At 61.8% G+C, this 112802-nt stretch carries 105 protein-coding genes and 1 riboswitch (1 of these 106 only partly in view); of the genes, 53 read left to right on the plus strand and 52 right to left on the minus strand.

All coding sequences use genetic code 11. The features are described 5' to 3' along the window. The 4 genes from JQ863_RS16355 to JQ863_RS16370 form a co-directional block, all read left to right on the plus strand. On the plus strand, positions 1–616 hold the 3' portion of the coding sequence (locus JQ863_RS16355; protein ID WP_204115401.1) for an ABC transporter ATP-binding protein. Its footprint begins 158 nt before the window's first position; the window shows 616 of its 774 coding nt (coding positions 159–774); its start codon lies beyond the left edge, outside the window; the stop codon is at positions 614–616. Between the two features lie 5 nt (positions 617–621). Continuing rightward, a complete protein-coding gene (locus JQ863_RS16360) occupies positions 622–2511 on the plus strand; it encodes an AMP-dependent synthetase/ligase (protein ID WP_239113504.1) in 1890 nt (629 codons plus the stop codon). Between the two features lie 28 nt (positions 2512–2539). Beyond that, on the plus strand, positions 2540–3697 hold the full coding sequence (locus JQ863_RS16365) for an ABC transporter substrate-binding protein (protein WP_204115402.1): 1158 nt from the start codon (positions 2540–2542) through the stop codon (positions 3695–3697). Positions 3698–3821: 124 nt separating this feature from the next. Then, a complete protein-coding gene (locus JQ863_RS16370; protein WP_204115403.1) occupies positions 3822–5498 on the plus strand; it encodes a thiamine pyrophosphate-binding protein in 1677 nt (558 codons plus the stop codon). An 8-nt stretch (positions 5499–5506) separates the two neighbouring features. On the opposite strand, the gene JQ863_RS16375 is transcribed toward JQ863_RS16370, so the two are convergent. From JQ863_RS16375 to JQ863_RS16425, 11 genes are all read right to left on the minus strand, one after another. Next, a complete protein-coding gene (locus JQ863_RS16375) occupies positions 5507–7960 on the minus strand; it encodes a GcvT family protein (protein ID WP_204115404.1) in 2454 nt (817 codons plus the stop codon). Beyond that, entirely contained in the window at positions 7953–8771 is an 819-nt protein-coding gene (locus JQ863_RS16380) for an isocitrate lyase/PEP mutase family protein (RefSeq protein WP_204115405.1), read from the minus strand. Before JQ863_RS16380 ends, JQ863_RS16375 begins: the two co-directional genes overlap by 8 nt. A 139-nt stretch (positions 8772–8910) precedes the next feature. After that, positions 8911–9648, minus strand: coding sequence for an SDR family oxidoreductase (locus tag JQ863_RS16385; RefSeq protein ID WP_204115406.1), 738 nt, complete (start codon positions 9646–9648; stop codon positions 8911–8913). Between the two features lie 63 nt (positions 9649–9711). Next, entirely contained in the window at positions 9712–11172 is a 1461-nt protein-coding gene (locus tag JQ863_RS16390; RefSeq protein ID WP_204115407.1) for an aldehyde dehydrogenase family protein, read from the minus strand. Beyond that, positions 11165–12772 carry an ABC transporter ATP-binding protein gene (locus JQ863_RS16395; protein WP_204115408.1) on the minus strand — a complete coding sequence of 536 codons (1608 nt, stop codon included), beginning with the start codon at positions 12770–12772 and terminating at the stop codon, positions 11165–11167. Before JQ863_RS16395 ends, JQ863_RS16390 begins: the two co-directional genes overlap by 8 nt. Further along, positions 12769–13587, minus strand: a complete 819-nt coding sequence (locus tag JQ863_RS16400) for an ABC transporter permease (protein WP_204115409.1) — start codon at positions 13585–13587, stop codon at positions 12769–12771. The genes JQ863_RS16395 and JQ863_RS16400 overlap by 4 nt, the downstream gene beginning before the upstream one ends. Continuing rightward, entirely contained in the window at positions 13584–14531 is a 948-nt protein-coding gene (locus JQ863_RS16405; protein ID WP_204115410.1) for an ABC transporter permease, read from the minus strand. The genes JQ863_RS16400 and JQ863_RS16405 overlap by 4 nt, the downstream gene beginning before the upstream one ends. A 4-nt stretch (positions 14532–14535) precedes the next feature. Then, positions 14536–14940, minus strand: coding sequence for a (R)-mandelonitrile lyase (locus tag JQ863_RS16410; protein WP_204115411.1), 405 nt, complete (start codon positions 14938–14940; stop codon positions 14536–14538). Between the two features lie 26 nt (positions 14941–14966). Next, a complete protein-coding gene (locus JQ863_RS16415) occupies positions 14967–16043 on the minus strand; it encodes a ligand-gated ion channel (RefSeq protein ID WP_204115412.1) in 1077 nt (358 codons plus the stop codon). 63 nt (positions 16044–16106) lie between these two features. Further along, the gene (locus JQ863_RS16420; protein WP_204115413.1) at positions 16107–17594 is read right to left on the minus strand and encodes an ABC transporter substrate-binding protein; all 1488 of its coding nucleotides are present in this window, start codon (positions 17592–17594) and stop codon (positions 16107–16109) included. Between the two features lie 80 nt (positions 17595–17674). Beyond that, positions 17675–18985 (minus strand): acetylornithine deacetylase/succinyl-diaminopimelate desuccinylase family protein, encoded by a 1311-nt coding sequence (locus JQ863_RS16425; RefSeq protein ID WP_239113506.1) that lies wholly within the window; start codon positions 18983–18985, stop codon positions 17675–17677. Positions 18986–19164: 179 nt separating this feature from the next. Here JQ863_RS16425 and JQ863_RS16430 point away from each other — a divergent pair, with 179 nt between their 5' ends. Then, entirely contained in the window at positions 19165–19704 is a 540-nt protein-coding gene (locus tag JQ863_RS16430; protein WP_204115414.1) for a PAS and helix-turn-helix domain-containing protein, read from the plus strand. 2 nt (positions 19705–19706) lie between these two features. On the opposite strand, the gene JQ863_RS16435 is transcribed toward JQ863_RS16430, so the two are convergent. Together JQ863_RS16435 and JQ863_RS16440 are read right to left on the minus strand one after the other, a co-directional pair. Beyond that, on the minus strand, positions 19707–19961 hold the full coding sequence (locus JQ863_RS16435; RefSeq protein WP_204115415.1) for a hypothetical protein: 255 nt from the start codon (positions 19959–19961) through the stop codon (positions 19707–19709). 69 nt (positions 19962–20030) lie between these two features. Beyond that, positions 20031–21908, minus strand: coding sequence for a Na/Pi cotransporter family protein (locus JQ863_RS16440; RefSeq protein WP_239113508.1), 1878 nt, complete (start codon positions 21906–21908; stop codon positions 20031–20033). 171 nt (positions 21909–22079) lie between these two features. Here JQ863_RS16440 and JQ863_RS16445 point away from each other — a divergent pair, with 171 nt between their 5' ends. The 3 genes from JQ863_RS16445 to JQ863_RS16455 all read left to right on the plus strand — a co-directional run bounded on the left by JQ863_RS16445 (position 22080) and on the right by JQ863_RS16455 (position 25306). After that, on the plus strand, positions 22080–23090 hold the full coding sequence (locus tag JQ863_RS16445; protein WP_204115416.1) for a C4-dicarboxylate TRAP transporter substrate-binding protein: 1011 nt from the start codon (positions 22080–22082) through the stop codon (positions 23088–23090). A gap of 170 nt (positions 23091–23260) precedes the next feature. Continuing rightward, positions 23261–23893 carry a TRAP transporter small permease subunit gene (locus tag JQ863_RS16450; RefSeq protein ID WP_204115417.1) on the plus strand — a complete coding sequence of 211 codons (633 nt, stop codon included), beginning with the start codon at positions 23261–23263 and terminating at the stop codon, positions 23891–23893. A gap of 12 nt (positions 23894–23905) precedes the next feature. Then, positions 23906–25306, plus strand: coding sequence for a TRAP transporter large permease (locus JQ863_RS16455; protein ID WP_204115418.1), 1401 nt, complete (start codon positions 23906–23908; stop codon positions 25304–25306). Positions 25307–25338: 32 nt separating this feature from the next. Here the strand turns inward: JQ863_RS16455 and urtE are convergent, their stop codons facing one another. From urtE to urtA, 5 genes are all read right to left on the minus strand, one after another. Then, on the minus strand, positions 25339–26034 hold the full coding sequence (gene urtE / locus JQ863_RS16460) for an urea ABC transporter ATP-binding subunit UrtE (RefSeq protein WP_204115419.1): 696 nt from the start codon (positions 26032–26034) through the stop codon (positions 25339–25341). A 3-nt stretch (positions 26035–26037) separates the two neighbouring features. Further along, on the minus strand, positions 26038–26778 hold the full coding sequence (urtD, locus tag JQ863_RS16465) for an urea ABC transporter ATP-binding protein UrtD (protein WP_204115420.1): 741 nt from the start codon (positions 26776–26778) through the stop codon (positions 26038–26040). Further along, positions 26775–28010, minus strand: a complete 1236-nt coding sequence (gene urtC / locus JQ863_RS16470; RefSeq protein ID WP_204115421.1) for an urea ABC transporter permease subunit UrtC — start codon at positions 28008–28010, stop codon at positions 26775–26777. Before urtC ends, urtD begins: the two co-directional genes overlap by 4 nt. A 99-nt stretch (positions 28011–28109) precedes the next feature. Continuing rightward, positions 28110–30041: an urea ABC transporter permease subunit UrtB gene (urtB, locus tag JQ863_RS16475; protein ID WP_204115422.1), complete on the minus strand. Its 1932-nt coding sequence runs from the start codon at positions 30039–30041 to the stop codon at positions 28110–28112. A 67-nt stretch (positions 30042–30108) separates the two neighbouring features. Further along, entirely contained in the window at positions 30109–31389 is a 1281-nt protein-coding gene (urtA, locus tag JQ863_RS16480) for an urea ABC transporter substrate-binding protein (protein ID WP_204115423.1), read from the minus strand. A 533-nt stretch (positions 31390–31922) separates the two neighbouring features. On the opposite strand from urtA, the gene JQ863_RS16485 reads away from it, so the two are divergent. From JQ863_RS16485 to gap, 3 genes are all read left to right on the plus strand, one after another. Next, a complete protein-coding gene (locus JQ863_RS16485) occupies positions 31923–32573 on the plus strand; it encodes a hypothetical protein (protein ID WP_204115424.1) in 651 nt (216 codons plus the stop codon). A 264-nt stretch (positions 32574–32837) separates the two neighbouring features. Beyond that, the gene (ilvD, locus tag JQ863_RS16490) at positions 32838–34685 is read left to right on the plus strand and encodes a dihydroxy-acid dehydratase (RefSeq protein ID WP_204115425.1); all 1848 of its coding nucleotides are present in this window, start codon (positions 32838–32840) and stop codon (positions 34683–34685) included. 202 nt (positions 34686–34887) lie between these two features. Beyond that, on the plus strand, positions 34888–35931 hold the full coding sequence (gene gap, locus JQ863_RS16495) for a type I glyceraldehyde-3-phosphate dehydrogenase (protein WP_204115426.1): 1044 nt from the start codon (positions 34888–34890) through the stop codon (positions 35929–35931). A 3-nt stretch (positions 35932–35934) separates the two neighbouring features. Here the strand turns inward: gap and JQ863_RS16500 are convergent, their stop codons facing one another. From JQ863_RS16500 to JQ863_RS16570, 15 genes are all read right to left on the minus strand, one after another. Further along, positions 35935–37119: a thiolase family protein gene (locus JQ863_RS16500; protein WP_239113510.1), complete on the minus strand. Its 1185-nt coding sequence runs from the start codon at positions 37117–37119 to the stop codon at positions 35935–35937. Then, positions 37094–38611, minus strand: a complete 1518-nt coding sequence (locus JQ863_RS16505; RefSeq protein ID WP_204115428.1) for an AMP-binding protein — start codon at positions 38609–38611, stop codon at positions 37094–37096. The genes JQ863_RS16500 and JQ863_RS16505 overlap by 26 nt, the downstream gene beginning before the upstream one ends. 10 nt (positions 38612–38621) lie before the next feature. Beyond that, entirely contained in the window at positions 38622–39152 is a 531-nt protein-coding gene (locus JQ863_RS16510) for a biotin transporter BioY (RefSeq protein ID WP_204115429.1), read from the minus strand. A gap of 107 nt (positions 39153–39259) precedes the next feature. Then, a complete protein-coding gene (locus JQ863_RS16515; protein WP_204115430.1) occupies positions 39260–39856 on the minus strand; it encodes an energy-coupling factor transporter transmembrane component T family protein in 597 nt (198 codons plus the stop codon). Then, on the minus strand, positions 39856–40530 hold the full coding sequence (locus tag JQ863_RS16520) for an energy-coupling factor ABC transporter ATP-binding protein (protein WP_204115431.1): 675 nt from the start codon (positions 40528–40530) through the stop codon (positions 39856–39858). The genes JQ863_RS16515 and JQ863_RS16520 overlap by 1 nt, the downstream gene beginning before the upstream one ends. 55 nt (positions 40531–40585) lie before the next feature. Next, entirely contained in the window at positions 40586–41209 is a 624-nt protein-coding gene (gene ureG / locus JQ863_RS16525; protein WP_204115432.1) for an urease accessory protein UreG, read from the minus strand. Positions 41210–41227: 18 nt separating this feature from the next. Then, a complete protein-coding gene (locus JQ863_RS16530) occupies positions 41228–41635 on the minus strand; it encodes a DUF3995 domain-containing protein (RefSeq protein ID WP_204115433.1) in 408 nt (135 codons plus the stop codon). Further along, positions 41632–42273, minus strand: coding sequence for an urease accessory protein UreF (locus JQ863_RS16535; protein WP_204115434.1), 642 nt, complete (start codon positions 42271–42273; stop codon positions 41632–41634). The genes JQ863_RS16530 and JQ863_RS16535 overlap by 4 nt, the downstream gene beginning before the upstream one ends. Positions 42274–42277: 4 nt before the next feature. Next, entirely contained in the window at positions 42278–42730 is a 453-nt protein-coding gene (locus JQ863_RS16540; protein ID WP_204115435.1) for an urease accessory protein UreE, read from the minus strand. A gap of 22 nt (positions 42731–42752) precedes the next feature. Further along, positions 42753–42989, minus strand: a complete 237-nt coding sequence (locus tag JQ863_RS16545; protein ID WP_204115436.1) for a DUF1127 domain-containing protein — start codon at positions 42987–42989, stop codon at positions 42753–42755. A 465-nt stretch (positions 42990–43454) separates the two neighbouring features. Beyond that, positions 43455–45164, minus strand: a complete 1710-nt coding sequence (gene ureC / locus JQ863_RS16550; RefSeq protein ID WP_204115437.1) for an urease subunit alpha — start codon at positions 45162–45164, stop codon at positions 43455–43457. A 137-nt stretch (positions 45165–45301) separates the two neighbouring features. Then, positions 45302–45607 carry an urease subunit beta gene (locus JQ863_RS16555; protein ID WP_204115438.1) on the minus strand — a complete coding sequence of 102 codons (306 nt, stop codon included), beginning with the start codon at positions 45605–45607 and terminating at the stop codon, positions 45302–45304. After that, positions 45604–45768, minus strand: coding sequence for a peptidase M23 (locus JQ863_RS16560; RefSeq protein ID WP_204115439.1), 165 nt, complete (start codon positions 45766–45768; stop codon positions 45604–45606). Before JQ863_RS16560 ends, JQ863_RS16555 begins: the two co-directional genes overlap by 4 nt. An 11-nt stretch (positions 45769–45779) precedes the next feature. Next, positions 45780–46082, minus strand: a complete 303-nt coding sequence (locus JQ863_RS16565; RefSeq protein WP_204115440.1) for an urease subunit gamma — start codon at positions 46080–46082, stop codon at positions 45780–45782. Between the two features lies 1 nt (position 46083). Further along, positions 46084–46848 carry an urease accessory protein UreD gene (locus JQ863_RS16570; protein WP_204115441.1) on the minus strand — a complete coding sequence of 255 codons (765 nt, stop codon included), beginning with the start codon at positions 46846–46848 and terminating at the stop codon, positions 46084–46086. A gap of 315 nt (positions 46849–47163) precedes the next feature. Between JQ863_RS16570 and rpe the strand changes: the two genes are divergently transcribed. Then, positions 47164–47856: a ribulose-phosphate 3-epimerase gene (gene rpe, locus JQ863_RS16575; RefSeq protein ID WP_204115442.1), complete on the plus strand. Its 693-nt coding sequence runs from the start codon at positions 47164–47166 to the stop codon at positions 47854–47856. Positions 47857–47873: 17 nt separating this feature from the next. Here the strand turns inward: rpe and JQ863_RS16580 are convergent, their stop codons facing one another. After that, positions 47874–48404, minus strand: coding sequence for an SH3 domain-containing protein (locus JQ863_RS16580; protein ID WP_204115443.1), 531 nt, complete (start codon positions 48402–48404; stop codon positions 47874–47876). 111 nt (positions 48405–48515) lie between these two features. Between JQ863_RS16580 and JQ863_RS16585 the strand changes: the two genes are divergently transcribed. Beyond that, positions 48516–49502, plus strand: coding sequence for a 2-hydroxyacid dehydrogenase (locus JQ863_RS16585; RefSeq protein ID WP_204115444.1), 987 nt, complete (start codon positions 48516–48518; stop codon positions 49500–49502). A gap of 91 nt (positions 49503–49593) precedes the next feature. Here JQ863_RS16585 and JQ863_RS16590 read toward each other — a convergent pair whose 3' ends face one another. Continuing rightward, positions 49594–50589 (minus strand): DUF2125 domain-containing protein, encoded by a 996-nt coding sequence (locus JQ863_RS16590; protein ID WP_204115445.1) that lies wholly within the window; start codon positions 50587–50589, stop codon positions 49594–49596. 71 nt (positions 50590–50660) lie between these two features. Between JQ863_RS16590 and JQ863_RS16595 the strand changes: the two genes are divergently transcribed. From JQ863_RS16595 to JQ863_RS16605, 3 genes are all read left to right on the plus strand, one after another. Next, the gene (locus JQ863_RS16595) at positions 50661–51185 is read left to right on the plus strand and encodes a gamma-glutamylcyclotransferase (protein ID WP_204115446.1); all 525 of its coding nucleotides are present in this window, start codon (positions 50661–50663) and stop codon (positions 51183–51185) included. 83 nt (positions 51186–51268) lie between these two features. Beyond that, a complete protein-coding gene (locus tag JQ863_RS16600; RefSeq protein ID WP_204115447.1) occupies positions 51269–52510 on the plus strand; it encodes a biopolymer transporter ExbB in 1242 nt (413 codons plus the stop codon). Between the two features lie 3 nt (positions 52511–52513). Continuing rightward, positions 52514–55081 (plus strand): peptidoglycan -binding protein, encoded by a 2568-nt coding sequence (locus tag JQ863_RS16605; RefSeq protein ID WP_204115448.1) that lies wholly within the window; start codon positions 52514–52516, stop codon positions 55079–55081. A 6-nt stretch (positions 55082–55087) separates the two neighbouring features. Here JQ863_RS16605 and JQ863_RS16610 read toward each other — a convergent pair whose 3' ends face one another. Both JQ863_RS16610 and clpA read right to left on the minus strand, forming a co-directional pair. Beyond that, positions 55088–56038: a M23 family metallopeptidase gene (locus JQ863_RS16610; protein ID WP_204115449.1), complete on the minus strand. Its 951-nt coding sequence runs from the start codon at positions 56036–56038 to the stop codon at positions 55088–55090. After that, entirely contained in the window at positions 56038–58359 is a 2322-nt protein-coding gene (gene clpA / locus JQ863_RS16615) for an ATP-dependent Clp protease ATP-binding subunit ClpA (protein ID WP_204115450.1), read from the minus strand. Before clpA ends, JQ863_RS16610 begins: the two co-directional genes overlap by 1 nt. Positions 58360–58622: 263 nt before the next feature. Between clpA and JQ863_RS16620 the strand changes: the two genes are divergently transcribed. Next, the gene (locus JQ863_RS16620) at positions 58623–59384 is read left to right on the plus strand and encodes a YbaY family lipoprotein (RefSeq protein WP_204115451.1); all 762 of its coding nucleotides are present in this window, start codon (positions 58623–58625) and stop codon (positions 59382–59384) included. A 25-nt stretch (positions 59385–59409) separates the two neighbouring features. Here JQ863_RS16620 and gloB read toward each other — a convergent pair whose 3' ends face one another. Continuing rightward, the gene (gloB, locus tag JQ863_RS16625) at positions 59410–60177 is read right to left on the minus strand and encodes a hydroxyacylglutathione hydrolase (protein ID WP_204115452.1); all 768 of its coding nucleotides are present in this window, start codon (positions 60175–60177) and stop codon (positions 59410–59412) included. Between the two features lie 62 nt (positions 60178–60239). Between gloB and JQ863_RS16630 the strand changes: the two genes are divergently transcribed. The 7 genes from JQ863_RS16630 to JQ863_RS16660 all read left to right on the plus strand — a co-directional run bounded on the left by JQ863_RS16630 (position 60240) and on the right by JQ863_RS16660 (position 66638). Then, positions 60240–60980, plus strand: coding sequence for a class I SAM-dependent methyltransferase (locus JQ863_RS16630; RefSeq protein ID WP_204115453.1), 741 nt, complete (start codon positions 60240–60242; stop codon positions 60978–60980). A gap of 307 nt (positions 60981–61287) precedes the next feature. Continuing rightward, positions 61288–61848 carry a F0F1 ATP synthase subunit delta gene (locus JQ863_RS16635; protein WP_204115454.1) on the plus strand — a complete coding sequence of 187 codons (561 nt, stop codon included), beginning with the start codon at positions 61288–61290 and terminating at the stop codon, positions 61846–61848. After that, positions 61849–63387: a F0F1 ATP synthase subunit alpha gene (gene atpA / locus JQ863_RS16640; RefSeq protein WP_204115455.1), complete on the plus strand. Its 1539-nt coding sequence runs from the start codon at positions 61849–61851 to the stop codon at positions 63385–63387. A gap of 12 nt (positions 63388–63399) precedes the next feature. Continuing rightward, entirely contained in the window at positions 63400–64272 is an 873-nt protein-coding gene (locus JQ863_RS16645; RefSeq protein WP_204115456.1) for a F0F1 ATP synthase subunit gamma, read from the plus strand. 15 nt (positions 64273–64287) lie between these two features. Then, positions 64288–65712: a F0F1 ATP synthase subunit beta gene (gene atpD / locus JQ863_RS16650; protein ID WP_204115457.1), complete on the plus strand. Its 1425-nt coding sequence runs from the start codon at positions 64288–64290 to the stop codon at positions 65710–65712. Positions 65713–65723: 11 nt separating this feature from the next. Further along, a complete protein-coding gene (locus JQ863_RS16655) occupies positions 65724–66119 on the plus strand; it encodes a F0F1 ATP synthase subunit epsilon (protein WP_204115458.1) in 396 nt (131 codons plus the stop codon). Between the two features lie 168 nt (positions 66120–66287). Then, positions 66288–66638 carry an H-type lectin domain-containing protein gene (locus JQ863_RS16660; protein WP_204115459.1) on the plus strand — a complete coding sequence of 117 codons (351 nt, stop codon included), beginning with the start codon at positions 66288–66290 and terminating at the stop codon, positions 66636–66638. 5 nt (positions 66639–66643) lie between these two features. Here the strand turns inward: JQ863_RS16660 and JQ863_RS16665 are convergent, their stop codons facing one another. Beyond that, positions 66644–67030: a nuclear transport factor 2 family protein gene (locus JQ863_RS16665; protein WP_204115460.1), complete on the minus strand. Its 387-nt coding sequence runs from the start codon at positions 67028–67030 to the stop codon at positions 66644–66646. A gap of 139 nt (positions 67031–67169) precedes the next feature. Here JQ863_RS16665 and JQ863_RS16670 point away from each other — a divergent pair, with 139 nt between their 5' ends. After that, on the plus strand, positions 67170–67811 hold the full coding sequence (locus JQ863_RS16670; protein ID WP_204115461.1) for a L,D-transpeptidase: 642 nt from the start codon (positions 67170–67172) through the stop codon (positions 67809–67811). Between the two features lie 25 nt (positions 67812–67836). On the opposite strand, the gene JQ863_RS16675 is transcribed toward JQ863_RS16670, so the two are convergent. Together JQ863_RS16675 and JQ863_RS16680 are read right to left on the minus strand one after the other, a co-directional pair. Then, positions 67837–68109: a hypothetical protein gene (locus JQ863_RS16675; protein WP_204115462.1), complete on the minus strand. Its 273-nt coding sequence runs from the start codon at positions 68107–68109 to the stop codon at positions 67837–67839. Positions 68110–68226: 117 nt separating this feature from the next. Beyond that, positions 68227–69240: a ribose-phosphate pyrophosphokinase gene (locus tag JQ863_RS16680; RefSeq protein ID WP_204115463.1), complete on the minus strand. Its 1014-nt coding sequence runs from the start codon at positions 69238–69240 to the stop codon at positions 68227–68229. A gap of 105 nt (positions 69241–69345) precedes the next feature. Between JQ863_RS16680 and JQ863_RS16685 the strand changes: the two genes are divergently transcribed. Both JQ863_RS16685 and JQ863_RS16690 read left to right on the plus strand, forming a co-directional pair. After that, positions 69346–69945: a 2-hydroxychromene-2-carboxylate isomerase gene (locus JQ863_RS16685; protein WP_204115464.1), complete on the plus strand. Its 600-nt coding sequence runs from the start codon at positions 69346–69348 to the stop codon at positions 69943–69945. 9 nt (positions 69946–69954) lie between these two features. Further along, the gene (locus JQ863_RS16690; protein ID WP_204115465.1) at positions 69955–70743 is read left to right on the plus strand and encodes an alpha/beta fold hydrolase; all 789 of its coding nucleotides are present in this window, start codon (positions 69955–69957) and stop codon (positions 70741–70743) included. 2 nt (positions 70744–70745) lie between these two features. Here the strand turns inward: JQ863_RS16690 and JQ863_RS16695 are convergent, their stop codons facing one another. Next, the gene (locus tag JQ863_RS16695) at positions 70746–71405 is read right to left on the minus strand and encodes an SDR family oxidoreductase (protein ID WP_204115466.1); all 660 of its coding nucleotides are present in this window, start codon (positions 71403–71405) and stop codon (positions 70746–70748) included. 259 nt (positions 71406–71664) lie between these two features. Here JQ863_RS16695 and JQ863_RS16700 point away from each other — a divergent pair, with 259 nt between their 5' ends. From JQ863_RS16700 to rodA, 7 genes are all read left to right on the plus strand, one after another. Then, positions 71665–73239, plus strand: coding sequence for a 2-isopropylmalate synthase (locus tag JQ863_RS16700; protein ID WP_204115467.1), 1575 nt, complete (start codon positions 71665–71667; stop codon positions 73237–73239). A 184-nt stretch (positions 73240–73423) separates the two neighbouring features. Then, entirely contained in the window at positions 73424–74923 is a 1500-nt protein-coding gene (locus JQ863_RS16705; protein ID WP_204115468.1) for an arylsulfatase, read from the plus strand. Between the two features lie 261 nt (positions 74924–75184). After that, positions 75185–76225 (plus strand): rod shape-determining protein, encoded by a 1041-nt coding sequence (locus JQ863_RS16710; RefSeq protein WP_204115469.1) that lies wholly within the window; start codon positions 75185–75187, stop codon positions 76223–76225. A 157-nt stretch (positions 76226–76382) separates the two neighbouring features. Further along, positions 76383–77312: a rod shape-determining protein MreC gene (gene mreC, locus JQ863_RS16715; protein WP_204115470.1), complete on the plus strand. Its 930-nt coding sequence runs from the start codon at positions 76383–76385 to the stop codon at positions 77310–77312. Continuing rightward, positions 77305–77841, plus strand: a complete 537-nt coding sequence (locus JQ863_RS16720; protein WP_204115471.1) for a rod shape-determining protein MreD — start codon at positions 77305–77307, stop codon at positions 77839–77841. Before mreC ends, JQ863_RS16720 begins: the two co-directional genes overlap by 8 nt. Further along, complete coding sequence (mrdA, locus tag JQ863_RS16725; RefSeq protein ID WP_204115472.1) at positions 77838–79781, plus strand: penicillin-binding protein 2; 1944 nt, start codon at positions 77838–77840, stop codon at positions 79779–79781. The genes JQ863_RS16720 and mrdA overlap by 4 nt, the downstream gene beginning before the upstream one ends. Further along, positions 79778–80917, plus strand: coding sequence for a rod shape-determining protein RodA (gene rodA, locus JQ863_RS16730; RefSeq protein WP_204115473.1), 1140 nt, complete (start codon positions 79778–79780; stop codon positions 80915–80917). The genes mrdA and rodA overlap by 4 nt, the downstream gene beginning before the upstream one ends. A gap of 3 nt (positions 80918–80920) precedes the next feature. Here the strand turns inward: rodA and JQ863_RS16735 are convergent, their stop codons facing one another. Both JQ863_RS16735 and JQ863_RS16740 read right to left on the minus strand, forming a co-directional pair. Then, on the minus strand, positions 80921–81316 hold the full coding sequence (locus JQ863_RS16735) for a metallopeptidase family protein (RefSeq protein ID WP_204115474.1): 396 nt from the start codon (positions 81314–81316) through the stop codon (positions 80921–80923). A 54-nt stretch (positions 81317–81370) separates the two neighbouring features. Further along, positions 81371–82291: an MBL fold metallo-hydrolase gene (locus JQ863_RS16740; protein WP_204115475.1), complete on the minus strand. Its 921-nt coding sequence runs from the start codon at positions 82289–82291 to the stop codon at positions 81371–81373. Positions 82292–82378: 87 nt separating this feature from the next. Between JQ863_RS16740 and JQ863_RS16745 the strand changes: the two genes are divergently transcribed. After that, positions 82379–82807: a DUF1801 domain-containing protein gene (locus JQ863_RS16745; protein ID WP_204115476.1), complete on the plus strand. Its 429-nt coding sequence runs from the start codon at positions 82379–82381 to the stop codon at positions 82805–82807. A 115-nt stretch (positions 82808–82922) separates the two neighbouring features. Beyond that, positions 82923–84248, plus strand: coding sequence for a glutamate--tRNA ligase (gene gltX, locus JQ863_RS16750; protein ID WP_204115477.1), 1326 nt, complete (start codon positions 82923–82925; stop codon positions 84246–84248). Here gltX and JQ863_RS16755 read toward each other — a convergent pair whose 3' ends face one another. Both JQ863_RS16755 and JQ863_RS16760 read right to left on the minus strand, forming a co-directional pair. Beyond that, positions 84249–84956: a glutathione S-transferase N-terminal domain-containing protein gene (locus JQ863_RS16755; RefSeq protein WP_204115478.1), complete on the minus strand. Its 708-nt coding sequence runs from the start codon at positions 84954–84956 to the stop codon at positions 84249–84251. It abuts the gene before it with no gap. Between the two features lie 42 nt (positions 84957–84998). Then, complete coding sequence (locus tag JQ863_RS16760; protein WP_204115479.1) at positions 84999–85916, minus strand: alpha/beta hydrolase; 918 nt, start codon at positions 85914–85916, stop codon at positions 84999–85001. Between the two features lie 110 nt (positions 85917–86026). After that, positions 86027–86105: riboswitch (SAM riboswitch) on the plus strand. Positions 86106–86168: 63 nt separating this feature from the next. Here JQ863_RS16760 and metZ point away from each other — a divergent pair. From metZ to JQ863_RS16785, 5 genes are all read left to right on the plus strand, one after another. Further along, the gene (gene metZ / locus JQ863_RS16765; RefSeq protein WP_204115480.1) at positions 86169–87359 is read left to right on the plus strand and encodes an O-succinylhomoserine sulfhydrylase; all 1191 of its coding nucleotides are present in this window, start codon (positions 86169–86171) and stop codon (positions 87357–87359) included. Between the two features lie 168 nt (positions 87360–87527). Next, the gene (gene folE2, locus JQ863_RS16770) at positions 87528–88628 is read left to right on the plus strand and encodes a GTP cyclohydrolase FolE2 (RefSeq protein WP_204115481.1); all 1101 of its coding nucleotides are present in this window, start codon (positions 87528–87530) and stop codon (positions 88626–88628) included. Positions 88629–88704: 76 nt separating this feature from the next. Then, positions 88705–90153 carry a TrkH family potassium uptake protein gene (locus tag JQ863_RS16775; RefSeq protein ID WP_204115482.1) on the plus strand — a complete coding sequence of 483 codons (1449 nt, stop codon included), beginning with the start codon at positions 88705–88707 and terminating at the stop codon, positions 90151–90153. 2 nt (positions 90154–90155) lie between these two features. Next, complete coding sequence (locus JQ863_RS16780) at positions 90156–91790, plus strand: 5-guanidino-2-oxopentanoate decarboxylase (RefSeq protein WP_204115483.1); 1635 nt, start codon at positions 90156–90158, stop codon at positions 91788–91790. A gap of 63 nt (positions 91791–91853) precedes the next feature. Next, positions 91854–92522 (plus strand): DUF924 family protein, encoded by a 669-nt coding sequence (locus JQ863_RS16785; protein WP_204115484.1) that lies wholly within the window; start codon positions 91854–91856, stop codon positions 92520–92522. Between the two features lie 25 nt (positions 92523–92547). On the opposite strand, the gene JQ863_RS16790 is transcribed toward JQ863_RS16785, so the two are convergent. Beyond that, on the minus strand, positions 92548–94278 hold the full coding sequence (locus JQ863_RS16790) for a serine protease (RefSeq protein WP_204115485.1): 1731 nt from the start codon (positions 94276–94278) through the stop codon (positions 92548–92550). Positions 94279–94430: 152 nt separating this feature from the next. On the opposite strand from JQ863_RS16790, the gene JQ863_RS16795 reads away from it, so the two are divergent. Continuing rightward, a complete protein-coding gene (locus tag JQ863_RS16795) occupies positions 94431–95360 on the plus strand; it encodes a glycine--tRNA ligase subunit alpha (RefSeq protein WP_204115486.1) in 930 nt (309 codons plus the stop codon). 11 nt (positions 95361–95371) lie between these two features. Here the strand turns inward: JQ863_RS16795 and JQ863_RS16800 are convergent, their stop codons facing one another. Further along, complete coding sequence (locus tag JQ863_RS16800; protein ID WP_204115487.1) at positions 95372–96004, minus strand: MarC family protein; 633 nt, start codon at positions 96002–96004, stop codon at positions 95372–95374. Positions 96005–96099: 95 nt separating this feature from the next. Here JQ863_RS16800 and JQ863_RS16805 point away from each other — a divergent pair, with 95 nt between their 5' ends. The 8 genes from JQ863_RS16805 (at position 96100) to glmM (ending at position 106809) form a co-directional block, all read left to right on the plus strand. After that, positions 96100–96624, plus strand: a complete 525-nt coding sequence (locus JQ863_RS16805; RefSeq protein ID WP_204115488.1) for a DUF6446 family protein — start codon at positions 96100–96102, stop codon at positions 96622–96624. A 3-nt stretch (positions 96625–96627) separates the two neighbouring features. Next, a complete protein-coding gene (gltS, locus tag JQ863_RS16810) occupies positions 96628–97839 on the plus strand; it encodes a sodium/glutamate symporter (protein WP_204115489.1) in 1212 nt (403 codons plus the stop codon). Between the two features lie 9 nt (positions 97840–97848). Continuing rightward, positions 97849–99945 (plus strand): glycine--tRNA ligase subunit beta, encoded by a 2097-nt coding sequence (gene glyS, locus JQ863_RS16815; RefSeq protein ID WP_204115490.1) that lies wholly within the window; start codon positions 97849–97851, stop codon positions 99943–99945. A 113-nt stretch (positions 99946–100058) separates the two neighbouring features. Then, positions 100059–102599, plus strand: coding sequence for a pyruvate, phosphate dikinase (gene ppdK, locus JQ863_RS16820; protein ID WP_204115491.1), 2541 nt, complete (start codon positions 100059–100061; stop codon positions 102597–102599). 139 nt (positions 102600–102738) lie between these two features. Continuing rightward, on the plus strand, positions 102739–103389 hold the full coding sequence (locus tag JQ863_RS16825; RefSeq protein ID WP_204115492.1) for a cell wall hydrolase: 651 nt from the start codon (positions 102739–102741) through the stop codon (positions 103387–103389). A gap of 107 nt (positions 103390–103496) precedes the next feature. Beyond that, entirely contained in the window at positions 103497–104417 is a 921-nt protein-coding gene (locus tag JQ863_RS16830; RefSeq protein ID WP_204115493.1) for a dihydroneopterin aldolase, read from the plus strand. Positions 104418–104456: 39 nt separating this feature from the next. Next, positions 104457–105476 carry a dihydropteroate synthase gene (gene folP / locus JQ863_RS16835; RefSeq protein WP_204115494.1) on the plus strand — a complete coding sequence of 340 codons (1020 nt, stop codon included), beginning with the start codon at positions 104457–104459 and terminating at the stop codon, positions 105474–105476. After that, positions 105466–106809, plus strand: a complete 1344-nt coding sequence (glmM, locus tag JQ863_RS16840; protein ID WP_204115495.1) for a phosphoglucosamine mutase — start codon at positions 105466–105468, stop codon at positions 106807–106809. The genes folP and glmM overlap by 11 nt, the downstream gene beginning before the upstream one ends. A 78-nt stretch (positions 106810–106887) precedes the next feature. Here glmM and JQ863_RS16845 read toward each other — a convergent pair whose 3' ends face one another. Next, positions 106888–107808, minus strand: coding sequence for a DMT family transporter (locus tag JQ863_RS16845; protein WP_204115496.1), 921 nt, complete (start codon positions 107806–107808; stop codon positions 106888–106890). Positions 107809–107929: 121 nt separating this feature from the next. Then, positions 107930–108952: a ketol-acid reductoisomerase gene (gene ilvC / locus JQ863_RS16850; protein WP_204115497.1), complete on the minus strand. Its 1023-nt coding sequence runs from the start codon at positions 108950–108952 to the stop codon at positions 107930–107932. A 133-nt stretch (positions 108953–109085) separates the two neighbouring features. On the opposite strand from ilvC, the gene JQ863_RS16855 reads away from it, so the two are divergent. The 3 genes from JQ863_RS16855 to JQ863_RS16865 all read left to right on the plus strand — a co-directional run bounded on the left by JQ863_RS16855 (position 109086) and on the right by JQ863_RS16865 (position 111227). Further along, the gene (locus JQ863_RS16855) at positions 109086–109541 is read left to right on the plus strand and encodes an Lrp/AsnC family transcriptional regulator (protein WP_204115498.1); all 456 of its coding nucleotides are present in this window, start codon (positions 109086–109088) and stop codon (positions 109539–109541) included. Beyond that, complete coding sequence (locus JQ863_RS16860) at positions 109538–109993, plus strand: Lrp/AsnC family transcriptional regulator (protein ID WP_204115499.1); 456 nt, start codon at positions 109538–109540, stop codon at positions 109991–109993. Before JQ863_RS16855 ends, JQ863_RS16860 begins: the two co-directional genes overlap by 4 nt. 115 nt (positions 109994–110108) lie before the next feature. Next, complete coding sequence (locus JQ863_RS16865) at positions 110109–111227, plus strand: aminotransferase class V-fold PLP-dependent enzyme (RefSeq protein ID WP_204115500.1); 1119 nt, start codon at positions 110109–110111, stop codon at positions 111225–111227. Between the two features lie 57 nt (positions 111228–111284). On the opposite strand, the gene JQ863_RS16870 is transcribed toward JQ863_RS16865, so the two are convergent. Next, the gene (locus JQ863_RS16870) at positions 111285–112484 is read right to left on the minus strand and encodes a UbiH/UbiF family hydroxylase (protein ID WP_204115501.1); all 1200 of its coding nucleotides are present in this window, start codon (positions 112482–112484) and stop codon (positions 111285–111287) included. Between the two features lie 62 nt (positions 112485–112546). Further along, entirely contained in the window at positions 112547–112792 is a 246-nt protein-coding gene (locus tag JQ863_RS16875) for a hypothetical protein (RefSeq protein WP_204115502.1), read from the minus strand. Between the last annotated feature and the right edge of the window lie 10 nt (positions 112793–112802).

A 112802-nucleotide genomic window follows, 5' to 3' on the forward strand; every position in this document is an offset into this window, starting at 1 on the left:
TGTGATGGAGCCGGAAAAGGGCAAGATCATGTTTGCCGGAGAGGAAATCCAGGGGCTTGAGCCGCATCAGGTGGTCAATCGCGGTATCGTTCAGGTGCCGGAGGGACGCGAGGTGTTCCCGCTTCTGACCGTGGATGAAAACCTCAGCCTTGGGGCTTACACGCGCAAGGACCAGGTCGGCATCAAACGCGACCGCGAGATGGTGTTCGACTATTTCCCGATCCTCGCCGAACGGCGCGGACAGGAGGCCGGCACGCTGTCGGGTGGTCAGCAGCAGATGCTGGCGATCGGACGCGGGCTGATGGGGAACCCGAAGATCATGCTTCTGGACGAACCGTCGCTGGGTCTTTCGCCGCTTCTGGTGCAACAGATCTTTGGCATCCTGAAACGGCTGAACGACGAGCAGGGCATCACCATGATGGTGGTCGAACAGAACGCTTCGGCGGCGCTGGAACTGGCGACCCATGGCTATGTCATGGAGGTCGGGCGGATCGTGATGGATGGCACGGCGGAAAGCCTGATGAAATCCGAGGATATCCAGAATTTCTATCTCGGCGTGCAGGAAGAAGGCGCGCGGGAAGAGCGGCGCTGGAAACGCCGCAAGACGTGGAGGTGAGCCCGATGGACGGAGGACAAATGACCGGCGATCAGGTCACCATCAACGGTGTGCGATTCAATGCCGACCCGTCGGCGCGGCCCGTGCATGTCGATGGCCATGTCACGCTGCCGGACCTGTTCCGCGCCCGCTGTCGCGATCTTGCCGACACGACAGCGCACCGGGAAAAGGACTATGGCATCTGGAAGGCCTATAGCTGGTCCGACTATTGGGACCACGCCATGTGGATCGGCATGGGACTGCGCGAGCTGGGCCTGAAACGGGGCGAGGTCGTGTCGATCCTGTCGGAAGACAACAAGGAATGGGTCTATGCCGATTTCGGCATCCAGTGCGTGGGCGGGATTGCGTCGGGGGTCTATACCACCGACAGCGCCAGCCAGCTGGAGTACCTGATCAACGACAGCGACAGCCGGTTCCTGTTTGTCGAGGATGACGAACAACTGGACAAGTTCCTGACCATTCAGGATCGGGTGCCGGGGCTGTTGAAGGTCATTATTCTGGACAAAGAGGGGCTGCACGGCCTCGACCATCCGCGCTGTATCTTCCTGGACGATCTTTATGAGATCGGGCGCAAGGCAGCAAAGACGCAGCCCGGCGTGTTCGAAGGCGAGATCGACAAGACGACCCCCGAGGATGTCGCGCTTCTGATCTATACGTCTGGCACCACCGGCAAGCCCAAGGGCGCGATGCTGACCAATGAAAACATCATGGGGGCCATCGTCGCGGGGGCGCATCGTCTGGAAACCCACAAGGGCGACGAGCAACTGTGTTTCCTGCCGCTTTGCCATATCCTGGAACGGGTGTCGTCGGTCTATTTCCCGCTGGCGGGGCGGGCGGTGGTGAATTTTGCCGAAAGCCCCGAAACCGTGTTCAAGAACCTTCAGGAAGTGTCCCCTGTCACCTTCATCGCGGTGCCGCGTGTGTGGGAAAAAATCTACTCCCAGGTGCTGGTGCTGGCGCAAGAGGCGACGCCATTGGGCAAGCTGGCGTTCAAAAGCGCCATGAAGGTGGGGATGAAACGCGCCGATCTGCTGGTCGCCGGCAAACAGGTTCCCGCCGCGCTTGCCGCGCAATACTGGGTCTGGGACCGGCTCGTGTTCCGCAACCTGCGGCGCATGCTGGGCATGGACCGGATGCGGCGTGGCGGCACCGGGGCGGCGCCGATCTCGCCCGACCTGTTGAAGTGGTACTGGGCCATCGGCGTCAAGCTGGTCGAGGGCTATGGCATGACCGAAACCTCGGGTCTGGCCACGATGAACACGCTGGATGAAAACCGCGTCGGGTCAATCGGCCGCGTCGCGCCGGGGGTCGAAGCCCGTATCGCCGAAGATGGCGAGATTCAGCTCAAGGGCCGCAACATCTTTGCAGGATACTGGCGTAACAACGAAAAGACCGCCGAGACCTTTACCGAGGACGGCTGGCTGCGCACCGGCGACGTGGGGCGGATCGATGAGGACGGTTATGTCACGATCACGGGCCGCCTGAAGGACATCATCATCACCGCCGGGGGCAAGAACATCACCCCGGCCGAAATCGAAAGCGCGCTGAAGTTCAGCCATTTCATCTCGGACGCGGTGATTATTGGGGACCGGCGTAAGTATTTGACGGCGCTGATAATGATTGATCAGGAGAACGTGGAGAAATACGCTCAGGATCACAAGATTCCGTTTTCGAATTTCGCGTCGCTCTGCGCCGCTTCAGAGGTGGTCGAACTGGTCAAAGGTGAGGTCGCGCGCGTGAACAAGGAATTCGCTCGGGTGGAACAGATCAAGGATTTCCGCCTGATTGATGTGCTTCTGACGGCGGAGGATGAGGAGCTGACCGCCACGATGAAGCTGAAACGGTCCTATGTCGAGAAGACCTACAAGCATCTGATCGACCAAATGTATGAATAACAAGACCATTACCAACGGGAGGAAAAACATGAAGAGATTGGTAAGGAACATGACCGCAGCCGCCGCCATTGGCGCGGCGTCGATGGCTTCGGCGGAAACGCAAGGCGTCTCTGACACCGAAGTCCTGATCGGCGCGGTCAGCGACCTGTCGGGCGTTTTTGCCGCGGTCGGTGTGCCGGCGGTGAACGGCGCCAACCTTTATTTCAACAAGGTCAACGAAGCGGGCGGCGTTCACGGTCGCCAGATCCGCTACATCGTCGAGGACAACGGCTATCAGATGCCGCGTGCGATGCAGGGCTATAACAAGCTGCTGAACCGCGACAAGGTCTTTGCCATGATGCAGTCGCTGGGCACGCCGATGAACCTGGCGGGTTTCAAGCTGATGGACCCGAAAGGCATCCCGAACGTGAACCCGCTGACGGCCTCGTCGCAGATGCTGATGGAGCCGATGGACAACAAGTACACCGGTTTCTCGGACTATGTCGATCAGGGCCGGATCGGGGTTGAATACGTGATGGGCGAAACCGGCGCGACCAATGTCTGCGGCATGTATCTGCCCAACGAGTTCGGCATCGAGGTCAACGATGGCGCCAAGCACGGCACCGAGGCGGGCGGCGGCACCTGGGTTGGTGAAACCACCCACAAGCCGGATGAATCGGACTTTGTCGGCTCGCTCTCGAAACTGTCGGCTGACGGATGTCAGATCGCCATGCTTGCCGTTCCGGTGCGTCAGGCGATCACCGTTGTCGGCACGGCCAAGAAAATGGGCCTGACCGACATGAAATTCATTGTGTCGTCGGCGGGTTTCCTTGACGTGGTCGCCGCCGTTCCCGGTGGCGTTACCGAGGGGCTTTATGCCTCGGCAGGCTGGCAGTCGCTGGCAGGTCGCGCGGATGAGCCTGCCCCGGCCGCCTTCATCGAGGAATACACCGCCGCCTATGGCGAGGCCCCCTCGATGTTTGCGATGCTGGGCTATGCCACCGCCGAGCTTCTGGTGAAGGCGCTTGACGCCGCTGGCCCCGACCTGACCCATGAAAGCTTCCAGAAAGGGATGGAATCTCTCGACTTCCAGGATGATCTGGTCGGCAACCACATGACCTATGGCCCCGGTGACCACCGTGGCGCGGAAGCGACCTATATCAGCCAGGTCGTGGACGGAAAGTGGAAGACGCTTGCCGCCAAGTAACGCACTGAAATGAAACCGAAACGGGCGTCCTGGCCAGGGCGCCCGTTTTCTTTTTGCCGGATGTTTGACACTGCCCCTTGCATCGGCAAATCATGTGGCCTGACAGTTTCAGACAGGTACACCCATGACCGACAGACCCATTCGTCACGGTGGCAGGATCCTTGCCGACCAACTTGCCATTCTTGGAGCGCGCCGCGTCTTCTGCGTGCCGGGGGAAAGCTATCTTGGGCTTCTTGACGGGCTTTATGACCACCGCGACAAGATCGAGGTCATCACCTGCCGACATGAGGGCGGCGCGGCGAATATGGCCGATGCCTTTGGCAAGATGACCGGGGAACCGGGCATTGTCGCGGTCACGCGCGGGCCGGGCGCGACCAATGCGTCGAACGGGGTGCATACGGCGTTTCAGGATTCGACACCGATGATCGTGCTGATCGGACAGGTCGGGACCGACATGATGGATCGCGAGGCGTTTCAGGAGATGGACTATCGCCGGATGTTCGGCGAGATGGCGAAATGGGTGGCGCAGATCGACGACCCGGCGCGCATCCCGGAATACATGTCGCGCGCCTGGACCCTGTGTCAGACCGGACGTCCCGGTCCGGTGGTGCTGGCGCTGCCCGAGGGGACGCTGTCGGGAGAGGCGGCGGTTGCCGACCTGCGCCCTGTGACACCGCCGCGCGCCGCACCTCTGCCCGGTGACATGGCGCGGCTTCGGGACATGCTGAAGGGGGCGAAACGGCCGATGATGGTGGCGGGCGGTCCGGGCTGGAACGCCGAGTGCCAGCGTCTTGCCGGAGAGGTGGCGCTGAAACACGGGCTGGTGCTGGCGACCGCGTTCCGGTTCCAGGACTATGTCGACAACGACCATCCGCATTATGCCGGGGTGATCGGCATCGCCCCCAACCCGCGCCTGCGCCGTGCCATCGCCGAGGAGACCGATCTCTTGTTGGCAGTTGGCCCCCGGTTTGGTGAAATGACGACGCAAGGTTACACGCTGATCGACATTCCCAACCCCCAGATGCCGATGGTGCATGTCCATCCCGGCGCCGATGAGCTGGGCCATGTCTATGCCGCCGACCTTCTGGTCCAGTCCCATCCGCAGGAGTTCCTTGAGGCGCTGCTGGCGCTGGATGCGACTGGAGACCGTGACACGGACTGGCGGGCGGAACTGGCGGCGTCCTTCATTGCCTTCCAGAAAGTGACCAAAGTGCCGGGCGATGTGAACATGGGCGAGGTGATCCGCCATCTGGATGCGGTTCTGCCGAAAGACGCGGTGCTGACGAACGGGGCAGGAAACTATGCCGTTTGGCTGCATCGGTTCATCCGGCACCGGCGCTGGCGGACGCAACTGGCGCCAACTTCCGGGTCGATGGGATACGGCGTTCCGGCGGCGATTGCCGCCAAGCTGGAAAACCGTGACAGGGTGGCTGTGGCTTTGGCGGGGGACGGGTGTTTCCTGATGACGGCGCAGGAACTCGCCACTGCGCGCCACCACGACGCCGCGCCGATCTGCCTTGTCGTCAACAACGGCATGTATGGCACGATCCGCATGCACCAAGAGCGGAACCACCCGGGGCGCGTGATCTCGACCGGGCTGACAAACCCGGATTTCGTCGCTTATGCCGCCGCCTTCGGAATGCCCGGAGAGGTGGTAACGCGGACCGATGACTTCCCTGCCGCGATGCGCCGGGCGATGGAATCAGATGCGGGCTATCTGATCGAGTTGCAGGTCGATCCCGAGGCACTGACCCCGGTTCAGACCCTGTCCGAGGCGCGGGCGCAGGGCGAAGCGGGGTAAGGCGGAGACTAGGCCCGCATATTGGCCCCGTTCGCATCATAAATCGGCGCACCCAGAACGGTTGCGTCATACATGGTGCCAAGGATTTCCACCTGCAATCGGGTGCCGGGTGCGGCGTGGTCTGCGGAAACATAGCCCATCGCCATCGACCGCCCGACATGGTGTGCGTACCCGCCCGAGGACACGTAGCCCACAGCCGCGCCATCCTTCAGGATTGCCTCGTCGCCCGAGACGTCGATGCCGTCGACGTCGATCGTCATGGTGACCAGCCTGCGGGCTGGGCCAGCGTCTCGCGCGGCCAGCGTCGCCGCCTTGCCGACGAACTCTTTCTTCCAGTTGATGAAGGCATCCAGCCCGCTTTCCACGGCATCGAAATCAGGGCGGAAATCCAGCGTCCATACGCCCCAGCCCTTTTCCAGCCGCATCGACATCAACGCCCGCGCGCCATACCAACGATAGCCCAGATCGGCCCCGGCATCCTCAATCGCCTCGGCCAGTCGCAACAGGTAGTGCGGACGGCAATAGATCTCATACCCCAGCTCGCCCGAGAAACTGATCCGGTTCAGGATCACCGGCACCCCGCCAACAAAGGTCTGGCGGACATCGCGGAAGGGCATGGCTGAGGCGCTGACATCGTCGCGGGTGATACGCGACAGCAGGTCACGTGACTTCGGGCCGGACAAGGAAATCCCGTGCCAGTCGTCGCTGACATTGGCATAGGTCACGTCCTCGGGCAGGTCCTTTTCAAACCAGCGGCGATGCGCGTCCTGCATCGCGCCCGAGCCGAAGATCATAAAGTGGTCTTCCGCCAGACACGCCACGGTCAGGTCGCCGTAAAGCCGCCCCTTCGGGGTCAGCATTGGCGTCAGGGTCAGCCGCCCTGGTTTCGGCACATATCCCGCAAGCACCCGGTCAAGATAGGCCCGCGCGCCCGGTCCCTTGAATTCATGTTTGGCGAAATTGGCGATCTCGATCCCGCCAACCGCCTCGCGTACGGCATTGACCTCGGCGGCGACATAGTCGTGGCTGCGATTACGTTCGAAAGTCGGGTCTTCCCACGCATCGTCGGGGCCATCGGCGAACCACAGCGCATGTTCCAGCCCGAACCCCTGTCCCATACGTGCGCCTCTTGCGACCAGCCGGTCATAGAGCGCGGTGGTCTTCTGCAACCGGCCCTTGGGCAGGGTTTCATTCGGGAAGGTCATCACGAAGCGGCGCTCGTAATTCTCGGTCGATTTCACCGTGCCCCAGTCCGGTGTGGCCCAGTCGCCGAACCGCGCGACGTCCATCGCCCAGACATCAATCGAGGGTTCGCCGTCGATCATCCATTCCGCCATGGTCAGGCCGACACCGCCCCCCTGACAGAACCCGGCCATGACGCCCACCGCGACCCAATAGTTCTTCATCCCCGGCACCGGGCCAATCATCGGGTTTCCGTCGGGGCCAAAGGTGAAGGGGCCGTTGATCGCGTCCTTGATGCCGACATCGGCCAGCGCAGGGATGCGTTCGAACCCCAGTTCCAGCCGGTCGGCGATGCGGTCGAGGTCGGGTTGGAGCAACTCGTGCCCGAAATCCCAAGGCGTGCCGTTTACCTTCCAAGGCGTGCCTTTGGGTTCATAGGTGCCCAGCAACATGCCCTGCCGTTCCTGCCGGAAATAGATATTGGCCTCGTAGTCGATACCGCAGGGCAGGCGGGTGGGGTGATCGGCGATGGCGTCGATCTTTTCGGTGATCAGGTAGTGATGTTCCATCGGCTGCACCGGCAGGTTGACGCCCTGCATATGCCCGACCTCGCGCGCCCAGAGCCCGCCGCAGTTGACGATGATCTCGGCGTTGATCTGGCCCTTCGGCGTGGTCACGTCCCATGATCCATCCGTGCGCTGGGTGGTGGCGGTGACAGGCGTATGGGTGAAATACTGCGCCCCATGCACGCGCGCGGACTTGGCAAAGGCATAGGTCGCGCCAGATGGGTCAAGGTCGCCGTCCTGATCGTCCCACAGCGCGGCGAGATAGTGTTTCGGGTCAATCAGCGGGTGCCGCTCGGCGACCTCTTTCGGACTGATGAACTCCTGATGCAGCCCCATGTAACGCGCCTTGGACCGTTCGCGTTTCAGGTAGTCATACCAGGTCTTGTTCGAGGCGAGGTAGAAACCGCCGGTCATGTGCAGCCCGACCGAGTGGCCGCTGGTTTCCTCGATCTCCTTGTAAAGGTCGATGGTATACCCTTGCAGGCGGCTGATATTGGGGTCGGAACTGATCGTGTGGATCTGGCCCGCCGCGTGCCAGCTTGAGCCGGACGTCAGTTCGTCCCGTTCCAGCAGTACCACGTCTTTCCAGCCGAACTTTGCAAGGTGAAACAGGATCGAGCAGCCGACAACGCCGCCACCGATCACGACGACCTTGGCGTGGCTAGGCAGGGGTTTGGGGCTGCGGGGCTGGGTGTCGGTCTGGATCTCAGGCATCAGGTCTGCTGCCGGATTTCAGATATTGATCGACCTCTGCCCCCGGCGCGGCGGACAGCATGTCGGAAAAATCGCCATCTTCCAACACGTGCCGCGCGGCGTTGATCAGCGTAGCTTGTGCGACACGGGCAAAGCCACCCCCGATCGAGATGCGGGCGACGCCCATCTCGGCGAACTGGGCGCGCGAGATTTTGGCATAAGGCCCCACCGCCAGCGCATTCACGGGTTTCGAGGTGCTGGCGCAGATGCGTTTCAGGTCATCGACAGTCTTGGGCAAGGGGGCAAACAGGCAATCCGCCCCGGCCGCGTCGAAGGCGGTCAGGCGGCGCAGGGCTTCGTCGATGTCATAAGCCCCGGTCAGGATGCCATCGGTGCGGGCAACCAGCACGAAATCATTGGGCAGGGCGCGGGCAGCTGCCGAGGCCGCCCGGATGCGTTCCACCGCAAGGTCAAAATCATAGGCCCCAGTGCCGGGCATGTCCGTGTCCTCGATCGAACATCCGGCAAGTCCGATTTCTGCCGCCATGCGGACGGTCTCGGCGACGGTGTCAGGGTCGGCGCCATAGCCGTTTTCGAAATCGCCCGAGACCGGCAGCGGGGTTGCCGCGACGATGTCCTGCGCATGTGCCATGGCCTCGTCCCGGGTGACATGGCCCATGTCCGGTCTGCCCAACGTGAAGGCATGGCCGGATGAGGTGGTTCCGATGGCCTCTGCCCCGAGCGCTGCCAGCACCTTGGCGCTGCCCGCGTCCCATGCGTTGGCAAGAACGAAGGGATCACCGGGTTTGTGCAGGTCGCGGAATGAGGTCATGTCGAAACCTTCTCATTGTCGCCGCAGGGCGTTGCCGTGGGGCGGTTGGATTTGAAATTCCTTTGGCATCAGGATAGCGCGGGGGCAAATCCACGTTGCTTGCTCTTTCCGACACCCGCTGTCGTATCCGCACCCTGGATCAGATACAGCGCCCGCCGTCGACCTCCATGCAGACGCCAGTGATCATCGCCGCCTCGTCCGAGCAGAGGAAACAGGCGGCATTGCCCATGTCCTCGGGCTGGGAAAACCGGCCCAGCGGGATGGTCGCAAGGAACTTGGCGCGGACTTCCGGCGTGTCCTCACCCATGAAGGATTTGAGCAGCGGGGTCTCGCCAGCGACGGGGTTGATCGCATTCACGCGGATGCCAAAGGGGGCAAGTTCCACCGCCATGGTGCGGGTCGCCGTGTTCATCCAGCCCTTCGAGGCATTGTACCAGTTGAGGTTCGGCCGGGGGCTGACCCCGGCGGTCGAGGCGACGTTGAGGATCGCGCCCGACCCGTCAGATTTCATCTGCGGCACCAACGCGCGCGAGATCAGGTAGACCGACTTGCAGTTGACGTTGAACACCCGGTCGAAATCGCCTTCCGAGATCGTGTCCAGCGGCCCCGGGAGATGGGTGACGCCTGCGTTGTTGACCATGATGTCGACCCGTCCCCACAGGTCATTGGCGGCCCCGACCATTGCCGCCACGGACGCGCCATCGCTGACATCGACCTGTTGCGCAACACCGCCCTGACGGGCCAGCTCGGTTGCCGCGTCGCCATTGATGTCGGCGATCATGACCTCGGCCCCTTCGTCGAGGAATTTCCTGACGATGCCCGCGCCAAAGCCCGATGCCCCGCCGGTGACGATGGCGGTTTTGCCTGAAAGTCTCATGGGTGTCTCCTTGTTGTTGGCCGGGGACGCCTCCGGCGGGAGTATTTGGACAAGAAAGAATCGTCAGCCGTGGAAGGCGGCGACGGTCTTGAGTTGCGAGAAATGAAAGAGGGCCTCGAACCCTTTTTCGCGGCCATGGCCAGATTTTCCGGTGCCGCCGAAGGGCAGTTCCACCCCGCCGCCCGCGCCATAGTTGTTGAGGAAGACCTGCCCGGCATGCAGCGCCTTGGCCAGCCGCATTTGCCGGGCGCCATCGCGCGACCAGACAGAGGCGACAAGCCCGTAATCGGTGCCATTGGCAATGGCCAGCGCCTCGTCCTCGGTGTCGAAGGGAATAAGGACCTGAACAGGGCCGAAGATTTCGTCCTGCGCCAGTGCGTGGCTGGCGGGAACATCTGCAAAAAGCGTCGGCGCGACATAGGCGCCTTGGGCCGGGGCGTTCGAAATGACCTCACCCGTGGCGGCGGTTTCAAGGTCGCGGCCCTTGTCGATGAAACCCCGCACGATTGCCTGCTGGCGGGTCGAGATCAGCGGGCCGAGTTCGAGATCGTCCATCGCGGGGCCGGCACGGAGGGAGCCATAGGCCGTGGCCATACGCGCGCGCACCTCGTCATAGACCGGGCGCTGGACAAGGATGCGGGAGGACGCCGAGCAGGTCTGTCCGGCGTTCTGGATACCTGCGTTCACGAGGAAGGGCAGGGCGGCATCGAGATCGGCGTCGGCAAAGACCAGTTGCGGAGATTTGCCGCCCAGTTCCAGCGTGACGGGCACGACGTTTTCCGCCGCCGCCGACTGGATCAGGCTGCCGGTGGCGACCGATCCGGTGAAGGAAATATGCTGAATTCCGGGGTGCTCGGCCAGGGCCGCGCCAGCCTCGGCCCCCAGCCCCGGCACCACGTTCAGCGCGCCTTCGGGCAGGCCCGCTTTCAATGCCAGATCGGCGAAGGCGAGCGCGGTCAGGCAGGCCTCTTCCGCCGGTTTCAGCACGCAGGCATTGCCCATCGCCAGCGCCGCACCGACCGAGCGGCCAATGATCTGCATCGGGTAGTTCCATGGCACGATATGGGCGGTGACACCGAAGGGTTCGCGCAGCGTGTAGACCGTGTAGCCGTCGAGATAGGGGATGGTTTCCCCCATGACCTTGTCCGCCGCGCCGCCATAGAATTCCATGTATCGCGCCAGTGCGATCACGTCGGCGCGGGCCTGTTTCAGAGGCTTGCCGACGTCTGCGGCTTCGATCCTGGCGAGGGTTTCGGTATGGTCCAGAACCAGTTGGCCAAGCCGTGTCAGGATGCGGCCCCGGTCGGCGGCGGTGGTCCGGCCCCATGCGTCCGCGCGGGCGGAATGGGCAGCGGCGACGGCGGCATCCATATCCGGCCTGGTGCCGCGCGCAATGCCGCAGATCGATGACCCGTCGGAGGGGTTCACAAGGTCAATCGTGTCGCCGGAAGCGGGGGCGCGCCACGCGCCGCCGATCAGGATTTGCGACGGGTCGAACCATAAATCCTGACGCGGATCAGACATGGGCATTCTCTTTCAAGTGGCTGATATCGGGCAGCACCGGGGCCGCCGCGATCAGGGTTTTCGTATAAGCGTGCTGCGGGTTGGCAAAGACATCCTCGGTCACGCCCTGTTCGACGATCTGGCCCGACTTCATCACCAGAACCCGGTCGGTGATGCTGCGCACCACGGAAAGGTCGTGACTGATGAACAGGTAGGACAGGCTGTGTTTGCGGCTTAGATCGGCGATCAGGTCGAGGATCTGGGCGCGGATCGACACGTCCAGTGCCGAGACCGCCTCGTCGAAGATGATCAGTTCCGGGTTGATGATCAGAGCGCGCGCGATGGCGATGCGCTGGCGCTGGCCGCCCGAGAACTCGTGGATGTACTTGTCGGCGTCAGCGGCGGTCAGCCCGACATCGGTCAGCGCCTGCGCAATGCGTGCGTCGCGGTCGGCGCCGCTGGGCGGGTTGGGCAGAAGGTGGAAGGGTTCGGTGATGATCCGGGCGACCTTGTGGCGGGGGTTGAAGCTGCCATAGGGGTCCTGGAAGACCACTTGCAGGCCCGACCGAAGGGCGGGGTTCATCGCCGGGCTGACCGGTTTGCCAAAGGCGGTGATCGATCCGCCTTGCAGCCCCTCAAGACCCAGGATGGCGCGGGTCAGGGTGGATTTGCCACAGCCGGATTCGCCAACCAGACCAACCCGTTCGCCGTGGTGGATGGTAAAGCTGACGTCGTTCACCGCGCGGTGAAACTGGCGCGGGGCGAACAGACGGGTGCGGGGCAGGGCATAGTCCCGCACCGCGCCAGTGACCTGAAGGACCGGGTCGGGGCCGTCGGGCAGGGCGGGCAAATCGACCTGGTGGCCCGATGCCTCGAACAGGGCGCGGGTATAGGGGTGTTTCATGTCGCGGAACAACGCGCGGGTTTCGCCTTGCTCGACGACCTCGCCATGGCGCATCACGACGATGCGATCGGCCATGTCAGAGACCACGGCCAGGTCATGGGTGATCATCATCAGCCCCATGCCAAACTCGCTGACCAGCTCTTTCAGCAGGTCGAGGATCTGCGCTTGCGTGGTCACATCCAGTGCCGTTGTCGGTTCGTCCGCGATCAACAGTTTCGGGCGCTGGGCGATGGCCAGGGCGATCACGACGCGCTGGCGCTGGCCGCCTGACAATTCATGCGGATAGCGCGACAGCGGGAAACGGTCGGCGGGCAGGCCGACGCGGGCCAGCATGTCGGCGGCCTGTTGCATGGCCTCGGCCTTGGGGGTGTCGGAATGGATCAGGATCGTCTCAGCCACCTGCGCGCCGATGGTCTTCACCGGGTTGAGGGCGGTCATCGGTTCCTGGAAGACCATACCGACCTCATTGCCCCGGAGGGTGCAAAGCGTGTCTTCGTCGAGCGACAGAAGATCCCGCCCCGCCAGCTGGACGGCACCGGAAAGATGCGCGGCATCAGGCAGAAGCTGCATCACCGCCATCGCCGTCATCGATTTGCCCGAGCCGCTTTCGCCGGTGATGGCGACGATTTCGCCCTTGTCGATGGACAGGCTTACATCCTTCAGGATCCGGGCGGATCCGATCGACAGGTCAAGGTTCTGGATTTCAAGCAGGCTCATGTCCGCGCCACCCGAATGCGAGGGTCAAGATAGTCCCGCAGCCCATCGCCCAGAAGGTTCAGTCCAAGGACCGAGATCACGATGGCAAGGCCGGGAACAAGGGCGAGGTGGGGGGCGAAGCTGACCATGGTCTGGCTGTCGGCCAGCATCCGGCCCCAGCTGGGCACCGGCGGTTGCGCGCCAAGCCCGACATAGGACAGCCCGGCCTCGGCCAGAATGCCAAGCGAAAACTGGATCGTGCCCTGCACGATCAAGAGGTTCATGACATTGGGCAGGATATGCTCAAGACTGATCCGCGCCGCGCCCTTGCCCGAAACACGGGCGGCCAGGATGAACTCGCGCTCCCACAGGGACAGGGCCGCGCCACGGGTGATGCGGGCAAAGACGGGGATGTTGAAGATGCCGATGGCGATAATCGCGTTGGTGGCGCCAGCTCCGAAAACGGCGGTGATCAGGATGGCAATGACAAGGGCGGGGAAGGCAAAGACAAGGTCGTTACCGCGCATGATGATCTCGTCCGTCCAACCACCCTTGCGGGCTGCCGCCCAAAGGCCCAGCGGCACGCCAAGCCCCATGCCGATCCCGACCGCCACCAGCGCCACTGCCAGAGAGGTGCGCGCGCCGATCATGATCATCGACAGGATGTCGCGCCCGAAATGGTCGGTGCCGAAGGGATGCGTCAGGCTTGGGGTTTGCAGCTTGTTGGGAATGTCCATCTGGGTGATGTCGTAGGGCGTCCAGATGAATGAGATCAGGGCCGTTGCAACGACCACCACGCACAGGACTGCGCCAAGGATCAGGCTTCGGGATCTCATGTGCGGCTCCTGAGGCGGGGGTCGACGGCGGCATAGGCCAGATCGACAAGGAAGTTCACGAGGATCACAGAGAACACCAGCAACATCACCACGCTTTCGACAACGATCAGATCGCGCGCGGAAATAGCCTGAAAGATAAGACGCCCAAGACCGGGCAGGAAGAACACCTGTTCGATGATGATCCCCCCCGCCAGAAGGAACGAGAATTGCAGCCCGATGATGGTCAGGACCGGGATCAGCGCATTGCGCAGCCCGTGCCGCCACAAGGCTTGCCTGCGGGTCAGACCCTTGGCGCGGGCGGTGCGCATGAAATCTTCGCCCAGGATGTCCAAGAGGGACGAGCGCATGACGCGCGCCAGGATTGCCGATTGTGGCAGGGCCAATGAGATCGCGGGCAGGGTCAGCGCCTTCATCGACAGCCAGAACCCCTTGTCCCAGCCGGGAAACCCGCCGGCCGAGAACCAGCGCAGATTGATTGCGAAGATCAGGACCAGCATCATGGCAAACCAGAAGTTGGGCACCGCGATCCCAAGCTGGGTTGCGCCCATGACCGCGACGTCTCCGCCTTTGCCCCGGCGCGACGCGGCATAGATACCGGCGGGGAACGCGATCAGCGTCGACAGGGTCAGCGCATAAATCGCCAGTGGCAGGGAGATCCACATCCGGTCGGCGATCATCTGGGCGACCGGCGTGCGATAGGTGTAGGAGGTGCCGAAATCACCGCTCAACATACCGGTCACCCAGGCGACATAGCGCTGGGGTTTGGACATATCGAGCCCCAGTTCCGCACGCAGCGCCGCCACCGTGTCAGGTTGGGCGTTGATGCCAAGCATGAAGGAGGCCGGATCGCCGGGGGCGACCTCGATCACGGCGAAGATCACCAGCGAGGCGACGGCCAGGCTGATGACCAGCGACAAAAGACGTTTCAGGGAATATCGCAGCATGTTGTCAGGCGGGCGGAGTCAGGTAATCGGTTTCAGTGACATGTTCCAGCCAGTCGGCGCCATTTCCATCGCGCACTTCCTGCACGGCGAGATGTTCCATCGCGCTGTCCGGCGCGGCACCGTGCCAGTGCTCTTCTCCGGGATCGATCCAGACGGTGTCGCCGGTGGCGATCACCCGTGGCGCCTGATTGCGCAACGCCACCAGACCCGTGCCTGAGAGAACATGAAGCAATTGCCCGACCGGGTGGGTGTGCCATGCGGTGCGCGCACCCGGCTCAAACGACACCCGTGCCGCAAAGACCGAGGCGGGCGGGCGGCTTTCGGTCAGAAGATGCAGGGAAACATTGCCGGTGAAATAGCTGGCGGGACCCTTGCGATGGGCATGGTCCGGGGCGGCGATGATCTCCATGGCGGAACTCCTTTGTCAGTCCGGCGTTACAGCAGGGGGGCGCCGATCGGTTTGAGAAACCGCGCAACGGCGTAGCCGACGATGGCGATATACCCCAACGGATAGATCCAGCGGATTGCATAGCTGTCCAGCGATGCGGCAAGGGGCGCGCGCCCCTTGTATTGCAGATGCGCCAGAAAGATGTTGAAGACGATGATCGCGCCGGTCACCACGAACATCCATTGCAGGATGAAATCGAGGAAGGTCAGATAGCCAAGGCGCGGCAGGTCGGCGGAAATCATCCAGTTGAAGCCGACAAAGACAAGCAGGTTCGCACCCGCGACCTCGGAGCGTTTGCGGTAGTCATCAAGGAAGAAGGCCGACCAGCTGACCGTGATCAGGATCAGCATCGGCAGGAAGATGCGGGTCAGGTAATACTGCGTGTGGCGGTGGCCTTCGAAGGCAAGCGCGATCTTGGCGCTGGGGTGGCCGGTGAACCCTTCAATGGTCGAGATCTCCATCCGGTCGTTTTCAAGTATCCATTCCTCTTCCCCCAGAAGCCCCCCCAGCCCGGACCAGTCGTCCGCGGCGACGTATTTTATAAAAGGCTCTGGCGCGACCGAAACGACCTCGAAGTAAAACGTCTGGCGGTCGAACGGGTATTTGGTGAAATCGAAATAGGGCGCTTGCAGGGTCAGCGACGACTTGTCGACGTAGAACGCCGTTCCGTCGGGCAGAAGCGTGATCTTGGACTGGTGAACCCAGCGGTTCGATTGCTGGTTTCGTATCTCGAAAGACGGCAGCACGGCACCGCGTTCGCGGGCATAGTCGCGGAATTCGTCGACACGCAGAATGCGGAACACGTCGCGGTTTCCGGCCGGGGCGTCATAGGAAAGCGCAGGGTCGGTCCATTTGAAACGCAAAAGCGCGACGACCCCAAAGTTTTCCGCCTTCTGATCGACGCCGGTGATTTGCTGAATCTCGATCCCGACCGCGACCTCAAGCGGCTTCGCGGGCACTTCAAGCGGCTGGAACGCCTCGATTTCCTCCAGCGTTGCGTTTGCATGCGCAACGGCGGGAAGAAACGCGGTCAGAAAGACAGCCAGTCGAAGGAAGGATCGCATTCAGGATACCAGAGCAATAGGGGATCCGGGGGCATTTTCTGCCCCCGGCGTTTTGTCGGGATGTCAGTCCGCCCAGCTCATCGCGGCCAGATCGGTCGCGGCGGTCGGGGCGTTTTTCCAAAGCCCCTGCACGCCCGCCTTGGCGATGGTCGGGGTGGCCAGCTGGAACAGGTAGCCGTTGACATAATCTTCCGAGATCATGGTCTGCAGGCTGGCCAGCTGCTCGGACCGTTTCGCCGCGTCGGTGGTGCGGTTCAGCTCGGCGTAAAGCTCCTGGAAGGCCGGGTTGTCATACTGGAAGTAATAGTCGGGACGGGCATAGATGCCGATGTCAAAGGGTTCGGTATGGCTGACGATGGTCAGGCCATAGTCCTTGCCCCGGAACACCTGTTCCAGCCATTGCGCCCATTCCAGGTTCGAGATTTCGGTCTCGATCCCCACGGCGCGCAGCTGGGCGGCGATGATCTCGCCACCACGACGGGCGTAGGAGGGGGGCGGCAGTTTCAGGGTTGTCTTGAATCCGTCCGGGAAGCCTGCTTCGGCCAGCAGTTTCTTGGACATTTCAGGATCATAGGCCGAGTTACCGGTCAGATCGACATAATCGGGGTGATGCGGTGCGAAATGGGTGCCGATTGGCGTGCCCATGCCGAACATGGCACCGTCGATGATGGCCTGACGGTCGATCGCATGCGCAATTGCGGCGCGGACCTTGACGTTATCCAGAGGTGCCATCTTGTTGTTGGTGGACAGGATGGTCTCGCCCTCGGTCGCGACATTCAGCACCTGGAAGCGCGGATCGGCCTCGAATTGCGGCACATTCTCGGGGGCCGGGTAGCCGGTGAAGACGTCGATATCCTCGGCCATCATCGCGGCAAAGGCGGCAGTCGGGTCCGAGATGAACTTGAAGGTCGCGTTCTGGATCGCAGGGGCCGCGCCCCAGTAATCCGGGTTTGCCGTCAGCTCGATCTTGTCGCCCTGCACCCAGTTGGTGAAAGTGTAAGGCCCGGTGCCGACGGGGTTCGTGGTGATCGTTTCGATCGACTCCGGCGCGACGATGACCGCATCGCCCCACGCGAGGTTGAACAGCATCGAGCCGTTCGGCTCGCTGAGCGTGATCCTGACCGTGGTCGGGTCCACCACGTCGACGCTGGCAATCGAGGCGAACAGCGCCTTTTGCGCGTTGGTGCTGTCTTCGGCCCGCGCGCGGTCGAGGCTGAACTTGACGTCTTCGGCGTCCATCGCGGTGCCATCGTGGAAGGTGACGCCGTCATTCAGCATGAACGTATAGGTCAGGCCGTCCTCGGAGATGTTCCAGGATTTCGCCAGCGCCGGCGCAATCGAGCCGTCGTCCATGAAGCGGGTCAGCCCTTCGAAGATATTGGCGTAGACCACCGAATCGATGGCCTGTGCCGCCGCCGAGGTTGGGTCGAGGTGGGGTGGTTCAAGCTGCATTGCCACGGTGATCTCCGTGCCCGCTGCCTGTGCCGCTCCGATCCCGGCCGTGATCGCCAGTGCGCTGGCCAGTGCCAGCCGTGAGACGTGGAATGTCATGGTTTTTTCTCCCTGGTGTTCTGTCCGTCTGTGCGGTTTTGGGTCTTCAAGGTCTTGTTTCGTTGCCTTTTCCGGCACTCTTATCCGTCCTGCATCCCGGGCAGCAGAAGCTGCGCCAGCGCGTGCGCCATCACTTTGGCGCTGTCCAGCATGTCGGTAACCCCAATATACTCGTCCGGCTTATGCGCCAGTTCAAGAATGCCCGGTCCATAGGCTATACAGTTCTTCAACCGGCCGATCCGATCAATATGTTTCTGATCGTAAGTGCCCGGAGAGGCGACATAATCCGGTTCCTTGCCGAAAATCTCGCGGATCGAGCGGTCGACGGTTGTCACAACGGGCGCGGCGCGGTCTGTCATCGAGGGGGCGACATGGTTGATCTCGCGCATCTCGAAGCGGAAATTCTCGCGGGATTCGGCGAGGTCCCTGAGGATCGCCTCGACCTCGCCCGAGACCTGGGCATGATTTTCCTCGGCCAGGTAGCGGCGGTCAATCACGATGCGGCACGAGTCGGGCACGCAATGGGCGGGCAGGCCGGTATAGTCGGCGGGCTGCTCGGGCTGGCCGCCGTGGATCGAGTTGATGTTCATCGTCGAGGAACGCGCCCCTTCGGGCACAACCGGCATGTCGGTGTGACGGGCGGCCATGGCGGGGAAAAGATCGGTTTCGAACTTGCCCAGCACCGCGCCCATATGCCGGACTGCGCAATCGCCGAGGAAGGGCATCGACCCATGGGCGATCTCGCCGAAGGTTTCGATCTCGGCCCACCAGCCGCCCCGGTGTCCCAGGCAAATGCGGTCCTTGTTCAGGGGTTCGGGGATGATCACATGCTGGACCCGTTTCGGGTCGAACCAGCCCTTTTCGGCAAGATAGGCCACCCCGCCATAGCCGCCGGATTCCTCGTCCGCCGTGCCAGAGATTTCGATGGCGCCGTGAAATTCGGGGAATTCCTCGACGAAGGCTTCGGCAGCGATGATCGACGCCGCCAGCCCGCCTTTCATGTCACAGGCACCCCGACCATAGATCAGGTCGTCCACCAATTCACCGCCGAACGGGTCGCGGGTCCAGCCGGCGCCGACCTCGACAACGTCGGTGTGGCTGTTGAAATGCACGCAGTCGCCGAGTTCAGTGCCGTCGCGGCGGGCCACGATGTTCCAGCGGGGGTATTTGTCGCTGTCGCCGGGGGCTCCGGTGGCGCGGACCAGTTCGGTCTGGAACCCATGTGCCGAGAGGCGGCGATCGAGATAGTCGCAGATGTCGCGATAGCAGTCGCCCGGCGGGTTCAGGGTGGGGATGCGGATCAGGTCCTGTGTCAACGCGATCAGGTCGTCCCGCTTGCCGTCGATCCGGGTAAGGAGTGACTCGATCATTGCGTCCGTCTGGAGTGTCATGGGCGGCCTCGTGGTTTTTTGCTCGCGCCCGGCTTTCCATCCCCATCACCAGACATCGCCGGCGGGAGCCTCCGGCGGAGGTATTTGGGGCAAGAGGAAGGGGCGCGAGCTTACCCCCTATCCTGCGCGGGCGCTTCTACGGTATCAATACCGTAGGATTACGGTTTGGGAGTCACGGGATGGACCTGTTGGAACTGGCATTCGATGAGGCGCCGGTCGGCATCGTTTTGACCGAGAATCGAGTGATCCGTGCCTGCAACAGGACGTTTGCGGCGATGCTGGGCTACGACCGGGCGGCGCTGGTGGGACAGTCTTTTCGGATGCTTTACGGATCAAACGAGGAGTTCGCCCGCATCCGTGACATCGGACTGGAGCCGCTGCGCCGGGACGGGGTCTATTCCGACGAGCGCATGATGCGCACCGCGACCGGTGCGACGATCTGGTGCCGGTTCCGCGCGCATTCATTGACGCCGGACGATCCGCTGGCGCGTATCGTGATGAGTTTCGCGCGTGTATCGGATACGCCCCGGCCCGGTCTGACCCCACGTGAGCGGCAGGTTCTGGGTGGTCTGGGGCGCGGTCAGACGTCGAAAGAGATTGCCCGTGACCTGGGGCTGAGTCCGCGCACGATCGAGGACGTGCGGGCGCGTCTGCTCAAGCGGTTCAAGGTCAGGAACGCCGCCGAGCTTCTGGCGCGGATGACCGACCTTGGGCAGTAGGGTCAGGTATCCCGGACCTCGTCCAGCAGCCAGTTGCCGCGATCGATCTGTTCGCGCACCACTTTGAGCTTTGCGGCCAAACGGTCGCGCTTGTCGGGTTTGGTGGCGGAGTCGAGTTCCGACAAGAGCTTTTCTTCCCTGTGGAGGAGGCGGCGGATGACCTCTTCGACATGCGCGGGTTTGATCCGGTCGACTTCATCCCGGTCAAGGCGGGCATAATAGCGGTCCAGCTTTTCGGTGTTCTTCTTCAGACCCATGATTTGGCCGCCTTGTTGATTTGCGCGCGCGTGCGACAGTAACAGCATCGGGCAATGTTTGCGCGATGTTCAGTCATCGGCATCCTCCCTTGCCAATTCAATGGCGTCTTCCTGGTCCAGCGACAGGATGTCCTCGACCTGTGCGATAGCCGCCGTGTTGGCGGCATAGATGACCTTGGCCGCTTCCAGCAGGTTCGACATGGCGGAAAAGGCATAGGCGGTGTCATTCAGGACCGAGGTCGCCTCGGACGGGGTCAGGTCGCCCTGGCGGATCAACCCCTCGACCACTTTGATCGTTTCGGTCTGGTCCCGGTGCATCTGCACGCGTTCGTCATCCAGCCACAGCGCCGAGCGGGTGGCGGGATCCCTCTTGTCCAGTTCGGTCAGGGCGACGATCACGCGGGCAATCTCGGTCCTGAGTTCGTTATAGACCATCGTGGGCGTGCCGTGACTGACCTGGGTGTAGCGATTGACGTTCCGGCGCATGTGCTTGACCGCCTTCACCGCGCTGACAACCCGCGAGGATGCATCGCGCAGGTCGTGAATGCGGCTGGCGGTCCCGGCTGGCAGATCAATCGCGCCGATCCGGGTCGTGAATTCAAGGATGGCCGCATGCAGCACCTTGACCCGCTGCTGATAGGCGGCATCCACGTCTATTTCGAACGGCGCGTGGCTGGCTTCGACCGTGGCGGCGATATCATCGGTGGCGGCAAGTTGATGCCGGTGAAGGTTCAGCGCGTGCAGGATGGTCTCCGAGGCGTTTTCCAGAAGGTGCCGCAACTCGTTCCTGAGTGCGGTCTCAAGCGTCTCGGGGAATTCGTCAACGATATCGGTCAGGAAGAGAGGCTTGGAGACGTCCGGCATCGGTTCTGGAATGGTCCGCTCGAGAAAGGCGATCAGACGGTGGCGCAGGGGCATCATGATTGCCACACCCATCAGGTTGAACAGGGTATGAAACAGGGCGAGTTTCAGCGTGTAGTCATCCGGTGCGATGCCTGTGGCGTCCGCGATCCCGTTGACTGACGCCAGCAGCGGACGGATCAGGATCAAGGCGACCGTTGCGGTCGAAAGGTTGAACACAAGGTGCGCCAGCGCCAGCCGCCGACCCTGGTAGTTGGCTGTGACAGCCCCGAGCATGGCGGTGATCGTGGTTCCGATGTTCGACCCGATCGCCAGCGCCAGCGCGTTTTCATAGGTGACCTGCCCGGCGGCCAGCGCGGTGATCGTCAGGACCATCGTGGCGTGGCTCGATTGCATCACCACCGTCGCGACCGCCCCCACCGCCGTATAGACCAGCAGCCCGGCGACCCCGGTCATGGCGAACCGGGTCAGATCGATCCCCGCCTGAACATCCTCGAACCCGGTTTTCATGTAGTGAATGCCGAGGAACAGGAACCCCATTCCGGCAAGCACGAAACCGATCCCCTTGAGGTATTTGGACGACTGGAACACCAGCACAATCGCCAGCGCCAGCATCGGCATCGCATAGGCCGAGATATCGACCTTCAGCCCCAGCCCCGCCACCAGCCAGGCGCCCGTCGTTGTGCCGATATTGGCGCCAAAGATGATCGCGACGCCTGCGCCAAGGGTAATCAATCCGGCGCTGAGGAAAGAGATCGTAATGACCGACACCAGCGATGATGATTGCATCAGCGACGTCGCCACCATCCCGAACCCAAGAGCCCTGGATGTCGTCTTGGTGGCGGCGGCGAGAATCCGTTCGAGAAACCCGCCCGAGAACAGTTTGAACCCGTCCTCCAGCATCAGCATGCCGAACATGAAAATGGCGACCCCGGCCGCGATGACCTGAAAGGCGGCGCTGGCCCAGAAACCGGCGATCAACAGGGCCAGGATCGTCGGCAAAAGCAGTTTCTTGATCACGGCGGCACGCCACCCCGGTTCATGACGCGACCAGCTTAGTTGCGCCACCGGATGCGTCCAGAACAAACCGCCAGCCTGCACAAATTTTCGGCTATTGGGTCAAAACTTGCCAGCAGGGTCTTGATTTCGTTCGGCTTTGCAACAAAATCGCGCCAAGGCTTCCACCACCTGCATTTCGCGGTCTAAGGTGTGGCCACAAGATATGTCGCACAGACGACATCAACGGGAGGAATTACGATGAAGAAGCTACTCGGCAAAACTGCCGTGGCCGCGCTTGCGCTGGCCTTTGCAACAGAAGCCATGGCGACGGAATGGAATGTCTCGGTCTGGGGCAAACGCCGCGCCTTTACCGAACATGTCGAAAAGCTGGCCGAACTGGTCTCGGAAAAGACCGGTGGTGAGTTCACGATGAACATCAGCTATGGCGGTCTGTCGAAAAACCGTGAAAATCTGGACGGGATTTCGATCGGGGCTTTCGAGATGGCCCAGTTCTGTGCGGGCTATCACCGTGACAAGAATCCCTCGATCACGGTTCTGGAACTGCCGTTCCTGGGTGTGAACACGCTTGAGGAAGAGGTTGCTGTCAGCCATGCGGTTTATGCACACCCGGCGGTTCAGAAAGACCTGGCGCGCTGGAACGCCAAGCTGCTGATGACCTCGCCCATGCCGCAGTATAACCTCGTCGGCACCGGCGAGCCGCGCGATACCCTGGCCAAGATGGACGGCATGCGCGTGCGCGCCACCGGCGGGATCGGCAAGGCATTTGAAGCGGTTGGCGCGGTTCCGACCTCGGTCACCGCGACCGAGGCGTATCAGGCGATGGAATCCGGTGTTGTCGACACTGTGGCCTTTGCCCAGCACGCCCACCTGTCGTTCCGTACCATCGACCAGGCGACCTGGTGGACCGCCAACCTGAACCCCGGCACCGTGAACTGCCCCGTGGTTGTGAACACCGACGCCTATGATGCGCTGTCGGACGAACATCGCGCCGCGCTGGACAGCTCGGTTGACGAGGCCATCGCCCATTACCTTGCCAACTATGGCGAGCTGTTGAAGAAGTGGGACACGGTTCTGGAAGAGAAAGGCGTGCAGAAAGTCATGCTGGACGAGGCCGAACTGGCCGCCTTCCGCGCCAAGGCCGCAGATCCGATCCGCGATCAGTGGATCGCGGACATGTCAGCACTGGGTCTGCCGGCTCAGGAGCTTTATGACCTCGTCATGGACACGCTGAAAAAACAGCGCATGTAAGCCATGCGGGTGGGGGAACTTCCCCCACCTTCCCCTGAAAGGGGACTCGCGGCGCGCCTTCCTCTTGCCCAAAATACCTCGGAGCGCGAGGCAGAGCCTCGCCCCGCGCAACGCGCGGGACGACGACCACTTGGACGCGCGGCAGCACAATAAACACAGGGACAGAGATCATGGCGTCTGGAAGTTCGGTACTGGAGAATGACAGTCTTCTCAGCAGGCTCGACACGGGGTTGCACCGGATCGAAAAGGTTCTGGCGCTGATTTCGGGACTGGCGGTTTTTGCCATCATGGTCTTTGCCGTGGTCTCGGTCTCGGGGCGCAACCTGTTCAACGCGCCGGTGCCGGGATATGTCGACTGGATCGAGCAGCTGATGCCGCTGATCGCCTTCATGGGTATTGCCTATACCCAGCGCGACGGAACCCATATTCGCATGGACATTCTGATTGGGCGGCTGAATGGTCGCGCGCTTTGGGCGGCCGAGTTCATCACCACCCTTGCCGCGCTTGTCCTGATGATCCTGCTCGTCTGGGGGACATGGTCGCATTTCCTGCGCTCGTTCGACTTCGCGGCCCCGCTCTGGAGCCGGGATTCGTCGATTGATATCGCGCTGCCCTTGTGGCCTGCGAAACTTCTGGCGCCGGTCGCCTTTTTCATCCTGTGCCTGCGCTTTTCGATCCAGCTTTGGGGTTATGGCCGGGCCTTTGTTCTGAACCTGAGTGAACCGGTGGCGATCCCGCTGATCAAATCCGCCGCCCAGACCGCCGCTGACGAGGCTGCGGTTCTGGAAGATAACGGCAATTAAGGGGGCCGCGTCATGGAACCGATTGAAATTGGTCTGATCGTATCAGGCGTCATGGTCCTGTTTGTCGTGCTGGGCATGCGCGTCGCCTTTGCCGCAGGCATGGCAGGGCTGATCGGGCTGATCTGGATTTTCTGGGCCAAGAAAGGTTATGACCCTGAGGATTTCGGCTGGGCGCTGACCGTTGCGGTCAAGACCGCCGGACAGGTGCCGCATTCCAAAGTGGCAAGCCAGGCGCTGTCGCTGATCCCGACCTTCATCCTGATCGGCTATCTTGCCTATTACGCCGGTCTGACCAAGGCGCTGTTCGAGGCGTCGAAGCGCTGGGTTGGCTGGCTTCCGGGCGGCTTGGCCGTGTCGACGGTCTTTGCGACCGCTGGCTTTGCCGCCGTGTCGGGCGCGTCAGTGGCAACTTCGGCGGTCTTTGCGCGCATCGCCATCCCCGAGATGCTGAAGATCGGCTATGACAAGCGTTTCGCGGCCGGTGTGGTGGCGGCGGGGGGCACGCTGGCCTCGCTGATCCCGCCTTCGGCGATCCTCGTGATCTATGCCATCATCGTCGAACAGGACGTCGGCAAGCTGCTCTTGGCGGGCTTCATTCCCGGCGCGTTCTCGGCCCTGATTTATGGCCTTCTGATCGTCTCGCTGGCACTGGCCCTGCCAAAGTTCGGTCCGCCGGTCAAAGGGTTCACATGGGCCGAGCGGTTTCAGTCGCTGCCCCCTGCGATGCCGATCTTCTTCGTGGTCTTCATCATCATCTTCTTCATCTACAACCCCTTTGGCGGCGATGCATGGGGCACGCCGACCGAAGGTGGTGCGCTGGGGGCATTCGTGGTCTTCCTGATGGCGGTCGCCAAGGGCATGCGCTGGCGGCAGTTCCGAGATGCCCTGCTGGAGACCGCAAAGCTGGCAGTGATGATCTTCACCATCATCTGGGGCGTGCTGATCTATGTCCGCTTCCTTGGCTTTGCCGACCTGCCGGGCGCGTTTTCGGACTGGATCACCAGCCTGGACCAGTCACCGATGCTGACGCTGGTGATGATCCTTCTGGCCTATGCGGTCTTGGGCATGTTCATGGACGCGATCGGGATGCTTCTTTTGACGCTGCCGGTGGTCTATCCGGCGGTGATGGCGCTGAACGGGGGCGAGTTCGTCTCGGCCGCCGACAGCACATTCGGCATGTCCGGCCCGATGTGCGCGATCTGGTTCGGTATCCTCGTGGTGAAGATGGCCGAGTTCTGCCTGATCACGCCGCCCATCGGTCTCAACTGTTTCGTGGTGGCCGGGGTGCGGGATGACCTGACCGTGCAGGACGTGTTCAAGGGCGTGACCCCGTTCTTCATCGCCGACGCGATCACCATCGCGCTTCTGGTGGCCTTTCCGGCGATTGTGTTGTGGTTGCCAAGTTTGGCATGACGTGATGCCCGGCGTTGCCGCCGGGCGTAACCTCAGACCGAGACAGCTTCCAGCAATTCCTCGCGGTTGAGCGCCCCACGTGGCCCCGATTTCACCACCTCGCCACGCCGCAGGATCACGAATTCATCGGCGTGTTCATAGGCAAAGTCGAAGAACTGCTCGACCAGGATGATTGCCATGTCTCCTTTATCGCGCAAATAGGCGATGACCTTGCCGATCTGCTTGATGATATTGGGCTGGATGCCCTCGGTCGGCTCATCCAGCAACAGAAGCTTCGGCTTGGCGATCAGCGCCCGCGCAATGGCAAGCTGCTGCTGCTGCCCGCCCGACAGGTCGCCCCCGCGCCGGTTCAGAAAGTCTTTCAGGATCGGGAACAGTTCAAATATCTCGTCGGGGATGAAATGTTCCGATTTCGGCAGGCAGGCATAGCCTGTTTCAAGGTTCTCGCGCACCGTCAGCAGCGGAAAGATGTCGCGGCCCTGCGGCACGTATCCAACGCCCTTCTGCGCCATCACATGTGCGGGGAGTTTGCCGATCGCTTCGCCAAAGAACTCGACCTCGCCACCCTCGCGGGGATGGGTGCCCGAGATCGCCTTCAACAATGAAGTTTTGCCAACCCCGTTGGTACCCATGATGCAGGTGATCTTGCCGGGTTCGGCCTGCATCGAGATATCGTAAAGGATTTGAGAGCCGCCGTAGAACAGGGTCAGGTCATTGATTTTCAACATGTCTCAGCGTCCCAGATAGACGTCGATGACGTCCTTGTTGCTTGTCACGTGATCGAGCGAGCCCTCGGCAAGAACCGAGCCTTCATGCAGAACCGTCACCTTGCAATTCAGCCGCCGCACAAATTCCATGTCATGTTCAACCACGACAACGGCGCGGGTCTTGGCGGCCTCGACAAGGATCGCGGTGGTATGCTCGCGTTCTTCGGGTGTCATGCCGGCCGCTGGTTCGTCGACCAGAAGAAGCTGTGGCTCCTGCGCCAGCAGCATGCCGATTTCAAGCCATTGCTTCTGGCCGTGGGAGAGTTCACCCGATTTGCGGTCAAGCTGGTCGGTCAGGCCGATCTCTTCGGCAAGCGCGTGGACCTTGTCCACGTCCTCGGCGCTGCGCCGATAGAACAGGACGGGCAGGGGGCCGCGATCCTTTTTCAGCGCCAGAAGCAGGTTGTCAAAAACCGTCTGGTCTTCGAACACGGTGGGGCGCTGGAACTTGCGGCCAACCCCGGCCCGGGCGATCTGGGCTTCGGACATTTTCAGCAGGCTGACAGATTTGTCGCCCCAGATCACACGGCCTTCGTCTGGTCTGGTCTTGCCGGTGACGATATCCATAAAAGTGGTCTTTCCCGCGCCGTTCGGTCCGATAATCGCCCGCATCTCTGCCTTGCCGATCTGGAAGGACAGGTTGTTGATCGCCTTGAACCCGTCAAACGAGACCGAGACACCGGACACTTCGAGAAGGGTGCTCATTGATCCGCCTCCTGTTCCTGAAGGGATCCGGCATCCGGCCCGAGGTCCTGTCCGTGGCGCGCGGGCGCCATATGCCCGGTCCAGAGGTCAAAGAGACCACCAATGCCGCGCGGGGCAAAAAGCGTGACCATGACGAAAGAGAAACCCAGCAACACCAGCCACCAGTCGACCCAGTCTATGGTGTAGAAACCAAGCGGGATAGACGGCACCTGCCCGCCGGTGAACCAGCTTGAGACAAGCGACACAAAGGCCGCGCCGATCACCGCGCCGTAAAGCCGTCCGCGCCCGCCGATGGCGACCCAGACCGCAAGGTAAATCGAGGCGATTGGTGCGATCTCGGCCGGGTTGATGATCCCGGCCTGCGGGTAGTAGAGCGCTCCCGCGATCCCGGCGATCACGGCGGTGATGGTGAAGATGAACAGTTTGTAGGCCTCGACCGAATAGCCAAGGAACCGCACCCGCGCCTCGTCATCGCGGATGCCGCGCAGGACCGAGCCGAACTTGCCCGAAACGACCCAGGCGCTAAAGACATAGCCAAGGCCAAGCGCGGCGGCTGAGGCCCAGAGGAACCAGACCGAGACCACGGATTGCGGCACCTCATCCAGTCCGGGCAGGTTTTGCAGGCCCGACAGCCCGTTGTTGCCGCGCAAGCCACTGTCGTTCTGAAAGAGGTACAGCGCCAGCGCCAACGTCATCGCCTGTGTCAGGATCGACAGGTAAACCCCCGTCACGCGACTGCGGAAGGCAAGCCAGCCAAAGACCAGAGCCAGAAGGCCGGGCACCGCGACGACTAGGATCAGCTGCAGCGTCAGCGAGTGCGAAAACGCCCAGATCGCGGGAAATTCGGAACTGCCGACCACGCCGAAAATCTGGTTTCCGATGGCGGCGGTGATTTCGGATTCGGTTGGCGGAATTTCCTGCCCGGCCATCGAGGTCACGATGATGTCGCGGGTGCGCTCATACATCAGCCACATGCCGATCATGTAACCGCCAATCCCGAAAAAGGCGAAATGGCCCAGTGACAGGATGCCGGTGTAGCCCCAGACAAGATCCATTGCCAACGCGATCAGGCAGAGGCACAGGGTCTTGCCCAGTGTCTTGACGAAACTGGTCGAGATCAGGCCGGAGCCGAAGGCTTCGCTGAAGACGGTGACGCCCAGCGTGAACATGCCAAGGCAGGCGAGGAAGATCAGAACCGAGGGGTTCTTGGCAAAGAGGGAACGGTCGGTCATGGGGTGACTCCCTGCGGGGCGGGGAGGGGGGCGCTGCCCCCGTCGCGTGCCGCGACTCCCCCGGAGTATTTCTGCAAGAAAGAAGTGGCTTTCATCGGATCAATCTCCCGCTGCACGTCCCTTGAGGGCGATGATCCCTCGGGGGCGGAACTGGATGAAGATGATGATGAAGATGATCATGTAGGTCTGGGCCGCCAGCGTGTTCGACGGGTTCATCCATTCGATGCCCTTTTGCAGGAAGCCGATCATCGCCGCGCCCGCAAGCGTGCCCCAGATATTGCCGACCCCGCCGACGACGACGGTCATAAAGGACTGCACGATATAGTCGCTGCCGAGTTCCGAGGTGACCTTGGCGAAAAGGCCGATGGCGACACCGGCGATCCCGGCGATGCCCGAACCCAGACCGAAGGTCAGCATGTTCACCTTGTCGGGATTGATCCCCATCGACGCCGCCATGCGCGGGTTCTGGGTGACGGCGCGGGTTTCAAGACCCAGCCGCGTGCGTTTCATGATGAACAGGAACAGGCCGAGGAAGATCAGGGCCAGAACGAAGATCGCGATGCGGATATAGCTGATCGAGACCACGTCATTCAGCACCCAGGCCCCGTCCAGCCAGGCCGGAGAGGTCAGCGGGCGCGCCTGGGTGCCAAAGATGTTCTTGGCGATCTGCTGCAGCGCGATCGAGATGCCGAAGGTGGCCAGCAGCGTTTCCAGCGGGCGGTTGTAGAGGTGACGGATCACCAGCCGCTCCATCGCGACGCCGGCGGCAAAGGTGACGAGGAAGGCCAAGGGCAGCGCTACAAGGATCGAGACGGTGTAGTTCGGGATGATCTGCTGCACGACATAGCCGGTGTAGGCGCCCATCATGATGAACTCGCCATGGGCCATGTTGATCACCCCCATCACACCGAAGGTGATGGCAAGGCCGATGGCGGCGAGGAAGAAGATCGAGGCCAGCGAGATGCCGTCCAGCAAAAGGTCCAGCGTCTGGTTCAGACCAACGCGGGTCTTTATCGATTTCAGCGCTTCTTGCGCGGCGTTGGTGACGGCGCGGTCGCGTTCGTCGAAGACCTCATAGAATTGCTCATACTGAACCAGGTCCGCCTTGGACACCAGCGGGTTCCAGCCAGGGTTGAGAGCGGCATAGGCGCGGTCACGGGCTTCTTGCGTGTCGAGTTGTGCCAGTGGCACACCGCCCACCTTGCCGTCGTCAATGTGTTCAAGAAGAAAGGCCTTGCGCTCATCCGGCGTGGGGACGTGTTTCATGGCACCGGCATCGACCATCAACTCGAATGCGGCATCGATTGACAGGTCGTCGCTGCCGGGAATGATGCGGCGGCCCTTGTTGGCCTCTTCTGGCGGGTCGAACACGATGCGGCTGCTGAGAAGCGTGTTCAGCGCGGCGCGGGTATCCAGCGAGATATTGGTCGAGACGCTTTCGATGGCGGCAACGCGGGTGGCGGTGTCCTTGCCGAAACGGATCGTCAGAAGGGTCAGAAGCTGTTCTTTGCGGGCCTTGATCGCGGGGTTGGTTTCGCCCTCGATCGAGGCGGAGAGCGGCGCCAGGTGACTTTCTTCGGCATCGCGCTGGATCGCGGTCAGGGCGTCAAGGCGGCGCGTGGGGTCGGGGTCGCTGAGCTGAAACTGCACCAGCGCCGCGCCGATCATCGCCCGCACGCCCGAGTTCGGCTTGAGCTGATCGAGGTCGCCCTTGGCATAGTCGCCTACCGGTTCACCGGTATCGAAATCATGCAGGCGATAGGTCTTCCTGGCGATCTCTTCGGCCCAGAAGAACAGCCCATCTTCCTTGCGCTGCCACATGTCCTTTTGCTGCCATTTCTGCAGCACGGTCTGGGCGGCGGGCAGGCCAGAGCCCGCGATGGCGGTGATGGCCGGTTCGATGGTCTTGCGGCTGCCCTTCTCGATCGCGGCACGATGGGTTTGCAGCACCTCCTGGATGCCGGACCCTTGTGCAAATGCGAAAGAGGAAAGGGACAGGAGCAGTGTGAGGGCGAGAGTGATGACCCGCATGGAAGGCGTCCTGTTCGTCATGTTGTGGGGAAGGGGACATGCGCCCCCTTCCGCCATTGGTTGGGTCTTAGTAGTTTGACAGGGTCTGGACGCAGGTCGAGGTCTGGGTGTTGTACATACCGCAGCCCAGGTCCTTCCAATCCGACTTCAGAACCGCCGATTCCGGCAGGAAGTCTGTCCATGCATCGCCCGGAACCTCTGCGGTCTGGCTGATGATGTCGAACTGGCCGTCTTCCTGGATCTCACCGATCAGGACCGGCTTGGTCAGGTGGTGGTTCGGCAGCATCACGGCGGTGCCGCCGGTCAGGTTCGGAACCTCGATGCCGTACATCGCTTCACGCACCGCGTCGACATCGGTGGTGCCGGCTTTTTCCAGCGCCTTGATGTACATGTTGAAACCGATCACGTGGGCTTCCATCGGGTCGTTGGTGACACGCTCTTCGCCAGCAAAGGCTTTCCACTTGGCGACGAATTCATCGTTCAGGTCGCTTTCCGCCGACTGGAAGTAGTTCCATGCCGCGAGGTGACCGACGAGGTTCGTCGTGTCGAGGCCAGAAAGTTCCTCTTCACCGACCGAGAAGGCAACGACGGGGATGTCGTCCGCCGACACGCCAGCTGCGGCCAGTTCCTTGTAAAAGCCGATATTGGCGTCGCCGTTGATGGTCGAGATCACGCCGACCTTCTTGCCATCCGCACCCAGCGCCACGACGTCGGCGACGATTTTCGACCAGTCGCTGTGGCCGAAGGGGGTGTAGTTCACGAAGATGTCTTCGGCCGCGATGCCCTTATCCTTCAGATAGCTCTCAAGGATGTTGTTGGTGGTGCGGGGATAGACATAGTCGGTGCCCAAAAGCGCGAATTTCTCAACGCCCAGTTCTTCGAGGAAATAATCCGTCGCCGGGATCGCCTGCTGGTTCGGCGCGGCGCCAGTGTAGAACACGTTTTTCGAGCTTTCCTCACCCTCGTACTGCACCGGGTAGAACAGCAGGCCGTTCAGTTCCTCGATCACCGGCAGAACCGATTTGCGGCTGACCGAGGTCCAGCAGCCGAACATCACGTCAACGTCTTCGACGGTCAGCAACTCGCGTGCCTTCTCGGCAAACAGCGGCCAGTCCGATGCGGGATCGACAACAACAGCTTCCAGTTGCTTGCCCAGAACTCCGCCCTTGGCGTTCTGTTCCTCGATCAACATCAGCATTGTGTCTTTCAGCGTGGTCTCGGAAATGGCCATGGTGCCCGAGAGCGAATGCAGTACGCCGATCTTGATCGTGTCATCGGCGGCCATCGCGGTGGTCGCGACCCCTGCCAGTGCCAGCGAACCGGCGAGAGTGGATTTTAGGAAGTTCATGCGTGTCTCCTCGCAAGGTTCGGGCCGGGGACTTGCACATGGGGGCAACTCGTCCTAGCTCTGACCTTGCAACTATTGTTGCGAACCGTGTGGCGGCTGGGTCCGAGGTCCAATCGTCCGGTCGCCACACACCCAGCGGTTTCCTGACATGACCAAGGTGGCAGCCTGTCCGCGCATCGGGTGGCTTAACCTTTCTGCGGTGCCGCGAGATTCTCAAATAAGACCGCCTGATTATTGGGCGCTGGATCGCTGTTGCTGCATTGTTGGGCGTCATTGCGGGGTAATTGCCTGTTTTTTGGGCCTTTGGTGGCGGCGCGCATGCAGGTCTTGCGCGTAGTATCGGGTGTTGCGGCAAGAAGATGCCATCGAAACGGGCGGATTCCCGTGCGGATGATTCCTGAAAGGGCAAGTCAAAGAGCGCTCGATACGAGTGAATTGTCTCATGATCTCTGCCCTGCCGCCGCAAGATCGCCCCAGTTTGCGGGCATTGACACTGGGTCAGTTAATGAACTTCGGTAATGCGGAAGGTCCGAATGAGATTGTGGAGTATTGTGTGTCGTGCGGTGACCCTTTGTGCCGCGCTGGTGGTCCTTGTGACGGCGGTGCCTGTTCAAGCTCAGGATGGCAAGGTCCCCTATTGCCCCCACACAGAACCCCATGCCCCGCACGGGATCGTGCTTCGTATGGGGCAGGAATACTATCGGACCTGCGGAAACTGGACCACGGGGGGCGGGGTTTTCCGTCAGTTCATTCTAAAAGTGAATCCAAGCCAGATTCCCGGCCTCTATTCAACGTATTCACCGTCAAATTTGCGGGTCATGGAAAGAACGGAGGGGATTGACCGCCTCGCAAACGCCATACGCAACCTGCCGAAAAAAGACCGAAGAACCATTGGTTTCGCTCAATACGATGTCTACGAATCAAAACCTCTCGCCCCATCTGGCAAACCACATCGAAGCACCTTTGTGTTTGCTGCCGAAGGGTCTGCGAGCGTTCCTCGTCACTGGGTAAACTGCTATGGTTGGAACCGCCTTGAAGAAGGCAGGTCCCTGAATTGCACAGTCTATGTCCAGCAGGGCGACGTTTACGGCTCGCTCCTTTTCATCGGCAGCCACAAGCGTGGCCTCAAATTTCTGGATCACTTTGCCGGGTTTGCCCAGGACATCGAGCGGGTTCTAACCTAAGCAAACGTAACAGACCGGATAGAAGAGATGCAGACCTTTCTCGATGTGGTCGAGTAAGCGCGGCGGCCATTCCTGAGCAGATACCTCTACCCCAAGGCGACCTTGCCGGATTTGCACAGTCTTGCGTCCGCGCGCGGGTCTGCTTTCGGTTTTGACATTCCTTGCAGGCGAAACAGGTAACAAAATTGCCAAATCCCCTTGCAAATCGGGCTGCTCTTTGGCACCCGCTTGCATGAGGCCCCACGCGAATAAGGATGATCCAAGATGCCCGACCTGCGTTCCAAGACTTCGACCTTCGGCCGCCGCATGGCTGCCGCCCGCGCGCTGTGGCGTGCCACGGGAATGAAAACCGAGGATTTCGGCAAGCCGATCGTGGCTGTGGTCAACTCGTTCACCGAGTTTGTGCCGGGTCACGTGCATCTCAAGGACATGGGCCAGCTGGTCGCGCGCGAGATCGAGAAAGCGGGCGGTGTTGCCAAGGAAATGAACACCATCGCCGTCGATGACGGCATCGCCATGGGCCATGATGGGATGCTGTACTCGTTGCCGTCGCGCGAAGTGATTGCCGACAGCGTCGAATACATGGCAAACGCCCATTGCGCCGACGCGCTGGTCTGTATCTCGAACTGTGACAAGATCACGCCCGGCATGCTGATGGCCGCGATGCGCCTCAATATCCCCGCGATCTTCGTCTCGGGCGGACCGATGGAAGCGGGCAAGGTGATCCTGAAGGATGGCGAACACAAGGCCGACCTTGTGACCGCCATTGTGGGCGCCACCGATGAGGACCGCAGCGAGGAAGAGGTCGACAAGCTGGAACGCTCGGCCTGCCCGACCTGCGGGTCATGTTCGGGCATGTTCACCGCGAACTCGATGAACTGTCTGGCCGAGGCACTGGGGCTGGCGCTGCCTGGCAATGGCTCGCTTCTGGCGACGCATTCCAAACGCAAGGGCCTGTTCGAGGAAGCCGGGCACAAGATCATCGAACTGTGCAACCGCTGGTACAAGGACGGCGACGAGACCGCCCTGCCGCGCGGTATCGCGACCTTTGAGGCGTTCGAGAACGCCATGGCGCTGGACATCGCCATGGGCGGGTCCACGAACACGGTTTTGCACCTTCTGGCTATTGCGCATGAGGGCAAGGTGAACTTCACCATGGCCGACATGGACCGCCTGTCGCGCCAGATCCCGCACCTGTGCAAGGTCGCGCCGTCGACGCCGAAATATCACATGGAGGACGTCCACCGCGCCGGCGGCATCGCCCGCATCATGGGGGAACTGGACCGCGAAGGCAAAATCCACCGCCACTGCGCCACCGTGCATGAAAAGACCATGGGCGAGTTCATCGACAAGTGGGACATCCGCCGCGAGACCGCCGGCAACGAGGCCCGCGACCTGTTCATCGCCGCGCCGGGTGGTGTGCGCACGACCCAGGCCTTCAGCCAGTCGCGCATGTATACCGACCTTGACCTTGATATCGAAGATGGCTGCGTCCGCGATTTCGAACATGCCTATTCCGAGCAGGGCGGGCTGTGTGTGTTGTTCGGCAATCTGGCTCAGCAGGGGTGCATCCTGAAGACCGCTGGCGTCATCAAGGAAATGTATGAATTCACCGGCACCGCCGTTGTCTTTGAAAGCCAGGACGACGCGGTCGAGGGCATTCTTGGCGGCAAGGTCAAGCCGGGCTCTTTCGTTGTGATCCGCTACGAAGGGCCGAAAGGTGGTCCGGGCATGCAGGAAATGCTCTATCCGACCGCCTATCTGAAATCGATGAAGCTGGACAAGACCTGTGCCTTGATCACCGATGGCCGCTTCTCGGGCGGCACGGCGGGTCTGTCGATCGGCCACGTCTCGCCGGAAGCGGCCGAGAAGGGCATCATTGGCCTGGTGCAGGACGGCGACACGATCCGCGTGTCGGTGCCGGAACGCACCATCCACCTTGATGTCTCGGATGAAGAGCTTGAGCGCCGTCGCGCCGCGCACCCGCAGGCGGACAAGGCGGCATGGAAGGCCGAGGGGCGCCCGCGCGCCGTATCGACCGCGCTGCGTGCATATGCTGCGCATGTTGCCAATGCCTCGCTGGGCGCGGTGCGGATCGTGCCCGAAGATTAAGGCCGATCACCCGACAAAATCAGGAAAGGGCGTCTTTGGGCGCCCTTTTTCTTTGTTGCGTGGCGGTTTTTCCAATTGGCGCAAGCACTTCGGGGAATTGCCCGTTAGCGCTCACATTTTTGGCCCGGCACACTTGATTTTTAGGGAAAATTATGCTTGTTAGCGCTAACTTCATCAGAGATCGGATAGGATCGGATTAGACATGACTGTCAAGGTTGCCATCAACGGATTTGGGCGGATTGGCCGCTGCGTTCTGCGCGCGCTTCTGGAAAACGGCCGCAAGGATGTGGAAGTTGTTGCCATCAACGACCTCGCCGCAGTGGAAACGAACCTGCACCTGCTGAAATACGACTCGGTGCATGGGCGCATCCATAACGACATCAAGGCGGTCGACGGCGGGATCGAGATCGACGGCAAACTGATCCGCGTCACCGCCGAACGCAACCCCGAAGACCTGCCGTGGGGCGACGTCGACGTGGCGATGGAATGTACCGGCATCTTCACCGACCGCGAGGCTGCCGCACGCCACCTGAAAAACGGTTCGGACCGGGTTCTGGTTTCGGCCCCGGCAACGGGCGCGGACAAGACCATCGTCTTTGGCGTCAACCACGAGACGCTGACGCCCGAGGATATCGTGGTGTCGAACGCGTCCTGTACCACGAACTGCCTGTCGCCTGTCGCAAAGGTGCTGGACGATGCCTTTGGCATTGAGACCGGCTATATGACCACGATCCACAGCTATACCGGCGACCAGCCGACGCTGGACCGCGCGCACAAGGACCTTTATCGCGCTCGTGCGGCGGCAATGTCGATGATCCCGACCTCGACCGGCGCGGCCCGCGCCGTGGGTCTGGTGCTGCCGCATCTGAAGGGCAAGCTTGACGGTTCGTCAATCCGTGTGCCGACCCCGAACGTGTCGGTGGTCGACCTGTGCTTCATGCCGAAGACCCCCGTGACCGACGTTGCGCAGGTAAATGACGTGATCCGCAAGGCGGCAGACGAAGGCCCGCTGCGTGGCATCCTTGGGGTGACCGACGATCCTCTGGTATCGATGGATTTCAACCACGATCCGCGCTCTTCGGTCTTTGCAATCGAACAGACCAAGCTGACCGATGGCGGCATGGTGCGTGTCATGTCGTGGTATGACAATGAATGGGGCTTCTCGAACCGGATGCTGGACACGGCAGTTGCGATGAAAGCGACCGGCCCCGTGGGAAAGCTTAAAGAGCTGGCCGGGGTCGCATAAGACCTAAAGCTCGACCCGTTCAAAGGCGGCGGTCAGGCCAAGACCCCCGCCGATGCCGATCATAGCCATCAAAAGCGCGCCTTCCGATCCTTCGGCGGGCGCGTTTTGCATCTGGTGGAACAGCCGCGTGACAAGGATCGCGCCAGAGGCCCCGAAAGGATGCCCCAGAGCAATCGCTCCGCCCTGCTGGTTGGGCAGGCTGTCGGGCAGGTCGAGTTGATCGAGCGATGCCAGCACCTGCGCGGCAAAGGCTTCGTTGAATTCAAGGGCGAACATGTCGTCCAGCGACAGGTCGGGGCGGCGGGACAGCAGTTTCCGGGTCGAGGCGACGGGACCGATGCCCAGAAGGTTTGGATCAACACCTGCCGCCGCGCCATCGACAAAACCCAAGCCCGTTTCATGACCCACCGCCTGCGCCGCCGCGCGGCTCATCACTACCAGCGCTGCTGCGCCGTCGTTCAATGGACAGGCATTACCAGCCGTTACGCTGCCACCGGAGCGGAAGGCAGGGCGCAGTCGGGCAAGGCGGTCCAACGTCAGCCCCTCGCGCGGAGATTCGTCGCGGGTCTGGCTGTCGATGGGCACGATCTCGGCGTCGAACGCGCCTGCCGCCTGCGCCGCCAAAGCGCGGGTCTGGGATTGCAGCGCGAAACGGTCCTGTCTTTGCCGGGTGACGCGGTACGCTTCGGCGACATTCTCGGCGGCCTCGCCCATGTCAGGATCGCCGATCGCGTCAGGGGCAAACCGTGCGCGGGTATAGTATTGAGGTTCGTCACCTTTTGCGCGCGGGGGCAGGGCGCGGATCGGGGCGCGGCTGCAACTTTCAACGCCGCCCGCGATCACCACATCCGCCGCCCCGGCCGCGATCTTGTGGCAGGCGGTCAATACCGCCTCTAACCCGCTGCCGCATTGCCGGTCGACGGTCATTGCCGGGACATCGACGGGGAAACCCGCCAGCAACGCCGCCACGCGGGCGACATTGCCGCCCGGACCGGCGGCATTGCCAAGGATCACGTCATCGACAGTTTGGGCCTTCAAGCCCGCATCGCGCAGAGCAGCCGTCAGGACCGGTGCGGCCAGGTCCTCGACTTCCAGTGACGCGAACATGCCGCCCTTGCGCCCGATGGCGCTGCGACGTGCGGCGACGATCACCGGTTGGCGGTCAGCGGAACCTTTCCAGCGGGACAAGTTGCGCATCTCCTTCCTTGAGCCATTCCTCGATCTTTCCGCGCGCCCGTTTGCCGCTGGTGGTCATCGGCCAATGGTCCAGCGTGAAGACCTGTCGCGGAAGCTTGTAGGCGGGCAGATGCGCCCGACAATGCGCGGCCAGCGTTGGGGCGTCAATTCTTCCTGCAAGCACCGCGACAACCTTCTGGCCAAGGAACGGATCAGGCAGGCCGAACACCTCGGCCCCGGTGACGCCTTCCGCCTGCATCAGGACCTGCGCGACCTCTTGCGGGAAGATGTTATAGCCGCCCGACAGGATCATGCCGCCTTCGCGCCCGAGAAGGACAAGTGATCCGTCGGGGTCGATCCGGCCCATGTCCCCGACCGTGGCCCAGTCGCCGTCGCGCCGGAACCCGTCCTGTGCCGGGCCGAGGTAGCCAGCGATGGCAAGGTCGCCGCGCACAAAGACGGTTCCGGTTTCGCCCTGTGCGACGCGCTGGCCATCTGCGCGGATCGACAGGTCGACATGCGGGAAGGGGAAGCCAACCGAGTGCGGTGGGGCATTCGACCCGGTTTGGCTGTGTCGGGCAAGGCTGACAAAGCCAAGTTCGGACGCGCCGTAATACTCGGTGATTTCGGCGTCGGGGAAGGCCGCCAGCGCGCGCGACAGCGTCTCGGGCGACAGTTTCGCCCCGGCGGTGGTGACATTGGTGATGCCCGGAAAGGGGCGGTTTCGGGCCACCAGCGCTTCGATCATGGACGGAACCGCCACCAGCCGGGTGGCCAACCCGTCGCGCAGCAATGTGGCGGTGCGGGTGGCGCTGAATTTGTTGAGGCCAAAGAAACAGGCGCCCGCGTCCAGCGCCTCGGCAAAGGCATAAAGGGTCAGCCCATGCGACAGGGGGCCGGGTGCGACGGTATGGCTGGCTTTCGTCAGGCCAAAAGCGGCGCGGCCCTCAGTCAGGCTGATCTGCCACGACCGTCGCGTGCGGGCAAAGCACTTGGGCGCGGATGTGGTGCCCGAAGTGAACCCCAGAAGGAAGACGCCTTCGGGGTCGGTGACCTCTGGTGCTGCGGCAGTGGCGTGGGGCAGGGCCGACAGGCCGGACGAGAGGTTGATCGCTGGAAGGCCCAGTCGGTCTGCCGCCATGACAAGACCGGGATGGGTGCCGAGGTGGAACAGGACGTCCGGGCGACAGCGTTCCAGCATTTCAGAGAGCGTTGCGTCAGGCCAGCTTGGGTCCATCACCGCAACCGCGTGCGGTGTCGTCAGTGCTGTTGACAGGATGGGTACCGATGCAGGGTGGTTGCCGATGGCCAGTGCCATCAGGCGTCCGGGTTCGGGCAAGGCGATGTTGGGGCGCAGCGAGGCAGGCAAGGTCCGAAGCCAGCCATCCAGACCGCCTATATGTGAAGCGAGGTCGCGATACGAGAAGCTGTGCCCGGAAATGGCAACCGCCAGCGCGTCGGGGCGCTGGCGGAGCGTTTGGTGAAAGCGTGCCGCGACCGGCATCGCGGTCCGGTCAGAAGCCCGGCAGCGCGCGGCGCACGCCGCGGGTGATCAGAGCGGCCAGAACCGCCTTGATCACGTCACCGGGGATATAGGCAAGCATCACGGTCAGGGCTTTGGTCATCGGCATTTCCGCCGCCACCGCCAGCCACGGGATACCGATGGCGTACATCACCACGATACCGCCGAAGATGATCCAGCCGATCAGCTTGACCAGGTTGTCGCCCGCGAATTTCGACACGCAATAGCCGATCACGAAAGCCGAGATCGGCCAGGCAAAGAGAAATCCACCCGACGGTCCGAACAGGACACCGATGCCGCCGCGACCTCCGGCCAGAAGCGGCAGGCCAGCCGCGACCAGCGCCAGGAACAGCACCATCGCCAGCCCGCCGCGTTTCGCGCCAGCCAGCGATCCCGCCAGCATCACGCCAAGGCTCTGGGCCGTGATCGGCACCCCGCCGGGCAGCTGGATCGGCGGAAACAGCGCCAGCGCCGCGGTAAGAGCGGCAAACAGCGCGATATAGACAATGCTTTTGGTGTCCATGTTGGTCTTGGTCCCTTGTGTTCACGTGTTTTGGTTGGCGGAGTCGTTAATGCTGCAGGTGCGAAAAAGCAAGGATTGCCTGACCTGCGCGTTTCAAACCGGGTCGATCAGGGACGATATCCCCGTGCGTCGATCGCATCGGCGACATCGTCCGCCATCTTGATGGTGCGAATGGCCACGGGTAAAGCGACGGCAATCAGGCTGCGTTCCAGGCCGCGCGCTTTCTGCGCTTCGCGCACCTCCTGCGTGATCTGGCCCAGCACGGGAATGAACCGCAGCGCCAGCGAGAAGGTCAGCCCCACCTTGGCCGGGTTCACGCCGACGGGACGCAGGAACCCAAGGCCAAAGGTGATCGCGTCGATCATGTCGGAAGCGCGGGTGGTCAGGGTCAACAGCCCCGCCGCCGTCAGCAGCACCGCGAACCGTGCCACCACGAAGGCACCAAGCGCCCACGAGTTGATGATCCCCTGAACGACGAAAAGGATGGCCAGGATCCAGATCGCGGGCCGCACCTGCGCCCAGGCCTGTCTGAGGGTCAGGCCGGAAAGCAGGAACAGCGCCACAACGACGCCGCCCGCCGCCAAGACATGCCATAGGGTGTCAGTTAGGAAAATCGCGGTGCCAAACGCCATCAGCGCCAAGAGTTTCCACCCGGCACGGGCGCGGTGCAGGCGAGAGGTGCCGGGGGAATAGAGATCCAGCATCAGCCCATCATCCGTTCATAGGCGGGAACAACCTCGGCGGGCGGGCCATCCAGTGCCACCTTGCCCTGATCAAACAGGATGACCCGGTCAAACCCGGCAATCAGGTCAAGGTCATGGGTCGCCATGATGACGTGCTGGTTCACCCCGTCGATGGCGCGGGCGATGCGGCGGGTGTTTCTGAGGTCAAGCAACGTGGTTGGCTCGTCCAAAACCAGCCAGTCCGGTTCCATGACCAGGACGCCCGAGATCGCCAGAAGCTGTTTCTGACCACCAGACAACAGGTGCGCTGGGTATTCGCGCAGGTCGGTCATGTCGTAACGCGCCAGAACCTCGTTGATGCGGGCGGCGATCTGGTCTTTCGGCAAGTCAAGGTTTTTCATCCCGAAGGCAAGGTCTTCTTCCACCACCGGAAAGACGATCTGGTTGTCGGGGTTCTGGAAGACGAAACCGACCTTGCGGCGCACGTCCTTGCCATGCGTCCCAGTGTCCAGCCCATCGACCGTGACTGTGCCGCGGTTTGGCAGCACCAGCCCGTTCAGAAGCCGCATGAACGAGGATTTTCCCGACCCGTTCGCGCCGATCACGCCGATCCGACGCTCGGACAGGCGCAAGGACACCCCGCGGAGAACGGCGCGGTCGCCAAAGGAAAGGTCCACGTCACGAAGTTCGATCATTGCCCACGGCCCGGTTAGCTTGCGCAGGCTGATACAGGAAAGTGGCGCCCAAAGGCTAGAGCAGTTCCGGCACGCCACCCAGTTTGCCGATCAGCGGCAGGATCTGGTCCAGCCCGATCCCGTGTTTCATCTGGCCAAAGACAAAGGGCCGCCCGGCGCGCATCCGGGTGGCGTCCCGCTCCATCACGTCGAGCGAAGCGCCGACATGCGGGGCAAGGTCGGTCTTGTTGATGATGAGGATGTCGGACTTGGTTATGGCGGGGCCGCCCTTGCGGGGGATTTCCTCGCCCGCCGCGACGTCGATCACGTAAATCGTCAGATCGGCCAGTTCGGGGCTGAAGGTGGCCGACAGGTTGTCGCCGCCGCTTTCGATCAGCACCACGTCGAGGTCCGGGAAGGTCTGGTTCAACTCGGCGATGGCGGCGAGGTTGATCGAGGCGTCCTCGCGGATGGCGGTATGCGGGCAGCCCCCGGTTTCAACACCCTTGATCCGCTCAAGCGGCAGGACCTGCTGGCGCATCAATTCCTCGGCGTCTTCCTGGGTGTAGATGTCGTTGGTCACCACCGCGATCGACAGCTTGTCCCGCAAGGCGCGCGCCAGTTGCGCGGTCAGCGTGGTCTTGCCCGCACCGACGGGTCCGCCGATGCCGATGCGAAGGGGGCCGTTTGGGGATGCCATGTCAGGAAGCTCCGAAAGTCAGGTTGAAGGGATCAGGAACAGGAGCGCCAGCCCCAGCAGGATGCAGAGACGGCCATAAAACAGCCGATCAAGCCGTGCAAACGGTTGTTCGGGAAACAGGCGGCGCCAGGCAGGAAAGAAGGGGGCGAATCCGCGCAGGATGAAGACCGCCCCGGCTGCACTCATCAGCGGTACACGAAACGGAAAACTGGTCAGATGCGGCAGGATCGCCAGGAACAGGCAGATCATCGCCACCATGGCGCAGGGAACGGGGCCGGGCATTTCCGCCATGCCCTTGGCGCCGACCACTGTGCGCGTCAGCTGCGCCTCGTCCCGGATCGGCAGCCAGATACCCAGCGCCCAGACCAGATGCAGCGCTGCAATGACGATCAGGGTTGCGGAAAACAAAAATGCAATGAATGTCATGACCTGAATAGCCTCGAATACAAGCTCTCGTGCCGCATTGATGCGATATCGGCGGCAAAAACGGAAGAACCGATGTCATCCAGGGTCATGTGTTGCGCGCTGCCGGCAATGGATTGGCAAAGCGGCAGAAGGGCGTGCAGAACCTTTTGCCCCTCGGTCTGGCCCAGCGGCACCAGCCGGATCGCCGCCGAGCTCAGGTTCGAGGCAAAGGCGTGCAAATAGAAGGCGATGGTTTTTTCCAGCGGCAACCCCTGCAATCGCGCGGCACGGCCCAGCGCCACCGGATAGGTCAGGTGACCAAGCTCGGGACCAAACACCGCTTCGGTTGTCGCGGCAAACGCCGCGCCCTGCTGTGTGGTCTCAAGCTGCCGCTCGGACGAGGGGGCCAAGGCGCGGGCCGTTGCGTCGATTTCCTCGACCTGGTCCGCTTCGGCGCGGTAGGCGCAGGCCAGAAGGATCGCGTCAGAATGCCCGCCGCCATGTTCCAGAATATCCGATAGCCATTGGGAAAAACTGCCCGCGTCGCGCGCTGCGCCATCGGCCACCACCTGTTCAAGCCCGTGGGAATAGCTGAACGCGCCCACCGGATAGGCAGGCGACAGCCACTGGGCAAGGATCAGGTCAGCCTCGATCGACATCAGATCAATGGGCGTGGGAATGGGTGCGGCCGTGACCGTATGCGCCGCCTTCGGGCGTGAAGGGCTCCGTCACCTCGGTCACGGATGCGTCGAGAAGTCCCAGCATTTCACGGATGACGTGGTCAGGCTGGATCAGAAGGCGCGATGCTTCGATCTGACAGGGCGTGTGGCGGTTGCCTACATGCCAGGCGATGCGCGTCAGGTCGTCCGCCGTGATTGCCAGAAGCGGTTCAGGCGCGGCGATGACCTCGACCTCGCGACCATCGGTCAGGACCAGAACCCCGCCGTGATCCAGCGAGGTGGTCTTGGGCAGGTCGACCAGCACCGCGCTGCCATCGGTCATGGTCAGCATTTTGCGGCGCAGGAAGCGGTCTTCGTAAGTCAGGGCCACGGCACCGATCGGTGTCTGGTGCGCATGGCCATGATAGGCGCGGGCGGTCAGCAGCGACGCGTTCATCGTGCCACCCCCGCGCATTGCGTCAAAAGACCATGTAGTCGCGGAAAACGTGACGCACGATGTCCTCGCGCCGCAGACCGATCTTTTTCAACTCGTCGTCCGACATCGCGTTCAGGCGCTCGACCTTCTGCACCCGGGAATTGGCCTCGGCCAGTTTGACCAGGAAGTTGCCCACTGCCACGAAGGGTGCGGCCAATGCGGATTTGATCGAGAAGCTTTCGACGACCTCGGTGGTCGCATGTGTGTCTGTAAGTGCCATTTGGAACCCCGTTTGTTTGAACGTTGCTCCTCCCCTTGATCTCAATATGGGTCAGCAAGGTTGACTTGACCACGCTTCTTTCCGCATAGCCGGGTTGCGGCTTGTGCAAGGCCTGCGTGCCGTCTGTTAAGGGCGCAGATTTATTGAAAAAATCCGACACAATGCCTGTTCGCGAGTGTCGCCCCGTTCCACGAATTGTTCGGGGGAAAGACGTGCCAGCGCCTGTGCCCGCCGATAACGCGGATTGCTGTCCCAAAGCCGGGTGACGATGCGGCCGAGAAGGGCAGCCAATCCCCCGGTGCCAGCCGAATGTGTTCCATGTGCTGTGTCTGTCAGTGCCATGTCGCGCTTTGCTCCTTTGACCAAGAAAGGCCCATCCTTGGGGTGCGATATGGCGATGATTAGTTAACAACACAAGGTTTCCTTCCTTCATATCCGCCTTGCCGACAGCGCATAGGTTCATTGTCAGAACATGAAATAGCGCTGCGCCATGGGCAGAACCTCGGCCGGTTGGCAGGTCAGCAATTCGCCGTCGGCGCGGACTTCGTAGGTTTCGGGGTTCACCTCGATCTCGGGCGTGTGGTCGTTCAGAACGAGGTCCCGTTTGCCGATATTGCGGGTATTCTGGACCGCGACGGTCTGTTTCGCCAGTCCCAGCGTGTCGCGGATGCCCTCTGATATGGCCGCGTCAGAAACGAAGGTCACGGCCGAGTTTTCGACCGAGCGGCCAAAGGCGCCGAACATCGGACGGCTATAGACCGGCTGCGGCGTTGGAATAGACGCATTGGGATCACCCATCTGGGCGCAGACGATGGTCCCGGCCATCAGTACCATTTCAGGTTTCACACCAAAGAAGGCCGGGTTCCACAGGACCAGATCGGCGCGCTTGCCCACCTCGATTGACCCGATCTCATGTGCGATGCCGTGGGCGATTGCCGGGTTGATCGTGTATTTCGCGATATAACGGCGGACGCGGAAATTGTCGTTTGCGCCGGTTTCCTCGGGCAGTCGTCCACGCTGTTTCTTCATCTTGTCGGCGGTCTGCCATGTGCGGATCAGCACTTCGCCGACGCGCCCCATCGCCTGGCTGTCGCTGGCGATGATCGAAAACGCGCCCATGTCATGCAGGATATCCTCGGCTGCGATGGTCTCGCGGCGGATGCGGCTTTCGGCGAAGGCGACGTCTTCGGGGATGGACTTGTCCAGGTGGTGACAGACCATCAGCATGTCCAGATGCTCGTCCACCGTGTTCACCGTGAAGGGGCGGGTGGGGTTGGTGGACGAGGGCAGCACGAACTCTTCCCCGCAGATCTTGATGATGTCCGGGGCATGGCCGCCGCCCGCGCCTTCGGTGTGGAACGCATGGATTGTGCGGCCCTTCATTGCGGCCACGGTGTTTTCAACAAAGCCAGACTCGTTCAGCGTGTCGGTGTGGATCATCACCTGTACGTCCATGGCATCGGCGACCGACAGGCAGCAGTCGATGGCGGCAGGGGTGGTGCCCCAGTCCTCGTGCAGTTTCAGGGCACAGGCCCCGGCCTTGATCTGTTCCTCAAGCGCGGCGGGCAGGGACGCGTTGCCCTTGCCGGCAAAGGCCAGGTTCATCGGAAAGGCATCCGCCGCCTGCAGCATCCGCCCGATATGCCAGGGGCCGGGCGTGCAGGTGGTGGCCAGCGTGCCATGCGCCGGGCCGGTGCCGCCGCCGAGCATGGTGGTCAGGCCGGAATGCAGGGCGTCCTCGATCTGTTGCGGGCAGATATAATGGATATGGCTGTCGAACCCGCCCGCGGTCAGGATCTTGCCCTCACCGGCAATCGCCTCGGTGCCGGGGCCCACGATGATGTCGACGCCGGGCTGGGTGTCGGGGTTGCCGGCCTTGCCGATCTTGTGGATGCGTCCGTCCTTCAGGCCGACGTCGGCCTTGTAGATGCCCGAATGGTCGACGATCAGCGCGTTGGTGATGACGGTATCCACCGCCCCCTCGGCGCGGGTCGCCTGGCTTTGGCCCATACCGTCGCGGATCACCTTGCCGCCGCCGAATTTCACTTCTTCGCCATATGTGGTGAAGTCATGTTCGACCTCGATGATCAGGTCGGTATCGGCAAGCCGGACCTTGTCACCAGTGGTCGGGCCGAACATGGCGGCATAGTCGGAGCGGGAGATCGTGGCGGGCATGGTTTTCCTCGGGCGTCAGGCGATGCTGGGTTATCGGGTTGCGTGTGGGTGTGTGCCGGATCGCGGGCGATCCGGTTCGCCCCTGACCCGCCGTGTGGAACGGGTCGGGGGCGAACCTGTGTCGTCGCATGTGGAGTTCACAATGCCCCCATCACTTTCTGATTGAAGCCAAAAATGCGGCGCGCGCCCGAGATCGGGATCAGTGCGACCTCGCGGCGCTGGCCGGGTTCAAACCGCACGGCGGTTCCGGCAGCGATGTCCAACCGGCGGCCAAGCGCGGCGTCGCGGTCGAAGTCCAGCGCCGGGTTGGATTCGGCGAAATGGTAGTGGCTGCCAACCTGGACGGGCCTGTCGCCGGTATTGGCAACCATCAGGGTGATCGCTTCGGCGCTTTCGTTCAGGACAAGATCGCCCTCGGCGGCAATGACCTCTCCGGGGATCATTTGAAGCCCCGGATCACCACCGTCGCAGCGGCGGCAACCAGCGCAGCCGCAAGGAGCGACAGCCAGACCGGGCTGTCGGCATGGGGATGGACATGTGCGCCCTCATGGGCAATCGCGGGGGCGGCGGCAAACAAGAGGGCAAGAACGGAAATCGGACGCATGGGGGTCTCCTTCAGCGGATTGGTTGGTGAACGGTGACAAGCTTGGTGCCATCGGGGAATGTCGCCTCGACCTGCACCTCGTGGATCATTTCGGGGATGCCATCCATACAGTCGTCGCGGGTGATGACCTGCGCGCCCGCCTGCATCAGGTCCGCAACCGAGCGGCCATCCCGCGCGCCCTCGACCACCGTGTCGGTGATTAGCGCAATGGCTTCTGGATGGTTCAGCTTCACGCCACGCGCCAGCCGCTTGCGGGCGACCTCGGCGGCCATGGCGACCAGAAGCTTGTCTTTTTCTCGGGGGGTCAGTTGCATGTCAGAGCATCCATGTTCGTGGCAGGTCGGCGCCGCCCAGAAGGTGCAGCGCCGGGATCAGGGTGGTGCGCAGGTCGTGGCCGTCGGGGGCCAGGATCCGCGCAAAGAGAATATCGGGCGCCAGAAGTGTCGCGCCGCCGGTTTCGGGCAGAAGGGCGCGCAGTTTCGGCAGCATGGTTTCTGCGTCTGGCCGCACCATCAGGACCGAGGCCATAGCTCTTGCAGAACCGCCCGTCGCGGCGCGATCAAGCAAAGCTTGCACGTCGTCCGTCAACCGGGTGCGGTCGGCAAAGATCAGCTTGCCGCCGCGCCGCAGTGTGATGTGGTCGCGGATATGGGCCTGTTGCACCGTTTCGCCCATGGCAAGGCGCCCAAACAGGATCGGTTCGACCATCAGGAAATGCGCATCGTCGGTAAGGTCAATGTCCAGCCTGCGGTCCAGCCGTGCCCCGTCAAAGACAATCGTTTCCTGCGGTAGCCAATGAAGGGTGGCCCCGGTTTCCGCGGCAATTCGGTTGATGACCTGCCCGTCGCGCCCGTCGCCGCTGCGATAGATGCGCTCGGCCGCCTGGCTGGTCACGGTCAGCGCGCTGCCCGGTCCAGCTGTGATCTGCGCCTCAAGGTGATCGCCGCCCGTGACCCCGCCGGATGTATTCAGCATCACCGCCTGCACCACCTCGCGCGGCCCGCGCGGGAACAGCATACGGTAAGACCCCTGTAACCGCAGATCGGCAATTGCCGATCCCGTTCCGACGCGCTTGGTCACCAGCCGCGCAGCGCCGACGGTGCGCGGTTGCGTCTGGACTTGGGTTGACGTGGATATGGCGGCTGCGGTGGAAATGGGGGGGCTCCTTTGATTGTGGTCAGTTTGCACCTGCGCGCGTCAGGGCGTAGCGCTGTACGGGAAAGCCGATGCGCAAGCGCCTTTTTTCAGGGCATTTGCCCGAAGCCTAGGCTAAATGATTAAAAAGAGTGCGCTTGGCGAAAGGTCGCGCATCACCATGCCCACATTGATCTTTCACCCCGTTGCCCTCATGGTCCCGCCAAGCTCGAATCGCGCCACCAGAAGGACAGTTGCCACATGAGTTTTGATCGTTCCGTGAAGATCGCCCCGTCCATCCTGTCGGCCGATTTCGCCAATTTTGGCGCCGAAATTCGCGCCATCGAGGATCAGGGCGCGGACTGGGTGCATGTTGACGTGATGGACGGGCATTTCGTGCCGAACCTGACGTTCGGACCGCCGGCAGTCAAAGCGTTCCGCCCGCATGTGAAGACGTTTATGGACGTGCACCTGATGATCGCGCCGGTTGATCCCTATATTGAGGCTTATGCCGAGGCGGGTGCGGATATGATTACCGCCCATGTCGAGGCCGGGCCGCATATCCACCGCACGCTTCAGGCGATCAAGGCAACGGGCAAGATGGCGGGCGTCTCGCTCAATCCCGGCACGCCGCTGGAAAGCATCGAACACGTGCTGGACCTTGTGGACATGGTGCTGATCATGACCGTGAACCCCGGATTTGGCGGGCAGAAGTTCATTCATTCGGGGGTCGAGAAAACACGCCGCCTGCGCGCGATGATCGGGGATCGTCCGATCCACATCCAGATTGACGGTGGCGTGACCCCCGAAACCGCCCCGCTGGTGGTCGAGGCCGGGGCCGATGTGCTGGTCGCGGGATCGGCGGTGTTCAAGGGCGGGTCGGTCGACAGCCCCGAGGTCTATGGCGAAAACATGCGCGCGATCCGCGATGCGGTGAAGCACCTGTCGGCATAAGCCTAAACTGGCCAGACTTACTCGCGAATCTCGTCCGCGCCGACACCCCAAAGCGCGTCCTTGGGGGCCCAGCCCTTGTAACCGGCGGCATTCAGCTTGCACCAGTCGGCTTCGCATTCCTGAAGCCGCGCGACGACACCCAGTTCCAAATGGGCCACGGCGGGGGTGTTGTCGGCGGGTCGCATGTGCAGCGGCATCATGTCCTTCTGGACGATCACGGTGCGCACCCCGGACAGAAGCGAGTAGTGAATCCAGCCGCCCGCGCCCTCGGAATCCTGCACCCGGCGCCAGTGACCATGCTCTGCCGTGATCTGCAGTGGCATGGAGCGGCGGACAAAAACCCAGTCGATCCGATGGGTCAGCGACGGTCCGCGGCGCACATTGGCCTTGTTTGCCTTCAGCGACACATATCGGGGCAAAGGCAGGTTGGTGACGGGCCCGCGCTGAGACCCGGCAAAGACCGGCGCTGCGCCGAATCCGGCGATGAGAAGGGTCACAACCAACAGAATGGCTGTGCAATGAAATTGCGCGTTCCGCACTTTTTGCATCAGAAAATTACCGACTGCCCGTGAATTTTGTCGCAGGGTTCTTGTGCCCCGTCTGTCACTGGGGCACTGTGCCAGCAACGTGAAGCTTTGGGAAGAATCTGGGAGAGGCGAATGCCAAAGGAACGTCTGAGTGTTGTTGTTACGCGACGCTTGCCGGAAGTGGTCGAAACACGCATGAAAGAGCTTTTTGACGTTTCTCTGCGCGACGATGACACGCCGATGACCCGCTCGGAGCTGATCGAAGCGCTGCAGGAGGCGGACGTGCTGGTGCCGACGCTGACCGACACGATCGACGCCAACCTGATCGCCGCCGCCGGGGACCGGTTGAAGCTGATCGCCAACTACGGTGCCGGGGTCGATCACATCGACGTCGAATCGGCGCGTCAGCGCGGAGTCTTGGTGGCCAACACACCGGGCGTTCTGACCGATGACACCGCTGACATGACCATGGCGCTTTTGCTGGCGGTCACCCGCCGCATCCCCGAGGGGCTGGCCGTCATGAAAACCGGCGGCTGGAACGGCTGGGCACCAACAGCCTTCCTTGGCGGCCGGATCGGTGGGCGTCGCCTGGGGATCCTGGGCATGGGACGAATCGGTCAGGCCGTGGCCCGCCGTGCCCGCGCTTTCGGCATGCAGATCCACTACCACAACCGCCGCCGCCTGCGCCCCGAGATCGAGGATGCGCTTGAGGCGACTTATTGGGAAAGCCTGGACCAGATGGTCGCGCGCATGGATGTGTTGTCGATCAACTGCCCGCACACGCCCTCGACCTTTCATTTGATGAATGCGCGGCGGCTGAAGCTGTTGAAGCCGGACGCTGTCCTGATCAACACGTCGCGGGGCGAGGTGATCGACGAAAACGCGCTGGTACGGATGCTGAAGGCGGGCGAGATCGCGGGGGCGGGGCTGGATGTCTATGAGCATGGCTATGACGCCAACCCGGTGCTGCGCGAACTGGAGAACGTGGTGATGCTGCCGCATATGGGGTCCGCCACGCATGAGGCGCGCACCGAGATGGGCGAGAAGGTCATTATCAATATCAAGACATTCGATGACGGCCACCGGCCGCCTGACCTTGTTGTTCCGGCCATGCTGTGAGCAGGGCAGGGGGCGCTGCCCCCTCGCCGGAAAACGCGCGCGTTTTTCGGCTTCACCCCCGAGGTATTTGCAGCAAGAGGAATGCGCCGGATCAGTGAAGGATCAGCCGGGGCGCCGCACCAAGCGGTACGATGGCGATCCAGATGCGGCCGTTCTTGAAGGTCAGCGGTACGTCGAGGGTCTGGCTGTTACCCGATAGCCCGGCCAGCAGTTCCAGCCCCTTTTCCACCCCGTCCATCACCCCCTCGGGGACCTGACCCGAGGCGCGGGCGAGGGCGACCATCTCGCGCCAGTTTGTCAGGCGGACCGTGACCTCGCCCACCGGGTAGCCCGAGGCATCGACATCGACGGTGCCAGCGGCGGCCAGGTGCAGTTCGCCCCAGGTGGCCTGGGCCTTGTCCAGGTTGATGCGGGTCGGCTGTGGGCGGGCACGTTCGACTGCGAACCGGTCCCATGGCGCGTTGAAGGTTGTTGTCATGTCCAGTTCAAGGGATGACAGGCTGTGCGGCAGTGCCGTCGAGGATGCCTCTCGCAAAAACGCGGGCGGCGTATAGCCTGTGGCAGTGACCGCCAGCCGATAGGTGCTTTGCGCCGGTTCCTGCCGATGCAGCGCAACGTTCACGGTTTCGGCCGCGCTTTGCCAGCCTGCATCGCTGGTCAGGACCGGGGTTTCGGTGACGAAGTTCATCCGTTCAAGCGGCAGGCTGGTCTTGTCGCCCAGAACCAGCGATGCGCGCATATCGCCACTGTCGACCGACACGCGCTGGCCGGGGATGGCAATGGTTTGCTCGTGCGGCCAGACAGCGATCACGTGGTTTGGGCGGTAGCTGAGTGCGAATATCTGGAAAAACGGCGCGGACCACGCCAGACCCGATCGGGGGTCGGCCAGGTCAAGCCCGTCGAAAGTCACGTCGAACCGGTTTGGGAAACCTGCCACCTTCAGTTCATCCACTTCGGCGACCCATCCGTTTTCTGTGCGGTCGGCAAACCACTGACTCCAGGCGCCTTTCAGCGCCTGCGCGCCAAATACCCAGTAGCCTGCCCAGCCAAGGGCCAGAACGATAATCAAGACAAGCAAGCGTTTCACGGCACGGCCCTTTCCTGTTTCGGCGCTTTGGTGTTTAACCCTGCCGGAATCAAAGAACCAGAGGCGGCGCGATGTGGGTGTTCGGATACGGGTCCTTGTTGTGGAACCCCGGTTTTGACTTCGGCGAAAGGGTGATTGCCACGCTTCCCGGCTGGCATCGCAGCTTTTGCATGCGGTCGATCCACCATCGCGGCACCGAGGCCGAACCGGGGCTGGTTCTGGCGCTTGATGCCATGGCGGGAGCGTCCTGCCAGGGGCTGGCGCTGAAGGTCGCGCCGGGTCACGAAGCGCGGACACTGGACTACCTGCGCGAGCGTGAGTTGATATCGTCGGCCTATCTTGAGCGTGTGCTGGATGTCGATCTGGCCGATGGCCGTCGGGTGGAGGCGGTGACATATGTCATCGACCCCGATCATGTGCAGTATTGCCATCTTGAGCTTGAGGAACAGGCGCAGATCATAGCGCAGGCCGTGGGTGGGCGGGGGCCCAACACCGAGTATCTGCACAACACGGCAAGCCATCTGAGCGAATTGGGGATCGAGGATGACGACCTTGCGTGGCTTTCCCGCCGCGTGGCGGAATTGAGCGCGTCATAGGCGCTTGGCAGGTTGACCTGTTGCGCGTAGGCTGATCCGGACCAAAGAACCGACCCAATAACAAAGCGTCAGGATACGTCCAAATGGACCAGCCAGACCTCGAGGCCGAGCTGCATTTCTCGCATCCCATCAGACAGATTGTCATGATGTTAATTGTGCTGGGATTGACCGGGGCCCTGATCTATTTCGCCTTGCCGCGCGTTTTTCCCGTGTTCCAGGCGAACCCGTATCTGAACGGCTTTATCTTCTTTGTCTTTCTGATCGGGGTATTTGCCTGTTTTGCACAAGTGTTGTCGTTGATTTCGTCGGTGCGCTGGATCGAAGGGTTTGCCGGGCAATTGCCTGAGCATGAACAGGTCGTGCCGCCGTCGTTACTGGCGCCGCTGGCGGCATTGCTGCGCAAGCGCGGCGCCCACAGCCAGATCAGCGCGTCTTCGGCCCGATCGATCCTGGATTCCGTGGCGACGCGGATCGACGAAGGGCGTGAAATCACGCGTTACCTGGTCAACATGTTGATTTTCCTCGGGCTTCTGGGGACTTTTTACGGGCTGGCGACGACGGTTCCTGCCGTGGTCGACACCATCCGCAGTCTTGCCCCGCAAGAGGGCGAGGGCGGGGTCGAAGTGTTTTCACGGTTGATGACCGGGCTGGAAAGCCAGCTGGGTGGTATGGGGATCGCCTTCGCCTCATCGCTTTTGGGGCTGGCAGGATCGCTGATCGTCGGCTTGCTGGAACTGTTCGCAGGCCATGGCCAGAACCGATTTTATCGTGAACTTGAGGAATGGCTGTCGTCGATCACCCGGCTTGGCTTTTCCACGGCAGAAAGCGACATTGGCGGCGAACAGCATGCGGTTGCCGGTGTGCTTGACCATATGGCCGAGCAGATGGCGTCGCTGCGCGAGATGTTTCGCGCCTCGGAAGCCGAACGCGCCGTCGTTGATGAGCGGCTGACCGACCTCGCCGCTGCGATCGAACGGATGACCGACCGGATGGAGACGCAGGCTCCGACCACGCACGCGCTGCTCCGCGTCGCCGAGGGGCAGGAACGACTGATCGAAGTGCTTGAGGCGCGCGGCACGGACGAAGGCGACGGGATCGACGCCGAAAGCCGGATGCGGTTGCGGTCGATCGATGTGCAGATGCTGCGCATCCTTGAAGAGATTTCCGCCGGACGGCAGGAATCCATGACGCAGCTGCGAGGCGATCTGGCAACCCTGAACCAGACCTTGACGCAATTGTCCGAATCCGGCCGCCCGCGTGCCATGGGCAAGCTGCGCCGCGCCGTCGAGGGGACGTCATCCCCGAACAGGGACAAGGAGGGCTGATCCATGGCCCTGTCCCGCCGCACGGGTCAAAGGTTTCAGGCCTCGATCTGGCCCGGCTTCGTGGATGCGATGACCGGGCTGTTGCTGGTCCTGATGTTCGTCCTGACGATCTTCATGGTGGTGCAATTCGTCCTGCGAGAGACGATTACGGGACAGGAAACCGAATTGGATGCGCTGTCGGCGGAAGTGGCGGCACTGGCCGAGGCGCTTGGGCTGGAACGCGATCGGACTGCCCGTCTTGAGACAGATTTGGGCAGTGTCAGAGCGACGCTTGCAGATACCCGCGCCGAGGCTGATGAACAGGCCGCGCTGATTGCATCATTGACGGCGGAACGTGCTGCGCAGGACGCCGCGCTTGCCCGCGCCCGCACCGAGATCACCGCATTTGAGGCTCAGGTCGCCGCGCTGATTGCAGAGCGCGACAGCGGGCTTGCAGCCATCGCTGCGCTTGAGGGTGAAAAGGCTGATTTGCTGACCGAGCAAGAGGCGCTGAACACCGCGCTGGCCCTTGCGCGTGACGAAATCGACGAGGCGGCAGAAAACGCCCGCCTTGCTGCCACCCGCCGCGAGGCGCTGGAAGCATTGATTGCCGATTTGCGCCGCGAAAACGCCGAAAATGCCGATGCCAATGCAGCGCTTGCCGCGCGTGTCGAGGGGCTGGAACAGGAACTGACGGCGGAAGAGGCGGAAAAGCTGGCCGAGGCCGCCGCAGCCGAAGCACTCCGTGAACGGCTGAAGAATGCAGATGCGGAGCTGACTGCGATGACATTGGCGCTGGAAGCACAGCGCAAACGTGCCGAAGACACTCTGACGCTTTTGGCTGCTGCGGAAAAGGCGCGGGATGACCTGTCGCAACAGCTGGCCGCGGCACTGTTGGAGGGTGAAACCACCGATGCCGAACTTGCGGCGGCATTGCTGGCGCTGGAGGGGGCCAAGGCGCTGGCAGCGGATCAAGAGGCGGACTTGCGCGCGCTTCGGGCCGAGCTTTCAGCGACGCTTCTGGCCTTGGAAAACGCCCGGATGCAGGCCGAGGGCCGGGGCATTCGAGTGTCGTCGCTCGAGGATGAACTGGCTTCGGCCATGCTTGCGCTGGAACAGGCGCGGGCAGAGCTGGGAACGCGCGACGGTGATATGGCATCGGTTCAGTCGCGGCTGGCCGCGGCTCTGCTGGACCTTGACAGAAACGCCGCCACTATCGCTGAACTTGAGGCGCGGTTGGCGGCTTCGCAAAGCGCTGCTGACGATGCGCAGGCAGCGCTGCAGACTGACCTGAAGCGGCTGGAAGCTCAGCTGGCGGCGGCGCTTGAGGCGAAACTGGCGGCCGAGACCCGGGCAGGGGCCGCAACCGAGGGGCGGCAAGCCGCAGATGAACAGATACTGTCGCTGGAGCAGCAACTGGCCGCCGCACTTGCCGCCCAGAATGAAGCCGAACGCCGTGTTGCCGGGTTCGATGAGCGCGAAGCCGACCTTCTGGAACAGCTTGCTTTGGCCAGGGCCGCCCAGACGTCGGCTGAGAAAGCCCTTGCCGAAAACCGCGACGCGACGGAGTCCCTGTCGGCGCAATTGGCCGAGGCGCTGGCCGCCAAGCGCCGTGCTGAGGAAGCGCTGTCGGCATCCGGCGTGGATGACGCGGACCTGCAGCAACAGCTTGCCGCCGCGCTTGCCGCGAAACTTGCCGCCGAGAACAAGCTGGCGGATCAGGCCGAGGTTGAGCGCCAGTTGGCGGCAGCATTGGCCGCGCGCAAGGCGGCAGAGGCCCAGGCCGAGGCGACATTGACCGAAGCCGAACAGCGCGCCGCGTTGCTTGCGGTTGCCAACCGCAAACTGGCCGAGGAAGAAGCGAAATCCGCAGATGCCGCGCGGCAGGTGGCGCTGCTGAACCAGCAGGTCGCGCAATTGCGCCGACAATTGGGGTCACTTCAGGCTCTGCTCGACGATTCCAAGGCCCGGGACGAGGCCGCGCGGGTTCAGCTTGAATCGCTGGGCACCGAGCTGAACGCCGCCCTTGCCCGCGCCGCCGCAGAAGAGCGCAAGCGCCGCGAGTTGGAAGAAGCCGAGCGTATCCGCCTGCAGGAAGAAGCCGCGCGTCTGAGGGCCGAGGCCGAAAACCTTGAGAAATACCGCTCGGAATTCTTCGGGCAACTGCGCGACGTGCTGGGCCAGCAAGAAGGCGTGCGCATCGTCGGGGACCGGTTTGTGTTCTCGTCCGAGGTGCTGTTCGAAATCGGCAGCGCCACCCTGTCGGACGAGGGCAAGGGAGAGATTGCCAAAGTTGCGGAGATTTTGAAATCTGTGGCAGCGGACATTCCTGCGGGTATCGACTGGGTGTTGCAGGTCGATGGCCATACCGACAGCCAGCCTTTCTTCAGCCCCGGCAAATATGCCGACAACTGGGAGCTCAGCCAGGGGCGGGCCTTGTCCGTGGTGCGGTTCCTGATCGAGGAACTGGGCATCCCGCCAGAGCGTCTGTCGGCAAACGGGTTTGGCGAGTACCAGCCAATCGACCCCGATACCACGCCCGAGGCGCTTGCACGTAATCGCCGGATCGAGTTGAAATTTACCGAGAAGTGATCGGTGTCACCGCAGATCGTGGAAGATACTGGCGGCGCTGATTTCGGCATCGCCGCGCGTCAGAACCGCGTGGCCGTGGTAACCCCCCGTCGGCCAAGGCCCGCGCGCCTTGCGGCCTGACGCCCGGAACAGGCGCGCCTGGGTTTTGTCCAGCTGTATGGTTTGTTCGACGATCACCCCTTCCGGTCCTTCCAGTAACAGGCTCAATTCATCGCCTTTCCGCGCCCCAAAGGCATGTGCGACAAGCACTATCGCGGGTGAGCGCGTGGTGACATCTGTCCCACCGCCATCCTGTTTGACCCTGTCAAAATTCGGGATGTGATCCGATAGGGCCACACCGATGAGACCTCCGGCCTGATACGTGACCGGCTCTGCCCAAAGCGTGCCCTCATCCCCGGCGCCGCATTGCTTGGAATTGGGCGCAAAGGGATCAACCGGCGTACCGTTTTTTCGGATCGTGAAATGCAGGTGCGGAAAGGCCGCCTTGCCGCTTTGACCGATCAGGCCGAGGCGCTCCCCGGCGGCGACCTTTTGCCCGTTTGCAACTGCGATGCTGCCGTTCTGCAAGTGGCAATATTGCGTGACCCAGCCTTGGCCGTGATTGATGACAACCCCGTTGCCGCATTCACGACCCGAGATCGCGGCCTCTGTGCCAGTTGTGAACCCGCTGTCCGGCATGCCGTCGCGCAGCCCGGTCACGATGCCCGCCCGCGCCGCCAGAACCGGCACGCCCCTGTGCATTGCCCGGCGGGTCGGGACAGCGAAATCCGTGCCGGTATGCCCGTCATAGCTCAACGCGCCACAGGTGAAGTCAGCGTAGCCCGGGCCGGGATCGCGATCGACATAGTTCTGGACGAAGCAAGTGACATCGTCGGGGCAGTCAAACGGCCCCCCAAAAAGCGGATCGGCCACCGCATGGGTGGCCGATAGCAAGAGGACGGGCAGAAGCCCGCGCATCATTCAGCGGTCAAAAGTGGTGGTTTCTTGCGACCGGTCAGGCGCGGTTTTTCGGGCCCTTCATAGCTCAGATCCAAAGCGCCATCCTTGACGCCCACCTTGACGACGCCACCCTTGGCCAGGGCGCCGAACAGAAGTTCCTCGGCCAGCGGTTTCTTGATGTGCTCCTGGATCACGCGGCCCAGTGGACGGGCGCCCATCTTGTCGTCATAGCCCTTGTCTGCGATCCATTCCGCCGCCTCGGGGGACAGTTCGATGGTGACGTTGCGGTCCAAAAGCTGGGCTTCCAGTTGCAGCACGAATTTCTCGACCACCTGCATGATGACGTCCTTCGGCAGCGGCGCAAACGAGATCACCGCGTCCAGACGGTTGCGGAATTCGGGCGTGAAGGTGCGTTCGATCGCGGCGGTGTCTTCGCCCTCGCGCCGGTCGCGGCCAAAGCCGATCGCCGCCTTCGCCTGTTCCGCGGCCCCGGCATTCGAGGTCATGATCAGGATCACGTTGCGGAAATCCACCGTGCGGCCGTTGTGATCGGTCAGCGTGCCGTGGTCCATCACCTGCAACAGGATATTATAGACATCCGGGTGCGCCTTCTCGATCTCGTCGAGAAGCAGCACGCAATGCGGGTGTTGGTCGACACCGTCGGTCAGTTGTCCGCCCTGATCAAAGCCGACATAACCCGGAGGTGCCCCGATCAGGCGGCTGACAGCGTGTTTCTCCATGTATTCGGACATGTCGAAGCGCAGGAGTTCTACGCCCAGTGTTGCCGCCAATTGCTTGGCGACTTCGGTCTTGCCGACACCGGTGGGCCCGGCGAACAGATAGTTGCCGATGGGTTTTTCCGGTTCGCGCAGCCCGGCACGGGCCAGCTTGATCGCACTGGACAGGGCATCGATGGCGTCATCCTGCCCGAAGACCACGCGTTTTAGCGATTTCTCGAGGTCCTTCAGCACCTCAGCATCGTTCTTGGACACGTTTTTCGGAGGGATGCGGGCGATCTTGGCGACCACTTCCTCGATCTCTTTGACCCCGATCGACTTGCGCCGTTTCGACGCTGCCACCAGATGTTGTGCCGCGCCTGCCTCGTCGATCACGTCGATCGCCTTGTCCGGCAGTTTGCGGTCGTTCATGTAGCGCGCCGACAGTTCGACGGCGGTCTTGATGGCGTCATTGGTGAATTTGACGCTGTGGTGTTCCTCGAAATAGGGCTTCAACCCCTTCAGGATCTTGACCGTGTCCTCGACCGAAGGTTCGTTCACGTCGATCTTCTGGAACCGGCGCGACAGCGCGCGGTCCTTTTCGAAATGCTGGCGGAACTCCTTGTAGGTCGTGGACCCCATGGTGCGCAGCTTGCCGCCCTGAAGTGCGGGTTTCAGCAGGTTCGAGGCATCCATCGCTCCGCCCGAGGTGGCACCGGCACCGATGACGGTATGGATCTCGTCGATGAACAGCACCGCGTCCTTGTGGTTCTCAAGCTCGGTCACGACCGCCTTGAGCCGTTCCTCAAAGTCGCCGCGATAGCGGGTGCCCGCGAGAAGCGCGCCCATGTCGAGCGAATAGATGGTGGTTTCCGACAGTACCTCTGGCGTGTCGCCAGAGACGATCTTGCGCGCCAGCCCTTCGGCGATAGCGGTTTTCCCGACGCCGGGATCACCGACCAGAAGCGGGTTGTTCTTGCGACGTCGGCACAGCACCTGGATACAGCGTTCAACCTCGTGGTCACGGCCGATCAGCGGGTCGATGTCGCCCGAGCGTGACTTGGCGTTTAGGTCGACGCAATATTTGTCCAGTGCGCTTTCCTTCTTTTCGCCTTCGACGGCTTCCTGCATCTGCTCATCGTCATCCGAGCCGATGACCGGGCGGGCCTCGCCATAGGCGGGGTCTTTGGCGACGCCATGGGCGATGAAATTCACCGCGTCATAGCGGGTCATGTCCTGTTCCTGAAGGAAATAGGCGGCGTTCGATTCCCGCTCGGCGAAGATCGCGACAAGCACGTTTGCCCCGGTCACTTCTGAACGTCCCGAAGATTGCACGTGGATTGCAGCGCGTTGAATGACGCGCTGGAAGGCGGCTGTGGGTGCGGCCTCGGACCCTTCGATATCGGTCACAAGGTTCGACAGGTCGTCCTCGATGAACTCAAGCAGGGTCGTACGCAGCTCGGACACGTCCACGCTGCACGCCTGCAGCACCCGCAGCGCGTCGGGTTCATCCAGAAGCGCCAGCAAAAGGTGTTCAAGCGTCGCAAACTCATGCCGGCGCGCATTGGCAAGCCCGAGTGCGGCATGGATAGCCTGTTCGAGTGTGTTCGAGAATGATGGCACTGCTCACGTGCTCCTTTCATGGATTGGGTCGTCCGGGACGTCGGTCCCCATCGACCATAGTCTCTAATGGTTAAGCTTGGTCTATCTGGGCCGGTCTTCAAGTGTTTTCTGCAAAATTCTGTTCACAATGGCGGATATTCACGCTGATATGCGGCGATCCGGGCGCAGTGGAGAAGCACCGAGCGCCCGGTGTTTCGTCGATTCGTTGAAAATCCGGGTCGGATACATAGATTTTGGGCCCTGAGCATTTCGAAAGGGTAGATATGCAACGAATGATGGCGGGAATCGCTGGCGCAGCACTGGCTGTGTGCTTTACGGCGGGCATGGTGGGTGCGGGTGACTTGGCACAGGTAACTGGCTCGGCTGGGTATCGCGAACGCATTGCGCTTCCACCGGATGCGGTTCTGTCGGTCGAACTTCTGGATGTGTCGAAGATGGATGTCGCCGCGACGGTGATGTCATCCCAGCGCTTCCGCATGGATGCCGTGCCGCAGACATTTGCATTGGCTTATGATCCGGCGTTGATCGACGAGCGAATGAGTTATTCGCTGGCTGCGCGCATCGAGTTGGACGGAAAGGTGCTGTTCCGGACGACGCAGGTCTACCCGGTGTTGACCCGTGACGCGGGTCCCCATGCCGACCTGATGCTGGTCAGTGCCGGGTCCGAGCCCAAGCCCGCCAGCGCGGTGCAATGGTCCGGCCGGTGGGGAATCGTCGCGATAGGTGAACAGGACTTGTCGACCGGGGAAATGCCGGTGATCGACCTGAACGATCCGCAACGCATGGGGCTGAAAGGCGCCTGCAACACCTATGTCGGCGCGACAGAGGCGACTGGTGGCAAACTGCAGTTCAAGTCCGGCATGGCGGGCACAATGAAAGCCTGCCCGCCGGAGATCGAACAGATCGACCGCGATATCATTACAGCGCTTGAAGCCACTGACCGGTATGAGGTCGACGGCGACCAGATGCGGTTTCTGGATGCGAACGGGGTGTCCGTCCTGTTCTTGCGCCGGGTGACTGAATAGCGCGTTTGACGCAGGCCGCGAGGCCTCAGAAACTGTCCTTGCGCCTGCGCACTTCGGCGAAGACGGCGACCGGGTCCGCACCTTCCATCCCGACAGCTTTCTGAACCCCGGCGGTGTGGCCGCGCAGGAACGGGTTGGTCGCCAGTTCCTCGGCCAAAGTCGAGGGCACGGTCGGTTGCCCGTCCGCGCGGGCGGCGTCGATGGCGGCGGCGCGGGATTTCAGATCGGCATTGTCCGGGTCAACCGTCAGAGCGAATTTTGCGTTTGATGCGGTGTATTCGTGGCCCGAACAGACAATTGTCGTCTCGGGCAGGGCGGCCAGTTTTGAAAGAGAATCGAACATCTGCTCGGCACTGCCTTCGAACAGACGCCCGCAGCCAAGCGCCATCAGGCTATCGGCGGTAAAGACCGCGCCGGTATCGGGAAAATAGAAAGCGATGTGGCCAACCGTGTGGCCCGAGACGTCGATCACCTGGGCTTTCTCCGAGCCAATCACCACGCTGTCACCCTCGTTCACCGCGATGTCGAGATCGGGCAGCCGGTGCGCATCCGCCGCTGCGCCCACAACCTTGGCCGGGTGGTCTGCCAGCAATGCGGCCAAACCGTCGACATGATCCCAGTGGTGGTGAGTCAGCAGAACGTGCGACAGTTTCCACCCCCTTTCCGCCAGCGCCGCCGAAATCGGGGTGGCGTCGGGTACGTCGATACAGGCGGTCTTGCCGGTTTCGGTATCATGCACGAGGAAAGCGTAATTGTCGGCAAGGCAGGGGATGGTGACGATTTCGAGGGGCATGGAAATTTACCTGTTCATTGCTATGTTGAGGCCAAGACTTGCCGATTGAGGCGACGGGCGCAATGCACCTTGATGTTCAGGACCTGCGGAACTTCTACTATCGCAGCACGCTGGGACGTGCTGCGCAAAAAGCTGTGCGCGACGAGATGCTTGAGCTTTGGCCCGAGGCCAAGGGACTGACGGTGGCGGGTTTCGGTTTCGCCGTTCCGCTGTTGCGGCCCTATCTCTCGGACGCGCGCCGGGTGATTGGGCTGATGCCCGCGCCGCAGGGGGTGATGCCCTGGCCGGCGGGCATGGCGAATGTTTCGGTCCTGTGTGAGGAAACGCTCTGGCCAATTGAGACGGGGCATGTCGACCGATTGGTCATGATGCACGGGCTTGAAACCTCGGAACGGCCGTCGGATGTGCTGGACGAGGCCTATCGCGTGCTGGGTCCGGGCGGGAGGGGGCTTTTTGTTGTGCCACATCGCGCCGGGTTGTGGTCTCAGTCAGACGCTACGCCGTTTGGTTACGGCCGCCCCTATTCGTCAGGGCAGCTTGAAACCCAGTTGCGCCGTCACGGGTTCATGCCCGAACGCAGCCGCACCACCCTGTTCCAGCCGCCGTCGCATCGCCGGTTCTGGCGCAAGACCGGCGCGATGTGGGAGAGTATGGGCAAGACCCTATCACCGGTCATGTCCGGCGGCGTTCTGATCATCGAAGCTTCAAAAAGGGTTCAAGCCCCCAGCGGACCGGGACTGCGTGAGGCGGTCAGGAAGCCGCTTGAGGCGCTGTCACCGAAACCGGTGGGCGAGGCGGTCTGAACCGAACCGGTCCGATTGCCGGGTGATCCGGTCCTGAATCCGTGATGGGAATCGGCAAAAATGACGATTTCGGGAACATTTTTTTGACGCCCCGTCACAGGCAAAGGGTCGCACCGGGCACAAGGGCCTAAAAACAAGAGGTTTTTATGCCAAAAGGAATATCCCAAACAATGTTGCGACGTGGCAAAGCCTCTGCTACATCCACCACGAATTTGGCGCCCTGACTTTTGTCGGGGTCATGAAACGCCTCCGGAACTTGTATACGAAGGTATACAAAAAACCGGGGCCAGACATCGAAAGGGTGGACGTGTCCGAACCAGCTTCGATCTCCTCCGGCATCGCCGAGCGCTATGCCACCGCGGTCTTTGATATCGCGAAAGAGACCAAATCGCTTGCCGAACTGGAAAGCGGTCTGGATAACCTCAGCGCGGCGCTGAACGAAAGCGCCGATCTCAGCGCGCTGATCGCGTCGCCGCTGTATTCCCGCGAAGAGCAGGGCAAGGCCATTGCCGCGGTTGCCGCCAAGATCGGCCTGCCGTCGGTGCTGACCAACACGCTGGGCCTGATGGCCGAAAAGCGTCGTCTGTTCGTGCTGCCCCAGCTGGTTGCCCAGCTTGAGGCGCTTATCGCCGAGGATAAAGGTGAAGTGACCGCCGAGGTTGTCTCGGCCAAGGCACTGACCAAGACCCAGTCGGACAAGCTGGCCAAGACGCTGGCGGCCCGTGTGGGCAAAACCGTGAAGATCAATGCGACCGTTGATGAAGCCCTCATCGGCGGTCTTGTCGTCAAAGTGGGTTCGAAGATGGTCGATACGTCGATCCGCTCCAAGCTCAACTCCCTCCAGAATGCAATGAAAGAGGTCGGATAAATGGGTATCCAAGCAGCAGAAATTTCTGCGATCCTGAAGGACCAGATCAAGAACTTCGGCCAGGAAGCCGAAGTTGCCGAGGTCGGCCGCGTGCTGTCCGTTGGTGACGGTATCGCCCGTGTCTATGGTCTGGACAACGTCCAGGCCGGCGAGATGGTCGAATTCCCCGGCGGTATCCGCGGGATGGCGCTGAACCTCGAATCCGACAACGTCGGTGTCGTGATCTTCGGTTCGGACCGGGACATCAAGGAAGGTGACACCGTCAAGCGCACCAACTCGATCGTGGACGTTCCGATCGGCGAAGGTCTTCTGGGGCGCGTCGTCGACGGCCTGGGTAACCCGATCGACGGCAAGGGTCCGATCGACTCGAAAGAGCGCGGCATCGCCGACGTCAAGGCGCCCGGCATCATCCCGCGTAAATCGGTTCACGAACCGATGGCAACCGGCCTGAAGTCGGTTGACGCGATGATCCCGATCGGCCGTGGCCAGCGGGAACTGATCATTGGTGACCGTCAGACCGGCAAGACCGCGATTGCTCTGGACACCATCCTGAACCAGAAATCCTACAATGACGCAGCCGGCGACGACGAGTCGAAGAAACTGTATTGCGTCTATGTCGCCATCGGTCAGAAGCGTTCGACCGTTGCGCAGCTGGTGAAGAAGCTGGAAGAAACCGGCGCCATCGAATACTCGATCGTGGTTGCCGCCACCGCGTCGGACCCCGCGCCGATGCAGTTCCTGGCACCCTATGCCGCGACCGCGATGGCGGAATACTTCCGCGACAATGGCCGTCACGCCCTGATCATCTATGATGACTTGACCAAACAGGCCGTTGCATATCGCCAGATGTCGCTTCTGCTGCGCCGTCCGCCGGGCCGTGAAGCCTATCCGGGTGACGTTTTCTATCTTCACTCGCGTCTGCTGGAACGTTCGGCGAAGCTGAACGAGGATTTCGGCGCAGGCTCGCTGACCGCGCTGCCCGTCATCGAAACCCAGGGCGGCGACGTGTCGGCCTTTATTCCGACCAACGTGATCTCGATCACCGACGGCCAGATCTTCCTGGAAACCGAGCTGTTCTACCAGGGCATCCGCCCCGCCGTGAACACCGGTCTGTCAGTTTCGCGTGTGGGTTCGTCGGCCCAGACCAACGCCATGAAGTCGGTTGCCGGCCCGGTGAAACTGTCGCTGGCCCAGTATCGTGAGATGGCGGCCTTTGCCCAGTTCGGTTCCGACCTTGATGCCGCGACCCAGCGCCTGCTGAACCGTGGTGCGCGTCTGACCGAGCTGATGAAACAGCCGCAGTACTCGCCGCTGACCAACGCCGAGATCGTCTGCATGATCTATGCTGGTGTGAACGGCTATCTCGACAAGATCGCCGTCAGCGACGTCGGCCGCTTCGAGAAGGGTCTCTTGCAGCACCTGCGTGGTAAGCACCAGGATCTTCTGGACTACATCACCAACGAAGATCCCAAGATCAAAGGTGAAGCCGAAGACAAGATCAAAGCCGCGCTGGACGAATACGCAGCTGACTTCGCATAAGGGGTTCGGACAATGCCTAGTCTGAAGGACCTGAAAAACCGGATCGAGAGTGTGAAAAACACTCGGAAGATCACAAAAGCCATGCAGATGGTTGCCGCGGCGAAACTTCGCCGCGCGCAGGATGCTGCCGAGGCCGCGCGCCCTTATACCGAGCGGTTCAACGCCGTTCTCGGCGGGCTGGCGGCATCGGTCGGCGGCTCGGATTCCGCGCCGAAGCTTCTGTCGGGCACCGGCAGCGATCAGACCCACCTGTTGGTGGTGATGACCGCTGAACGGGGTCTGTGCGGTGGCTTCAACTCGAACATCGCAAAGCTGGCGCGCACCAAGGCGCAAGAGCTGATCGCGGCGGGCAAGACGGTCAAGATCATCACGGTCGGCAAGAAAGGCCGTGACGCCATCAAGCGTGATCTTGGCGACCACTTCGTTGCCCATGTCGATCTGAGCGACGTCAAGCGCGTCGGTTACGGTGACGCCCAGGGCATCGCCGCCGATATCCTGACGCGGTTCGACGCGGGCGAGTTCGACGTTGCGACGATCTTCTATTCGAAGTTCGTCAACGTCGTCAGCCAGACCCCGACCGCACAACAGATCATCCCGGCGGCAATCGACGCCGAGGAAGACGCTGCTGGCACGCTCTATGACTACGAGCCGAGCGAAGAGGAGATCCTTGCCGATCTTCTGCCGCGCGGTGTGGCGACGCAGATCTTTGCTGCGCTGCTGGAAAACGGCGCCTCGGAACAGGGCGCGCGGATGTCTGCAATGGACAACGCGACGCGCAACGCGGGCGACATGATCGACAAGCTGACCATCGAGTTCAACCGCTCGCGTCAGGCTGTGATCACCAACGAGCTTATTGAAATCATCTCGGGCGCGGAAGCGCTCTAAGACCGGAGACGAAACATGGCAAACGCAAAAGGCAAGGTGACCCAGATCATCGGCGCCGTTGTGGACGTTCAGTTCGAAGATTCCCTGCCGGAAATCCTCAACGCGCTGAACACCGAAAACAACGGCAAGAAACTGGTTCTGGAAGTCGCACAACACCTCGGTGAAAACACCGTCCGCACCATCGCGATGGACGCGACCGAAGGTCTCGTTCGTGGCGCGGCAGTGGAAGACACCGGCGCACCGATCTCGGTCCCCGTCGGTAACGCGACCCTGGGCCGCATCCTGAACGTCGTGGGTGAGCCCGTGGACGAAAAGGGCCCGGTGAACGCCACCGAGACCCGCCCGATCCACCAGCCCGCACCCGAGTTCGACGAACAGGCGACCGAGTCGGAAATCCTCGTCACCGGCATCAAGGTGATCGACCTGCTGGCGCCCTATTCGAAGGGTGGTAAGATTGGTCTGTTCGGCGGCGCCGGCGTGGGCAAAACCGTTCTCATCATGGAACTGATCAACAACATCGCAAAAGTGCACTCGGGTTTCTCGGTGTTCGCAGGTGTTGGTGAGCGGACCCGTGAGGGCAACGACCTTTACTGGGAAATGATAGAATCCAACGTGATCAAGCCCGACAACCTGGAAGATTCGCAGGTTGCGCTGGTTTACGGTCAGATGAACGAACCTCCGGGAGCCCGTGCCCGTGTCGCGCTGACCGGCCTGACCCTGGCCGAGCAGTTCCGCGACCAGTCCGGGACCGACGTTCTGTTCTTCGTCGACAACATCTTCCGCTTCACGCAAGCAGGTTCCGAGGTTTCGGCACTTCTGGGCCGTATCCCCTCGGCCGTGGGTTACCAGCCGACGCTGGCCACCGACATGGGCGCGATGCAGGAACGGATCACCTCGACCAAGGCAGGCTCGATCACCTCGATCCAGGCCGTCTACGTTCCCGCCGACGACCTTACCGACCCGGCACCGGCAACGACCTTTGCCCACCTCGACGCAACGACCGTTCTGAGCCGTGCGATTTCGGAACTGGGCATCTACCCCGCGGTTGACCCGCTCGACTCGTCGAGCCGGATCCTTGACCCGCAGGTTGTTGGTGAAGAGCATTACCAGGTTGCCCGTGACGTTCAGGGTATCCTCCAGCGCTACAAGTCGCTGCAGGACATCATCGCCATCCTCGGGATGGACGAACTGTCGGAAGAGGACAAGCTGACCGTGGCCCGTGCCCGTAAGATCCAGCGTTTCCTCTCGCAGCCCTTCGACGTTGCGAAAGTGTTCACCGGTTCTGACGGTGTTCAGGTTCCGCTGGAAGACACCATCTCATCGTTCAAGGCTGTTGTGGCCGGCGAATACGACCACCTGCCCGAGGCAGCCTTCTACATGGTTGGCGGCATCGAGGAAGTGATCGCAAAAGCCGAAAAGATGGCTGCTGAAGCGGCCTAAGGAGGCCACAAATGGCAAACACGATGCAATTCGACCTTGTCAGCCCGGAGCGGAGCCTTGCTTCGCTTCAGGTTGAGTCGGTCCAGATCCCGGGCGCAGACGGCGACATGACCGCCATGCCGGGCCATGCACCGACCCTGACCTCGCTCCGTCCGGGCGTGGTCAAGGTGCAGTCCAGCGAAGGCGAGAAATCGTTTGTCGTGACCCGCGGTTTTGCCGAGATTTCGGCGGATGCGATCTCGGTCATCGCGGAACAGGCCCATGCCGGTTCCGAAGTGACCAAGGCGGATCTGGAGGACGTTCTGGCAGCCGCGCGCCAAGCCGCGCAGGATGCGACTCCGGAATACCGCGATGCGGCAGAGAAGTTCGTTGCCGACATCGTCCACCTGATGGAAAACATGGACTGATCGACCCTGCGTTGATCGGACTGCAAAGCCCCGCCCTTACTGGCGGGGCTTTTTCGTTGCCGGGTGCGGATTTTGCGCTGGCGACAACTCCTCTTTTGGGGGAAATGCTCAAAAAGGTTGCACCTATTCCAGCGGCCTGCGTATTCTTGTTACGATTACGGGTTTGAAATGAAGAAACTCAGAAATTCATTGGTCGGATTGGATCAGGGGGATGTCCTCCTGTTTACCGATTTTGAAGATGGGGGCGAGATGTGGACCGGCGACGGAACACGCGAACGCCGTCAGAAAATAAGGTTTGCCGAAAAATACAAGACGCCGCCTGTGGTGCATGTCTCGCTCAGCCTGTGGGACATGGATTCCGGGCCCAATATCCGTGCCGAGGCGGTGGCGGAAAAAGTTTCGAACTCGGGGTTTGACCTGGTGTTTCGCACCTGGGCAGACAGCCGCGTCGCCCGCGTGCGGCTGGCGTGGCTGGCGATCGGGGAATTGCGCCATAACGATGACTGGGATGTTGAATAACCTTTTCAGAACAATCCATTGCCGTTGGCGGACCGTTCAGGGATGACCTGTAGAACGTCCCAATGCTCGACGATTTTGCCGTCCCCGTCAAAACGGAAGATGTCGATGCCAGCATAGTCCTGATCGCCGGGCCATGTCTGATGGCAATGCAGCACCACAAGGTCGTCTTCGGCCACGGTGCGGACAAAGCGCACCGACTTGCCGGGATACTCGGCCGCCATGCGCTCGAAATAGTCGATAAAGGCATCTTTGCCATCCCCGACGTGCGGATTGTGCTGGATACATCGGTCTCCGACAAACCGTTCGATCGCCTCACGGGGGCGGTTCTGATTGAACATCAAGTCATGGAACGCCATGGCGTTGGTTTTGTTGGCTTCGACGTCTTGCGGCATGGGGTATCCTCTCTCCGTCAGTCTGAAGCGGAGGGGTTTCGGGGTCAATGCACGCACACGTGACTGTGTCCGGCTTGTCGGGGCGAAAGAAGCAGCATAGGTTATCCATTTGAAATCCAAACTCTCTTGGGCTGCCGCCATGATCACAAGACGTCACTTCATCGCCACATCGTTTGCCATGTTCTCAGCGCCGGTTGCCGTTCCTGCCATGGCTGCGGCCTCTACCCCTGCGCAGTGGGAAATGTGGGATCAGCAGGTGACGCCTCCGGGGTTTGATCCTGCCACGTCCAACCCTTGGGGGATCAACCCGCGTTACCTGCCCAAGATTGTCGAAACCCGGCAACCAATGCGGCCGGGGGACATCCATGTCGATGCGGTCGCGCGTTTCCTGTATTTCATTCAGGATGAAAACACCGCTTTCCGGGTCGGCGTCGCGATCGGCAGCGGGAACCTTTATGAACCCGGCGTTTATGAAATCAAGGTCAAGAAGAAATGGCCAAGCTGGACCCCGACCAAACAGATGATCGAACGCGACCCGGCATCGTTTGCCGAGTTTGCAAACGGGATGCCCGGCGGACCGACCAACCCCTTGGGGTCAAGGGCGCTTTACCTGTTCGATGGTGGTCGGGATACCTATCTGCGCATCCATGGAACGCCTTACCCGCGCTCGATTGGTGCGCGCGCCAGTTCGGGATGCGTGCGCCTTGTGATGGCGCATATCAACACGTTTTATGACGCGGTGCCATTGGGGGCGACGGCCCACCTCTATCCGGCAAGCTGACGGCCTGGCAGGGAAAGAGACGCGGTTAACGGGTACAAATCGGTCGATCGTCCACGGTTCTGAGCGGGATATAGACAGTCTCGACCGGACCGACGTGTTGATACCAGTAACACCCGTCTTCCGGCATCACGACGGCGGTCGACAGGTTCTGGTTCGGCGCGACTACCGCCAGCACCGACTCGGGCAGGTTCGGGTTAATGTCCGAGCGTGGATTACTGTTCAGAGGGCCTGCGTCGTCGCAGGCTGCAAGGGCCAGGGCAACCGGCAAAACCGCAATCGCACGCACTATCATTCCCATGCTCAATCCCCTGTGCGACCTATGATCGGGTCGGTGTTGGTGTGACCTGTCCGGGGCAAGTCTTGCATTGTGGCGCGGCAACTGCAATTCGCATCGCCGCCGCACCTGATTTTCGGCTTAGAACTGACCTTCGTAGATCGGTTCGAGCGTGTCGGTTTCGAACAGGGACGACACCGAATGGCCGTTCCAGATGTTCAGGATCGCCTGGGCAAACATCGGGGCGGTGGGCACGATGCGGATGTTCGGGCACTCGCTGACAGCTTGGGTCGGCGCGATCGAGTCGGTGATGACCAGCGACTTCATCACCGACTTGGTGATCCGCTCGACCGCCGGGCCGGACAGGACGCCGTGAGTGATATAGGAATGCACTTCGGTCGCGCCATGTTCCATCAGCACTTCGGCGGCCTTGCACAGGGTTCCGGCCGTATCGCAGATATCGTCGACGATGATGCACTTCTTGCCCTCGACATTCCCGATCACGGTCATTTCCGCGATTTCACCCGGTTTCTCGCGGCGCTTGTCGACGATGGCCAGAGGCGCATTGATCCGCTTGGCCAGTTCGCGCGCGCGGGCGACGCCGCCGACATCGGGCGAGATGATCATGACGTCTTTCAGGTCGTCGCCGGGGAACTGGTGCATGATGTCCAGCGCGAAGATCGGTGAGGCATAGAGGTTGTCCACCGGAATGTCGAAGAACCCTTGGATCTGGGCCGCGTGCAGGTCCATGGTCAGGACCCGCTCGATCCCGGCTTCGGCGATCATGTTGGCCACCAGCTTGGCCGAGATCGGCGTACGGGCCTTGGTGCGGCGGTCCTGACGGGCATAGCCGAAATAGGGGATCACGGCGGTGATACGACGCGCCGACGACCGGCGTAGCGCATCTGCAATGATCAACAGTTCCATCAGGTTGTCGTTGGCCGGGTTCGACGTCGACTGGATGATGAACATGTCCTCGCCGCGGACGTTTTCATAGACTTCGACAAAGATTTCCTGGTCGTTGAACCGCTCGACTCGCGCGTCGACAAGGCTGGTCGAGACACCGCGGTGCATCGAGATTCGCTTGGCGATGGTGTGCGCCAGCGGGCGGTTGGCGTTGCCGGTGATAAGCTTCGGTTCCTGGACGGTAGGCATGGCGAGGGGTCCCCAGATGATCGCAAATGACAGATTCGTGACGTTGCGCTCCGCTTAACACGGGGTTACCCATTGGCAAAGCACATGCCGACAGGAGGCGATCAAATGGCACAAATCGACTACTATTTCGCGACGGTTTCGCCGTTCACCTATCTTGCCGGCACCCGACTTGAAGAGATTGCCAAAAAGCACGGCGCAACGATCAAGTACAAACCGCTCGACGTGATCGCGCTTTTTGCCCGCACCGGGGGAACGCCGCCGAAGGACCGCCATCCGAACCGGCAAGAATATCGCCTTCAGGAACTGCGTCGTCAGGCCGCGAAGAACGGTATGCAGATCAACCTGAAGCCAGCGTTTTGGCCCACCAATCCCGCACCGTCGTCTTATGCGTTCATCGCCGCGCAGAATTCAGGTGGCGGAGACCTCGGTGCGCTGGCGCACGGGTTCACCCGCGCGTGCTGGGCCGAGGAAAAAGATATCGCGCAGGATGAGGTGATCCGTGACTGCCTGACGGCTGCCGGGTTTGATCCCAAACTGGCCGACAGCGGTTTGTTGACCGGGGCCGAGACCTATTCCCGCAACCTGGAAGAGGCGGTCGAGGCGGGGGCGTTTGGTGCGCCCTTCTATGTTGTCGATGAGACCGAACGGTTCTGGGGGCAGGACCGTCTGGATGATCTCGACCTGTTTCTTGCGGGCAAGATCTGAATGAAGGACATGACCGGGACTGTTTTCACCCGCGACTTCGGACAAGGCGCGCGGCAGGCATTGGCGCTGCATTGCTCTTTGGCCCATGCCGGGGCATGGCGCGGCATGGGCGAAGCGCTGGCAGATGTGGCGACCTTGCGGGCGATGGATTTCCCCGCTCATGGGCAAAGCGCCGATTGCCCGCCCGAGGCGTTTTCCGAAGCGTCTTTTGACAGTGCTGAAGCGGTGCTTTTGTCGATGGACGCGCCGGTCGACCTGATTGGACACAGCTGGGGCGGGTACATCGCATTGCGGCTTGCCCTTGCGCATCCCAACCATGTGCGCAGCCTGGTTCTTTACGAACCGATCATTTCGGCCATCGTTGCAGGCAGTGATCGCATGGAGGCTGAACGCAGCGGTATCGAGACCGTCATCGCGCATGTCGACAGGGGCGAGCATGAACAGGCCGCGCGGGCCTTCATGCGGGTCTGGGGCGATGGCCGGAAATGGGCCGATCTGCCCGAGCAATTGCGCCGCGCCTGCACCCACGGCATTGCCCATGTGATGGCCTGCCAGCCGGACCTTTTGGAAGATGCCAAGGGTATTCTGGGCGATGGCGGCATCTCAACGATCGACAAACCGGTGCTGGTGGTGGATGGCGCCTTGTCACCGGGCCTTGCGCACGAGGTCCAGGACCGCCTTGCCGCCCGGATACCCGGCGCGCAGCGTCTGACCATTGCCGGGGCAGGGCATATGGGCCCGATCAGCCACGCGCATGAACTGGCTGCTGCGACACGGGACTTCTGGCGCGCGAGTTGACATCACCATGGCACGGCTTCTCCTTTCCAATCAAAGAACCGGCCTGTCTGCGCGGGTGTAAGCTGATCCAGCACGGCAAGAAGGTGATGTGCGCTGTCCTGCGCACTCAGCTTGTCGTGACCGGGATAGGCGGCGGTGAAACGGGTGGCGACCGTGCCGGGATGCAGGGCGACACAGACCGACTGGCGATGGGTTCGCGACAGTTCGATGGCACCAGTGTGGATTATCTGGTTCAGCGCCGCCTTGGAGGCGCGGTAGGAATACCAGCCGCCGGCGCGATTGTCGCCGATCGACCCGACCCGCGCGGACAGTGCCGCAAAGACGCTGCGCCGGTTGCGGGGCAACAGGCGGGGCGCGTGTTTGAGGATCAGGGCCGGACCAATCGTGTTCACCATGAACTGTGCCGCCAGTTCCTCGGCACTGATCTCGCGCAATGACTTTTCCGGTCGATCCCGCCCGGCGGTCAGGATACCGGTGGTCACGAGAATCAGATCAAAATCGGGTTCGAGGCCAGTCAACACGCTGTTGATTGAGTTGGCGTCATTAAAATCCAGCCCGTCGCGGCGGGACAGGCCGGTGACGCGCAGGCCGCGTTTTTGCAGGGCGGCTGTAATGGCAGACCCAATGCCGCCTGTCGCCCCTATGACCAATGCCCGTTCCATGGCTTGCGACGTAGCAGCCCGGAAAGCGGGATCAAGCCGATCCGGTGTTTTCGACTTTTCATTTGAATTCCCGGCCCCTATAGTCCGATCCCATGACCACGACCGCCGATATCCTTTTCACCGCACCGCGCCTTCGCGCGACGATTCCGGCTGGTCTGCTTCTCCTAATCCGCCTCTGAGCGTGCCGTTCCCGGCGCGACCGCTCAGAGGGATGCCGCTTCGCGCCACGGAACCTGGAGATTAGAAAAAGAGATCCGACATGACTGATAAACCCCAACAAGACCGCGTCTTGATTTTTGACACGACCCTGCGCGATGGCGAACAAAGCCCCGGCGCGACGATGACCCACGCCGAGAAGCTGGAAATCGCCGAAATGCTCGACGAGATGGGGGTCGACATTATCGAGGCCGGCTTCCCGATCGCCTCGGAAGGCGACTTCGCCGCCGTGAGCGAGATTGCCAAACGCTCGGTCAATTCCCGTATCTGCGGGCTGGCACGCGCCAATTTCGCCGATATCGACCGATGCTGGGAGGCGGTGAAACACGCCGGCAAGCCGCGTATCCACACGTTTATCGGCACCTCGCCGCTGCACCGCGCCATTCCGAACCTCACAATGGACGAGATGGCGGACAAGATCCACGAAACCGTCAGTCACGCCCGCAACCTGTGCGAAAACGTGCAATGGTCGCCGATGGATGCGACCCGGACCGAGTGGGATTACCTCTGCCGCGTTGTCGAGATCGCGATCAAGGCGGGCGCCACCACGATCAATATTCCCGATACCGTCGGCTATACAGCCCCGGCGGAAAGCGCCGACCTGATCAAGCGCCTGATCGAAACCGTGCCGGGCGCGGACGAGGTGATCTTTGCCACCCATTGCCACAACGACCTTGGCATGGCGACGGCGAACTCGCTGGCTGCGGTTGCGGGCGGTGCGCGCCAGATCGAATGCACGATCAACGGCCTTGGCGAACGCGCGGGCAATACCGCGCTGGAAGAGGTGGTGATGGCGATGAAGACCCGTCACGACATCATGCCTTGGAAAACCGGCATCGACACCACCAAGATCATGGCAATCTCGCGCCGGGTCGCGACCGTGTCGGGCTTCCCGGTGCAGTTCAACAAGGCCATCGTCGGCAAGAACGCCTTTGCCCATGAAAGCGGCATCCACCAGGACGGCATGCTGAAGAACCGCGAGAACTTCGAGATCATGCGCCCCGAGGATGTAGGTCTGTCGGGCACCTCGTTGCCCTTGGGCAAACATTCCGGCCGCGCGGCATTGCGTGACAAGCTGGAAACGCTTGGCTTCGAGATCGGAGACAATCAGCTCAAGGACCTGTTTGTCCGCTTCAAGGAACTGGCTGACCGCAAGAAAGAAGTGTTTGACGACGACATTATCGCCCTGATGCGTGTAGGGGCGAACGCCGAGGATGACGCATTGCATCTGGTCTCGATGAAGGTGATCTGCGGCACCGGCGGTCCGGCGGAGTCCACGGTTGAGATGGAGATTGACGGCAAGGATGTCACCGCGACCGAAACGGGCGACGGACCGGTCGACGCGACCTTCAAGGCGATCCGGGCGATCTATCCCAACGATGCGCATTTGCAGCTTTATCAGGTGCATGCAGTGACCGAGGGCACCGATGCCCAGGCCACCGTTTCGGTGCGTCTGGAAGAGGACGGAGTGATCGCCACGGGCGAATCCGCCAATACCGATACGGTCGTGGCTTCGGCCAAGGCCTACATCAACGCGCTGAACCGCCTGATCGTGCGCCGCACCAAGGTGGGGCAGGGTGCCGACGCGAAAGAGATTTCCTATCGCGATCTGGCTTGAGATTAGTCAAAAAACAGCAAAACGGGCCGCAGGTTGAGCAGCCCGTTTCCTATTCTGCCGCAACGATTTCGTCGTGCTTGCCTTTTCGTCGCACCGCCTCATTATACACGCATACTTATACGTTGTTTCAGGGAGGCAGATTATGCCGAAACTATTATTTAGGGCGGTCGCTGCGGCCGCTTTGATGTCCACGTCCATCGGCGCAACAAGCGCCATCGCCCAGGATCAGCCGAATTTCCTGATCATCTGGGGTGACGATATCGGGTATTGGAACGTCAGCGCCTACAATCAGGGCATGATGGGTTATGAAACCCCGAACATCGACCGGATCGCCAGGGAAGGCATGCTGTTCACACACGGTTATGGCGAACAGTCCTGTACCGCCGGCCGCGCGTCGTTTGTGACCGGTCAATCGGGGTTCCGCACCGGCTTGCTGAAAGTGGGTCTGCCTGGAGCCAAGGAAGGCATTTCAGAGAAAGATCCCACAATTGCCGAATACATGAAGTCCAAGGGCTACATGACCGGGCAATACGGCAAAAACCACCTGGGCGACCTGGATGAGCATCTGCCCACGAACCACGGTTTTGACGAGTTCTTCGGCAACCTCTATCACCTCAACGCCGAGGAAGAGCCCGAGAACGTTGACTATCCCAAGAACCCGGAATTCCGCGAGAATTTCGGCCCGCGCGGTGTGATCAAGTCAAATGCCGACGGGTCTGTCGAGGATACCGGCCCGCTGACCAAGAAGCGGATGGAAACCATTGACGAGGAAGTCACCGCAGGCGCGCTGGACTTCATGGAGCGTGCGGTTTCGCAGGATAAGCCGTTCTTCCTTTGGTACAACACCACGCGGATGCACATCTTCACCCACCTCAAGCCGGAATCCCAGGGCGTGACCGGACTGGGTGTCTACCCGGACGGCATGGTCGAGCATGACGGCATGGTAGGCCAGATGCTGGACAAGCTGGATGAGCTGGGGATCACCGACAATACGGTCGTGATGTACTCAACCGACAACGGCGCCGAGGTGTTCTCGTGGCCGGATGGTGGCACCACCCCGTTCCGCAATGAGAAGAACTCGAACTGGGAAGGCGGTTTCCGCGTTCCGATGATGATCAAGTGGCCCGGCGTTATCGAACCCGGCCGCGTGTCGAACCAGATCATCAGCCACCTCGACTGGTTCCCGACCTTCATGTCGGCGCTGGGTGATGGTGACATGAAAGAGCGCATGCTGACCGAGGCACCCTTTGGCGAAGGCAATGAGCCTGTCCATCTCGATGGTTATGACTTCATGCCATATTTCAAAGGTGAAACCGACAAGGGGCCGCGTCGCGAGTTCTTCTATTTCTCGGATGGCGGCGACCTGATGAACCTGCGCTATGACCAGTGGAAAGTGGTCTTTGCCGAACAGCGCGCCGAAAGCTTCGACGTCTGGCAGGATCCGTTGACCCAGCTGCGTCTGCCCAAGGTGTTCAATCTTTACTCGGATCCATTCGAGAAGGCCGACCACGAGTCGATCAACTATCCGATGTGGCGGCTTGAACGCGCCTATCTGCTGGTGCCCGCACAGGCGATTGTCGCCGACTTCCTTGGCACGTTTGCACAATATCCGCCGCGTCAGAAACCGGGCAGCTTCTCGATCGACTCGGTTCTGGAAACGCTGCAAACCAACCAGGGTGGCTGACGGGTCAGTCTGACGCCTTGAGTAGCAAGACAACAAATGCGGGCTGCCTTTGGGCGGCCCGTCTCTTTTCTGGGCGGCCGTGCCAATGTGAGGGGCCGCGCCACAATCTTGCGGGATTGTCAATCATACCCGGCGGAATCGTGCCGCAGCGCGGAATCGCCCCTTTCGCTAACCCGGTCCCGGCTCTATAAGAAATCCGGTCCGCGCTCTGGGGAGTCGCGGGCCTTCTTGTCACATCTTCCATTGGGATCGGACACACGTATGTTTGGAAATCTGGGCGGCCTCTTCTCGTCGGACATGGCCATTGACCTTGGGACGGCGAACACGCTGGTTTATGTCAAGGGCAAGGGCGTCATTCTGAGCGAGCCGTCCGTGGTGGCCTATCACGTGAAAGACGGTGTCAAGAAAGTGCTGGCCGTTGGCGAGGATGCCAAGCTGATGCTGGGCCGGACCCCAGGTTCGATCGAGGCGATCCGCCCGATGCGCGATGGGGTAATTGCGGATTTCGACACTGCCGAGGAAATGATCAAGCATTTCATCCGCAAGGTGCACAAGCGGTCGACCTTTTCCAAGCCCAAGATCATCGTCTGCGTGCCACATGGCGCGACCCCGGTCGAGAAACGCGCTATCCGCCAGTCGGTTCTGTCGGCAGGCGCACGCCGCGCGGGGCTGATCGCCGAGCCGATCGCGGCGGCCATAGGCGCGGGCATGCCGATTACCGATCCGACCGGCAACATGGTTGTCGACATCGGTGGCGGCACCACCGAGGTCGCGGTTCTGTCCCTTGGCGACATCGTTTATGCCCGCTCGGTCCGGGTCGGCGGAGACCGCATGGACGAAGCCATCATCAACTACCTGCGCCGTCAACAGAACCTGTTGGTCGGGGAATCGACAGCCGAACGGATCAAGACCTCTATCGGCACCGCGCGGATGCCTGACGATGGCCGGGGCACTTCGATGCAAATCCGAGGGCGCGACCTGTTGAACGGTGTGCCGAAAGAGACCGAGATCAGCCAGGCGCAGGTCGCCGAGGCGCTGGCCGAACCGGTGCAGCAGATTTGCGAGGCGGTGATGACCGCGCTGGAAGCCACCCCGCCGGATCTGGCGGCGGATATCGTCGACCGGGGTGTCATGCTGACCGGTGGCGGCGCGCTTCTGGGTGATCTTGACCTTGCGTTGCGCGAGCAGACCGGGCTGGCGGTGTCGATCGCCGACGAAAGCCTGAACTGCGTGGCCATGGGCACCGGCAAGGCGCTGGAATACGAAAAACAGCTGCGTCACGCGATCGACTACGACAGCTGATTGTCTGTTTCGGAGCGGGGCGCAGGGCCTACCGCATCTCTGTTGGCCTTGCCCTGACGGGGCAAGGCGTGTTTTCGGCGGCGGCAAAGCCTTGCCAAACACAGCTTGGCCCGGAATCCCCTCTACCCTCTGCTGACACCATGATATAGATGGCGGCATGGCCCGCGACCGCGCACAATCCGAGGACTATCTGACCCCGCTCAAGCGGCTGCTTCTGGCGGTGTTGTTGCTTGTCCTGCTGGCGATTTTCCTGGTCTGGCGCATCGACAGTCCGCGCGTCGAACGGTTCCGCGCGCAGGTGGTGGATAAGGTCGTTCCCTCGATGGACTGGGCCATGGCGCCGATCACGGGCGCGGTGAACCTGATCCGCGATTTCCAAAGCTATCAGCGCATCGTCGTCCAGAACCAGGAACTGCGCCGCGAGTTGCAGCAGATGAAAGCCTGGAAAGAGGCCGCCCTCCAGCTTGAGCAGGAAAACGCCCGGTTGCTTGACCTCAACAACGTGCGACTTGACCCGCGCCTGACCTATGTAACCGGGGTGGTGATGGCCGACAGCGGCTCTCCTTTCCGGCAATCGGTCCTGCTTAATATCGGCGCGCGGGACGGTGTCGTCGATGGCTGGGCCGCGATGGACGGGATCGGCCTTGTCGGGCGGATTTCCGGCACCGGAGCCAGCACGTCGCGGGTGATCCTTCTGACCGACAGTTCAAGCCGGGTTCCGGCCAAGATCCAGCCTTCTGGCGTGACGGCGCTGATCGTCGGCGACAACTCGTTGGCGCCGGTGGTGGATTTTCTTGAGAACGCGGATCTTGTGCGTCCCGGCGACCGAGTCGTCAGTTCCGGCGATGGCGGGGTTTTTCCTGACGGGCTGTTGATCGGGCAGGTGGCAACCGACCCGGGCGGGCGGTTGCGGGTGCGGCTGGCGGCGGACATTGAGCGTCTGGAATTCCTGCGCGTCCTGCGGTCCCACCCGGTTGAACCGGTGTCGTCCTCCGGGCGGATCGTGGTGCCGGACGGTCCGATATCGGAACCGGCGCCGGATGTTGCACCTGAGGAAGACCCGCAAGCGGGGGCAACCAATGGCTAGCCCGATGTCGCGTGTCTGGGCCATGCGGCTGTTGTTCCTCGGGCTGGGGGTCGGGGTGATCTTCCTGTCACTTCTACCTCTGGAAACCACGCCGCGGCGCTGGGCGGGACCGGATTTCCTAGTTCTTTTCACCGTCGCCTGGACCATTCGCCGCCCAGACTATGTGCCGGCGCTCTCCATTGCCGTCTTGTTCCTGCTTGCCGATTTCCTGTTCCTGCGCCCACCCGGAGCCTTCACCGCGATCATGGTTGTCGCGGGTGAGTTTCTGCGCCGACGCGCCTTGTTTCTGCGAGATGCGACCTTCATGACCGACTGGCTGGCGGCAGCGGGTGCGATCGCCGGGATTACCATTGCCTATCGGTTTTTTCTGGCCGTGTTCCTGGTCGGGCAGGTTCCCCTTGGGCTGACCCTGATCCAAATGATCATGTCGATCATTTTCTACCCTTTCGTGGTGTTGATCAGCCGCGTGGCGTTCGGATTGCGAAAGGCGGTGCCGGGTGACCTTGATCCAGCGGGGCGCATGGCATGAGACGCAGCCCAGCTGAAGGAACTGAATCGCATGCCCGTATCACCCGGCGCAGCCTGCTTTTGGGCGGAGGGATGCTGGGGTTTGCCGGGATGCTTGGTCTCAGGATGCGCTACCTGCAGCTTGAGCAGGCCGACCAGTTCCGCCTTCTGGCCGAAGAAAACCGCGTCAACATCCGCCTGATCCCACCGGCCCGGGGCGAGATTTTTGACCGCAACGGTTTTGCCATCGCGCTGAACCAGCCATCCTACCGCGTGACCATCGTCCGAGAGGACGCCGGTGATGTCGATGAGGTGATTGCACGTCTTGCGGCATTGATCGAGCTGGATGATGTCACGCTTGAGCGCGCGATGACGGAAATGCGCCGCTCGCCGCCGTTCCTGCCGATCACAATTGCCGACCGCATCACATGGGAAGAAATGAGCCGGATCGCCGTCAACGCGCCGGCGCTGCCCGGAGTCACCCCCGAGGTCGGTCTGTCGCGGCATTATCCGCTGGGCGGGGTCTTTGCCCATGTGGTCGGCTATGTCGGGCCGGTCAGCGACTATGACCTCAGCCGGATTGAAAACCCGGACCAGCTGTTGCGTATTCCCCGGTTCCAGATCGGCAAGGTGGGCGTCGAGGCGCGGGAAGAGGAGTTGCTGCGCGGCAAGGCCGGCACGCGCCAGGTCGAGGTGAATGCCGTCGGTCGCGTGATGCGCGAACTGGACCGCCGCGAGGGGCAGCCCGGCGCGACCATGCAATTGACCATCGATCGCCAGCTTCAGGCCTATGTGCAGGCCCGGCTCGGTGACGAAAGCGCCGCCGCCGTGGTGCTGAACGCAAGGACAGGAGAGATCCTGTCGATCAACTCGTCCCCGACCTTCGATCCGAACCTGTTTGTCACCGGCATCTCGGTCGCCGACTACCGGGATCTGACCGAAAACGACCACCGCCCGCTGGCTAACAAATCGGTGCAGGGGACCTACCCGCCGGGTTCGACGTTCAAGATGGTGACCGCGCTGGCCGCGCTGGAAGAGGGGCTTTTCGATGAGCGCGACACCGTCTGGTGCCCCGGTCACCTTGAAGTGTCGAACCGTCGCTTCCACTGCTGGAAACGTGCAGGCCACGGGCATATGAACCTGAACACGGCGCTGCGGGAAAGCTGTGACGTCTATTTCTACGAATTGGCGCTCAAGGTCGGAATTGACAAGATTTCCGCCATGGCCGAACGGCTCGGCCTTGGCACCCGGTTCGAAATCCCGATGTCGGGTGTCGCGCAGGGTCTGAACCCGACCCGCGACTGGAAACAGTCGGTGCGCGGCGCGCCCTGGGTGGTCGGCGACACGGTAAACGTGTCGATCGGGCAGGGGTTCGTCCTGGCCTCGCCCCTGCAACTGGCGGTTATGACCGCGCGGTTGGCAACGGGGCTTGCGGTCGAGCCGTCGCTGGTGAAATCGGTTGAAGGCGAAGACCGGACCCTGCCAGAGCCCGTTCCTCTTGCCATCAATCCCCAGCACCTGCAGGCGGTACGCGGTGCGATGTTCGCGGTTTCGAACCACCGGCGCGGCACCGCCTATGGCAGCCGCATCATCGAGGACGCCTATCGCATGGCGGGCAAGACTGGCACCAGCCAGGTCCGCAACATCACGGCCGCTGAACGTGCCGCCGGTGTCACCCGGAACGAAGACCTTCCTTGGGAGCGACGTGACCATGCGCTGTTTGTTGACTTTGCCCCGTTCGACAATCCCGAAATCGCCGTTGCCGTGGTGGTCGAACATGGTGGCGGCGGCTCGACTGCGGCGGCACCGATCGCCCGCGACATCACACTTCAGGCGCTTTTCAAGGGCGACCCGCCGCTCGATGCCTATCCCGTCAAGGACCGCGACCGCATCGCCACCCAGCAAGAGCGAATTCGCAAGCTGATGCCCGATCCCGACGGCCACAAAAGGACGCGGGCATGAGTTATCTGGAATATGCCGTCAAGACGGTGCCGACGGGCTGGCGCAAGATCCTGTATCTGAACTGGCCGCTGATCCTTTTGATCATGGCAGTCGCCAGCACCGGATTCCTGATGCTCTATTCGGTGGCCGGAGGGTCGTTCTCACCCTGGGTCGAGCCGCAGTTGAAGCGCTTTGTCATGGGGCTGGTGCTGATGCTGTTTGTGGCGATGGTCCCGATCTGGTTCTGGCGAAACATCTCGGTCGTGGCCTATCTGGGCACGCTGGTCCTGTTGATCCTGGTCGAGATAATGGGCAGCGTCGGCATGGGGGCCCAGCGGTGGATCGACCTCGGTTTCATGCGTCTGCAACCGTCCGAGCTGATGAAGATAACGCTGGTGATGCTGTTGGCGGCCTATTACGACTGGTTGCCCCTGCCGCGTACCTCTCGTCCGATCTGGGTGGCTATCCCGGTCCTGATCATCCTGATCCCCACTGCCCTGGTCTTGCGCCAGCCCGACCTTGGTACGTCGATCCTGCTGCTGGCGGGCGGCGGAATGGTGATGTTCATGGCCGGTGTCCACTGGGCCTATTTCGCCGCCGTGATCGGCATGGGCGTGGGGCTGGTGACGGCAGTATTTCAGTCCCGCGGGACCGAGTGGCAATTGCTGAAGGACTACCAGTATCGCCGCATCGACACTTTCCTTGATCCCGCCAGCGACCCTCTGGGGGCGGGCTATCACATTACCCAATCCAAGATCGCCCTGGGATCGGGCGGCTGGACGGGCCGGGGGTTCATGCAAGGCACGCAAAGCCGGTTGAACTTCCTGCCGGAAAAACACACCGACTTCATCTTTACCACGCTCGCGGAAGAGTTTGGATTTGTTGGCGCTTTCTCGCTGTTGTCGCTTTACGCTCTGATCGTGGTCTTCTGCATCGCGTCGGCGCTGATGAACCGAGACCGCTTCTCCTCGCTTCTGACACTGGGGATCGCCGCGACTTTCTTCCTGTTTTTTGCCGTCAACATGTCGATGGTGATGGGTTTGGCCCCGGTCGTGGGTGTACCGTTGCCGCTGGTCAGCTATGGTGGGTCGGCGATGCTGGTCCTGATGGTGGCCTTCGGCCTTGTCCAGAGCGCGCACGTTCACCGCGCCCGCTAAAGGTTACTCCCACCACGGATCAATAGCTGCGATATCGTCGTCGGACCAGCCGAAGTGATGCGCAAATTCATGCACGGTGACATGAGCGACCAATTCCGCAAAAGTGACTCCGTCGGCGGCGCGGTCCTCAAGTTCGGCCAGGATCGGTTTGCGGAACAGGAACACAGTATCGGGCATCATCGGCTGATCGAAATGCGATTTTTCGGTCAGCGGGATGCCCTCGTATAGCCCGGTCAGCTCAATCGGATCGTCAATCTCCATCTCGGCCAACAGAGCGCGTGGCGGCCAGTCCTCGACATGGATGGCGACATCGCTGGCAAGGGAAGCAAAAGGCGCTGGAAAGGCACGCACTGTTGCTGCGGCGATTTCCAGCATGTGTTCGGCGCTTTGGTCTGTCATGCGCCCAGCTTTGCCCCCGCCCGCCTAAAGGTGCAAGCGGGGACAGGTGGTTGGTCAGAGCATCATCTGATAGCTCATCGGCACGTAATGAAACCCATCGCCCCGTGACTCGACGAAACCCATTCCCGGGAACGGCATGTGGTAGCCGATGAAAGGGATATTATCGGCAGCCATCATACCCAGCATCCTGCGGCGGGTTGCGGCGGCGGCGGCCTTGTCCATGTCGAACTTCACCTCCCAGTCGGGATAGGCCAGCGACCAGACGTAGTGATTGGCGAAATCCGCCGCGACCACCAGTTGCCGCCCGTCGCTTTCGATCATGTAGGCCATGTGCCCCGGCGTGTGCCCGGCTGCATCCAGGCCGGTGATGCCGGAAACCACGGAATCGCCATCGCCGATCATCGACATCTTCTCGGCCAGGGGTTTGACCGCGCCGTCAAAGCGGTCGTTGCCTGCCGCTGCCCAGTGGTCATATTCGGCGGCGCCGGTGACATAGCGTGCATTCGGGAAGGTCGCGCCACCTGCGCCCATCAGCCCGCCGATGTGATCGCCATGCATATGGGTGATGACGACGACGTCGATCTGATCGGCACTGTAGCCAGCAGCGGCCAGCGCGCCGGTGATGCCGTCGGGGTTCAGCCCGGTGTCAAACAGCACCAGTTCCGACCCGGTATTGACCACGGTGGGCGTGAAGAAGAACTTCGCCTTGTCGACGGGGATACGCGCCGCTTGCGAGGCGGCGGCGAATTCGTCAGCGGAAACGTTCATGCCAAAGATCGTCTGCGGGTCCGGCACGGTGCGGGTGCCAGCCAGAAGCGTGGTCACTTCGAACGCGCCCAGCTTGCCCCGGTTGAAGCGGGTGGCGCCCACGCCCATCATGTCGGCAGCCGCAGCAACCTTGCCAGCAGCGCCCAGAAGCGGCAGGCTGGCGGCACCCAAAAGCGCGTGTCTGCGGGATAGAGTAATGTCTTTCATGAGGTCCTCCTGACATCCAATGAGGCAACGATAGTGCGAATTTTCATGTCGGCTTTGGCGTTCACCAGAATGTGAAAGGGGAAACAGATGTCGGACAACAAGACCCAGCCCACAGCGGTCGACCCCGCCGATTTCGTCGCCTCGGTGGAACCACAGCGCCGCCGCGATGATGCCCGTGTCCTGCTGGACCTCTTTGATGATGTCACGGGCTTCGATCCGGTCATGTGGGGCCCGTCGATCATCGGCTATGGCCGCTATCACTATCGCTACGAAACCGGGCACGAGGGTGACTTCTTGGCCACCGGATTCAGCCCACGCAAAGCCAATCTCGTTCTCTACATCATGCCGGGGTATCAGCAGTATGACGAAATCCTCGCCCGGCTCGGCAAGTACAAGCTGGGAAAATCCTGCCTCTACATCAACAAGCTGGCCGATGTGGACCTCGACGTGTTGCGCGAACTGATCCGCACCGGCCTCGATGATCTCGACAGGATCTGGCCAGTGCACCCCGCCTGAAATTCCTCTTGCCGTAAATACCTCGGGGGTAAGGGGGCAGCGCCCCCTTTCCTGCTCTGGTTTCTGGACAAAACCCGCCAGTTGTGAGACAGCACCGCCAACACGGAGTATTCCCATGACCACCACGCGTTTCGCCCCATCCCCCACGGGCTATATACATGTCGGCAACCTGCGCACGGCGCTGATGAACTATCTCATCGCCAGGAAGTCCGGCGGCACCTTCATTCTGCGGATCGACGACACCGATCCCGAACGCTCGAAAGAGGAATATGTCGACGCGATCAAGCAGGATCTTGAGTGGCTTGGCCTGCACTGGGACCGGGTCGAGCGTCAGTCGCTGCGGCTCGACCGTTACGCTGAGGCCGCCGACAAACTGCGCGGGATGGGGCGTTTCTACGAGTGTTTCGAAACGCCGACCGAGCTGGACCTCAAGCGCAAGAAACAGCTGAACATGGGCAAACCGCCGGTCTATGACCGCGCGATGCTGAACCTGTCGGCAGAGGAAAAGGACAAGCTGCGCGCCGAGCGCGGCGACGGCCACTGGCGCTTCCTGCTCGATCAAGAGCGGATCGAGTGGACCGACGGCATCCTTGGCGATCTTTCCATCGATGCGGCCAGCGTCTCGGACCCGGTGCTGATCCGGGGCGATGGGCAGGTGCTTTATACGCTTGCCTCGGTGGTGGATGACACAGAGATGGGCGTCACCAATGTGGTGCGCGGTTCGGATCACGTGACCAATACCGCGACCCAGATCCAGATGATCGAGGCGCTGGGCGGCACGGTGCCCGCCTTTGCCCACCATTCGCTTCTGACCGGCCCGCAGGGTGAGGCGCTGTCGAAACGGCTTGGCACGCTGGCCCTGCGCGACCTGCGCGAGGCGGGGGTTGAGCCGATGGCGCTGATCTCACTGATGGCGCGGCTCGGCTCGTCCGATCCGGTTGAAATCCGCGCCAACCTCGACGAGGTGGCGGAAGGGTTCGATATCACCAAGTTCGGGTCTGCCCCGACCAAGTTCGATGTCGACGATCTTTATCCGCTGACCGCGCGCATCCTGCACGAGACGCCGCTAAGCGACGTGGCGGCGGACCTCAAGGCGGCAGGCGTGCCCGACGAACTGGCGGACAAGTTCTGGGCCGTGGTGCGCGAGAACATCACCACCCGCAAGGATATCGCCGGTTGGTGGGAGCTGTTTGCCAATGGTGCCGACCCGGTCATCGACGACGAGGACAAGGAATTTGTGGCACAGGCGATGACGATGCTGCCCGATGGCCCTTATGACAGTGACACCTGGGGCAACTGGACCGCAGCCGTGAAAGAGGCGACTGGCCGTAAGGGGCGGGGGCTGTTCATGCCGCTGCGCAAGGCGCTGACCGGGCAAAGCCACGGGCCGGACATGAAGGATGTCATGCCGCTTTTGCAGGTGGTCAAGGCCAAGGGTTGATCAGCCACGCGGCTTGAACAGCGTGTCCTGCGCGTTCTGATCCTTGCGAAAATCGCCACGTTTCTCGGCAAAAAGCGCGCGTCCCCGTTGAACACCGGGGCGCGCCGCCAATTCGTCCAGCCAGCGTTTCATGTGGGGTTTGTCGTCCAGCGTCTGCTGCTGGCCTTCCCACAAAGATGCCCAGCCCCAGATCGACATATCGGCGATCGAAAAGAAATCTCCGGCCACGTATCGGCTTTCCGCCAACCTCCGGTCCAGCACGCCGTAAAGCCGCGCGACTTCGTTCCGGTAGCGGTCCTTGGCATAGGGCAGGTCGTTGGGCGGGTCCATTGCGGGCGCGTATTTCAGAAAGTGATGCGCTTGCCCCGCCATTGGGCCGACGCCGCCCATCTGCCACATCAGCCATTCCTCGACCGCGATCCGGTCGCGTTCGGTGGTGCCGTAGAATTGTCCTGTCTTGCGGGCAAGATACATCAGGATCGCACCGCTTTCGAAAACGGAAACCGGCGCGCCATCCGGCCCGTCGGGGTCGATGATCGCGGGCATGCGGTTGTTCGGCGAAATTTTCAGGAAGTCCGGCTTGAACTGATCGCCCGCGCCGATATTCACCAGATGGGTGGTGTAAGGCAGCCCCATTTCCTCTAGTGCGATGGAGACTTTCCAACCGTTTGGTGTGGGCCAGAAGAAAAGCTCGATGGGCTGGGTCATAGGGTCATCCTGTCAGGTTCCGCCACAGGATGCCGATTTTTGCTAGCCCGGCAAGAGCGCGCGCATCCGTGGTCGAGCCGGGTCTGCGCCGCTTGCAGGCGCAGGCGCGACAAGGGCGCGGCGCAGTTGCGCCAGCGGCAGCGCCTCGGGGTCGCGGATCAGCGCCTGATACAGGGCAAACACGCCGGGCCGCAGATAAGTGGACCAGTGGCAGACGCGGTGCTGAGGTGGCGCGATTTCGATACCCAGACGTTGCAGCGCGGTCAGGGAATTGCGGCAGTCGATGCGCAGCGTCAGCGCATTGGCAAGGTCGATGCCGCGTCCCAATGCCCTATCACCTCGTTGTGTTGACCACATTGTTGTCTCGAAAAGCAGGTCGAAAAACCGGTTCTCGCCGCTGGTGACGTTGAACAGTTCGACCCCGTGCCCGCCTGCTGTTGCAAGGGCCGCCTGTGCCCGGCTTTGATGCACCGCGCCATTCAGCAGGATCAACCGCCGCACCGTTCCCGGCGCGACAAGGGGCAGGGCCGACAGCGCGACATGGGCGCCCAGAGAATGGGAGATCAGGTGAACCGGGCGGTCGGGCGCGTCACGGGCGATCAACTGCAGCAACCGCGCCAGTGCGGTCCCGGCCGCACTCCCGCGCCGGTGCGCCGCGCGCAGGCTGCCGCGTGCATTCCAGCCGAATGCGATGGCCAGTCCTTCGTCCGTGGCTCCACTGCCAAACCCAAGCGATTTCGGCCAGCTCAAGGCCCGTTCGCAGGCCATGATATCGTCCAGCGCGAAAATGTGGCGATGCGGGCAGTGAACCGGGTCATGGGGCCGGAACTTGTAGCCGTGGATCAGGATCACAACCGGCCCCTTGGCTTTCAGTGCGCGGGTCAGGGCAGGGGACAAAGGCTGGTGTGACCCGTGCAGGACCGGTGTGCTGTCTTCTGCATTGATCCGTATGACTGGCATGCGGCCCATCCACCATATCTTGTGGGTGACATGGGCCCAGAATGCAAAACCGGCATGAAGCGCCGGTTACAGTTGCGTGACGGTGTTGACGAAGATTTCCAACGGGCGTAAACGAATTTCGTGGCGATTTGTTACCGGATTGCGGGCCACGTAAAACAATTCCGCTAAAGAGGTCAGGATGAAGGAGCCCCTTTCGCTTGGCCGAAACGGGGCTTTTTTGTTGGGCGGATGACGCCCGGAACGGAGAATGACATGAGTGAGTGGAACACGCGCACCAAGCTGGTCCATGGCGGTACCCGCCGCAGCCAGTATAACGAGGTCAGTGAGGCGATTTTCCTGACCCAGGGCTTTGTCTATGAGAACGCCGAGCAGGCCGAGGCCCGGTTCATCGAGACCGGCCCGGACGAATTTATCTATGCCCGCTATGGCAACCCTACCGTCAACATGTTCGAACGCCGGATCGCGCTTTTGGAAGGGGCCGAGGACGCCTTTGCCACTGCATCGGGCATGGCTGCGGTCAATGGCGCGCTGACCTCGCTTCTGAAGGCGGGCGACCATGTGGTGTCGGCCAAGGCACTGTTTGGTTCGTGTCTTTACATCCTTGAAAACGTGCTGACCCGCTTCGGGGTCGAGGTGACTTTTGTCGACGGCACCGACCTGGACGCATGGCGCGCCGCGATGCGCCCGGACACCAAGGCGGTGTTCTTTGAAAGCATGTCCAACCCGACGCTTGAAGTGATCGACATTGCCGGGGTTGCCGAGATTGCCCATGAGGTCGGCGCCACGGTGATTGTGGACAACGTGTTCTCGACCCCGGTGTTTTCCAACGCGATTGCACAGGGCGCGGATGTCGTCGTCTATTCCGCGACCAAGCATATCGACGGGCAGGGCCGGGTGCTGGGCGGTGTGGTGCTGGGCACCAAAGAGTTCATTCGCGGCACCTTTGAACCTTACATGAAACACACGGGCGGTGCGCTGTCCCCGTTCAATGCATGGGTGCTTTTGAAAGGGCTGGAAACCATCGAACTGCGCGTGAAGGCGCAAGCAGAATCCGCACAGGCTCTGGCCGAGGCGCTGGAAGGCCATTCCGCGCTGGAGCGCACGCTTTATCCCGGTCTGGCCTCGCACCCGCAGAAAGACCTTGTGGCGCGGCAATTGGGTGGCAAAGGCGGCACGGTCCTGTCGCTGGACATTAAGGGTGGCAAGGACGCGGCGTTCCGGTTTCTGAACGCGATGCAGATTGCCGTGATCTCGAATAACCTTGGGGACGCCAAGTCGATTGCAACCCACCCTGCGACCACGACACACCAACGTCTGAGCGATGAACAGAAGGACGAGTTGGGGATCACCCCCGGCCTCATCCGTTTTTCGGTTGGTCTTGAGGATACTGGCGACCTTCTGGCCGACATTACCGCTGCGCTTGAGGCGTCGCAGGCGGTCTGACGCCGCTTTGATTTAGACAAAATTGGGGGCAGCAACCAATGAGTGCTGCCCTCCGTTCCGACTGCCTCCGAATGATCTGCGATGCCGTTTCCAGCGTATCTCACTTCGAAATTGGCAATTTCACGTGAGAAAGCATAAGTTAGAAGGGCCGCAGGAAAGGGCACGCGCATGAACATTCAAGTGACCAAAGGGGTGAAAGCCCCGAACCGGGACGATGCGGAACGGGCATTGGCCGAATTGCGCGCATGGGCGGAAACCGCGACCGAGGCCGAAATTGCCGCACTTGATCCGGCCGTGGCACGCCTTTTGCCGGGGCGGGAAGTGTCAAACTATCCTGATCTCAGCCGGACCTACCCAGAAGATTTTTCTGTGGATGCGGCCTATCGTGCGTCTCTGCCGGACTTGCAGAACGGCCCCGCCAGCCTGATCAAGGGTGAGAAGCAGCAGATTCAGCATGTCGGAATCTCGAATTTCCGCCTGCCGATTCGCTTTCATACCCGCGACAATGGCGACCTGACGCTGGAAACCTCGGTCACCGGCACGGTCAGCCTTGAGGCCGACAAGAAGGGCATCAACATGTCCCGCGTGATGCGGTCTTTCTATAAGCATGCGGAAAAGACGTTTTCATTCGACGTGATGGATGCTGCCCTGGCCGACTACATTACCGATCTTGAGTCAGTGGATGCGCGACTGCAGATGCGGTTCTCATTCCCGATGAAGCTCGACTCGCTGCGATCGGGGCTGTCTGGCTATCAATACTACGATTTCGCGTTGGAAAAGGTCGAAACAAATGGCCAGCGTCGTCGCATCATCCATTTCGACTATGTCTATTCCTCGACCTGCCCATGTTCGCTGGAACTCAGCGAACATGCCCGCCAGAACCGCGGCCAGCTGGCCACGCCGCATTCGCAGCGGTCTGTGGCGCGTATGTCGGTTGAGGTCCTGCCCGGCGATTGCCTGTGGTTTGAAGACCTGATTGACATGGCCCGCCGCGCGGTGCCGACCGAAACACAGGTCATGGTCAAGCGCGAGGATGAACAGGCCTTTGCCGAACTGAACGCCGCCAACCCTATTTTTGTTGAGGACGCAGCACGTCTGTTCTGCGAGCAGTTGAAGGCCGACCCCCGTATCGGAGATTTCCGCATCATCGCCAGCCACCAGGAAAGCCTGCACAGCCACGATGCGGTCAGCGTCCTGACCGACGGTGACCTGTTCGCCAGCGACAGCCTGGACCCGCGCCTGTTCGCATCACTGTTCCACGTCGGCTGATCCTGCCCCCACGCGTTGAGCCCTGTTTGCCGCTTCCCGCTTGACTTGGCCAATCGGTCAGGCCAACGCTGCACCCATGTTCGATCTGAGACCCGTGGGATATGTCGTCGGCCTTCTTGTCGCGATGCTGGGCCTGACCATGTTCCTGCCGATGCTGGTGGATCTGGTCGAGGGGCAGGGGCATTGGGGAACATTCTTCCAATCCGGTCTTTTGACCGTCATCACCGGCGGGTTGATCTCGCTTTCCTGTCAGTCGGGCAACCAGGAAGGGCTGACCATTCGCCAGACCTTCGTTCTGACCACGGGCGTATGGGTGGCGCTGCCGATTTTCGGCGCGCTGCCGTTTATGCTGGGCGAAACCGACCTGCGCTTTGTCGATGCCTTCTTCGAGGCGATGTCAGGTCTGACTACGACCGGATCCACGGTGATATCAGGGCTTGATGACCTGCCACGCGGGATCCTCTTGTGGCGCGGACTTCTGCAATGGCTTGGCGGGATCGGGATCATTGTCGTTGCGATGGTGTTCCTGCCCGAACTCAGGGTCGGCGGGATGCAGATATTCCGATCCGAAGCCTTTGATACGATGGGGAAAATTCTGCCAAGGGCGACGGCGATTTCGGGCCAGATCTCGGTCATTTATGTCGGGCTGACAGTGGCATGCGCGACGACTTACTTCATTCTGGGAATGCAGCCGTTTGATGCGATCGTGCATGCGTTGACAACCGTATCGACCGGCGGATTCTCGACCTATGATGCTTCGTTCGGGACGTTCTCGGGGCCGTTGGAGTATGTCGCATCCGTCTTCATGATCCTCGCAGCGCTGCCCTTCGTGCGTTATGTTCAGATGGTGAACGGCCATGCCACGCCGCTTTTGAAAGACAGTCAGGTGCGTGTGTTCCTGGCGACTATTGCGGTCTTGGTCTTTGTGTTTACCTTCATCCTGACCAGCATCTTCCCGCGTCATTGGGAGCATTCCTTCCGCGAGGCTTTGTTCAACATCACGTCGATCATTTCCGGCACCGGCTATGCCAGCGTGGATTACATGAACTGGGGCAGTTTCATTGTTACCATGTTCTTTTTCATAGGGCTGATCGGGGGCTGCGCGGGATCGACCGCCTGTTCGGTCAAGATTTTCCGCTATCAGCTTCTGTTCTCGGCGGTCCGGCGGCAAATTCAGACGATCCGCCATCCGCGGGGTGTGTTTACCCTGCGCTATCAGGGGCGCGCGGTGGGCGAGGATGTGTTGAACTCGGTCATGAGCTTCTTTGTCTTCTTCACCGTGTCGATGGGGCTTCTGGCGGTCGGGCTTGGGCTGACGGGGCTGGATTTCACAACCTCGATGTCCGGTGCGGCAACGGCGATTGCCAATATTGGACCGGGACTTGGCGACATCATCGGGCCGGCAGGCAACTTCGGTCCGCTCAACGACACTGCCAAGTGGCTTCTGATCGCGGGTATGCTGGTCGGAAGGCTTGAGATCATGGCGGTCTATGTCCTGTTCACCGTTCAATTCTGGAGGTCCTGACCATGGGCAAATCCGCGAAACGCCCCCCGGTTCAACGCCCGCTGGGGGCGCAGATTTCGCATATGCTGAAATCGCGTGGCGTCGACGTGATCTTTGGCATTCCCGGTGTGCATAACGTCGAGATGTATCGCGGCATCGAAGAGGCCGGGATTTCCCATGTGCTGGCACGGCATGAACAGGGGGCGGGGTTCATGGCCGATGGCTATGCCCGCGCGACTGGTAAACCGGGCGTGGCCTATGTCATCACAGGGCCGGGGCTGTGCAATATCATGACACCGATGGGGCAGGCTTATTCGGATTCGGTGCCGGTGCTGGTCCTGTCCTCTTGCCTTGACGAAACCGCCGCCCGGCGCGGTCAGTTGCACCAGATGCTGGATCAGGAAGCCGCCGCCGCCACGGTCTGCGACTGGAGCCACGAGGCACGCTCGGCCGAAGCCGCCTATGCGCTGATTGACCGGGCGCTGGCCGAGTTCGAAAGCCAGCGCAAGCGTCCCAAACACATCCAGACGCCGATTGCGTTGCTTGGTGCAAACGCCGATCCCGCGCCGGATGTTTCCAGGGCAGAGCAGAACGGACAGGCGGGGCCGCCCGACCTGATAGGACTGGAAAAAACACTTGCCGGTGCGTCCAGGCCCTTGTTCATCTTTGGCGGCGGTCTGGCGCAGAACGGCGGGCAGGGGGTGACCCCGAACGAGGTCTTTGTCCGTGACCTGATCCGGCGCAGTGGGGCGGCGGCGTTCTGTTCCTATGCCGGCGGAGGACTATTGTCGCCCGAGGACCCGCTGAGTTTCGGCTGTTATCTGGGCCGGCCGGAAAGCGCGCGGATCATGGCCGAGGCCGATCTGGTCATCGCAATCGGCACCGAACTGTCCGAATGTGACCTGTGGCGCAACGAGCTTGGGCATCAGGGAACGCTTGTGCGCGTCGACATCGACCCCGAGGTTCTGGCCGATGAACATCGCGCCGAGGTCACGATCCGCGCTGATGGCATGGCCGTGGTGCAGGCGCTTCTGGACAAGCTGCCCGGCGAAACCGCCCAGCCGAAGTGGAACGTGGCCGAAATCGCGGCGGCCAAGGCCCGGTGGCGCGCGGAAACCGACAGCGAACGGCCGGGCATTGCCGACATCTGCGATGCGCTGGCCGAGATCATGCCCGATGACGCCATGATCTTTTCCGACATGACCCAGTTTGCCTATGTCGCAAAAGAGGTCTGGGACATGCCGCGCCCAGGTCACTGGCATCACCCCACGGGATTTGGCACGCTTGGTTATGCACTGCCCGCAGCCATTGGCGGGGCGGTCGCGCGACTGGGCAAACCGACCGTGGCCATCGCCGGGGACTACGGGTTCCAATATACCGTGCAGGAACTGGGCACTGCGGTCGAACTGGGCCTGCCCCTGCCGATCCTGCTGTGGGACAATGCCAAGCTGAAAGAGATCGAGGATAGCATGGTCGAAAGCCAGATCGCCCCAAATGCGGTGATTGCGCAGAACCCGGATTTCCTGAAACTGGCCGAAGCTTATGGCGCCTTTGCCGAGGAACCGCAGAACCTCGCGGCTCTGCAATCCGCCGTTCTGAAGGCGTTTCAATCCGACCGTCCGACCCTGATCCGCATGACGTCTGATTTGACGGGCTGAAGTTTTCGGCCATTTGTTAGCCGTTCGTGCTACCCTGTCCGAAAGAGTTGTCGCGGAGGGGACATGGCCAAGTCAAATTTCGACCCACAGGTGGTGCTGGACCTGTGGTTCCCCGCAAGCGGCCATGAAAAGACGATCGAAACCCATGGCGCATTCTGGGACGAACGGATGCAGGGTGGAATGGATCAAACTATCATCGCAGAGTTTGCCGACCTGACCGAAGCTGCGGCGACCGGGCAACTGGATTACTGGGCCGACTCAGCACGCGGACGGCTGGCGCTGTTGATCGCGCTCGATCAATTCCCGCGTTCATTGTGGCGGGATACGCCGGCAGCCTTTGCGCAGGACATCAAGGCGACTCGTCTGGCGCTTGAAGGGATCGAAAACGGCGATTTTGATCGGCTTGAGCCATGGGAACAAACGTTCTTTGTCATCGCGATCAGCCATTGCGAAGGGCCGGATCATTTGGGACGCATGCGTTTCCTCGACGCGATCGTCGAACGTATCTGCGACCGGATACCCGAACAACTGGCCCCGATGCGGCAGGGCTTCCGCGACCAACACGCGCGCGTGACGGGGATCATCGCCCGTTTCGGGCGACATCCGCACCGCAACCCGATCCTTGGCCGTCCCTCGACGCCCGAGGAACTGGCTTACATCGAGACCGGGGACTTCCCACATGTCCGGCGGGTAGAAAAAGACGCCGCCGATGTGGAATCGGCGGCGTCCTGAGATTTTTTGGTTTTGTGGTTCGCCGTTACCAGCAGCTGACCAGAACGGTCATTCCGCTGGCCAGCGTGGTCAGGTCCTCGGGCGCCATGGCCCCCGCCGACTGCGCCGCCTCGGGCTGCACGCCTGCTGCTTCCAGCGCGGCGATGATGGCATCAGACCCGGCCGCAAAACGCACATCGGCGGGCAACTGGCGCCCCGCGGCGCTCTCCGGCAGCAACATCCCAAGCACGGACCCACCGGCATCGAGAACCGGGCCGCCGGCGTCACCCGGCAGGGCGTTCAGGGCCAGCCGCTTGAGACCCGGTTCGCCGTTCAGCCCTTTGACATCGGCAAGCGTGCCGAAGGTCAAGGTCGGTGCGCCAAGGGCGCCCTCGAACGAATACCCTGCGACTGCCACGTCCGATTGCAACCGTGCCTCACCCAGTAGAAGCCCCGCGACGCCCATCGGCGCAAGCTGCTGCTTGGGGCGCAGAACGGCGATGCCGCTAGCTTCATCCAGCGCCGCGATTTCGGCGTCAAAGTCGGTTTCGACGGTGATCTTCTGACAGCTGGCCACGGCTTCGGCCGTGGTGACAACCATGCCCGACGCATCGGCGAAGAAACCGCTACGCGACAGTTTCGGGCGGCGGATTTCAAGCCCGGCCAACAGGTTGATGTCTTGGGCCGCGTTGCTGCCTGCCGCCGGATCAAGCACGCCGTCGATGCGGGTGAATGACGCCTTCATTTCGGACAGGATGCGGCTGCGGCGTTCCTCGTCCCCTGCGGGCCAAACCAGCGTGAACCCCTTGATCCGGCCATCGTCCAGCGTCACCTCGGTGTGGCTGACGATACGGCCGTCGCTGCCGGTCAGAAGGAAGCTGTCCTTGCCGCGCTCGCGTTCACCATTCAGAGGCACGATCTCAAGCGTCTGCATGATGTCGTAAAGGCCGAACAGGGTGTTTCGATCCCCGGCCTGGCTGATCATCAGAACCTTTGCTCCAGGGACGGTGCCGGTTGCGTCGAAGTGAACAAAGGGAAACTCGGTGGCGCCCTGGCTGACCGCCCCCATCGGCACCAGCATCTCGATCCCGGCTGTCAGGTCACTGACCCGGCGCAGGTCCATGCCTTCGAGAACCGCGAAATACTGCGCCCGCAACTCGGCCCGCTGGCCGGTGGTCAGAACACCGGTCGGTTCATAGTTGTTGGCCTCTTGCCAGGCCGCCATCGAGCCGCGGGTGCCACGGCCAAATGCGCCATCAATGGACGAGTTGTAAAACCCGGCCCATTGCAGCCAGACCTGCAGTTCCATCCGCTCTTCGCGGGTCAATGCCGCCTCGCTATCGCGGGCTTCACGTACGGTTTCATCAGCCGGGCGGGGCCCGGTTTCGATCACTCCGGTTGTTTCGACCGTGGTGTCGGGGACTGATGCCGGAACGCCATTCAGCACATTTGCGCCCACTGGCCAGAACTGGCTTTGGTAATCTGCCTGCGTGGTGATGAACGCATCGCGCGGGATGATCCGTTCTGCGGTATAGACCTGCAGCACGTTTTCGGCATCAGCGCGCGAAAACGGTCCAAGCGCAATGGCATACCAGCCCCCGCCCATCGAGAAGCCGTTAACGTCCTGCAGATCGGTGCCGTACAGCTGGGCCCGTTCAGTGGCGATGGTCAGGCTGGGTTGGGCCTCGATCTGGACAAAAGCCGTGTCCTCTTGTGCCGAAGCCGCCCCGACCCAAAGGAGAATCGAAAAAATGAAAGACCAGAAAATACGCGTCATATTGGGAAGTGCCCTTAGAAAGTCTTGAATTGCTCGTTTGCCCTTATCCATAACAGAAATTGCCCCGGACGCACCCCCTTTTCAACGGCCCATGATTGACCCCGGACCCCCATCCGCATAGGTACTCCGGCGACACCAAAAAGGGTAAGCGTATGTCCGAGCAAGGCAACAAACCGAAATGCTTTCAGGAAATCATCCTGCGGCTTCAGACCTATTGGGCTGAAAAGGGCTGCGCGGTGATGCAGCCTTATGACATGGAGGTCGGAGCGGGCACGTTCCACCCGGCGACAACCCTACGGTCACTTGGGTCGAACCCCTGGGCGGCGGCCTATGTCCAACCCTCGCGCCGCCCCACCGACGGGCGCTATGGTGAGAACCCGAACCGGCTGCAGCACTATTACCAGTACCAGGTGCTGATCAAACCCTCGCCGCCCGACCTTCAGGCGCTTTACCTGGGTTCGCTCGAGGCGATCGGCATCGACATGGAAATGCATGACATTCGCTTTGTCGAGGATGACTGGGAATCACCGACGCTGGGTGCCTGGGGGCTGGGCTGGGAAGTCTGGTGCGACGGGATGGAAGTCAGCCAGTTCACCTATTTCCAGCAGGTCGGTGGCCATGACTGCAAGCCTGTCTCGGGCGAGCTGACCTATGGGCTTGAGCGGCTGGCAATGTACGTTTTGGGCATCGACCACGTCATGGACATGCCCTTCAACGCGCCCGATGCACCGATCCCGCTGACCTATGGCGACGTGTTCCGGCAGACCGAGCAGGAATACAGTCGCTGGAATTTCGATGTCGCCAATACCGAGGTGCTTCTGAAACAGTTTGAAGAGGCGGAAGCCGAATGCGAAGCGATCCTGTCACAGGAAGAAGTGGACCCCAAGACCGGCAAGCGCATCATCATGGCGCATCCCGCTTATGACCAATGCATCAAGGCCAGCCACCTGTTCAACCTGCTGGATGCGCGTGGCGTGATCTCTGTCACTGAACGTCAGGCCTATATCGGGCGGGTGCGCGCCCTGGCCAAACGCTGTGCCGATGCCTTCGTTCTGACCGAGGCCGGGGGACACGCGGCATGATTGCTCCGGCCTCAGGCGAGGCCGGGCAGAAGCTCCCGCAATCCGTCTGTCATCATGGCCACGGCAATTGCCGCCAGGATCATCCCCATCAATCGGCTCATGATGACCCGCGCCGTGGCGGAAAGCCGTTTGCCAAACAGGGCTGCATTGAACAGGGTCAGCGCAAGAATGGCGATGATGATGGCAAAGACACCGGCGAAAGCGACCTGTTTTTCGCGCGTGTCGGCGGAATGCGCAAATACGATCAGAGTTGCGATGGTGCCGGGGCCAAAGATCATCGGGAAGGTCAGCGGATAAAAGGCGATCGAATCCGGGTCGGGAAAGGTCTGTTGCTCGGCTTCCGTGCCGCTATGGGCACTGTTATCGTCACCGTTCAGCATATTCAGGGCAATCAACAGAACCACCAACCCGCCGGCGACCCGGAAGTCGTCGACGCTTATGCCAAACAGGTTCAGGATCGCGGAACCGGCCAAAGTGAAGGCAAGCCCCAGGATCACGCAATAGATCACCGCCTTGATCCCCACCCGCCTTTGCTGTTCGACCGGAATGCCGTCGGTCATGCTAAGGAAGATCGGCAGCACCATGAACGGATTCATGATCGCAAAAAGGGCGCCGAAAAAAGTGATCGCAAAACTTGTATCCATCGGTTGCCCTTACCTATCCAGCCGCTGACAGCCAGGCCAGAGTGGGTGAAACCCGCCCTTTTGAAAACCCCCGAACTGCATGTAGGAGTAGTGGGATGAGCGGAAAAATTGCCGGAGGTATCATTGTGTTGACCGCCCTGATCGCCGGAATCGCGATGTATTACCTTCAGGTCTACGCCTTTTATGACGAGGTGCAGGCCACTGGGCAGGATGACGTCCAGCTGACCGTGCTGGCCAGCGGGTTGCCCGAGCCGATCCTCTATGACGGGTTCCGTGCCATCGACTCGGACTCGTCCCCGATCCGCTATCGGGCCTGCTTCACCACGCCGCAAACGCTGGCGATGATGACCGAGACCTATCAGATCCACGAGCATCCCGAACCGCTGGTTGCGCCGGGGTGGTTTGACTGTTTCGACGCCAAGGCGCTGGGCAAGGCGCTGGAGGACGGGCAGGCCGTGGCCTTCATGGGGGTCGAGAATGTCGAATACGGCATCGATCGGATCGTTGCGGTGATGCCGGATGGCCGGGGCTTTGCCTGGCACCAGATCAATGAATGTGGCGAGGTTGTTTTTGACGGTAAACCCGCGCCAGAGGGCTGCCCGCCCAAGCCCGAGGACTAAGTTTTGCCGACGCCCGTCGACATCCCCGACCTGTTGACAGCGACCATAGGTTTCGCGGTTTTCCTGCTGGGTGCGCAGCTGACCCGGCGCGTCGCCGTGCTGCGCGAATTCAACATCCCAGAGCCGGTGACGGGGGGGCTGATCGCGGCGGCGGTGTTTGCAATTGTCGCTGCGCTCTACAATGTTGATTTCGTGTTCGACATGGCGTCGCGCGACATGTTCCTTGTGACCTTCTTTGCCGCCATCGGGCTAAACGCGCGCCTGTCGGATCTGGTTTCGGGCGGCAAGCCGCTGGTGATCCTCTTGATCCTGACCTTCATGATCATTGCGCTGCAATGCGTGGTCGGCATCGCCGGGGCGGAACTGTTTGGCCTTCCGCCCAAGGCAGGCGTCCTGATGGGGTCGGCCTCGCTGATTGGCGGTCACGGCACGGCCATTGCCTGGGCGCCGGAAGTGGCCGAGGTCACGGGGCTGGGCAATGCCGCCGAACTGGGCATCGCGGCGGCGACGCTGGGGCTTGTCGTGGCCTCGCTGGTGGGTGGCCCGGTGGCCCGTCACCTGATCGGAAAATACAATCTCACCCCGGCGCGCCCCGATGAGGAACATACCGTCGGGATCGGTTACAAGGACATCCCGGCGGACAAGCCGATCACCCATATCAGCCTGATGCAGGTCATGCTGGCGCTGAATATGGCCATCATTGGCGGCTATCTGTTGCAGGATGTGATTGCGACGGCGGGGCTTAAACTGCCGCTGTTCGTGCCCTGCCTGATCATGGGGATCGTGATTGGCAACGGGCTGTCGCTGTTGCTGCCAGGGCGGGCCACGGTGTCGCGCACGCCGACCCTTGCGGTGGTGTCCGAGTTCTCGCTGGGCGCGTTTCTGGCGATTTCGCTGATGACCATTGATTTCGGCGCGTTGTCCGGTCTGGGCCTGCCGCTGGCGGTGGTGCTGGTGGTGCAGACGCTGGTGGCGGTTCTGTTCGTTCTGTTAATCCTGTTTCCGCTGCTGGGGCGCGGCTATCGCGCCGCCGTGCTTGCCGCCGGGTTTTCCGGCTTTGCGCTGGGGGCAACGCCCACCGCCATCGCCAACATGACCGCCGTGACGAAAAGATACGGGCCTTCGCCTGTTGCCTTTGTGGTGCTGCCACTGGTAAGCGCCTTTTTCGTGGACCTTGCCAATGCGGTTGTGATCCAGGCAATCGTGAATTTCTAAGGACGTGACATGCCCGACCTTCTGATCGAACTCTTTTCCGAGGAAATCCCCGCCCGCATGCAGGCGCGTGCCGCCGAGGACCTGAAAAAGCGCGTTACCGATGGGCTGGTCGAGGCCGGTCTGACCTATGCCCATGCCCACGGTTTTTCCACGCCGCGTCGCCTGACCCTGGCGGTCGAAGGGCTGCTGGCGGAAAGCCCGACCGTGAAGGAAGAACGCAAGGGCCCGAAGGTTGGCGCACCCGAGAAGGCCATCGAAGGTTTCCTGCGGGGTGCAGGTCTGACCGCCGACCAATTGGAAGAACGCGACACCCCCAAGGGCGCGGTCTATTTCGCCTCGATCACCAAGCCGGGCCGCCCGGCGGCCGAGATCGTCGCCGAGGTGCTGGAAGACACGATCCGCAATTTCCCGTGGCCCAAGTCGATGCGCTGGGGCGCGGGTCAGCTGCGCTGGGTACGGCCCTTGCACTCGATCCTGTGCATCCTGACGGATGAGACCGGGCATTCCGTTGTGCCGATGGACATCGACGGCATCAAAGCAGGCGACACGACCGAGGGCCACCGCTTCATGGGCGCGGGCCGCTTTGCCGTCACCGGGTTCGAGGATTATGCCGCCAAGCTGAAACGCGACCACGTGATCCTGGATGCCGCCGAACGCGCCGAGGCGATCTGGAACGACGCCACCAACATGGCCTTTGCCCATGGGCTGGAGGTGGTTGACGACAAGGGCCTTCTGGCCGAGGTCGCCGGGCTGGTCGAATGGCCCGTCGTGCTGATGGGCGACATCGCCGAGGATTTCCTCGGCCTGCCGCCCGAGGTGCTGCAAACCTCGATGAAGGAACACCAGAAGTTCTTCTCGGTGAAGAACCCCAAGACCGGCCGGATTGAGAAATTCATCACCGTGGCGAACCGCGAAACGGCGGATCACGGCAAGACGATCCTCGCGGGCAACCAGAAGGTTCTGTTCGCGCGTCTGTCCGATGCAAAATTCTTCTGGGAGAATGACTTGCGGGTCGCCAGGACAGGTGGCGCGGCATGGCTGGAAAGCCTGAACAACGTCACGTTCCACAACAAATTGGGCAGCCAGGGCGACCGCATCAACCGCATCGCGGCGCTGGCGCGCGAAGTGGCGCCGGTGGTCGGGGCCGATCCCGACCTTGCGGAACAGGCGGCGCGCTGGGCCAAGGCGGACCTGTCGTCGGAAATGGTCTATGAATTCCCCGAACTTCAGGGCCTGATGGGGCGTTACTACGCCGAGGCTGCGGGCCTGCCGACCGAGGTCGCCGGGGCCGCGCAGGAACACTATTCACCACTGGGTCCGTCCGACGACGTGCCAACCGCCCCGGTCTCGGTCGCCGTGGCGCTGGCTGACAAGCTGGACACGCTGACCGGCTTCTGGGCCATCGACGAGAAACCCACCGGGTCAAAAGACCCCTTCGCCCTGCGCCGCGCCGCGCTGGGGGTGATCCGGTTGGTGCTGGAGAATGGGTTGCGGGTGGAGTTGAACCAATTGCATACCAAGGCCAATGAAATTGCGGGGCCAAGAGAAAACTCGTCAGGCGAACAATCCTTTGCCGATGTCAATGAACTGCGTGGCTTCTTCCACGACCGCCTGAAAGTCTATCTGCGCGATCAAGGCATCCGCCATGACGTAATCGACGCCTGCATCGCCATGCCTGGCAATGATGACATTAACCTTCTGGTCAAACGTGCGACTGCGCTTCAGGCTTTCCTTGGCACCGATGATGGCGAGAACCTGCTTCAGGGTTTCAAACGCGCCAACAACATCCTGACGCAAGCCGAGGAAAAGGACGGGGTGGAATACTCGTTCGGCGCGGATGTGAAATTTGCCGAAGCGGATGAGGAAAAGGCGCTGTTTTCCGCGCTGGAAACGGCCGGGGCCGCGATCTCGTCTGCGATTGAGCCCGAAGATTTTGCCGGGGCGATGACCCACATGGCCGCGCTGCGTGCGCCCATCGACGCCTTCTTCGAGGCGGTGCAGGTCAATGCCGACAACGACGTGGTGCGGCGCAACCGGCTGAACCTGTTGGGGCGCATCCGCCAGATCTGTCTTGGCGCTGCCGACCTCACCCGGATCGAGGGCTGAAACCGCTCTGACAAGGTGACGCTACGGCACGCGCGAAGGTGTCGCGCGTTGCCACCTTTCGCTTGCCTGCCGGGTATTCCCTTATATTCTGCGGGGCAAGGAAAGGTGCCGCAGTGCAGCAAGACAACCCCGATATCACCCTGATCACCCCCACCGCTCCGGTGGCGACTGTAACCCATGGCGGGCGGGCGAAATGCCTGCAACGGCTGGTCCGGCTGGACCTTCCCGTGCCCAAGACCGTGGCGTTGTCGTTTGACGAGGTGCATCGTATCGCCGCTGGCGAAATGCCTGATATTTCAGGGCTTTTGTCGACCTTCGACGCCGGCGGGCTGCTCTGTGTGCGCCCGTCATCCGAAGACCCCGATTGGGGCGGTCCGGGGGCTGTGCTGAATATCGGGCTGAACCAGAAGAAATACAGCGAGCTTTGCGACAACATCGGACACACCGCTGCCAAGGCGTTGTTCCTGCGGTTCATTCAGTCCTATTCGATCAACATCGCCCGGCTTGACCCAGACATGTTCGACGACATCCGCCTTCGTGACGAAGATGCCATCGAACGGGCGCTGGAAGCCTATGAGGACGAGGCCGAAGAGCCGTTTCCGCAGGACACCGCCACCCAATTGACCGAGGTGCTGCGCTCGATGGCGCGCGCGTGGGAGGGCACATCGGCCCGCCTGTTGCGGCAGGCCAAAGGCGCACCTGCCGATGCCGGTCTGGGGCTGGTGGTGCAGGACATGGTTCTCAGCATCGGGCAGGGGGAATGCGGTTCGGGCGTGTTGCAACTGGTCAATTCGATGACCGGCGAGGAACAGATCACCGGGCGGTATCTCAGCCAGGGGCAGGGGCGTGACGCCCTGCAAAGCGGGGCCGAGGCGCTGTTTCTGACGCGGGACGACCGTGGACCGTCGCTGGAAGAGGCCGCACCGGAGGCATTCGAGGCCCTGAAGGTGCATGCGGCCCTGATGCGGCAGCGCCTGCGCGAGGAAATGCAGATCGAGTTTTCGATCGAGAACGGTCATGTGCATATCCTTGATGGGGTGCGGGTCCAGCGATCGGCGCGGGCGGCGGTGAAAATCGCGGTGCGGTTGGCCGAGGACGGGATCATCCCGCGCGAAGAGGCGTTGATCCGGGTCGAACCGCGCGCCCTGAACGAAATGCTGCACCGGCAGGTCGACCCCGAGGCACCGCGCGACGTGATCGGCAACGGCATCGCCGCCAGCCCCGGCGCGGCAACGGGCCGGATCGTCTTTTCCGCCGCCGAAGCGCAAGCCAGCGCCGCGCGGGGCGAAAGCTGTATCCTTGTGCGCCGGGAAACCAGCCCGTCGGACATTCGCGGCATGCATGCCGCTGCTGCCGTTCTGACCGAAAGGGGCGGGATCACCAGCCACGCCGCCGTGATTGGCCGTGGTCTTGGCCTGCCTTGTGTGGTGGGGGCGTCGTCCATGCGGTTCCAGACCCGCAAGAAGGTGCTGACATCCCCAGACGGGCGCAGCTTTACCGAAGGCGACGTGATCACCGTCGACGGCAGTTCTGGCGAGGTTCTGGCCGGTGAGCCACCGATGCTCGAAGCGGCGCTGGACGATGCCTTCCAGACGCTGATGGCATGGGCCGACGATGCCCGCGACATCGGGGTGCGCGCCAATGCCGACACCCCCGCCGACGCCCAGACCGCCCGCAATTTCAACGCGCAGGGCATCGGGCTGTGTCGGACCGAACACATGTTCTTCGAGGCTGACCGCCTGACGGTGATGCGCGAGATGATCTTTGCCGACAGTGCGCAGGACCGCCGCGCCGCGCTGGATCAGCTGTTGCCGATGCAGCGCGACGACTTCAAGGAACTGTTCCGTATCATGGAGGGGATGCCGGTCTGCATCCGCCTGTTCGACCCGCCGTTGCATGAATTTCTGCCCTCGGACCGCACCGGGCTGCGCGATCTGGCCGACGCGCTTTCCCTGCCGCTTTCGACTGTGACCCGCCGGGTTGAGGCGCTGGGCGAGTATAACCCGATGCTGGGTATGCGCGGCGTGCGGCTGGGGATCACGGTGCCAGAAATCTATGACATGCAGGCGCGCGCGATCTTCGAAGCCACGATCGAGGCCAGCCGAGAGGGGGCGCCGGTGGTGCCCGAGATCATGATCCCGCTGGTATCGGCCAAGCGCGAGGTCGAATTGGTCAAGACCCGGATCGACGCCGTGGCCGCTGCCGTCCGAACCGAGCGCGGCGTCAACTTCGACTATCGGCTTGGCGTGATGGTAGAGACCCCGCGTGCCGCGCTGCGTGCCGAAGATATCGCGCCGCATTGCAACTTTTTCTCTTTCGGGACAAATGACCTGACCCAGATGACCTATGGGCTGTCGCGTGACGATGCAGGCCGGTTCATGTCACCTTATGTTCAGCAGGGTGTTTTCCCCGAAGATCCGTTCCACACGCTGGATGCGGACGGCGTTGGCGAACTGGTGAAGCTGGGGGCGGAACGGGGCCGAAAAGCACGTGCCGACCTGACGCTTTCGGTCTGTGGTGAGCATGGCGGCAGCCCGGAATCCATCGCTTTTTGTCGCAGTGTCGGCATGGATTACGTGTCCTGTTCGCCATTTCGGGTGCCTGTGGCCCGTCTTGCCGCCGCGCAACTGGCGATTCGCGACAAGATCGGGTAGGCGCTTCGCGCAAATCGCCAAGATATTGCCCGATTTGGGCCAAAAATCCGCCATTCTGGACGTTTGCGACCTTTTCGTTTAAGAACCGCCGAAATTCGGACGTGGGAGGGGTCCGTACTCACCGAGTACGAGGTTCAAAATGCGCCATTTGTTGATTGCACTACTGATTGCCGGCGGACTTGCCGGGACCGCCGGGGCCGAGGTCGGCCGCGATGCCGTGACCCGTGGCGAAGCCGTCGACACACAGGTCACCGATGTTCCGTTCAAGACCCATCTGAAAAAGATGTTCGGTCTCAAACCGAAGGTGCCGGAAGTCAAAAGCTATAGCCGTGCCTGGGTCGATTCTCTGCCCAAGGTCAAAGATCGCAACGACCAGTGGCAATGCCTGGCCGAAGCGCTGTATTTCGAAGCGCGCGGCGAAAGCGTCAAAGGTCAGTTTGCCGTGGCCGAGGTGATCCTGAACCGCGTCGATCACGGGCTGTATCCCGACAGCGCCTGTGGTGTGATTCTCCAGGGCACCCAGTCGGGGCGTAAATACCAGTGCCAGTTCACCTATAACTGTGATGGCAACAAGAACCGCATCCACGAAAAGGCCGCTTATGAGCGTGTCGGCAAGGTGGCGCGGCTGATGCTGGACGGCGCTCCGCGTGAGCTGACCAATGGGGCGACGCACTATCACACCAAGGCTGTGAACCCCGCCTGGAGCCGCACTTTCCGGCGCACGGCAACCATCGGCGTGCATCATTTCTATCGTCAACCGCCGGTCCGGTTGTCACAAACAGAAGAATAATCCCCTGATATCTGCCGCGTTCGGGCCGCGGATTGCCGCGTCCTGCGCTGTCCTTTTGTGCCATACTTGCCTATGCTGCGGCGACCCTGACCAAACGGAACGCGCGCATGTCCAATGAAATCCGCCTGGCTTTTGCCCATCCCAGCGAACGCGCCGCGGCCACCGCGCCGGACAATCCGCTGGACCGGATTTCCCTGCGCGATCACATCGTAGAAGTCGAAATCGGTGCGTTCCAGGCGGAACGCGGCGCAACCCAGCGGGTCTGTTTCAACGTTGTGGTCGAGGTGCGCCCGCAAGGGCCTCTGGTCGAGGACGATGTCGACCGTATCCTGTCCTACGACAAGGTGACCGAGGCGATTGCGCATGAACTGGCCGCCGAGCGTCTGAACCTGCTTGAGACTCTGGCCGAGCGGGTCGCGGAACGCATATTGCTGGAACCGCAGGCAATGCGTGTCTTTGTCCGTATCGAAAAACTTGATCGCGGCCCCGGTGCGCTTGGGGTCGAGATCGTGCGTGCCCGTGCAGGGGCCGTGCCTCTGGCGGTTGCCGGGGAAAAACCCCATCCGCGCTGTGTCTTCCTGTCCAATGCCGCGATTGCGTCGGACCACCTGACGGGCTGGATTGATCAACTGGCCGAAGATGGCACGCCGCTGATCTTCTGTGTCGGTCCGGCCGACCTGCCTGCCCCGCAAACCCCGGTGACCCAGGCACAACGCCGGATCGACCTTCTGGCGATAGAACAGAACGCCTGGGTTCTGGCCGGGCGCGATCCGCGCTGCGTCGTGGTAAACAGCCGGACCGAGATTGACTGGGCCATGAAGAATGGACAGATCTGTGTCTGGGCACCGTCCAAGATCGTGCTGGACTCGGTCGATACGCCCTCGGTCGAGCCGCGCGATGCCGTGGCGCTGGCGCTGTGGTTTGCCGGTGAGGTCGAGGCGCGGCGCTTCTGGACCATCGGCGAAACCCCGCCTGAAGGGGCGGAAATCCCGGTGCGTGGCGTGAGTCTGGACGAACAGACGCTGTGAACCCCTTGTCAAAAGGGCGGTTTTTCCGCATGACGAGGCATGGTTGACTATTTCCGCGCCATTCCGCAGACTGATCCCGCCCGCCCGGATGACGCCCTGCCGCTTGCCGGTGGCTGGAGCTGGTTCACACAGGTAGAGCATCTGCGCCGCGATGCGCCGTCTCGCATTGTCCCCGCAAGCGAAATACCGTCCGATGTGCGGGAGGCGATAACCGCCCCGCGTGACCGAATTGCCGGGCTGCGCATGGATCGGCCACATATCATGGGCATCCTCAACGTCACGCCTGACAGCTTTTCCGACGGTGGAGAACATTATGGCCCGGCGCGCGCTTTGGCCCATGCGCGCCGCATGGTGGATGCCGGCGCGACGCTGGTCGACATTGGCGGGGAATCGACCCGCCCCGGCGCCAGTTTCGTGCCACACGAGGCCGAGATCGCCCGCACAGCGCCCGCAATTGCCGCGGTGACCAATGTCGTCGGTGTCCCGGTCTCGATCGACACCCGCAAAGCGGAGGTCGCGAGCGCTGCGCTGGAAAACGGTGCGGCGCTGGTAAACGACGTGTCCGGTTTCACGTATGACCCGAAACTTGCCCCCCTTTGCGCCAAGGCCGGGGTGCCCGTCTGCGTGATGCATGCCCAGGGTGATCCCGCGACCATGCAGGACAATCCGACCTACGACGACGTTCTTCTGGACGTCTATGATTTTCTTGCGGCGCAGGTCGCCTTCCTGACCGGGCTGGGTATCCCGCGCAGCCAGATTATCGTCGATCCCGGAATCGGTTTCGGAAAGACGCTGCATCACAACCTTGCGCTTCTGTCTCGCATCAGCCTGTTCCACGCGCTGGGATGTCCTATCCTTCTGGGCGCCTCGCGCAAAGGGTTCATACGAACCATCGGCAATGCGCCCGACCCCAAGGCCCGATCCTGCGGGTCCGTGGCTGTTGCGCTTGAGGGAATTGCCCAGGGCGTGCAGATAGTGCGCGCCCATGACGTCGAAGACACCCGACAAGCACTGTTACTTTGGCAGGCCGTCACAACAGGAGAGTATAATGCCGCGTAAACTGTTCGGAACGGATGGGGTCCGAGGCACCTCGAATGTACACCCGATGACCGCGGAAATGGCGCTTCGGATCGGGGCCGCAGTGGGCCGGTATTTCCGCAATGACGGCACCAACGAACACCGGGTTGTCATCGGCAAGGACACCCGGCTGTCGGGCTACATGTTCGAGAACGCGCTGACCGCGGGGCTGACCTCGACGGGCATGAACGTGCTGCTGCTTGGTCCGGTGCCGACCCCGGCTGTGGGCCTGTTGACCACATCGATGCGGGCCGATCTTGGGGTGATGATCTCGGCCAGCCACAACCCGGCCATTGACAACGGCATCAAGTTCTTCGGGCCTGACGGGTTCAAACTGTCGGACGATGCCGAAACCCAGATCGAAGCGCTGGTTGAAAGCGGTGTCACCGCCGCGATTTCGGAAAACATCGGCCGGGCCAAACGGGTCGACGACGGGCGTTTCCGCTATATCGAGCGGGTGAAATCGTCGCTGCCAAAGGATGTGCCGCTACGCGGGATCAAGGTGGTGATCGATTGCTCGAATGGTGCCGCCTATCGCGCCGCGCCCGAAGCGCTTTGGGAGCTGGGGGCCGAAGTGATCCCCGTCGGCGTCTCACCGGACGGTCTGAACATCAACCAGGGCTGTGGCTCGACCAACACCCGCGCGGCGGTGGAAACCGTGATAGCCCATGGTGCGGATGTGGGGATTTGCCTTGATGGTGACGCCGACCGGGTGATGATCATCGACGAAAAGGGGCAGGTCGCAGACGGTGACCAGATCATGGCACTGTTGGCGTCCCGTTGGGCGGCCTCTGGTCGGCTCAAAGGGGGCAAGCTGGTGGCGACGGTAATGTCCAACCTAGGATTGGAACGCTTCCTCGAAGGACAGGGGCTGGGGCTGGAACGAACCGCCGTCGGCGACCGCTATGTGGTCGAGGCCATGCGCAAGGGCGGGTTCAACCTGGGCGGAGAGCAATCCGGTCATATCGTCATGACGGATTACGCCACCACCGGCGACGGGCTTCTGGCCGGTCTGCAATTCCTTGTGGCTATGGTGGAAACCGGCAAACCCGCGTCGGAACTGACACGGGTCTTCGAAACCGTGCCGCAACTGCTCAAGAATGTCCGCTATGGATCTGGTCAGACCCCGCTTGAGACGGCCTCGGTGAAATCCGCCATCGCTGATGCCGAGGCGCGTCTTGTTGGCAAGGGCCGCCTGTTGATCCGCAAATCCGGCACCGAGCCGCTGGTGCGGGTCATGGCGGAATGCGAAGACGACGGGTTGTTGATGCAGGTGGTCGACGGCATCGTGGCTGAAATCGAAGCGGCGCTCTGAGACGCGGTTTCTCTTTCGGCAAATACCTTGGGGGTGAATTGGCGTCAGCCAAGAGGGGGCAAGGCCCCCTTTTGCCAGTCAACTTTTGCCAAACAGCCGCTTCAAAGCCCCATACTGACTGAGGCAGACGCCGGTCAGGATCAGGGCCAGCGCCCAGAACAGGCTAGGGGGCAGGGGCTCGCCCAGGATCAGCGCGCCCAGCACCATCGACCAGATTGGCACCTGGTAGTTTGTCAGGCTCATGAAGGTCGGCCCGGCGCTGCGGATCACCATCACGCGCAGAAGGTTCGCAGCCGCAGTGGGCACCATGCCAAGAACAACGATGATGAGAAGGATATCCCAGGCCACGGGCGGGGGCGGTCCTTCGACGATATAGGCCGCAGGCAGGACGATGCAGGAGCCGATCAGCAATTGCACAGTGGCAAGCCCGATCGTGTCCATTGGCGGCAGGCGCCGCATCATGACCGAACTTGATGCATAGCAGGCGGTCGCCAACAAAATGGTGATCCGCCCGGCCCATTCAAGCTCTGACCCGCTGGATTCAAACGCCTGCGCCCCCATCAGGACCGCGACCCCGGCGAAGCCGACCAGAAAGCCCATAACCTTGCGCAGAGACATGGTTTCTTCTGGCAAAAAGATATAGGCCAGCGGCAATACCATCAGCGCGACAGAGGCCATTGAAACGCCAGTAAACCCCGAGGTGACGTATTGCTGTCCCCACGAAATCAACATGAACGGCACCGCCGAGGACAAGGCGCCGGTGATGATCAGTGGCACCCGGCCGTCGCGCCGCGAAGGGTCTTTCCACAGGGCAAACCCCCGCATCCACCAGAAGACCACCATCAAGAGCGCGGCAAACCCGATACGTCCCGCCGCCAGCCAGAACGGGGTAATACCCCGCAAGGCCAGTTCGATCACCATGAAGGTCGACCCCCAGACAAGACCCAGTGTCGCCACCATCAGCCAGTCCCGGCGTGTGATATGTGCCTCGTCGCTCATCGTGATCCTTGATGTGTTAACGGTTCCGCACCTGACCGCGCAGAAAGGCCGGGGTCAAGTCCATCCGGCACAAAAAAGGGCGCCCGACCGGGCGCCCTTTGTCAACGGATCCGGTCAGGGATCAGTTCTTTTCCTTGTCGACCATCTTGCCGGCCGAGATCCACGGCATCATGCCGCGCAGCTTGGCGCCGGTTTCCTCGATCATGTGCTCGTCATTGGCACGGCGCGAGGCCTTGATCGTCGGCTGGCCAACGGCGTTTTCCAGCATGAAGTCACGCACGAACTTGCCCTGCTGGATGTCCGACAGCACCTCTTTCATCGCCTTCTTGGTCTGCTCATAGGGCAGGATGCGCGGGCCGGTTACGTACTGACCATACTCGGCGGTGTTCGAGATCGAGTAATCCATGTTGGCAATGCCGCCTTCATAGATCAGGTCAACAATCAGCTTCACCTCGTGCAGACACTCGAAATAGGCCATTTCCGGCGCGTATCCGGCTTCGACCAGAGTTTCGAAACCGCAGCGGATCAGTTCGACCAGACCGCCGCACAGAACCGCCTGCTCGCCGAACAGGTCGGTTTCGCATTCTTCGCGGAAGTTGGTTTCGATGATGCCCGAGCGACCGCCACCGATGGCCGAGCAGTAGGACAGGCCGATTTCCAGCGCCTTGCCGGTTGCGTCGTTGTCCACGGCCACAAGGCAGGGCACGCCGCCGCCTTTGACATATTCGCCGCGCACAGTGTGACCGGGGCCTTTCGGGGCCATCATGATGACGTCGACGCCTTCTTTCGGCTCGATCAGGCCGAAATGCACGTTCAGGCCGTGGGCAAAGGCAATGGCCGAGCCGGGCTTGAGGTTGTCATGCACGTATTTCTTGTAGGTCTCTGCCTGAAGCTCATCGGGCATGGTGAACATGATGACGTCGCACCATGCGGCGGCTTCGGCGATGCCCATCACGGTCAGGCCTTCGGCTTCGGCTTTCTTGGCCGAGGGTGAGCCTTCGCGCAGCGCAACGGCAATGTTCTTGGCGCCCGAGTCGCGCAGGTTCAGCGCGTGGGCATGGCCTTGCGAGCCATAGCCCAGGATGGCCACTTTCTTGTCCTTGATCAGGTTGATGTCGCAATCGCGATCATAGTAAACGCGCATGATTTTCTCCTCGCGGGTCAATGTCTGGCGGCGATCATAGTCAGGTCGCGCCGGGATGCGAGAGGGATTTGGGTGAGAACCCATGTAAATGTGGCAATTGCTATTCTTCATTTTTCAAAATAGTGAAGAGATCATGCTTGATGATCTCGACCGACGCATACTGCGCCAATTGCAGGCCGACCCGGAACAGCCGATTCCCGATCTTGCCGAGCGCACCGGGTTGTCCCCGGCACGCCTGACCCGCCGCCTTGACCGGCTGCGCGACCGCGGCATCCTGCGGGGCATCCGGGGGGTGATCGACTGGCAGGCGCTGGGCTATTCTGTGGAAGTGTCGCTGCGGGTTACACTCGACAAGACACAACCCAACGCCTTTGACGAAATCATCGCCGCCGCCCGCGACATTCCCGAAGTGACCGAGATTCAGACCTTCCTTGGCCGCGTCGACCTGCGGCTTTCGGTGATTGCCCGCGACATGACCCATTACCAACAGCTTTACCGCGATCGCATCATGACCCTGCCGCATATCGCCGATATCGAGGCGCTGATGCATGTCGCACGGCTGAAAGCCAACGAAAGCCTGCCGATATGACCGCGCTTGATGACATCGATCGCGCGATCCTGCGTCACCTTGCGACGGATGCGACCCTGTCCGCCGGGGCGCTGGGGCGCGAGATTGGCCTGTCGCAACCCGCCACATGGCGGAGGGTCAAACGGTTGCAAGAGGCAGGGATCCTCGCCCGCCGCCGTCTTGACCTTGACCTTGAACAGCTTGGCTTTGGCGTCACCGTCTTTCTGGGCATCAAGTTGGCGACCAAGGGTCGTGTCAGCCTTGAGGATTTCGAGCGCGCCGTGGTCGCCATCCCCGAGGTGCAGACCGTAGAGCATGTACTGGGCCTATATGACTATCGCCTGCGCGTCGTTGCCCGCGACATCGCCGATTTCGAACGCATCTTGCGCCGCCGCATTATGACGCTGCCCGGCGCGGGCGAGGTCGAGGCCAACGTGCTTTTGTCGGAAGAACGGCGACCGGGGCCGCTTTGACATCGGGTGTAGTCGTCCAAAAAAACACACGGCGCAGAGGCGTCGCTTGACTGAAGCCGTTGCCATTAGAGGCGCAAGCCACTACCCCTTCAATAAAACAACAGGAGTGATTGACATGGCATCGGAAATCGATCCCGGCGGGTTGCAGGAATTTTCGGTAGTTTTCACCGACCGGTCGCTGAACCACATGTCAAAAGCATTTCAGGCGGTGATGAACGACATCTCGTCGATGCTGAAACAGGTCTACAATGCCGAAGCGGTCGCGCTGATCCCCGGCGGCGGTACCTACGCGATGGAGGCGGTTGCCCGCCAGTTCGCCCGCGATGCCAAGACGCTGGTGGTGCGCAACGGCTGGTTCTCTTACCGCTGGAGCCAGATTTTCGAGGCTGGCGGGCTGCCGGCTCAGTCGACCGTCCTGAAGGCGCGCCAGACCGGGAACGGGCCGCAATCCCCCTTCGCGCCCGCGCCGATCGAAGAGGTCACCGACCGAATCCGCGAAGAAAAACCGGACGTGGTCTTTGCTCCACACGTTGAGACTTCGGCGGGGGTGATCCTGCCGGATGACTATATACGTGACATGGCCGCCGCCGCGCATGAGGTTGGCGCGTTAATGGTGCTGGACTGCATCGCCAGCGGTTGTGTCTGGATCGACATGAAGGCCCTGGGCGTCGATGTTCTGGTTTCGGCCCCGCAAAAAGGCTGGTCGGCGTCCCCCTCGGCAGGGTTGGTGATGATGTCCGGCCGCGCTCTGGACCGCCTGCAGGAAACCCAGTCCGACAGTTTCGCAATCGATCTCAGGAAATGGCACGACATCATGGCGGCCTATGAAAACGGCGGTCACGCCTATCATGCCACCATGCCGACGGACGCGCTGCGCGCTTTCCGCGACACCATGGCCGAAACCCGCGACTATGGCTTCGATCGCCTGCGCGACGCACAATGGGCGCTGGGCAATGGCGTGCGCGCTATGCTGGCCGAGAAAGGCATCACCTCGGTTGCCGCCGAAGGTTTCGGCGCGCCCGGCGTCGTGGTCAGCTATACCACCGATCCAAATGTCCAGAACGGAAGCAAGTTCGCAGCAGAAGGTATGCAGATCGCGGCAGGCGTGCCGCTGGCCTGTGACGAACCCGAAGGTTTCATGACCTTCCGTCTTGGCCTCTTCGGGCTCGACAAGCTCTATGATGTCGACGGCACCATCACGCGGTTGAAGGCGGTCATCGACAAGGTACTCTGACCCTTCCTCTTGCCGAAAATACCTCGGGGGTCCGGGGGTGGAACCCCCGGCCTTACCTCAGCGGACGCCAAGCCCCATCTGCATCAGGGTCTTGCGTACCGGAGACAGCGAATAAAGCGCGTTCAGCCCCATCGCGCGGGCATCGCGCAGCCCGCGCGTCTCGACCATCGAGGCGCGGTTCAACATGTCGATCCCTTTTACGCGCAGCTTGACCTCGGTGAAACGCTTGCGGTGATAGGTTTCTAGCATCCCCGCCGACCCGAGATCCCCGGGCGCGGATTTTGCAAGGTCCAGCAATATGCGCATGTCGCCAAGGCTCATGTTCAACCCCTGGGCGCCGATGGGGGGTACGACATGGGCGGCCTCGGCCACCAGCGCGATCCGCTCGCCCCACAGCCGGTCTGCCGATTGCGAGATGATCGGCCAGATCGTGCGACGCGATGCCAGGGTCAGGGGGCCGAAAAGGGAACAGCTGCGTTCCGTCATGGCGGCCTCGAACGCGGGCACATCCATTTCGAACAATTCCTTCGCGCGCGGCCCGCGTTCCATCCAGACCAGCGCCGATGATGGCTGACCCTTGTAATCCGGCAGCGGCACAAGTGTAAACGGCCCGCCCGAGCGATGGATCTCGGTCGAGACGTTCTGGTGCGGGATCGGATGCGTCACGGCGAGGGCCAGCGCCTTCTGGCCATAGCGTGTGGTGTGGATGCTGATTCCCGCCGCCTCTCGCATGGGCGAATTGCGGCCATCGGCGGCAATGACCAGTTTCGTCCGCACTTTCGATCCGTCCGAAAGGCCCACCCGTGCTTCGCTCATCCGTGTGAACAATGAGGTGGTCGCGGTTCCAAGGCGCAGGTCGACATTCTCCATCTCATCCAACCGCGCCACCATTTCGCGCCGCAACAGCCAGTTGGGAAGGTTCCAGCCAAAAGGCAGATCGGAAATGTCGGAGGCGTTGAAATCCTTGACGATGCGCGGTTCGGGCTGGTCGCCGCCAGCATCGACGATGCGCATGATTTGCAGGGGCGCGGCATGGGGGGCCAGACGCTCCCACAGGCCAGCCTCATCCAGAAGCCCGCGCGCCGGTTGCAGAAAAGCCGTCGTGCGCAGATCAGACCCTTCGACGTCGCGTTCGGTGATGGGTGGCGCGGGATCCACACAGAGAACCGAGAATCCGGCTCTGCCAAAGGCGGCGGCCGCCGTCAGTCCGGCAATCCCGCCGCCGGAAATCACGATGTCATATCGGGTCTGTGTCATGGCCTTGGCCTCCTGCCGCGCACCCTAGTGCCGGTGACGCGGCGATGGAAGAGGGCGACGTGTCACCCTTTCGAAATCAGGACCAGCATGCCGAACAGGAAAGGCACGGCGATCACTGCTGGAATATAAAGACCCGGAAGGCCAAAGGCGGCAATCGCGCCGCCCCACATGGCCAAAACGCAAAGCACACCCGCAATGATGGCTTTCACCGGTGCGTCCGGTGTGGCGTGATGGTGATGGGTCGTGATCGCCAGATCTTCGGTTGTCTCGGCCATGTCGGGCTGGATGTCGCGGGGTTCGAAACTCATTACACTGATC

Source organism: Shimia biformata, assembly GCF_016888515.1.
Classification (GTDB): Bacteria; Pseudomonadota; Alphaproteobacteria; order Rhodobacterales; family Rhodobacteraceae; genus Shimia_A; species Shimia_A biformata.

Excerpts from the sequence above, each read along its gene's own strand:
- JQ863_RS16375 (WP_204115404.1), bottom strand. The coding sequence starts at position 7,960 with ATGCCTGAGATCCAGACCGACACCCAGCCCCGCAGCCCCAAACCCCTG.
- JQ863_RS16515 (WP_204115430.1), bottom strand. The coding sequence starts at position 39,856 with ATGCTGGATCTCTATTCCCCCGGCACCTCTCGCCTGCACCGCGCCCGT.
- metZ (WP_204115480.1), top strand. The coding sequence starts at position 86,169 with ATGAGTGAGTGGAACACGCGCACCAAGCTGGTCCATGGCGGTACCCGC.
- JQ863_RS16670 (WP_204115461.1), top strand. The coding sequence starts at position 67,170 with ATGATCACAAGACGTCACTTCATCGCCACATCGTTTGCCATGTTCTCA.
- JQ863_RS16620 (WP_204115451.1), top strand. The coding sequence starts at position 58,623 with ATGCAACGAATGATGGCGGGAATCGCTGGCGCAGCACTGGCTGTGTGC.
- JQ863_RS16695 (WP_204115466.1), bottom strand. The coding sequence starts at position 71,405 with ATGGAACGGGCATTGGTCATAGGGGCGACAGGCGGCATTGGGTCTGCC.
- urtC (WP_204115421.1), bottom strand. The coding sequence starts at position 28,010 with ATGACCGACCGTTCCCTCTTTGCCAAGAACCCCTCGGTTCTGATCTTC.
- JQ863_RS16870 (WP_204115501.1), bottom strand. The coding sequence starts at position 112,484 with ATGACACAGACCCGATATGACATCGTGATTTCCGGCGGCGGGATTGCC.
- JQ863_RS16445 (WP_204115416.1), top strand. The coding sequence starts at position 22,080 with ATGAAGAAGCTACTCGGCAAAACTGCCGTGGCCGCGCTTGCGCTGGCC.
- atpA (WP_204115455.1), top strand. The coding sequence starts at position 61,849 with ATGGGTATCCAAGCAGCAGAAATTTCTGCGATCCTGAAGGACCAGATC.
- JQ863_RS16385 (WP_204115406.1), bottom strand. The coding sequence starts at position 9,648 with ATGAGACTTTCAGGCAAAACCGCCATCGTCACCGGCGGGGCATCGGGC.
- rodA (WP_204115473.1), top strand. The coding sequence starts at position 79,778 with ATGAGTTATCTGGAATATGCCGTCAAGACGGTGCCGACGGGCTGGCGC.
- JQ863_RS16380 (WP_204115405.1), bottom strand. The coding sequence starts at position 8,771 with ATGACCTCATTCCGCGACCTGCACAAACCCGGTGATCCCTTCGTTCTT.
- JQ863_RS16600 (WP_204115447.1), top strand. The coding sequence starts at position 51,269 with ATGGACCAGCCAGACCTCGAGGCCGAGCTGCATTTCTCGCATCCCATC.
- JQ863_RS16720 (WP_204115471.1), top strand. The coding sequence starts at position 77,305 with ATGGCTAGCCCGATGTCGCGTGTCTGGGCCATGCGGCTGTTGTTCCTC.
- JQ863_RS16390 (WP_204115407.1), bottom strand. The coding sequence starts at position 11,172 with ATGTCTGATCCGCGTCAGGATTTATGGTTCGACCCGTCGCAAATCCTG.
- JQ863_RS16505 (WP_204115428.1), bottom strand. The coding sequence starts at position 38,611 with ATGCCGGTCGCGGCACGCTTTCACCAAACGCTCCGCCAGCGCCCCGAC.
- JQ863_RS16860 (WP_204115499.1), top strand. The coding sequence starts at position 109,538 with ATGACCGCGCTTGATGACATCGATCGCGCGATCCTGCGTCACCTTGCG.
- JQ863_RS16430 (WP_204115414.1), top strand. The coding sequence starts at position 19,165 with ATGGACCTGTTGGAACTGGCATTCGATGAGGCGCCGGTCGGCATCGTT.
- JQ863_RS16775 (WP_204115482.1), top strand. The coding sequence starts at position 88,705 with ATGTTCGATCTGAGACCCGTGGGATATGTCGTCGGCCTTCTTGTCGCG.
- JQ863_RS16785 (WP_204115484.1), top strand. The coding sequence starts at position 91,854 with ATGGCCAAGTCAAATTTCGACCCACAGGTGGTGCTGGACCTGTGGTTC.
- JQ863_RS16875 (WP_204115502.1), bottom strand. The coding sequence starts at position 112,792 with ATGAGTTTCGAACCCCGCGACATCCAGCCCGACATGGCCGAGACAACC.
- JQ863_RS16540 (WP_204115435.1), bottom strand. The coding sequence starts at position 42,730 with ATGAACGCGTCGCTGCTGACCGCCCGCGCCTATCATGGCCATGCGCAC.
- JQ863_RS16595 (WP_204115446.1), top strand. The coding sequence starts at position 50,661 with ATGTGGGTGTTCGGATACGGGTCCTTGTTGTGGAACCCCGGTTTTGAC.
- JQ863_RS16735 (WP_204115474.1), bottom strand. The coding sequence starts at position 81,316 with ATGACAGACCAAAGCGCCGAACACATGCTGGAAATCGCCGCAGCAACA.
- JQ863_RS16535 (WP_204115434.1), bottom strand. The coding sequence starts at position 42,273 with ATGTCGATCGAGGCTGACCTGATCCTTGCCCAGTGGCTGTCGCCTGCC.
- JQ863_RS16690 (WP_204115465.1), top strand. The coding sequence starts at position 69,955 with ATGACCGGGACTGTTTTCACCCGCGACTTCGGACAAGGCGCGCGGCAG.
- JQ863_RS16830 (WP_204115493.1), top strand. The coding sequence starts at position 103,497 with ATGTCCAATGAAATCCGCCTGGCTTTTGCCCATCCCAGCGAACGCGCC.
- JQ863_RS16680 (WP_204115463.1), bottom strand. The coding sequence starts at position 69,240 with ATGCCTACCGTCCAGGAACCGAAGCTTATCACCGGCAACGCCAACCGC.
- JQ863_RS16855 (WP_204115498.1), top strand. The coding sequence starts at position 109,086 with ATGCTTGATGATCTCGACCGACGCATACTGCGCCAATTGCAGGCCGAC.
- JQ863_RS16560 (WP_204115439.1), bottom strand. The coding sequence starts at position 45,768 with ATGCGTCCGATTTCCGTTCTTGCCCTCTTGTTTGCCGCCGCCCCCGCG.
- JQ863_RS16450 (WP_204115417.1), top strand. The coding sequence starts at position 23,261 with ATGGCGTCTGGAAGTTCGGTACTGGAGAATGACAGTCTTCTCAGCAGG.
- JQ863_RS16405 (WP_204115410.1), bottom strand. The coding sequence starts at position 14,531 with ATGCTGCGATATTCCCTGAAACGTCTTTTGTCGCTGGTCATCAGCCTG.
- JQ863_RS16795 (WP_204115486.1), top strand. The coding sequence starts at position 94,431 with ATGTCCGAGCAAGGCAACAAACCGAAATGCTTTCAGGAAATCATCCTG.
- JQ863_RS16545 (WP_204115436.1), bottom strand. The coding sequence starts at position 42,989 with ATGGCACTTACAGACACACATGCGACCACCGAGGTCGTCGAAAGCTTC.
- JQ863_RS16510 (WP_204115429.1), bottom strand. The coding sequence starts at position 39,152 with ATGGACACCAAAAGCATTGTCTATATCGCGCTGTTTGCCGCTCTTACC.
- JQ863_RS16485 (WP_204115424.1), top strand. The coding sequence starts at position 31,923 with ATGAGATTGTGGAGTATTGTGTGTCGTGCGGTGACCCTTTGTGCCGCG.
- JQ863_RS16780 (WP_204115483.1), top strand. The coding sequence starts at position 90,156 with ATGGGCAAATCCGCGAAACGCCCCCCGGTTCAACGCCCGCTGGGGGCG.
- urtB (WP_204115422.1), bottom strand. The coding sequence starts at position 30,041 with ATGCGGGTCATCACTCTCGCCCTCACACTGCTCCTGTCCCTTTCCTCT.
- JQ863_RS16425 (WP_239113506.1), bottom strand. The coding sequence starts at position 18,985 with ATGACACTCCAGACGGACGCAATGATCGAGTCACTCCTTACCCGGATC.
- JQ863_RS16645 (WP_204115456.1), top strand. The coding sequence starts at position 63,400 with ATGCCTAGTCTGAAGGACCTGAAAAACCGGATCGAGAGTGTGAAAAAC.
- JQ863_RS16755 (WP_204115478.1), bottom strand. The coding sequence starts at position 84,956 with ATGACCCAGCCCATCGAGCTTTTCTTCTGGCCCACACCAAACGGTTGG.
- JQ863_RS16585 (WP_204115444.1), top strand. The coding sequence starts at position 48,516 with ATGCCAAAGGAACGTCTGAGTGTTGTTGTTACGCGACGCTTGCCGGAA.
- JQ863_RS16665 (WP_204115460.1), bottom strand. The coding sequence starts at position 67,030 with ATGCCGCAAGACGTCGAAGCCAACAAAACCAACGCCATGGCGTTCCAT.
- JQ863_RS16555 (WP_204115438.1), bottom strand. The coding sequence starts at position 45,607 with ATGATCCCCGGAGAGGTCATTGCCGCCGAGGGCGATCTTGTCCTGAAC.
- mrdA (WP_204115472.1), top strand. The coding sequence starts at position 77,838 with ATGAGACGCAGCCCAGCTGAAGGAACTGAATCGCATGCCCGTATCACC.
- JQ863_RS16740 (WP_204115475.1), bottom strand. The coding sequence starts at position 82,291 with ATGAAAGACATTACTCTATCCCGCAGACACGCGCTTTTGGGTGCCGCC.
- ureG (WP_204115432.1), bottom strand. The coding sequence starts at position 41,209 with ATGGCATCCCCAAACGGCCCCCTTCGCATCGGCATCGGCGGACCCGTC.
- JQ863_RS16865 (WP_204115500.1), top strand. The coding sequence starts at position 110,109 with ATGGCATCGGAAATCGATCCCGGCGGGTTGCAGGAATTTTCGGTAGTT.
- urtA (WP_204115423.1), bottom strand. The coding sequence starts at position 31,389 with ATGAACTTCCTAAAATCCACTCTCGCCGGTTCGCTGGCACTGGCAGGG.
- JQ863_RS16710 (WP_204115469.1), top strand. The coding sequence starts at position 75,185 with ATGTTTGGAAATCTGGGCGGCCTCTTCTCGTCGGACATGGCCATTGAC.
- rpe (WP_204115442.1), top strand. The coding sequence starts at position 47,164 with ATGAGTTTTGATCGTTCCGTGAAGATCGCCCCGTCCATCCTGTCGGCC.
- JQ863_RS16530 (WP_204115433.1), bottom strand. The coding sequence starts at position 41,635 with ATGACATTCATTGCATTTTTGTTTTCCGCAACCCTGATCGTCATTGCA.
- JQ863_RS16825 (WP_204115492.1), top strand. The coding sequence starts at position 102,739 with ATGCGCCATTTGTTGATTGCACTACTGATTGCCGGCGGACTTGCCGGG.
- JQ863_RS16660 (WP_204115459.1), top strand. The coding sequence starts at position 66,288 with ATGAAGAAACTCAGAAATTCATTGGTCGGATTGGATCAGGGGGATGTC.
- ilvD (WP_204115425.1), top strand. The coding sequence starts at position 32,838 with ATGCCCGACCTGCGTTCCAAGACTTCGACCTTCGGCCGCCGCATGGCT.
- glmM (WP_204115495.1), top strand. The coding sequence starts at position 105,466 with ATGCCGCGTAAACTGTTCGGAACGGATGGGGTCCGAGGCACCTCGAAT.
- gloB (WP_204115452.1), bottom strand. The coding sequence starts at position 60,177 with ATGCCCCTCGAAATCGTCACCATCCCCTGCCTTGCCGACAATTACGCT.
- JQ863_RS16420 (WP_204115413.1), bottom strand. The coding sequence starts at position 17,594 with ATGACATTCCACGTCTCACGGCTGGCACTGGCCAGCGCACTGGCGATC.
- JQ863_RS16805 (WP_204115488.1), top strand. The coding sequence starts at position 96,100 with ATGAGCGGAAAAATTGCCGGAGGTATCATTGTGTTGACCGCCCTGATC.
- gltX (WP_204115477.1), top strand. The coding sequence starts at position 82,923 with ATGACCACCACGCGTTTCGCCCCATCCCCCACGGGCTATATACATGTC.
- JQ863_RS16435 (WP_204115415.1), bottom strand. The coding sequence starts at position 19,961 with ATGGGTCTGAAGAAGAACACCGAAAAGCTGGACCGCTATTATGCCCGC.
- JQ863_RS16410 (WP_204115411.1), bottom strand. The coding sequence starts at position 14,940 with ATGGAGATCATCGCCGCCCCGGACCATGCCCATCGCAAGGGTCCCGCC.
- JQ863_RS16400 (WP_204115409.1), bottom strand. The coding sequence starts at position 13,587 with ATGAGATCCCGAAGCCTGATCCTTGGCGCAGTCCTGTGCGTGGTGGTC.
- JQ863_RS16370 (WP_204115403.1), top strand. The coding sequence starts at position 3,822 with ATGACCGACAGACCCATTCGTCACGGTGGCAGGATCCTTGCCGACCAA.
- JQ863_RS16685 (WP_204115464.1), top strand. The coding sequence starts at position 69,346 with ATGGCACAAATCGACTACTATTTCGCGACGGTTTCGCCGTTCACCTAT.
- JQ863_RS16790 (WP_204115485.1), bottom strand. The coding sequence starts at position 94,278 with ATGACGCGTATTTTCTGGTCTTTCATTTTTTCGATTCTCCTTTGGGTC.
- JQ863_RS16415 (WP_204115412.1), bottom strand. The coding sequence starts at position 16,043 with ATGCGATCCTTCCTTCGACTGGCTGTCTTTCTGACCGCGTTTCTTCCC.
- JQ863_RS16565 (WP_204115440.1), bottom strand. The coding sequence starts at position 46,082 with ATGCAACTGACCCCCCGAGAAAAAGACAAGCTTCTGGTCGCCATGGCC.
- JQ863_RS16580 (WP_204115443.1), bottom strand. The coding sequence starts at position 48,404 with ATGCAAAAAGTGCGGAACGCGCAATTTCATTGCACAGCCATTCTGTTG.
- glyS (WP_204115490.1), top strand. The coding sequence starts at position 97,849 with ATGCCCGACCTTCTGATCGAACTCTTTTCCGAGGAAATCCCCGCCCGC.
- JQ863_RS16655 (WP_204115458.1), top strand. The coding sequence starts at position 65,724 with ATGGCAAACACGATGCAATTCGACCTTGTCAGCCCGGAGCGGAGCCTT.
- JQ863_RS16605 (WP_204115448.1), top strand. The coding sequence starts at position 52,514 with ATGGCCCTGTCCCGCCGCACGGGTCAAAGGTTTCAGGCCTCGATCTGG.
- JQ863_RS16630 (WP_204115453.1), top strand. The coding sequence starts at position 60,240 with ATGCACCTTGATGTTCAGGACCTGCGGAACTTCTACTATCGCAGCACG.
- JQ863_RS16520 (WP_204115431.1), bottom strand. The coding sequence starts at position 40,530 with ATGATCGAACTTCGTGACGTGGACCTTTCCTTTGGCGACCGCGCCGTT.
- folE2 (WP_204115481.1), top strand. The coding sequence starts at position 87,528 with ATGAACATTCAAGTGACCAAAGGGGTGAAAGCCCCGAACCGGGACGAT.
- JQ863_RS16610 (WP_204115449.1), bottom strand. The coding sequence starts at position 56,038 with ATGCGCGGGCTTCTGCCCGTCCTCTTGCTATCGGCCACCCATGCGGTG.
- folP (WP_204115494.1), top strand. The coding sequence starts at position 104,457 with ATGGTTGACTATTTCCGCGCCATTCCGCAGACTGATCCCGCCCGCCCG.
- ilvC (WP_204115497.1), bottom strand. The coding sequence starts at position 108,952 with ATGCGCGTTTACTATGATCGCGATTGCGACATCAACCTGATCAAGGAC.
- ureC (WP_204115437.1), bottom strand. The coding sequence starts at position 45,164 with ATGCCCGCCACGATCTCCCGCTCCGACTATGCCGCCATGTTCGGCCCG.
- atpD (WP_204115457.1), top strand. The coding sequence starts at position 64,288 with ATGGCAAACGCAAAAGGCAAGGTGACCCAGATCATCGGCGCCGTTGTG.
- urtE (WP_204115419.1), bottom strand. The coding sequence starts at position 26,034 with ATGTTGAAAATCAATGACCTGACCCTGTTCTACGGCGGCTCTCAAATC.
- JQ863_RS16745 (WP_204115476.1), top strand. The coding sequence starts at position 82,379 with ATGTCGGACAACAAGACCCAGCCCACAGCGGTCGACCCCGCCGATTTC.
- JQ863_RS16360 (WP_239113504.1), top strand. The coding sequence starts at position 622 with ATGGACGGAGGACAAATGACCGGCGATCAGGTCACCATCAACGGTGTG.
- JQ863_RS16705 (WP_204115468.1), top strand. The coding sequence starts at position 73,424 with ATGTCCACGTCCATCGGCGCAACAAGCGCCATCGCCCAGGATCAGCCG.
- JQ863_RS16760 (WP_204115479.1), bottom strand. The coding sequence starts at position 85,916 with ATGCCAGTCATACGGATCAATGCAGAAGACAGCACACCGGTCCTGCAC.
- urtD (WP_204115420.1), bottom strand. The coding sequence starts at position 26,778 with ATGAGCACCCTTCTCGAAGTGTCCGGTGTCTCGGTCTCGTTTGACGGG.
- JQ863_RS16395 (WP_204115408.1), bottom strand. The coding sequence starts at position 12,772 with ATGAGCCTGCTTGAAATCCAGAACCTTGACCTGTCGATCGGATCCGCC.
- JQ863_RS16675 (WP_204115462.1), bottom strand. The coding sequence starts at position 68,109 with ATGGGAATGATAGTGCGTGCGATTGCGGTTTTGCCGGTTGCCCTGGCC.
- mreC (WP_204115470.1), top strand. The coding sequence starts at position 76,383 with ATGGCCCGCGACCGCGCACAATCCGAGGACTATCTGACCCCGCTCAAG.
- JQ863_RS16845 (WP_204115496.1), bottom strand. The coding sequence starts at position 107,808 with ATGAGCGACGAGGCACATATCACACGCCGGGACTGGCTGATGGTGGCG.
- JQ863_RS16800 (WP_204115487.1), bottom strand. The coding sequence starts at position 96,004 with ATGGATACAAGTTTTGCGATCACTTTTTTCGGCGCCCTTTTTGCGATC.
- JQ863_RS16700 (WP_204115467.1), top strand. The coding sequence starts at position 71,665 with ATGACTGATAAACCCCAACAAGACCGCGTCTTGATTTTTGACACGACC.
- JQ863_RS16365 (WP_204115402.1), top strand. The coding sequence starts at position 2,540 with ATGAAGAGATTGGTAAGGAACATGACCGCAGCCGCCGCCATTGGCGCG.
- gap (WP_204115426.1), top strand. The coding sequence starts at position 34,888 with ATGACTGTCAAGGTTGCCATCAACGGATTTGGGCGGATTGGCCGCTGC.
- JQ863_RS16455 (WP_204115418.1), top strand. The coding sequence starts at position 23,906 with ATGGAACCGATTGAAATTGGTCTGATCGTATCAGGCGTCATGGTCCTG.